The sequence below is a fragment of the Pseudomonas sp. MWU15-20650 genome (assembly GCF_023242475.1).
Lineage (GTDB): Bacteria > Pseudomonadota > Gammaproteobacteria > Pseudomonadales > Pseudomonadaceae > Aquipseudomonas.
The window spans coordinates 1-115343 of the sequence record NZ_JALJFG010000004.1 but is presented as its reverse complement, the minus strand read 5'-3'; the positions used below and the strand labels follow the sequence as shown (position 1 = coordinate 115343).

Sequence of the window (115343 nt, the reverse complement as noted above, 5' to 3'; positions counted from 1 at the left end):
GCCGATCTTGCGGCCAAGCTCGCCGCCGAGTCCATTGACGTAACCTTGCCTGGCCGTGGCCAGGCCTCGGGTGGTCTGCATCCGATCACTCGGACTCTGGAACGTATCGAACAGTTCTTCACCCATATCGGCTACGGCATTGCCGAAGGCCCTGAGGTCGAAGACGACTATCACAACTTCGAGGCGCTCAACATCCCAGGCCATCACCCGGCCCGGTCGATGCACGACACCTTCTATTTCAACGCCAACATGCTGTTGCGCACCCATACCTCGCCGGTACAGGTCCGCACCATGGAAGCGAACAAGCCGCCGATCCGCATCGTCTGCCCAGGCCGTGTGTACCGCAGCGACTCCGATATCACCCACTCGCCGATGTTCCACCAGGTCGAAGGCCTGCTGGTCGATCGCGATATCAACTTTGCCGACCTCAAGGGCACCATCGAAGAGTTCCTGCGGGTGTTCTTCGAGAAAGAGCTGGCGGTGCGTTTCCGTCCGTCGTTCTTCCCGTTCACCGAGCCATCGGCTGAAGTCGACATGGAATGCGTGATGTGCAGCGGTAAAGGCTGCCGCGTCTGCAAGCAGACCGGCTGGCTGGAAGTGATGGGCTGCGGCATGGTCCACCCTAATGTGCTGCGCATGTCCGGGATCGACCCGGAAGAGTTCTCGGGCTTTGCCTTTGGCATGGGCGTTGAGCGTCTGGCCATGCTGCGTTACGGCGTGAACGACTTGCGTCTGTTCTTCGACAACGACTTGCGGTTCCTCGCGCAATTTCGCTAGTCGTAACGAATCTTTAGGAGAGCAGGATGAAATTCAGTGAACAATGGCTGCGCGGCTGGGTAAGCCCGCAGGTAAGTCGCGACGAGCTGGTTGCTCGTCTGTCGATGGCCGGCCTTGAGGTCGATAGCGTTACCCCGGCGGCCGGTGAATTCAGCGGTGTCGTCGTTGGCGAGGTGCTGAGCACCGAGCAACACCCGGATGCCGATAAACTGCGTGTATGCCAGGTCAGCAACGGCGCGCAAACCTTTCAGGTTGTGTGTGGCGCGCCTAACGTGCGCCCTGGCCTGAAGATCCCGTTCGCCATGATCGGTGCGCAGTTGCCAGGCGACTTCAAGATCAAGAAGGCCAAGCTGCGTGGCGTCGAGTCCAACGGCATGCTGTGCTCCCAGGCTGAACTGCAGGTGGGTGAAGGCAACGACGGCCTGATGGAGCTGCCGGCCGACGCACCAGTGGGTCAGGACATTCGTGTCTACCTGGAACTGGACGACGCCAGCATTGAGGTCGACCTGACCCCGAACCGTGGCGACTGCCTGTCTTTGGCCGGCCTGGCCCGTGAAGTGGGCGCGTTGTACAACGCACCCGTCACGCGTCCGGTTGTTGCCGCAGTCGCCGCAGTGCATGACGAAGTGCGCTCGATTGAAGTCTTGGCGCCAAACGCCTGCCCACGCTACCTGGGTCGCGTGATCCGTAATGTAGACCTTTCCAAGCCAACCCCGCTGTGGATGGTTGAGCGTCTGCGTCGTGCCGACGTGCGTAGCATTGATGCTGCCGTCGACATCACTAACTACGTGATGCTGGAGCTGGGCCAGCCGTTGCACGCTTTCGATCTTGCCGAAATCAACGGTGGCATCCGCGTGCGCATGGCAGAGGAAGGCGAGAAGCTGGTGTTGCTCGATGGCCAGGAAGTTGCCCTGCGTGCAGACACCCTGGTTATCGCTGACCATTCCCGCGCCCTGGCGATTGCCGGCGTGATGGGCGGCGAGCACAGTGGTGTGTCCGAGACCACTCGCGACGTATTCCTTGAAAGCGCGTTCTTCGATCAGATTGCCATCGCTGGCAAGGCCCGTTCTTACGGCCTGCACACCGATGCCTCGCACCGCTACGAGCGGGGTGTGGACTGGAAGCTCGCCCGGGAAGCCATGGAGCGCGCCACTGGCCTGCTGCTGGAAATCACCGGTGGCGAAGCCGGTCCGATCACCGAGACCGTCAGCGAACAATACCTGCCGTCGATTGCACCGATCACCTTGCGTGCCAAAAGCGTTGAACAAATGCTCGGCCTGGTGATTGAACCTGCTGAAATCGAGCAACTGCTGTCGGCGCTCGGCCTGGGTATTTCTGCAAGTGGGGAAGGGCAGTGGCGCGTAGAAGTGCCAAGCCATCGCTTCGATATCAGCCTGGAAGTCGATCTGATCGAAGAGCTGGCCCGCCTGTACGGCTACAACCGCCTGCCGGTTCGCTACCCGCAAGCGCGCCTGGCTCCGCAGCCGAAAGCTGAAGCCCGTGCGCACCTGCCTGAGCTGCGCCGCCTGCTGGTTGCCCGTGGTTACCAGGAAGCCGTGACCTACAGCTTCATTGATCCAAAGCAGTTCGAGCTGTTCAACCCAGGTGTTGAGCCGCTGCTGCTGGCTAACCCGATCTCCAACGACATGGCTGCCATGCGTTCGTCGCTGTGGCCAGGTCTGGTGAAAGCGCTTTCCCACAACCTGAACCGCCAGCAAGACCGCGTACGCATGTTCGAAAGTGGCTTGCGCTTTGTGGGTCAGCTCGATGGCTTGAAGCAAGAACCAATGCTGGCTGGCGTTGTTTGCGGTAGCCGCCTGCCGGAAGGCTGGGCACAAGGCCGCGACGCCGTCGACTTCTTCGACGTCAAGGCTGACGTGGAAGCGGTATTGGGCTTTGCTGGTGCACTGGATGCGTTCACGTTTGTACCGGGCAAGCACCCGGCGTTGCATCCGGGCCAGACCGCGCGTATTGAGCGCGAAGGCCGTTTAGTGGGCTTCGTGGGGGCTATTCACCCTGAGCTGTCGAAAACCTTGGGGCTGGATCGTCCAGTCTTCGTTTTTGAGCTAGTCTTGGCTGAAGTCGCTTCGGGCAAGATGCCTAAATTCAGTGAGTTGTCGCGCTTCCCTGAAGTGCGTCGCGACCTGGCCCTGATCGCCGACCGTGAAGTCGCCGCCACTGCCGTTCTGGATGTAATCCGTGAAAATGCAGGGGAATGGCTGACAGACCTCAGGCTATTTGACGTCTATCAGGGTAAAGGCATTGATCCGCATAGAAAAAGCCTTGCAGTTGGCTTGACCTGGCAGCATCCATCGCGCACTCTTAATGACGATGAGGTGAATGCCACGACACAAAATATCCTCACCTCGCTCGAACAAAGGTTGAACGCCACGTTAAGGAAGTGACGTATGGGGGCTTTGACGAAAGCTGAGATGGCGGAACGTCTGTACGAAGAGTTGGGTCTGAACAAGCGCGAGGCCAAGGAATTGGTCGAGCTGTTTTTTGAAGAAATCAGGCACGCTCTGGAAGACAATGAGCAGGTCAAATTGTCCGGTTTCGGCAATTTTGACCTGCGGGACAAACGCCAGCGGCCTGGCCGCAATCCAAAAACGGGAGAAGAAATCCCGATCACGGCTCGCCGTGTGGTCACCTTTCGTCCAGGGCAGAAGTTGAAGGCCCGAGTTGAGGCTTATGCTGGAACCAAGTCATAACGACGAGCTACCCGTCATCCCAGGCAAACGCTACTTCACCATTGGTGAAGTCAGCGAGCTCTGTGCGGTAAAACCGCACGTGCTGCGCTATTGGGAGCAGGAGTTTCCTCAACTCAACCCCGTCAAACGCACCGGGAACCGTCGGTATTATCAGCGCCAGGACGTGCTGATGATCCGACAGATCCGCGCGTTGTTGTACGACCAGGGGTTCACCATCAGTGGCGCGCGTCAGCGTATGTCCGGTGATGAGGCCAAAGACGACACCACCCAATACAAGCAACTGATCCGCCAGATGATCTCCGAGCTCGAAGATGTGCTGGTGGTGTTGAAGAAGTGATACAAGCTTTTAAAATACTTCCACATTTCAAAAGCTTGCGGTATATTCCTGATCGCTTCGTTACGAAGCGAACCCAGTAACACGCCTAGTCGGGGCGTAGCGCAGTCCGGTAGCGCACTAGCATGGGGTGCTAGGGGTCGAGTGTTCGAATCACTCCGTCCCGACCATATAATTCAAGGGGTTGCGAGATTTTATCTCGCGACCCCTTTTTGTTTTTACCCCCACAAAACGCCCGCTCTTGATGGACTTTTTGATGTGATCCCACTATCGAAGTTTGCCCAGTGGACTTCCGTCCTTTTCGATATTGAGCTGTGACGTTCGATGATGGCCTGAGAAGTCAGCGACAATCAAAGGCACATTACGGCTGTCACTATAGAGATATCATCCCGCCATCAGCTCAAGAGGGACTCCCTGGCCGGTCAATTTCGGCACTCCCTTGAGCATAACGACAAGGATTGTTGCGCATGGACGATATCGTTCAGCCCCTCACATCCCAAGAAGAAGCCCCGCCTACCAACGTGACGTACTTTGCGGGAGGTATGAAGGGGCAGCGAATTACGGTACGTCTTGGTCCAAATATCACTTTGGTCCACAACGCGGCGGCGCTATCACTGAAAGGGGGGACTAACATTTCAGGCCTTACCACAAACACATTTATGGATTTCTTGCAGACCGGCGGCGTCTGGTTTGAGCAAAGCAGGAACTTCTAAACAAGAAAGCCCGGCTTACGCCGGGCTTCTCTTTTATGGGAGGTGTTTCTTTATCGCGGTGTTCATTGGGTTTTCGACGTACTTGAACAGTATGATCGAAGCTCCCAGGCAAACAGCTAGATAGATGGCGAAGAAGAAAATCACACCGTATTTGTACAGTCCGTAGGTGTCAAAGAAGTGGGCAACCCACGGCATCAGAATCCAGTGGATCAGATACAGGCTGAATGAGGCATTACCCAGCAGCACTAAATATCTATGCGGCTCGTAGATACCCTCAAGGCTTAGGGCGGCCCATACCATCATGAACCCCAATGCACCCCATACGATGGGGCGGTAAAAAGCTTGTCCATTCAGCCCCGGCAACAGGTTGTTCAACTGAATCACCAGCAACAGAGGGATCGCCAAGACCAGAATCAGGATGGAAGGAATCTTTGCCAGATGCACACCAGCTGAGTGAATGCGATACAAAACAAGCCCAAACAGGAACTCGAACATCATTGGCGAGCCAATCAGCTTTACCGGGGCGATCCAGTCAAGGTAAGGCTTTGCTGCTGAGTTAAGTATGAACAGGGATATCAGCATGATCGCCGTGGCGGAGATAATGAAGGTTTCCAGCCTTCGAACCCCGGCAACCATCAACACCGCGATGATTGTGTAAAACATGAATTCAAATTGCAGTGTCCAGCCCACATTCAGCGTTGGCGCAATGAATGAGTGGGTGAAGGTCAGGGACTCGAAAAGAAGGTTCATGTCCAGCTTTGCAGGGCTGTAGGCGAACGCCAGATCGGGGTTAGGCTTAAACCATCCGCTTCCTACAATCCAGACACATAAGAATACGAGCATGGTTACTAGGAAGTACATCGGCCATATCCTGGCCACGCGGCGCACAAAGAAAGCCCAGCTGGACATTTTTACCGTCGACATTTCTGTGTGAGACCCGTGGAACAGTATGTACGGGATAATGAATCCACTGATCACGAAAAAGATATCCACGCCGAATCGGCCAGTGTTGAAGAACTCGGCGGGCAAGCCGAATGGCGCAACTGATCCGTGAGCAATGACGACCAGGACGGCCGCGATAAACCGCAGGAACTGAATATTGTTGAGCTTTTGCAATTTGTTGACCGTCCTTTGAGCGACTTCTATGAGCGCTGGATTATTTTCGCCGGCTTGCCTTGCCCGCGATAGCGGGGCGATTCTACAAGCGAACGCCGGGTGTGTCAGGTTTTGGGATTGCTGTTCAGTCGGGACGTTGGAGGGAGCCAAAAGAGGCGCAGTGACTTTACGAGTGACTTCGTAAATTACGGTTCCGCACTGTTAGGCATCGTTGCAGCGAGCGCCAGGCGCGAAGCCTTGTGTTTAGCGGCCTGTAGAGGTGTCCGCTTGCATGGGGTGCTAGGGGGTGAGTGTTCGAATCACTCCGTCCCGACCATATATTTCAATGACTTAGGCCAATGTTCACAGCATTGGCCTTTTTCATGTGCGTGACATTTGCGTGACGTCGAGTGGGCGCGCGAGTTTCATCGTTTCACTGACTCAGATTGGTTATGCGCTCGGATTGTTTTTCCTGGTGCCCTTGGCGGACCAGGTAGAAAACCGTCGGCTGATGCGGGTGCTGGAGCAATATGAAGTCAGCCCAGGCAGTGCAAGCACCTGCATCAATGCGCTGTATCTGGCCAACCACCGTGGTTCCAGCCGCATCAATGTATTCATAACGTTTCTTCAGCAAATACTCGCGCCCTAAGCACGTCCTGTGCATCAGGCTAGACCGCGTTGCGCGTCGTTTTTGATCGAATTGACTGCCGGCCAATACCAACGGCGCGCGCGGTCGGCCGCTCTGATTGCCCGTTCGGGCAAAAGCAGCGTTGCCGAATGCGCAATGAAGCGATGCCATCGACGTTCTTGAAGCGGGGGAGGTTGTCGCGGTGGGTGTTCGAGGTGGTCAGGTTGGCGCAACCCTCCGCCCCGCTGATCGGGCTGGAGAGGGTGGCGATCACTGTCCAGGGGGGCCGTTACTGGCTACGTCCTTGTAGCCAGTTCCGAAGGGTCGTTACTACGCGTTGTTCAAGCGGGTTTGCGAACAAAGTCGCAGTGCGTCAGGCGGGATATCTCGATCATATCCACAACGAGTTTTTCATCGAACTCAAACCCGCTGCCTGAGCACCCTGGGTAGCGATTACTTGAGCGTGACGTCGAGCATCGGCGGGATGTAACCGTAGTCATACTCGGCGACCACGAATGTCTGCTGCCCTTTGATCTTGATGCCCACCGTCGGTGCCTCAGTGCCGCCGATACGAATCTGTATTCCAGCTTCGTTGGTCGGTACGCTGTCGATGAATGAGGTCACCAGGCCGTTGGGCATCACACAGTGCGAGTAGGTCTGGAACGGTTGGGAAGACGGGTTGCCCAGTACCAGGCCGGAACCGTTCAAGGGCACGTAAGGGCCGAACAGCGAATCTGCGACAAAACCGTACACTCCGTCCGGACCGGTCACCCCGTCGGCATAGGTGAAGGTGTGGCTGATGGTGAACAGGTAGTACTTGCCGTCCTGGAACACGAAGTGCGGGCGTTCGGTCTGGTCGTTGACGCCGACTGCGGTCAGCAGCGGCGGCAGCATTTCCCAGTCGTCCCCGTCTTCGTCACGGGCCACGGCGATACCGACACAGGCCGTCTGGAAGCGTGAGTTACCGACGTCCTCATAACCTGGCGGCACATCGCCGATTTCTGCATCACCGACCTTGTGCGAGCCGCGCTCGCCGGCCACGTTGCCCTCAAACAGCATATACAGCTTGCCGTCATTCGGGTCGCGGAACGGCCATGGATCACGGAAGCCCCAAAAGGCGTTCTGCGCTTCGGTCTGGTACATCTTGCCGTCGGCCTCGAACAGCGGCTTGACCTTCTCGAAGCCCACCAGGCTGACGCCATGCTCGGTGGTCACCACGCGGCCACGCACCTTGACGATGGTCGCGCCGGGGGTTACTGCGGTGTAGTACAGGTCCACTTCACCCTGTTCGTTCAACAGGATCGGCGTGCCGGCCCATTCGCGAACGGTCGGCGAAACCCCTTCAGCCATTACCCGGCCACCGAGTTTCCAGTCCTTGCCGGTGCGGGAGAACCAGTAGTACATCTTTGCCCGGCCATGACGGTCGTTCCAGTCGCGGATGACGTCGTAGTTGCCGTTCTGGTCGAGGTATTGCGGGTCGTTCGGGTGACGATCCGCGGTCAGGGTGAAGATCACCGACCAGCCATCGACAGAGGTGATGTTGCCGTCGATATCACGCAGCGGCATGGTGTCCCAGATAAACACCTTATCGTTCAGTACCGGGAAGTCCGCACTGACCAGTGGCTGGGTGGTCGTGGGATCGTCCGCGCGGACTTTCAGCGCATCGGCTCGGGTCCACAGGCTGGGTTGATGGGGTGTTTTACCAAATTTTTCAGTGTTGCTTTTCATAGGGAAAGACCTCGTCCATGAATTGAGTCAAGAAAATACTGTATCCATATACAGTCATTTGACTTTAAAAGACTCATCCCTCCGGGTCAAGGGTAAAAATGCATTTGTGCATAATTTGGTTTTTTGTTGAAGCTGATTCGTTTCAGCTGGTGATTTTTCTAGAGGTTCGTTTTCGGGCCGATCAGCGACGCTACCTGCATGATGCTGGGTAGGCACCGTTGCTCGGATCGATTAACGCCGTCGAACTGTGCAAACAACCCAATAGCCTTATTGGCGATGACCCTTTCGTTCAATCCCCAACGCAGCATGCCTGCCGCTGTTTGGCACGGCCGTAACGATATCCGCGTGGAAGACGTTCCGCTGCCAATTTCGCCACCTGCTGGTTGGCTGCAGATTCGCGTGCAGTGGTGCGGAATGTGTGGGTCCGATTTGCATGAGTATGTGGCAGGGCCGGTGTTCATACCGGTTGACGCCCCCATCCGCTGACCGGGATAAAGGGCCAATGCATTCTCGGTCATGAGTTTTGTGGCGAGATCGTCGAACTCGGTGCCGGCGTGCTGGGTTTCAGCGTTGGCGAGCCGGTGCATGCCAACATTGCGGCACGTGCTACCACTGCCCCCATGGGCTGTACACCCTTGGCGAGAACCTGGCATTCATTCCGCTGACACACTCCGTCTTCTGGGGGACGCTGGCCTACACGCTGGTCGAAGGCACGTTCGTCGGCACCATCATGACGCTGGTGTTCCTGCCCGCGATGTACTCCATCTGGTTCAAGATCCGTCCTGACAATAAAGGGGCAACTGAAACAGCGAAACTCGTGTAGCACGCGAAGCTAGAGGAGGCCGCATCCCGCTAGGCCAAAGCGTCGCGCTTGGCGAAGATGCTTGCCATTTGCGCCGCGTTCTCGGTTCCCCAGGTGCACAGCGGGATGATCGCATCAGCCAGGCTACGGCCGAGCGGGGTCAGCGTGTAGTCCACGCGCGGGGGCACTTCCTTGTAGTCGTTTCGCGCCAGCACCTGGTCGGCTTCCAGATCCTTCAACTGCTGGATCAGGACCTTGTCGCTGACGCCAGGGATCAAACGCTTGAGCTCGCCATAGCGTTTCGGGCCGCTGCGCAGGAAAAACAGGACCAGCGGTTTCCATTTGCCTGAGATGATGCGCAGCGTGGCGTTGAGCCCGCAACCGGTGTCGCAGATTTCCGTTGTTGTCGTCATTTTTTGATACTTACCAAAAGGTGCATACTTGTCCTTAGGTTATCAGCGCTGCATCCTCGTCTCAAGCAAGCAATTTCCTGCTTGGGTACAACGCCAACGAAGGATGCATGTCATGACCAGACTGAATGGAAAGACCGCCGTGATCACCGGCGGCGCTACCGGCATCGGCCTTGCCGCAGCCAAACGCTTCATCGAGGAGGGGGCCTTTGTCTTCATCTTCGGTCGCCGACAGGAAGCGCTCGACGCGGCCATCGCCGAGCTCGGGGCCAATGCCCGCGCGGTGAAGGGCTCGGTCTCTGATCAGGCCGACCTTGACCGACTCTACGCGGCAGTGAAGGCCGAGCGCGGAACCCTCGACATCGTCTTCGCCAATGCCGGTGCGGGAAGCCCGCTTGCGCTCGGCAAGATCACTGCCGAGCACATTGACGAAACCTTCGAGACCAACGTGAAGGGCTTGATCTTCACGGTCCAGAAGGCGCTGCCGCTGATGGGGCAGGGCGGTTCGATCATCCTGACCGGATCCAGCGCCGGTACCACGGGCGCTCCGGCATTCAGCGTCTACAGCGCAAGCAAGGCGGCAGTGCGCAACCTCGCGCGCACGTGGGCGCAGGACCTGAAGGGCACCGGTATCCGGGTCAACGTATTGTCGCCCGGGCCGACGGCGACCGAACTCGCGAAGGCCGCGCTAGGCGAGGACGGCATGAAGGTCTTCGCCTCGATGAATCCGCTCCAGCGCATGGCCGATCCGGCGGAGATCGGAGCGGCAGCCGCATTTCTCGCGTCGCACGACAGCAGCTTCATGACCGCCAGTGAGGTCGCCGTCGACGGCGGTCTGGCGCAAATCTGATGCGCTACGCCCGAGCGGTCGCTCCATGCCCGCTTCGGAGCCCGCAGGGCGTTGCACACCCAAGGAGATTTTTATGCGTTACGCAATTATCGGCTTCGGCAAGCTCGGCCAGGCGCTTGCCAGGGCGTTTGCCCGCAAAGGTATCGAAGTATCCGTTGCAACCACGCGCAATCCGGAAAGCTTTGCCGCCGATGCGGCCGCGATTGGCCCCTTGATCATCCCGAAAACACTGGTGGAAGCACTCACGGCGGAGATCATCTTTTTGGCTGTTCGTTTTGAGTCGCACCGGGAAGTCGCGAAGGTGCTGCCAACCTGGAAGGGCAAAACCCTCATCGATGTGACCAATGCCTACGGCGTACCCCCTGAGGAACTGGGAGGGCAGCCGTCTTCCAAGGTCGTCGCGCAGGCCTTCACGGGTGCAAGGCTGGTCAAGGGCTTCAACCATTTGGTGGCTGCCGTTCTAGACCAGGACCCGGACGTACAGGGTGGCAGGAGAGTCGTGTTCCTGGCGAGCGATGACGCCGCCGCAGCAGCGGAGATTGGTACGCTGGCGGAAAATCTCGGGTTCTCGCCGATCAAACTCGGCGGGCTTTCGGAAGGTGGGCTGCTTGTGCAAGCGCGCGGAAACAGCTGGGGTCAGTTGATCTTTAAGGACTTGGTCCGGTTCGATTGAGGGATCAGTGATCGCACATGTTGATGCGCGGCTGCCTCGTGGAAAAGGGCGACCTCAGGACCTCGCCGATAGACAGGGCGGCGTTCGCCGCCTTGTTCATCCCCCGCCCTCAGGAAAGATGCACCCGCCATTGCGGACCAGCATCTTCACTTCCTCGCTCACCTGCATCGGGTTTTGACTTAATCGAGCCACAAACTCCTCGCGGCGCCGCACGTACGACTTCAAGTCGTGCTTCGCGCTCCAGAGCACAATGTTGATCACAATGGGAATGAGGTCCAGGCCCTTCTCGGTCAGCGTGTAGAAGTCCTTGCGTCTGTCGTCGGGGTTGGGCGCCTTCGAGAGAACGCCTTGCTCCTCCAGAAAGGCAAGTCGGGAAGCCAGAACATTGGTCGCGATTCCCTCTTCCGATTTCAGGAAATCGCCATACGTTTTCTTCCCCACAAAAACGATGTCGCGAATGATCAAGAGCGACCAGCGGTCGCCGAAAATCTCCACGCCGTAGTTCACCGCGCAATGGGATCGAAAGTCTGCTTTAGGTGTTGTCTTCATGGCTGGATCTTAGCATCACTTGCTTGTCGCAAGTAAAAATCTCTAGATCACTTGCTTTTTGCAAGTTAAAAGACCAGCATGGATTCTACGTTGAGTCTCCCAGTCCCTTTTCCCGCACCGCATCACCCACGAGGAACACGCATATGCAGGTTTTTGTTACCGGCGGCACCGGCCATTCCGGTCCGTACGTCATCTCTGATCTTATCGCCGCCGGCCATGAGGTCACTGCGCTGGCTCGGTCCGACACGGCAGCAGCGCAGGCGGCTACGCTTGGCGCCAAGGTGCGTCGCGGCAATCTCGAAGATCTCGACGGGCTAAAGGAAGCGGCCGCAGCCTCGGACGGCGTCATTCATCTCGGGCATCGGCAGGACCTGCTTCCAACCGGTGGGATCAACGCCGTTGCGGCCGCGGAGCTTGAGATCATGCTTGCCTATGGCGAAGCATTGGCTGGAAGCGGAAAACCGTTGGTCGTATCTGGAAGCGTCGGCTCACCCGGTTGGGAGGGCTTGGGCCGGCCGGCCACCGAGGAGGATCCGCCCCTTCCTGGCGGCGATCCGTACAAGCACACCCTGCGGGTTCGCAACATCGTGGAAACCACGGTGATCGGTCTCGCCGAAAAGGGCATACGGTCTTCGATCGTACGGATCCCTGAAATCATGCACAGCGCCACCGATAACGCAGGCTTCCTGGTGCTGTTGATCCGGCTGGCCAAGGAAAAGGGTGTCGTCGGCTACCCCGGAGACGGCGCCAACCGTTGGGGGGCCGTGCATGCCCGTGACCTCGCCACCGTGTTTCGCCTGGCGCTGGAAAAAGGCGAGGGGGGCAGGAGCTGGCATGCAATCGCCGAAGTGGCGATCCCGTACCGTCAGATCGCCGACGCCATTGCCAGCCGCTTGAATTTGCCGGCCGTGCCTATCCCGGAGGACGTGCTGATGCTGCCCGGCTATTTCGGCTTCCTTGCGAATCTGGTCACGCTGGACACCCCGACCTCGAACACGATCACGCGCCGGGTGCTTGGCTGGGAACCGACCCAGCCTGGCCTCTTCGCCGATCTTGATAGTGGTCACTACTTCCCGGCCGACTGACGAGGCGACGGCACACCGTCGGGTCGCACTGCGCCCGGCGGGTGGCCAAGCCGTGACGGCGTAACCGATCTCAAACGGAGACTGCACATGAGCACTATCAGCATCATCGGTTCGGGAGGCATGGCCACGGCTATCGGCGGCCGTATCGCCAAGGCCGGACACACCGTCGAGGTGGTCAGCCGCGACCTGGCCAAGGCACAGGCGCTTGCCGACAAGCTCGCATCCGGAACAATCACGGGGACCTACGGCGCCACTCCGGTGGGCGACATCGTCATTCTCGCCGTGCCCTACACCCATGCGCTGGCGGTACTGGCCGACTTTGGAAAAGCGCTCGACGGCAAGGTGATCATCGATATCACCAACCCGGTCGCTCCCGATCTCTCGGGCCTCATCACCCCCCACGGCAGCTCCGGTGCGCAGGAGATCGCCAAGGGCGCCCCCGCCAGTGCGCATGTCGTCAAGGCGTTCAATACCGTCTTTGGCCACGTACTTGCCCAGGATCAACGCCTCGACGCGTTCATGGCGGCGGACGATGCGCACGCCAAGGCGCGCGTCTCGATCTTCCTCGAGAGCCTCGGGCTGCGTCCCTTGGATGTCGGCGGCCTGCAGATGGCCCAGACGCTCGAGTCGCTCGGGCTGATGATGATCGGCCTGGCTAAAAATGGTGCCGGCACCTGGGACATCGCCCTCCACGTCGATATCGGCTGATAAGAGAATGTCCCGGCTGTGAAGCATTTTTTGCAGCCATGGGCCGTGTCGATAAACCACCGACGTATCAATTGACGCCTATCGAGGCATAGGTATCTACACAATCACCGTCGAACGCAAAATCTGTGACAAGTCGGCTGTTGTGGCGAGCGGGCTTGTCCCGCGTTGGGGACGAATGCGGTGTACCCGATACTCCGCAGAGACAGTTTTGGGGCTGCTGCGCAGCCCAACGCGGGCGGTGCGACGATTCGACAAGCCCGCTCGCCACAGGGGAATATGACGGTCTTCAAAAGTTGTGTGGATACCGATGCCCCCGGATGTCCATAGGTCTCTACACAATCACCGTCGAACGCAAAACCTGTGACAAATCGGCTGTTGTGGCGAGCGGGCTTGCCCCGCGTTGGGGCGCGTAGCGCCCCCAAAGAAGGACGAATGCGGTGTACCCGATACTCCGCGCAGATAGCTTTTGGGGCTGCTGCGCAGCCCAACGCGGGGCAAGCCCGCTCGCCACCGGGGAATATGACGGCCTTCAAAAGTTGTGTAGAGACCTATGCCTATCGAGAGCAAGCCCCTCATCACCACTCCCGCGCCGGGTGCGAGGTGTGCCTGAACGCTACCGTGTGGCACATAGTGGGGCGTTCACTGGGCTATTGGGTAGCACACGCCTCAGCCCGCGCGCGCAAGTGCCGGTCAGGTCACTCCGCTTAATTTCAAGAAATCAATGACTTAACCTTTTCATACGCTATTTGGCACACATCCTGCTTTTTTGTATTCGTGGATAATTGGATACAAAAATTCAAAAGGTGCTGCCGATGCAATTTGCTCCCGCTTACGTTGACCGCCAGCCCCTCACTGCCGAGGAGGAGGCCTACAATTTTCTGCTCGACGCCATTTGCGGCGGCCGCTACCGCAAGGGCGACCGGCTGATCGCCGAAGACATCGCCACCGAGATCGGCATGAGCCGCATGCCGGTGCGTGAAGCTTTTCGCCGCCTGGATGCCCAGGGCCTGGTGACGCTGCGCCCCAACCGTGGCGCGGTTGTCAGCGGTTTGGATATTGATGAGCTGCACGAAGTGTTCGAGATGCGCAGCGCCCTTGAAGGCCTGGCGGTGCGTGTGGCCGTCGGCCGCATTGGCGAGCGTCAACTGGCGGCCCTGGAGCGCATGCTCGATGAGATGGACGACTACCGCGACGAGAGCGCCGCGTGGGTCAGCCGGCACCGCGCGTTCCATGAATACCTGTGCAGCCTCAGCGGCCGCCCGCGCCTGATGAAGCAGGTTTCGGCGTTGTACTCGCTGGTCGAGGCGCCCATGCGCTTGTGGCTGCAGCACGGTGAAAAACCCCTCAGCGCCCGCCAGGAACACGCAGTGATCCTCGAGGCGATTCGTGCCGGCGACGCCGCCCGCGCCGAAGCGGTGGTACGTGAGCACATTGAAGGCACCGTGCCGGCGCTGATTCAGTTCCTGCAAACCGAAAAATAAGAAAGCCCTGCTGTGTTTTGACTTTGAGTCCTGCCCCGTTATTCAACGAACTGGAGTGTCTGGTCATGCATAAATGCCGCGCCTTGCTGGTGGCTGTCTCCCTCGGCCTCTGTAGCCCATGGGCCTTTGCTGCGCCCCAGGTACCGGAGCGTCTGCAGAAGGTCGATAAACTCACTTATTGTTCGGGGATGGACTCACCGCCCCTGGTGTCTTTCGACCCAGCCCAGAAACCTCGCGGGCTCACCGTCGACCTGGGCCTGGAGATTGCCAGGCGCCTGGGTGACAAGCCGGTGCAGTGGCGCGTGATTCCGTTCTCTGGGCTGGTGCCGGCGTTGCTCGCCCAGCAGTGCGACATGATCGTCGACCAGTTGTTCGACAAGCCCGAGCGGCGCCAGGTGATCGACATCGTCAACTACATGTATTCCAGCCAGTCGGTGGTGGTGCCCAAGGGCAACCCCAAAGGCATCAAGGCGCTGGATGACCTGTCCGGGCACAAGGTCGCGGTGCTCAACGGCTCCACCATCAAGACCCTGCTCGATACCCAGAATGAAAGCCTGGCCAAGGCCGGCAAGCCGCCAATGAAACTGGTGGTCTACAACACCGACACCGATGCCTTCCAGGCCCTGCGTATCAGCCAGGTCGACGCCTATGGCACCACGGTGGAAACCGCCGGTTACTACGCTGCAATGGCCCCGGACCTGTTCCAGGAAGGCGTGCCGGCGTTCAGCCGCATCCTCACCGGCCTGGGCATACGCAAGGACGACCCGCAATTGAGCGCCGCCGTACAGCAGGTGATCAGCGACATGCGCAGCGATGGCAGCTATGTGCAGTTGCTGAACAAATGGCATGTCAGCAGCGACACACTCGACTGAGGCAAACCGGCGATGAATTTCAATTGGGATGTGTTCTGGCAGTACCTGCTGCAGCCCAGCGGGGTTTACCTCACGGGGCTGTGGCTGACGTGCCTGATCAGCGTACTGGCGATGCTGTTGGGCTGCGCGCTGGGGCTGGCGGCGGCGCTGTTGCGCTTGTCGAAGAACCCGCTGTTGCATCTGCCGGTGCGGTTTTATGTGTGGCTGATGCGCGGCACGCCGCTGCTGGTGCAGATCGTGTTTCTGTACACGGCGCTGGCGGCAGGCGGGGTTTTTCGCTTCGAAGATATCGAGCTGTTCGGCCTGATCGTTCCGGGCAATATCCAGGCGGCGATCATCGCCCTGGGCCTCAATGAAGGTGCGTATATGGCCGAGATCATCCGCGCCGGTATCGGCGCGGTGGACAAGGGCCAATACGAAGCCGGGCGCTCCCTGGGCATGGGTTTTGCCAAGCTGATGCGGCGCATCGTGCTGCCCCAGGCGTTCCGGGTGATCGTGCCGCCGCTGGGCAATGAGTTCAACGTGATGCTCAAGAACACCACGCTGGTCAGCGTGATCGGTGTGCAGGAGCTGCTGCTCAGTACCCAGATGATCACCTCGGCAACCTTCCGGGTGTTTGAGTTGTACCTGGTGGTCGCCCTGTATTTCCTGACATTGACCACCCTCTGGGGCTTTTTCCAGCGTTGGCTCGAAGCCCGCTTCAGCCAGTCCGACCGACCTTCTGCGCCCCCACCGGCCGCCAGCCGCATGTTCGGGCGCAGCACCCTGAAACTGCTGAGGGGACGATAACCATGGCGCACCACAGTGACGAACTGATCATCGAAGCACTGGATATCCACAAGTCGTTCGGCGCGCTGCAGATTCTCAAGGGCATCTCGTTGCAAGTACGACGCGGTGAAGTGGTGGTGCTGATCGGCGCCTCGGGCTCGGGCAAGACCACCTTTATCCGCTGCATCAATTTGCTGGAAGACATCCAGGGCGGGCGCATCCGCGTCAATGGCCGCGCCATGGGCTATCGCGAACGCAGCGACGGCAGCCTGGTGCGCGATTCGGAGCGCAACATCGCCCGCCAGCGGCGCGACATCGGCATGGTGTTCCAGCGCTTCAACCTGTTCCCCCATATGACGGCGCTGGAAAACATCATCGAAGCGCCGATCCAGGTGCTGGGTACGCCGCGTGCCGAAGCGCTGGAACAGGGGCGTGGTTTGCTGGCGCGAGTTGGCCTGGCGGACAAGGCCAGCCACTACCCATCGATGCTCTCCGGCGGCCAGCAGCAACGGGTCGCGATTGCCCGCGCCCTGGCGATGAAACCCCAGGCCCTGTTGTTCGACGAACCTACCAGCGCCCTCGACCCGGAAACCGTCGGCGAGGTGTTGCAGGTGATGAAAGAACTGGCCGAGGAGGGCATGACCATGGTGGTGGTCACCCATGAAATGGGCTTTGCCCGTGAAGTGGCAGACCGCGTGGTGGTACTCGATCAGGGCGAACTCATCGAGCAAGGACCGCCCGAGCAGATCTTCAGCCACCCCAGCCACCCCCGTACCCGGGCCTTTCTCAGCCGTGTGTTATGAACGTGTCACGGACATCCGCCACACCTGTGTTTGCGCCGACCTGGTGGAAAATATCCAGCGTTTGATGACCCGGGAAGGGAACCGTACCAAATCCGGCCAATGAATCGAGGAGCCTTTGCCATGTTGAAATTTTCTGCCCACGAGTACCCCTATCCCTCGCAACGCCAGAGCGTATTTGCCCGTCGAGGCATGGTTGCCGCGTCCCAGCCCCTGGCCGCCCAGGCCGGTATCGAGATCATGCAAAAAGGCGGCAATGCCATCGATGCGGCCATCGCCACGGCGGCGGCGCTCACGGTGGTCGAGCCCACCGGCTGCGGCCTGGGCGGCGATGCGTTTGCCTTGGTGTGGTGCAAGGGCCAGTTGCATGGCTTGAACGGCAACGGCCACGCGCCGGACGCCTTGAGTATCGAGGCGGTCAAGGCTGCCGGGCACGCTCAGATGCCGCTGTACGGCTGGACCCCAGTGACTGTGCCCGGCTGCCCGTCGGCCTGGGCAGAGCTGTCGCAACGTTTCGGCAAGCTGCCGTTTGCCGAGCTGCTGCAACCGGCCATCAGCCTGGCGCGGGACGGTTTCCCGCTGTCACCGGTGGTTGCCCATCAATGGCAGAACGCACTGGATGAATTCACGCCCCATCGTAATTCGGTACTGGACGCGTGGTTCGATACCTACCTGATCGACGGCCGCGCGCCTCGGGCTGGGGAGATATTCCGCAACCCAGCCCAGGCCCGTACCCTGGAAGAACTGGCCGCCAGCCGCTGCGAAAGCTTGTATCGGGGCGCCCTGGCCGCACGCCTGGATGCCCATTCGCGGGCCAGCGGTGGCTACTTGCGCGCCAGTGATCTCCACGGTTACCGCGCGCAGTGGGTGGACCCGATCCACATCAACTACCGTGGCGTGGAGGTGTGGGAGATCCCACCGAGCGGCCAGGGCCTGGTGGCGCTGATGGCGCTGAAAATCCTCGAAGGCTTTACCTTTGATCACCGCGACAGCCAACAGACCTGGCACCGCCAGCTCGAGGCCATGAAGCTTGCCTACAGCGACGGCCTGCACTACATCACCGATCCGCTGCATATGCGCGTGGCGGTAGCGGACTTACTCAGCGACGACTACAGCACCCGCCGTCGCACCCAGATGAGCGAACAGGCACAGCCACCCAAACCGGGTGACCCACACGCCAGCGGCACGGTGTACCTGGCCACGGCGGATGCTGAAGGCAATATGGTCTCGTTCATCCAGAGCAACTACCACGGCTTCGGCTCCGGCGTGGTGCTGCCCGACAGCGGCATTGCGTTGCAGAACCGTGGGCAGGAATTCAGCCTCGACCCGGCCCACGCCAACTGCCTGGCAGCGGGCAAAAAAACCTTCCACACCATCATCCCCGGCTTCCTGACCAAGGGCGGCCAGGCCCTTGGCCCGTTCGGCGTGATGGGCGGCTATATGCAGCCCCAGGGCCATGTGCAGATGGTGATGAACCTGGTGGACTTCGGCCTCAACCCCCAGGCCGCGCTGGATGCGCCACGCTGGCAATGGCTGGGCGATATGAAGGTCGGCATCGAGCAGGGCGCCTCCCGCGACCTGGCCAATGCCTTGGCCCGGCGTGGCCACCAGGTGCAGATCGCCAGCGACCTCACTGACTACGGGCGCGGACAGATCATCCTGCGTGACCCGGTCAGCGGAGTGCTGTGCGGCGGCACGGAACCACGGGCGGATTCGCATATCGCCGTGTGGTAAGGCGCGTCAGTGCGCGCCGAGCAACACCCAGCCTGTCAGCGCCACCGGCTGGCCGGAGATCTGTCTGAAGACATTATTTATATGAATAAACACATTCAAAAATAATGAAATTAGAGAATATTAGCTTATGCTCAAATAGCATTATATTTTTAAAATCCATTCCGTTATGTTTGATCGCAACAGCCTACCCCTGACCTCGGATGGTACCCAGCGTGATTCAGATTCTGCGCGCCATAACCGGGCGATAGCCCCGCGGCAGAATCGTTGGAAGGGAGCTCAACGTATGTTGCCGACTCAACCCCCTCGACTGCCTCACCCCTAGTCCCCAATCGCCGCAACACCCCCTGGAAATTTCGAGCACCGCGCACGACCGCGTGGCTGCCCGACTTCGCGATTTGGAATGTCTGGAGTGGCTATGAAGCAAGTCTTACAACCCACCGCCATCCTGGCCCTGACGGTCCTGGCCAACACCGCCCAGGCCCAGGACGACAGTACCCTGTCCACCGTGGTCGTCACCGGTAACCGTGGCGCCGAGCAGCGCACGGTCACCAGCAGCCCCGTGCCGATTGATGTGGTCAGCGCCAAGCAACTGCAAAGCACCGGCAAACCCGGCTTGATGGAGGCCTTGAGTGCGGTGATCCCGTCGCTGACCCTGCCGGAAAAAACCGGCTGGGACGCCAGCGGCATTGCCCGGGCGCCGAATTTGAGGGGCTTGAGCGCCGCCGAAGTGCTGGTGCTGGTCAACGGCAAGCGCCGCCATACCAGTGCCACCTTGAACATCAACGGCATCAACACCGGTGCGGCCCCGGCCGACCTGGACCTGATCCCCCTCAGCGCCATCGACCACGTCGAAGTGCTACGCGATGGGGCCGCCGCCCAGTACGGTTCCGACGCCATCGCCGGGGTGATCAACGTGATCCTCAAGGCCGACACCCGTGGCACCGCCGTGACCAACGTCGGCCAAGGCTACGACGGCAAGAAACAGACCGTGCAGCAAAGCCTCAACAAGGGCTTTGAAATCGGCAATGGCGGCATCGTGCAACTGGCCCTGGATGCGCGCAGCCAGAACGATGACAACAAGGCCAGCGCCAACGGCTACACCTACGAGCAGGCGTATGGCCTGGCGGGCAAGTCCACCTACGGCGGCTACGGTACGCCCGAGACCCGCCTGCTCACCTTGGGCTACAACGCCGAGTTGCCGATCGATGACCGCTTCAGCCTGTATTCCTTTACCACTTACTCGCGGCGCAAGGCCGAGCAGGGGCAGAACTTCCGCCTGCCGACCATCACCAACACCATCACCACCGGGCCCAATGGCTACCCGGCGGGGTATACCCCAACCTGGTACATCGACGAAGACGACTTTCAGGCGGCGTTCGGCGGCAAGGGCACCGTGGGTGAGTGGGACTGGGACCTGTCCACCACTTACGGGCGTAACGCGGCGGAGCAGGGCACCACCCATAACCAGAACCCGTCCCTGGGCGAAGCCACGCCGAACAGCTTCACGTCCGGCACGTGGATTTCCACGGAGCTGACCACCAACCTGGACTTCAAGCGTGGCTTCGATATTGGCCTGCAAAAACCCTTGGATGTGTCCTATGGCTTCGAACATCGGCGCGATACCTACGAGGTACAGGCCGGGGACTACGCCTCTTATGCTAATGGCGGTTACTGCGTGGCGCCGGGTAACTGCGCCTCATCCGGGGCCCAGGTCACCAACGGCATTTCACCGGACGAAGCCACCAGCGCCTCGCGCAACAGCCTCGCCAGTTATGTCGATGTGGGCTTCAACCCACTGCCGGATTGGTACATCGGCACTGCCTTTCGCTATGAGCATTACAACGAAGGCGTGGGCGCCACCCGCAGCGGCAAGCTGACCACGCGCTACGACTTCACCCCACAATTTGCCGTGCGTGCCACGGTCAGCAATGGCTTTCGCGCGCCGTCCCTGGCCAACAGTCTGTTCAGCGCGCGCTCCACCACTTATGGCGTGGTGGACGGGGTGTATCAGTCGATCAACTACGGCGTGCTGCCGGTCGGTTCGGCGGCGGCCAAGGCGCTGGGTGCAGAGGACTTGAAGCCCGAGCGTTCCACCAACTTCAGCCTCGGTTTCACCCTCACGCCCACCGACCGCCTGACGTTCACTGCCGACGCCTACGTGATCAACCTGCGTGACCGCATCACCCTCACCGGCACCTTGCTGGGGCCTGAGGTCACCCAGGTCTTGCAGAACAACGGCATCAATTCCACCTCCGGCGGCCAGTACTTCATCAACGGCGCCGATACCCGCACCAAGGGGTTGGACCTGGTCAGCAACTACAACCAGGACCTTGGCCAATACGGCTCCTTGAAATGGACGGCCGCGTTCAACTGGAACCAGACCCAGATCCTCAACTACAAGGAGTCCACCACCATCCTGGGCACGGCCTATGACCTGATGGACCGCCAGGCGCGCAACCTGATCACCGGTGTGCAGCCCAATACCAAGCTGATCCTGGGCGCAGACTGGAGCATTGAGCGCTTCAACCTCAACCTGGCCCTGACGCGCTACGGTTCCTACAAAGAAGTGAACTCATCGGCCAACCGTGACCTGGACCGGGTCTACAACGCTCGATGGATCACTGACCTCGACCTTGGCTACAACCTCACCAAAGACCTGAACGTCGCCCTCGGCGCCAAGAACCTGTTCGACCTCTACCCCAAGAAACAAGGCGTGCCGAGCAGCACCATGCTCGCCAGCTACGGCACCTATTCGCCCTACGGTTTTACCGGCGGGTATTACTACACCCGGTTGACCTACGCCTTTTAAGGCCGCTACCTGCGAGGACTGGAACATGCCCATTGTTGCCAAACCCTATGACCTGATCGATGAGGTCACCGCCCACCCCGTGCGCCAGCGTCGTGTCTGCACGCCGATCAAGGCGTTGCAGGTGGTGCCGGCCCGGCACCCCTGGCGCTGGGCCGGGTCGATCTTCGCCGCACTGGTGCTGCTCGCCATCGTGCATTCCCTGGCCACCAACCCGCGTTGGGAGTGGGGCGTGTTCGGCCAGTGGTTCTTCTCGCCGTCCGTGCTGCGCGGCCTGGGCCAGACGCTGTTGCTGACGCTGCTGAGTACGGTGTTCAGCATCATCCTCGGCACTGCGTTGGCCCTGGCGCGGCTGTCGGGTTCACCGTTGCTGGCGGCGCTGGCCTGGGGCTATATCTGGTTTTTCCGCTCGATGCCGGCGCTGCTGGTGCTGATCATCCTCTACAACTTTGCCTATCTGTACGACCACATCGTGCTGGGCGTGCCGTTCACCACGGTGGTGTTCGCCGAATGGTCGACCGTGGATGTGCTCAGCCAATTCACCGTGGCGGTATTGGGCCTGAGCCTGATGCAGGCGGCCTACGCGGCGGAGATCATCCGCGGCGGCCTGATCGGGGTCGATGCCGGCCAGCATGAAGCGGCCGCCGCCCTGGGCTTGCCGGCTTCACGGCGCGTCTTTCGCATCATCCTGCCCCAGGCGCTGCGTTCGATCCTGCCCTCGGGCTTCAACGAAATCATCGGCCTGGTCAAGGGCACGTCCATCGTCTATGTGCTGGCCTTGCCGGAGCTGTTCTACACCGTGCAGGTCATCTACAACCGCACCCAGGCGGTGATCCCACTACTGATCGTCGCCACCGTCTGGTACTTGATCATCACCACCGTGCTGACCAGCGCCCAGTACTACGTCGAACGGCATTTCGCACGCGGTACGGCAAGAGTGCTGCCACCCACGCCACTGCAACGCGTGCGCCGCTGGCTCAAGGAGAACACCCATGAGTGACGCACGCGCCGGGCGCATCCAGATCCAGGGCGTGGGCAAGCGTTTTGGCAACCAGCAGGTGCTCAAGGACATCGACCTGACCATCGACCCAGGCAAGGTCACGGTCATCCTCGGGCCATCCGGCTCGGGCAAGTCCACCTTGCTGCGCACCATCAACCACCTGGAGAAGATCGACAGCGGGCATATCACCATCGACGGTGAATACGTCGGCTATCGGCGCAAGGGCGACCTGCTCTACGAGCTCAAGGAGCGCGAGATTCTCAAGCGGCGCATCGATGTGGGCTTCGTGTTCCAGAACTTCAACCTGTTCGCGCACCTCACCGCCTGGGAAAACATCGCCGAAGCGCCGTTGGCCCACAAGCGTTGGCGCAAGGCCGAGGCGCGGGCCAAGGCCCTCGAGCTGCTGGCCAAGGTCGGCCTGGCGGACAAGGCGCAGGCTTACCCCCGGCAGCTTTCCGGTGGCCAGCAGCAACGTGTCGCGATTGCGCGCGCCCTGGCACTGGGCCCCAAGGTGCTGCTGTTCGATGAGCCCACCTCAGCCCTCGACCCGGAACTGGTGGGCGAGGTGCTGGACGTGATCAAGGGCCTGACCCAATTGGGCGTGACCCTGGTGATCGTCACCCATGAGATCGGCTTTGCCCGTGAAGTTGCTGACCACGTGGTGTTCCTCTGCGACGGGCAACTGATCGAAGAAGGCCCGCCCGAACAGATTTTCCGCCAACCCCGACATCCCCGCACCAAAGCCTTTCTTGGCAAGGTGCTTTAGTTCAAGGAGTGACTGCCCATGCTCATCCATACCGCCCGCGTCGCCGTGCTGGCGCTTGCCGTCAGCACGGCCCACAGCGCATTCGCCGTGCAACAGGTCGACCTCAGCCCCGACCGCCCGCGCATCCACGCACCACGTAACGAAGCGGCCATCGCGCAGATCCCAGCGGGCTTCAAGTTCGCCCAGCCGGGCAAGTTCACCGTGGCCGTGTCCGGCGTGGCCGGGCCGCCCCTGGCGCTTTTGGCCAATGACGACAAGACCACCATTGGCAGCGAAGCCGACACCGCACAACTGGTGGCCGACAGCCTCGGCCTGCAACTCAACGTGGTGCAGACCAGTTGGGAAGACTGGCCCCTGGGCGTCAGCTCGGGCAAATACGACGCGGTGATCAGTAACGTCACCGTGACCGAGGCGCGCAAGAAGCGCTTCGACTTCGCCACCTACCGCCAGGATGTGCTGGGTTTCTACGTCAAGAGCACCAGCAAGATCAACGAGATCAAACAGGCGGCTGACATCGCCGGGCTGAAGATCATCGTCGGCTCAGGCACCAACCAGGAGAAGGTCCTGCTGGCCTGGAACGAGGCCAATGAGAAAGCCGGCATCAAACCTGCGTTATTGCAGTACTTCGACGACCAGGCCGCCGCGCAACTGGCCGTGCAATCCGGGCGCAGCGATGCCTTGTTCGGCCCCAACTCGGTGTACGCCTATTCCGCCGCGATCACCGGCGGCATCAAGCGCGTCGGCACCGTCAACGGTGGTTGGCCGTTGCAGGCGGATATCGCCGTGACCACGCGCAAGGACAACGGCCTGGTCAAGCCGATCCACACTGCCCTGCAAGGCGCGATTGCCGGTGGCCAATACGCGCAGGTGTTGCAGCGCTGGGGCCTGGATGTGGAGCGCGTCGACAAGTCGTTGATCAACCCACCGGGCTTGCCGGACTAGGAGACGAACATGGGACTGACACGACGTGAAGCCCTGTCGAGCATCGCCACCGTGGGCGGCGAACAGGCCGCCAGGGATGCACTGGCGGCATTGGGGTTGGGGCCGTCATCGCATCGGCGGCCGCAACCGCTGAAACTCAAGGACGGCCTGGGGCAAGGCACCCGTGTGCTGGTGCTGGGCGCCGGAATTGCCGGGTTGGTCGCGGCGCTGGAGCTGACCCGAGCCGGGTTCGCCGTGCACGTGCTGGAAGCCCGCGACCGCGTGGGCGGGCGCACCTGGACCCTGCGCAACGGCGACCGTGTGGACTACAAGGACGGCCGCTCGCAGACGGTGACGTTTGATCCGGGCCTGTATTTCAACGCCGGCCCGGCAAGGATTCCCAGCCAGCACCGCACCCTTCTCGACTACTGCAGCGAACTGGGCGTGCCGTTGGAAGTGTTAGTCAACAGCAGCCACGGCGCCCAGGTGCGACCGGACGTGCAACGACCGGCGTTCAGCGTTGGCCAGGCGGTCAATGATGCGCGCGGGCACGTATCCGGGTTACTGGCCAAAGCGGTGCAACGCGACGCCCTCGACGACGTATTGAGCCGCGAGGAGCGCACGCGTTTGCTGGCGTTTTTGCAGGTGTACGGTGACCTGTCCCAGGCGCTGGCGTTTGAGGGCAGCCTGCGCTCGGGGCACCTGGAGTCCGCCGCCCATCCCGGGGCCTTGCCCGCCAGCCGCCGTCCGTTGGCGTTGGATCAGTTGCTGCACCCGGAGCTCTGGGGCGCGTTGCTGCACACCGAATTCCCGGAGTTCTCGGCCACCATGTTCCAGCCGGTGGGCGGCATGGACCGAATCACCGACGCCTTCTACCAGCGCGTCCGTGAGCACGTGCAGTTGCACGCCCAGGTCCGCCAGATCCGCCAGTGGGAAGACGGCGTGACGGTGACTTACCACGACCCACACAGCGGCCGCGAACAGGTGGTGCGTGGCGACTATTTGATCTCGACCTTGCCGCTGCCCTTGCTGGCCAAACTCGACACCGACTTCAGCGACCCGATCAAAGCCGCCTTGCTCAGCACGCGCAGCGACCAGGCGACCAAGGTGGCGTGGCAATCCCCGCGCTTCTGGGAAACCGATTACCGCACCTACGGTGGCCTGTCGTGGATCGAGCACCCGGCGCGCCTGCTCTGGTACCCGAGCAACGACCTCAACACCCGTGAAGGTTTGCTGGTGGCGGGCTACGTGACCGGGGAGGGCGCCGATGTGTTTGGTGCACAGCCGCTCGAGCAGCAATACGCCACGTCCAGGGACGCCGTGGAATTGCTGCATCCAGGCTATTCCAAGCACCTGCGCAACCCGCTGGCGGTGTCCTGGGAGCAGATCCCCTACAGCGAAGGCCCGTGGCTGCAACGCGAGCACTTCCCGGCCGACGCCAGCGCGTTACTGGAGCAGGCCCATGGTCGCGTGTACTTTGCCGGGGACGGCCTGGTGCAAAGCGGCGTGGGGATTTGGCAGGAGTCTGCCGCCAACTCGGCGCGCCACGTGGTCGCGCAATTGGCCGAACGGGTCACCCAACGACAATCTATCGCGGCAGTGGCCGCCTCATAAGGAGAGACACCATGAGTGACAGCATTCAACGCACCAGCGTCGGCGATTTTCCCATCTCGCAAACCGTCACCGTACCGGCTTCGGCCAGCCTGATTTTCATCAGCGGCACCTTGCCCGATCTGGCGGATGCACAGGCGCCAGCGGGCACGCCGGCGGCGTATGGCGATACCGAGGTGCAGACGGTGTCGGTGTTCAACAAACTGCGCAAGATCCTGCGGCAACACGACCTGGACCTGGGTGACATCGTGCAGTTGCGGGTGTTTTTGGTCGGGGCTGAAGAGACCGATGGCAAACTCGATTTTGCCGGGTTGCAGCGCGGCTATACGCAGTTCTTCGGCACGCCCGAGCAACCGAGCAAACCTGCGCGCACGGCGTTGCAAGTGGTGGCGTTGCCATTGCCGGGGGCCTTGGTGGAGGTCGAGGCCATTGCCGCCCGAACGGCGTGACCCCACGCCTGATAATGAAAACGCACGCCAGTTGCCCCTGCAGCGCTCGGGGGCAATCCGGCTTAGTTGCAAGCAATGGGTGTCACCTTCTTGTCGTTTTAAGCCCTTACCGTGTTCTGAGTTTTTGTCTCAAACACCCAAGGGATTGAATAGTGTCATGCCGACTCTCACCCGCAGGACCCTGCTCCAGGCCGCCGCCATCGGCTCCGCCTACGCACTCTTACCTGACTCCATCCGCCAGGCCCTGGCGATACCCGCCAACAACCGCACCGGCACGATCATGGATGTCGAGCACGTGGTCATCCTCATGCAGGAGAACCGTGCGTTCGACCACTACTTTGGCACCTTGCCCGGTGTGCGCGGTTTCAGCGATCGCTTCACGATACCGCTGTCGGGCGGGCGCACGGTCTGGGAGCAACAAGGCAAGGGGCGGCGCGTGCTGCCGTATCACCTCGACAGCTCGCGCGGCAACGCCCAGCGTGTCGACGGTACGCCGCATTCCTGGGTGGACGAACACGCCGCTTGGGCCAGTGGCCGCATGGGCGCCTGGCCCACCTACAAAACCCCTACGTCCATGGGGTACTACCGCGAGCAGGAGTTGCCGTTCCAGTTCGCCCTCGCCAACACGTTTACCCTGTGCGATGCCTACCACTGCTCGGTCCACGCCGGCACCAACCCCAACCGGCTGTTCCATTGGACCGGCACCAACGGCCCGACCGGCGCCAAGGTGGCGGCGGTGGTCAACGAGTGGGATGGCCCTGGCGCTGCGACCGTGGGCTACACCTGGAAAACCTACCCCGAGCGACTGGAAGAGGCGGGTGTGAGCTGGAAGGTCTATCAGTTTTTGCCGGATAACTTTGGTGATAACCCGCTGGCCGGTTTCCGCCAGTTTCGTGCGGCCAGCGTCGCCGCCGGCAACCCGGCGCAGCCGCCGAAAGACTTCAAGGATTTTGTCCCCTACAGCGATCAACTTAACGCCCGCGTGCCGCTGTACAAAGGCAACGGCAACACGCTGCCATCGGCCAGTGGCAGCGACCTCGAGACGATCATCCAGGGCTTTCGCGACGACATAAAGCAGGGACGCCTGCCCCAGGTGAGTTGGCTGGTTGCCCCGGCCAATTACTCTGAACACCCCGGTCCTTCCAGCCCGGTGCAGGGCGGTTGGTTCACCCAGGAGATTCTCAAGTCGCTGACGGCCAACCCTGAGGTCTGGAGCAAGACCGTGTTGCTGGTCAACTACGATGAAAACGACGGTTTCTTCGACCACGTACCGTCACCGTCAGCCCCGTCGAAGCGCGCCGATGGCAGCTTTGCCGGCAAGTCCACGGTGACGTTCGACAGTGAGATCTTCACTCACCCGGCACCGCCCGGTTCTACTCAGCAGCCCAAACCTGACGGTGGCGTCTACGGGCCTGGGCCACGGGTGCCGATGTTGGTGTTGTCGCCCTGGAGCCGAGGCGGCTGGGTCAATTCCCAGGCGTTTGATCACACCTCAGTGCTGCAATTCCTGGAAAAGCGTTTCCAGGTACGCGAACCCAATATCAGCGCGTGGCGTCGCACGGTGTGCGGCGACCTCACCTCGGCGTTCAACTTCGTCAACCCCAACACCGAGAGGCTGCCACCGCTGCATGACACCACGCGCCAGGCGGCGGATTTGCTGCGCCAGCGCCAGGAACAGCTCGCGCAAGTCGCGGTGCCCGCAGTGGGTCGACAACAGGCACCGGTTCAAGAACGCATGGCCCGCCCATCCCGCGCATTGCCCTACCAGTTGAACGTCGAAGGCGCGGCTGATCGGCGCGCAGGGATATTGACCTTGAACTTCTTCAACCATGGCGACCAAGGCGCGGTCTTTCATGTCTACGACTCATTGCACCTGGAAGATATCCCGCGGCGTTACACCGTAGGGGCCGACAAGCACCTGAGTGACACATGGCCAGTCTCCGGCAGCTATGACCTGTGGCTATTGGGACCGAACGGCTTCCATCGTTCATTCAAGGGCCAGGTGCACCAGCACGAACCCGAGTTGTCAGTGGCCTATCAAGGCGACAGTTTGCAACTGACGATCATCAACGCCGGCCTGCAACCTGCCTCGATCACCATTGAGCGTTGCCCTTATACCCAGCAAGGGCCATGGCTGGTTGAGATTGCCAGCGGCAGTTCGCAGCAACGCACGTTTTCCGGCCAGCCGAGCGGTGGCTGGTATGACTTCACCGTGCGTAATGAACAAGGTTGGGCTCGCCGAGTGGCGGGGCGGATCGAGACCGGCGCGCACAGCATCAGTGACCCGTTGATGGGCAAACCGGTGTAAGGCGCCCACAGGGCGGCGGATCCATTTGAAGGCATCCGTCGCCCGTTGCTCGGTGTCATTTTCAGAATCATCTTAGAGTCATGCTTAGCCTTTGGCCGGTACTGTGCAATGCGTTGACTGATCGACGTTGCTGCCCCACTGCCAGGCCTACCTATGCCCAATAAAGCGTTACGTCTCCTGATCGCCGATGGAGCGTTTCACCAGCGTGTCAAGATCGAGAAAATGCTCAACCACATGGGTTATTTTCGCGTCGCGCCCTTGAGCTCGTTTGACGAACTGGTGGCGTTGACGCGCTCGAGCGGCGTGGCATTCGACCTGTTGATCATCAACGCTGCGCTGGTGGGCGCTCGCCAAGTCAACCTGTTGCAGTACTGCCAGGACAACCCATTGATTCGCCACGCGCTGATTTATGACGGGCAGTGTGCGCAGCATTCGGTGATGTCGGTGTCGGCCAGGCAGACCTCGCGCCTGCCCCTGTCGCAGTCGCCGGATTTCGACGCGCTGTCCCGGTGCATGGAAAGGGTGGACCCGACGGTGACGGCGCGCCGCTGGGCGGTGGTTCAGGAACGGGATTAGACGATGAAAGGCGTCGCGCCATACGACGCCTTGCCCAAACCGTGTCCGCAATTAGGTTGGGAGCGGTAGAAATGTGATATTCAGTCATGGATTCAGGGCACGGCCCTTTTGAGTAATGAGTTCATGACAGACACCCCGTTGATTGAAACCCGGGCCCTCACGCGCAGGGACGAACGCCTCCAGGTCGTGTTGCTGCAACCGACTGACTTCACCCTGAACCACGCCGACCGCGTTTCCATCACCGGCTCTTCCGGCTCCGGCAAAAGCGTGTTCCTGCGGGCGCTGGCCTTGCTGGATACGCCCTCGTCCGGGCAGGTGCTGTGGAACGGCCAGCCGATCGTCAACGCGCAGATTCCCCATTACCGCAGCCATATCGGCTACCTTGCCCAACGCCCGGCACTGATCGAGGGGACGGTGGAGGACAACCTGCGCTTCCCCTACAGCCTCAAGACCCTGCGCCAACGCCGCTTTGACCTGGAGACGGTTACCACACTGCTTGGGCATGCCGGCAAGGCGCCGGACTTTCTGGCCAAAAACGCCGCAGACTTGTCGGGTGGCGAATCCCAGGTGGTTTCGTTGATTCGTACGTTGCAACTCAACCCGGAGGTGCTGTTGCTGGACGAGCCCACCGCGGCTCTTGATCCCGCCTCATCCCGTGATGTGGAAGCGTTGGTCGACGCCTGGTTTGCCGGCGATCAGGCCCGCGCTTATATCTGGGTGTCCCACGACCTGGAGCAGGCGCAACGCATGAGTTCTATCCACCTGCACATGAGTGCGGGCGTCTTGAGCGGAGCGACGCAGGCATGAATTATCACGACCTCACCGCCCTGGACATGGCCATCGCCGCCTCGCTGATCCTGATTAACGGCGCGCTGTCGTTGCTGTTGCGCCTGGGCCTGGAACGCCAGTTGCTGTGGGCCGCCGTGCGCACGGTGGTGCAACTGCTGGCGATTGGTTACCTGCTCGGCTGGGTGTTCGAATTCGCCTATTGGTACGTGGTGCTGCCGCTGATGTGCGCCATGACCCTGATCGCCGGCCTGTCGGCGGCGGGGCGCGGACGGCGCACTTACCGCGGGCAGCGGGTCGACAGCATTCTGTCGGTGTGGGGCAGTTCATGGCTGGTCACGGCCGTGGGCTTGTTTGCGGTGATCCGCATCCACCCGTGGTACGAGCCGCAGTATGCGATCCCGATTCTGGGCATGATCCTCGGCAACACCCTGACGGGTGTGTCCTTGGGGATAGAGCGCATGACCCAGGAACTGACCTCGGGCCGTAACACCATCGAGATGATCCTGGCCCTGGGTGGTTCACGCTGGGAGGCGGCGCAGGAAGCGATCCGCCAGGCCGTGCGCGCCGGGATGATCCCGACGCTCAACCAGATGACCGTGGTGGGTATCGTCAGCCTGCCCGGCATGATGACCGGCCAGGTGCTGGCGGGGGAGAGCCCGGTGGACGCGGTGCGCTACCAGATCGTGATCATGTTCCTGATCGCCGCGTCATCGGCGTTGGGCACCGTAGGCGCGGTGCTGCTCACCTACCGGCGGTTGTTTTCCGCGAGCCATCGGTTCTTGCGTGATCGGTTGCAAGAGCGTTGACGCTGGCGGGCAGGTCCACGGCCGCACCCTGCCGGCGCTGGTCTGCGCCGGGTTGGGTATTGGCGTTTACCCCGGGAGACAGCGCGGTGAAGAGCACGCTGTTCAACCTGATCGTGGAATTGTTTGGCGAGTGATTGTTTCATCAGCTGAAATGCTGGATTGTAAAACCTGGTCATTCCGTCGATTGAGGCAGCGGTGGAACATGCCTGGCGTCGATACCCCACTTTTGGAGCCTTTCATGTCCCAGCCTGCGATCAAACTGTATGGTTTTCCATTGTCCGGCCACTCCCATCGGGTTGAGCTGATGCTTTCGCTGCTGGGGCTGCCCAGTGAATTTATCCTGGTCGACCTCAAGCAAGGTGCGCACAAGGCGCCTGAGTTCCTGAGTGCGATTAACTGCTTCGGCCAGGTCCCGGCGATTGACGACAACGGCACCGTGCTGGCCGATTCCAATGCGATTCTGGTCTACCTGGCGAGCCAGTATGGCAAAGGCCAATGGTTGCCGAGCGATCCGGTCGGCCAGGCGCGCGTACAGCGCTGGCTTTCGGCTGCTGCCGGCCAACTTCACGCCGGGCCCGCCACCGCACGCCTGGCGGTGGTGTTTGGCGCCGACGTCGACACCGTCACCGCGATCAACCGCTCCCATGCCTTGCTGCAACAGGTGGAGCTGCAACTGAGCCAGAGCCGCTTCCTCGCCGCCGAGCAGCCGACCATCGCAGACATCGCGTTCTACACCTACGTCGCTCATGCGCCTGAGGGCAACGTGTCGCTGGCCGACTACCCTAACGTGCGCGCCTGGCTGGCCAGCATCGAAGCCTTGCCAGGCTTCGTCGGTATGCCGCGCACCGCGGCAGGGCTGCAATCACAGTAACCTTCAGAGGCGCGCCGATGGATCGATTTCATGAAATGCTGGTGTTCGTGGCGGTGGCCGAGGAGGAGGGCTTTGCCGCTGCCGCGCGCCGCCTGAACACTTCGCCACCCAGCGTCACCCGGGCCATCGCCGCCATGGAACAGCGCATCGGCACCCAACTGCTGGCGCGCACTACGCGCAGCCTGCACCTGACCGAAGCCGGCCAGCGTTACCTAGAAGATTGCCGGCGCATCCTCGCTGAACTGGACGAGGCCGAGGAAGCGGCGGCGGGCAGTTATTCGATCCCCTGCGGTCACCTTACGGTGACCGCGCCGGTGCTGTTTGGCGAGCTGTATGTGGCGCCGGTACTGGGTGACTATCTCGACCGTTTTCCGCTGGTCAATATCAATGCCTTGCTGGTCGACCGTGTGGTGAACATGAGCGACGAAGGTGTCGACGTGGCCGTGCGCATCGGTCATCTGCAGGAGTCCGGTCAGCAGGTGCACAAGGTGGGGCAAGTGCGGCGTGTGGTCTGTGCATCGCCCGGCTATCTTGACCAGCATGGTCGGCCCCGGCATCCGCAGCAACTGCGTGAAGCCAGGATCGCCACCTCGTCTGCCAGCCAACTGATCAGCGAGTGGCAGTTTGTTGAGGCGGGCCAGGCGTTGACGGTGCCCATCGAGCCGCGACTCGTGGTCTCGGCGAACAACGCCGCGATCAACCTGGCGAAGCTGGGGTGGGGCATGACGCGGGTGTTGTCGTATCAAGTCGCGGCGGCCGTGGCGGCCGGTGAACTGGAGATTGTGCTGGAGGATTTCGAGCCCGCGCCACTGCCCATCCAGGTGGTGTTCCAGAAGACTGGCCGGGTGCCGGCCAAGGTCCACACATTTGTTGACTTCCTCAGCCATCGCCTCGGGCAGGACCGTGCCCTGAACCCGGCGATGCAGCCGCTCGGCTGATGGAACGTTATCGCGACATGCAGCTGTTTGTGGCGTTGGCCGGGCACTCGAGCTTGGCCTCGGCGGCCCGCAGCGCCCAGGTATCGGGCCCGACGCTGGTGCGCGCGATTGCCCGGTTGGAAGCGCGCCTGCGCGTGCCATTGTTGCAGCGCAGTACACGCGGTGTGAGCCTCAGCGACGCCGGCGCTGCGTACATGGCCGACTGCCTGCGCCTGCTGGCGGCCGTAGACGCCGCCGAAGCCTCGGCCGCCGGTTTGCACTGGCAGGTCCAAGGCAAACTGCGGGTATTTTTGCCGTTTCTGTTCAGCCGTTACGTGATGGCGCCGGTGTTGGCCGGTTATCTGGAGGATCACCCGGCCGTGCGCCTGGAGGCCCACTACCACGACTACTACCCGAACCTGCATGAAGAGGGGCTGGACGTGGCGGTGCTGGTGGGGGAACTGCCCAGTTCATCGTTGATCGCGCGGCCGGTGGGTTTCGTACGGCCTATCCTTTGCGCCAGCCCCGATTACCTCATGGCCAAGGGCGAACCGCTGCGCCCGGACGACCTCAAGCAGCATCGCCTGATTGCCAGCGCCGATCAGGTTCATTGGGACGTTCAGGGCGGCCCGCTCAAGGCCCGCGCACGCCTGCGCTGCTCCACGGTGCAAGGCGCGATCAATGCCGCCGTGCACGGCGCCGGGATTATCCGTTGCCTGAGCTACCCGGTTCACGAGTATTTGGTGAGCGGCCAATTGCGCCGCGTGTTGCACGCAGATGAACCGCTGCCATTGCCGGTGCACGTTGTCTACCGCGCGGGCCGCAATGCGCCCATGCGCGTGCGCAGCTTTGTCGATCACTGCGTGGCAGCACTGCGTGAGCACCCGGCATTTCAGTTGGCGTAATGATGGATTGCCCGGGGTGAGCATTCTGTTCAAGGCTGGCAAGGCGCAGCATTTGGGCATCTGACACGAGGTGAGCGCCATGAACCCGATTGAACAGTCCCCCTGGCACGCCGGCGAACGGCAACTGCAGGAAAGCGCCGGTGCCGCTGAGCGCATGGCAATGATTGGCCCGAAGGTGATTCGCGATCACCTGCCCGAGCAGCATCGGGATTTCTATCCCTTGCTGCCCTACCTGGTGCTTGGCGTCGTGGATGCGCACGGCATTCCCTGGGCGACGATGATTGAAGGCGCGCCAGGGTTTGCCCATTCGCCGGACCCACAGACGTTACAGATCGACAGCCTGCCGAGTGCGAGCGATCCCGCCCGAGCCGCGTTGCATACCGGCGCGGCGGTGGGCGTACTGGGCATTGACCTCAACACCCGGCGCCGCAACCGCATGAACGGACGTATTGGCGCCCTCGATCACGATGGCGTCTCGGTCGACGTGGTGCACACCTTCGGCAACTGCCCCAAGTACATCCAACTGCGGCCTGTCGAGTCGATCGCCCGCAAACCCGGCACCGTGGCCGAGCCCATCAGCCACCTGGATAACGCTGCACAAGCGCTGATCCGCAACGCCGACACCTTCTTCGTCGCCAGCTACGTGGATGTGCACGGCGAACGCTCGGTGGACGTGTCTCATCGCGGTGGCAATACGGGGTTTGTGCGTGTGGAAGGCGACGTGCTGACCATTCCCGACTTCGCCGGCAACCTGTTCTTCAACACCCTGGGCAACCTGCACGCCAACCCGGTGGCGGGGTTGCTGTTTGTTGATTTTGAAACAGGGGACGTGCTGCAAGTGGCCGGGCGTACTTCGTTGATTCTCAGCGGGCCGCAAGTGGCCGAGTTTGAAGGCGCGCAGCGATTGTGGACGGTGACGGTGGAGCATGGGGTCCGCCGTCCGGCAGCGTTGGCCTTGCGTTGGCAGTTTGCGCAGTTTTCGCCGTACAGTCTGGCGATGGGAACGTGGTAGCCGGGCACGCTCTTCCAGGTGCGGGCAGATCAACTGTGGGAGCTGTCGAGCCCCAGCGAGGCTGCGATGACGGCGGTAGGGTCGACCTATTCATTGGCTGACCCACCGCTATCGCGGCCTCGCTAAAGCTCGACGGCTCCCACAGGGGAACGTCATTGTTTGTGGCGTTTGGGTTGTTTCATCAGGCCACCGGGTATTCCCGGTTCAGCGCTTCATCTACCAGTAACTGCGCAATCTCGATCATCTGCACCACGGCCAGCACCTGCTAGCGGCCTTGGCCATCAAGGTGCTCGGCGCAGTCGTACGCGCAGACAGTCGCTGACTCAAGCATCTCGCTGGCATTGCTCAAGGCGGCTTCGGTGCTGAGGCCGGGACGGACGGTGACGATGACATCGGGAGGGGGTTGTGGGGTGGGGGACCCGTCATAGAAACCCGGCAGGCCGAAGTTTGTGTGAGAACGATCTGATGAACTCGGTCTATGGAAGGCGGTTAGCCTGACCCTGAGTAAGGGTGTAGTCAGTGTTGGGGAACAGTTGATTAGTCATCTCGATGATCTTGCTGTGTGCATCGATAAACTTGCCCATTCGGGCGCCGCCGGAGGTTGAGTCATACAGCGCCTGGCCGATCTGTCGCCCATTCTCGAACACCTGGATATCAGCAAAGCTCATGTACAACGCCAGGTCCCAGCTCCATGTGCCGATGTAAGTGGTCGACAACGCGCAATTGGCGGGCGGGCTGCCTGGCGGTAACTCGCGGGTCTGGAAACCTTTGCTGCGCAATTGGGCTGTGTAGGTGGTGTTGAAGCCTTCACGCAAGCCGGCAGCGGGGATCATGCAAATTTCGGGGGAGTGGACAGTCGAGGAGGGGACGGGGGTGACGGTTTGCGTGATGCTGCAGCCGGTGAGGGCGCTGCATGCCAGTACGAAAGCGATGACTGTTACCCGGTGCATAGCGACCTCCATGTCATAAGTAGTGGCTGGATGATAGCAGTGATAGTTCAACGTCGAGCACGATCCTTCGGGCGCAGCCGATCAAATGTGGGAGTTGTCGAGCCCCAGCGAGGCTGCGATGACGGCGGTAGGGTGGACCTATTCATTGGCTGACCCACCGCTATCGCGGCCTCGCAAGGGCTCGACGGCTCCCACAGGGGAGCGTCATGGTTGGTTGAGTTTGCGTAAGAGCGGTCTGATGACCGGGTGTGCGGACCGCAGCGTCAATACCGAATCATCACCGACTTAAGCTCGGTGTAATCCTCAATAAACGCGCTGCCAAACTCCCGCCCAACCCCCGAAGAACGGTTACCGCCAAACGGCACCGCCGGGTCAAGCAGGGTGTGCATGTTCACCCACAACGTGCCGGCATTGATCGCCGGGATCATGCGCAGGGCCTTGCCCAGGTCGTGGGTCCACAGGCTGGCGCTCAAGCCGTAGGGGCCGTTGTTCATCAGGGCGAGCAGTTCGTCTTCACTGTCGTAGGGCAGGAAGGTGGCGATGGGGCCGAAGGTTTCTTCGTTGAGCAGGGTGTCGTGGCTGCTGTTGGCGAGGATCACGGTGGGTTCGACGTAACAGCCTGGGCGGTCGATCAGCTTGCCGCCGTGGATGATCGTGTTGTTTTCGGCGCGGGCCTGGGCGAAGTAGCCGAGCAGTTTCTGCTGGTGTTGCTGGTGGGTCACGGGGCCGAATTCGGTGCGTTCATCCAGGGGCGAACCAATGGTCAGGCGGCTGAGACGGGTTTTGAGTTTCTCCAGCACGGCGTCGATCTGCGAGCGATGCACGTAGAAGCGTTCGGCCGCTGCACAGATCTGCCCCGAGTGCAAAAAGCCCGCCTCGATGATGCCATCCACCGCTTTGTCCACTTCGATGTCGCGCAGGAAGCCGGCGGCATTCTTGCCGCCCAGTTCCAGGGTGGCGCGGGTAAGGCCGGCGCCCATGGCGCTGCGGCCGACGGCGATGCCGGTGGGCACCGAGCCGGTGAATGACACTTTGTGGGTGCCGGGGTGTTCCACCAAGCCTTTGCCGACGTGGCCACCACCGGTCAGCACGTTGAGCACACCGGCCGGCAAGCCGGCGTCGATGGCCAGTTCGGCGATGCGCAGGATGGTCAGCGGTGTGAACTCGCTGGGCTTGATGATGATGCTGCACCCGGTCACCAGCGCCGAGGCGAGTTTCCAGATGGCAATCATGGTGGAAAAGTTCCACGGCACGATGCCCACCACCACGCCCACCGGTTCGCGCAGGGTGAAGGCGGTGTAGCGCTCGCCGTTGAACGAGGGGAGCGACGGGGTCAGGGTCTGGCCGCTGATCTTGGTGGCCCAACCGGCGTAATAGCGCAGGAAATGCGCGGCCTGGTCAACTTCGAACGCGCGGGAAATCTGAATGATCTTGCCCGACTGGCAGGTTTCGATCTGTGCCAGTTCTTCGCGGTGCTGTTCCAGCAGGTCGGCCAGTTTCAGCAAGACATTGCCGCGTGTCGCGGGGGCGGCCTGTGACCACCGCGCAAACCCCTGGTTGGCGCAGATGACCGCCGCGTCGATATCCGCCAGGTCCGCATCAGCAACCTGGGCGATCACTTGGCCGGTGGCGGGGTTGGTCACGTCAAGGGTCTGGCTGGAGTGGCTATGCACGGTGACGCCGTCGATAAACAACCCGTGGCGGCGACGCAAAAAGGCTTCGACTTGGGGCAGCAGCGGGATATCGCTCATGGCAGGTTCCTGGCAGTTCACAAAGGAAAACCTGAGCGTAACCAACGTGCCTGGGCGTGGCTTGACTGTGCCTGCCAGGTTTTATGCCTGTGTCTGCCGGGGCTATGAAAAGTACAACCTTGGCTGTGGAACGTGCATGTTCGGCCGGGCAGCGGCGACCGATACTGGCCCTGTATCCAGCGCCGTTCCACTCTTGGAGCGCCTGCCGGACTTCCAATAATAAGCAGGGCCGTCCATGAAAAAGCCAAACCCGCTCCTCGAAGACCTCAAGCCCATCCTGCCCGCCATCGCCGCGAATGCCGCGCGTGCCGAACACGAGCGCCAGGTGCCGGATGAAAATATCGCGTTGCTCAAAAGCATCGGCCTGCACCGCGCCTTCCAGCCCAAGGCATTTGGTGGCCTGGAACTGTCGCTGCCGGAGTTTGCCGACTGCATCGCCTTGCTGGCCGGCAGTTGCGCGAGTACCGCCTGGGCCATGAGTTTGTTGTGTACCCACAGTCATCAATTGGCGCTGTTTTCGGCCAGGCTGCAGGCGCAAATCTGGGGCGACAACCCGGATGCCACCGCCAGCAGCAGTATTGCGCCGTTCGGGCGGGTCACCGAAGGCGATGGCGGCGTGTACTTCAGTGGTGAAATGGGCTGGAGCAGCGGCTGCGATCATGCTGAGTGGGCGATTGTCGGTTGCCGTCGCCAGAACGCCGAAGGCACCCAGGATTATTGCTTTGCGGTGTTGCCGCGCAGCGACTACCAGATTCGTGACGACTGGTTCGCCGCCGGCATGAAGGGCAGCGGCACCAAGACCCTGATCATCGACAACGCCTGGGTGCCCGAACACCGTATCCAAAAGGCCAAGGACATGATGGAAGGCAAGTCCGCAGGTTTCGGCCTTTACCCCGACAGCCAGATTTTCTACGCGCCGTATCGGCCGTATTTCGCCAGTGGTTTTTCCACCGTCAGCCTCGGTGTTGCCGAGCGCATGCTGGAGGTGTTCCGAGAAAAAACCAAGACGCGGGTACGCGCCTATACCGGTGCTGCGGTGGGGGCGGCAACGCCCGCCTTGATGCGCCTGGCCGAGTCTACCCATCAGGTCGGTGCCGCCCGGGCCTTTCTGGAAAAGACCTGGCAGGAGCATGCCGAACACAGCGCCGCGCAGCGTTACCCGACGCGTGAAACCCTGGCGTTCTGGCGCACCAACCAGGCTTACGCGACCAAAATGTGCATCGAGGCGGTAGACCGCCTGTTCGCCGCAGCGGGCGGCAATGCGTGGTTTGAACACAATGAAATGCAGCGCCTGTTCCGCGATTCCCATATGACCGGTGCCCATGCCTACACCGACTATGACGTCTGTGCGCAGATCCTCGGTCGTGAGCTGATGGGCCTGGAGCCGGATCCCAGCATGGTGTGACGAGTTCTTCCACAACAACAATCAGGGCGCCCGTACGAGGGCTCCCGGGAGTCTTGCATGTCTGACAGCAACGTTTTCGACCCACGGGCCTTTCGCCGAGCCTTGGGCAATTTCGCCACCGGTGTGACCGTCGTGACGGCCGCCACTGCCTCCGGGCGCAAGGTGGGCGTGACGGCCAACAGTTTCAATTCGGTGTCCCTCGACCCTCCGTTGGTGCTGTGGAGCATCGACAAACGTTCCAACAGCCATGAGGTGTTCGAGGAGGCCAGCCACTTTGCCGTGAATGTGCTGGCGGCGGACCAGGTGCACCTGTCCAACACCTTTGCACGCCCGCGTGAAGACCGCTTCGCCTTGATCGAATACGAACCGGGGGAGGGCGGCTCGCCAGTGTTCGCCGATTGCTCGGCGCGGTTTCACTGTGAGAAATACCAGCAAGTGGACGGTGGTGACCATTGGATCATGATCGGCAAGGTGGTGGCTTTTGATGACTTCGGCCGTGCGCCGCTGCTTTATCATCAAGGGGCCTACGCCGAGGTCCGGGCGCTGCGTCCGTGCGCGCCCGAAGCGGTTCAGAACGGTACGGCGACCACCAGCTGACTGTACACGTTGGTGCCATTGCCGCCGACCTGGTTGCCGCCGGTCTCGGCATCCTTGTTGGGTGTGTACAGGCCCAGCAGCGGCGTGATGATCAGGTGCTCGTTGACCGCCCATTCGGCATACAGGTCCAGCTCGCGGCCATCGAGGTTCAACTGGCCGCGGGTGCTGACGGTGCGGTAGTCGAAGAACAGCGCGCCGAGGGTGACGTTGTCCAACGGCTTGACCTTGAGCGCGACGTGCTGCACCGCTGTGTTGCTGTTGTAGGGGCCGGAATAGTTGCCTGCCACTTCACCTTGCACCCAGGTGCCGTAGCCGCGATTGAAGCCTGAGAACATCCCGTCCCAGTCTTTGGAATAGCGTGCGTAGCGGTAGGTCAGGTCCGGGGCCCCCGGAACGTTGGCGAAGGTGTAGCCGGCTTCGGCGTAGCCTGCGTTTTCCTGGCTGTCGCGGCGGTCCTGGCGCGCCAGCTCAAAGGCGAAGTGCGCGTTGTCGATGCCCGCGTTACCCGCGCCGCGCACGCTGTAGAGGTTCATGCCCTTGCGCTGGCGTTGCAGGTCGGTGGCGAAGCGCTCATCCACATCGATCCCGTGAATATACGTGAGCCCCAGGGTGCCGGGCGCGGCGCTGTATTCCAGGGTACCGGCGGCCATTTCGGTCATGGCCTGGGCGGGGTTGTCGGATTTGATCCACATCAGGCTGCCGTGCACCCCGTCTTTGCCGCCCAGGCGAATCACCGCCGTCTTGTCGAAGGCATGGCGTGCGGCGATGTAGTAGGCGCCGCCGCGGTTGAACTCACCGTCGCCCACGCCTTTGCCCAGGTTGGGGCCGTCGTCGTTGATGATGAAACCGTCGCCGAGCATGATGATCTGGCGGCCGAACGACAGGTCCAAGCCGTCCTTGCCCAGTGCCGGGAACAGGTCGCCGGAACGCCAGCCGGCGAAGGCTTCATCAAACTTGGTGGTGCGTTCGGTGCCGTTGGTCACCCCCGATGCGTCGCCATCACCCCAGGTGCCGGAACTCACCAGGTTGGCGGTGCCGTACACGCCGCCAAAGCTGCCCAGGCTTTGCTCGACGCTCAGGCCGTATTTGATGAACGCTTCGCGCCAAGTAGAACCGCCGCTGCGGCCATCGTAGTTTTTCGGGCTGTTGAACATCCCGTAGACGGCCAGGAAGTTACCGCTGACCTTGGTGTCGGTATCCGCGTACAGCTCGATCGCCTGAGCCTTGCCGATCAGTAACGCAATGCCCAGGCCGACCGCCCGGCGCAGGCGGCGGTTTTTCAGTGTGTGCTCCATTGTTATTGTCCCCATCTTGGTTAAGAGTGAGGGCGCATTAGGGCGAGCGGTGGGCGCCCAAGTCTTTCATTTGCGTGCCAGGGAATTGACCCTGACCGCCAGGCGGCACACCGTGGCAGGGAGCAACAAAACCGGCGGCAGACAGGGGCAAGACGATCAACTCGAGTGGGGCGCACAGTGCCGACACATTAAAAAAAACCGCTTCCGAGGGCCCCACTATGTCGATCAATGACCGACTCACCGCGCACCTGAACCAGGGCACGGTCGGTTTCCCCACCGCGTTGGCCAGCACCATTGGCCTGATCATGGCCAGCCCGGTGATTCTTACCGCCACCATGGGCTTTGGCATCGGCGGCAGCGCCTTTGCCCTGGCGATGTTGATTGCCGTGGTGATGATGCTGGCCCAGGCCACCACCTTCGCCGAAGCCGCGTCGATCCTGCCCACCACGGGCTCGGTGTATGACTACATCAATTGCGGCATGGGGCGTTTTTTTGCGATCACCGGCACCTTGTCGGCCTACCTGATCGTGCATGTCTTTGCCGGTACCGCCGAAACCATCCTTTCCGGCGTCATGGCCTTGGTGAACTTCGAACACCTCAATACCCTGGCGCAATCCGCGGGTGGCTCGTGGCTGCTGGGCGTGGGGTTCGTGTTGGTGTTCGGCGTGCTGAACGCCTTTGGGGTCAGTGCGTTTGGGCGGGCGGAAATCATCCTCACGTTCGGCATGTGGACCACGCTCATGGTGTTTGGTGTGCTGGGCCTGCTTGCCGCGCCGGCGGTGCAACTGGATGGCTGGTTCGGTGAGTCGCTGGTGGGCACCGACCTGGTCACCGTGCTGTCGCTGGTGGGCATGGCAATGTTCATGTTTGTGGGCTGTGAGTTCGTCACACCGTTGGCGCCGGACCTGCGCCAATCGGCCAAGGTCATGCCCCGCGCGATGATGCTCGGGCTGATCGGCGTGGCCAGCTGCATGTTCATCTACGGTGCGGCGATGAAACGCCAGGTGGAAAACGTGCTGCTCGACGCCGCTTCCGGCACGCACCTGCTGGACACGCCCATGGCGATCCCCAAGTTCGCCGAACAGGTGATGGGGCAGGTCGGCCCGCTGTGGCTGGGCATCGGCTTTCTGTTTGCGGGCGCGGCAACCATCAACACCTTGATGGCCGGTGTGCCGCGCATCCTCTACGGCATGGCGGTGGACGGGGCATTGCCCAAGGTGTTCACCTACCTGCACCCACGCTTCAAGACGCCGCTGCTGTGCATCCTGGTGGCGATGCTGATTCCGTGCCTGCACGCGCTGTACCTGGGCGGCAACACCGATAACATCATGCACCTGGTGCTGGCGGCGGTGTGTGCGTGGAGTTTCGCCTACCTGTTGGTGACGGTGTCGGTGGTGATTTTGCGCATTCGTCGGCCGGATTTGCCTCGGGCCTATCGTTCGCCGTGGTTCCCGCTGCCGCAGATCGTGTCGAGCATCGGCATCCTGCTGGGCATGTGGTTTATCACACCGCCCGGCATGAACCCTGCGGATATCTACGTGCCCTTTGGCGTGATGCTCGGTGTGACGGCGCTGTATGCGCTGTTCTGGACCCTCGTGGTGCAGAAGGTCAACCCCTTCAAGCCGGCCTCCGTGGAGGAGGTGCTGGCCAAGGAATTTTGCAACGAACCGGGGCACTCACATGAAGGTTATGGCGACCTTGCGGCAAAAACTGTTTGAGCTGTTTCGGGCCGATCGCGCCCCGACGGGGTATCGCCCCGGGGTGACCCTGGAACACCTGCGGCGCAACCTTGGGCTGGCGACTTTCGAACGGCTGTCTGCTACCCGCGCGCAGGTCTGCGTGGACGACTGGGTAGGGGAGATTGTCGAGCGCACCGAGTCCCAGCTGTTGATGCACCTGGTGATGACTGAATTCGTACTGCGGGTGCCCGCTTCAACAGGCCGCGCGGGGCGCTTCGACGTGCACCATGGCGGCGCGATTCGACGCAGCGGGATTCGTGTGCGGCGCCGCTCGGGCAACCAGGCGCTCGGGCGTGAATTGCAGGCGCGGATACTGGCCGATCACGCGTTGTTCCAGGCGTTGATGCCGCTGGATTTCAAGCGCCTGCGCATAGCGCTGCAAGACCAGCAATGGTGCGTTCGCCTGGAACACATGGGCGGCAGCGAGGTGGTCAATCGCCTGCCGGCGTTCAGGCGTTATATCGCTTTGAGCGCTGCGCAGCGCGCTCACTTGCTGGCAACCTTGGCCGGCTTGCAACGGGTATTGTCGAACCTCTGATTGGCATCATTAGTGCTTCTGCAATGGCATACAGGTAGTTGTTGCGTGCATATAGATAACATGTTAACTATTGCGCCAGAACAACAATAAAGACGCCATTGCGGAGACACCCCATGAGCATCCAACAGCATGCACACGACGGGCTGGACAGCTGGAACCACGAGCTGCGCGCCGTGTGCGGTCATTTTGATACGGAACTGGCTTTCAACCGGTCGTTGTTTATCGGTGAAATCAGCAATTTGCCGCGCGGCCTGGCTATCCTGCGCACCAATGCCGGGCTGATCAAGCGCCCGGCGCACCACGCCGACCACGATAACGACCAGGACTGTTTCCTGGTCAGCCAGCGCAGTGGTTATTCGCAGATCGTGCAGAACGGCCAGACCCTGCAACTGGCCCCCGGCGAAATGCTGTTGATGGACTCGGTGGGCTCCATCGAAATCACTCCTTTCGGCTTGATCGAGCATGCCTCTTTATCCCTGTCGCGCCCTGAAGTGTGCAAGCACTTGGGTGGCCAGGCGCGTGCCTTCGGCAAGATCTCCTCGACCAAAGCCTGTGGGCGCATGTTGCATGTGTTGATGGACCAACTGTGCAAGGACGACACCGAAGATGGCGGCGGTGAGGTGGAGGCGTTGCAAACAGCATTCGTCTCGCTGTTGGGCTCGGCTTTGGAGCAGGGCGATGAGTGCCGCGAGGGCGTTGCTTCGCTGCAAGGCAATAACCTGCGCAGCTATGTGCAAAAGGTGATTGATGAGTCGCTGAGCCAGCCCGGGCTGAGCCCGATTGGTCTGGCCAACCGGCTGAACATTTCGGTACGGCATTTGTACCGCTTGTTCGAGGAGCAGGACGACAGCGTCTGCCGCTACATCCAGCGGGCGCGGCTCAAGCGCAGCGCAGATGACCTGACCAACCCGTTCCTCAGGAGCGAGTCGATCACCTCGATTGCCTACAAATGGGGTTTTACCGATTCGGCGCATTTCAGCCGCTCGTTCAAGAAGCAATTCGAGGTGTCGCCCAAGGACTTTCGTTCCAGCCGGTTGCAGGCGGTGGGGGCATACACCACTCGGCACCTCGCCTAGGCTCGGATTACGGCCAGCGTGGTTACCGTTGGCTGCTACACAATTACCGTCGAACGCAAATCGGCTGTTGTGGCGAGCGGGCTTGTCCCGCGTCGGGCTGCGCAGCAGCCCCAGTAAAGGCACTGAAATTCTTCCTGAAAAAACTCAGCGCCTGGTTTTGGGGCTGCTTCGCAGCCCAACGCGGGACAAGCCCGCTCGCCACAGGGGAATATGACTGCCTTCAAAAGTTGTGTAGAGACCTATGGCTATCGGGGGCAAGCCCTCCCACATTCGAACCGAGACAAGTTTCAGACTTCTGGCAGGGTAGAGCCACCATCCACCACTAATGTCTGGCCGGTGATGTAACCGGCCAAGTCCGAGGCCAGAAACAACATGGCTCCTGCAATATCCGCCGCTACGCCCAGGCGCCCGAGGGGGACGCGGCTGGCAATCTGGTCATTCAGGGCCGAGTCACCCAGGTTGTCCATCGCTGGGGTGGCGATCATGCCGGGCTCCACGCCATTGACCCGCACATTCAAGGGCGCCAGTTCCAACGCCGCATTGCGGATAAAACCATTGACGCCGGCCTTGGACGCCGCGTAGTGGCTCAGCCCCGGATAGCCGACCCGGTTGCCGGTCACCGAAGACGTCACCAGCACGCAGCCGCGACCCTGCTCTCGAAACTTCGGCAGCGCCGCCTGGGTCAGCCAGAACAGCGCCGAGAGGTTCACAGCCAAGGTGCGTTGCAAGAGGGCCGGGGTGATATCGGCAAAGGCGGTCAGCGGGAAATACCCGGCGTTGTGCACCAGCACATCCAGCTGCGCCAACCCTTGAACGCACGTGAACACCGCGTCGGCGTCCGCCAGATCCACACCGACGGCTTGTACATGATAACCCTGTGCGCACAGCGCTGCCGCCACGGCCTCGGCCTGTGTGAGCAGGCGGTCGGCAATCACCACCCGCGCGCCACGCTGGGCAAATGCTTCGACGATACCCCGGCCAATGCCTTGGGCACCGCCGGTGACCAGCACCCCTTGCCCGTTGAAATCCAGGTCATTCGGCATGGCTGGGCTCCAGGCGCGTGAAGGCTAATGTCGGCACATCGACGATGCTCGAACCGCCGTCGGCCACTAACGTCGCACCGGTGATAATCGACGCATCAGGCGAAGCCAGGAACCGGCACACCGTGGCAATTTCTTCGGCGCGGGCAGCCCGACGCAGCGGCACGTCGGCACACACACGGTCATAGGCTTGCTGCAAGGTATCGCCATAGGCGTCCATCAGCGGTTGCATCTCCGCATCCGCCATGGGCGTGTGCACCCAACCCGGGCACACCGCGTTCACCCGCACGCCGTGGGGCCCATAGTCTCGCGCCAGCGAGCGGTTGAGCCCGAGCAGCGCATGCTTGGCCGTGGTGTAGCCGCACACCTCGGGCCCTGCGGCCAATGAGGCGATGGAGCCGATCAGCACGATGTTGCCGGCGCTTGCCTGCAGCATCGGCAGGCAGGCGCGGGCGCTGTAGAACGCGCTGTCGAGGTTGCTGCGCAGGGCGCTTTCCCAGGTCTCGGGGCGGGTCTGGGTCGCGCTGCCCAGGCCATGGCCGCCGGCGCAGGCCAGCAGCACATCGAGGCGTCCGTAATGGGTCCGGATCTGCCGGATGAACCCGTCCCACGTCGTTGGGCAAGCTGCGTCGCCCACCAGAATCAGGCCACCGGTTTCAAGCGCGACCTGTTCCAGCGGCTCACGGCGCCGGCCGATCAGCACCAGTCGCGCGCCCTCCTGTGCGTACAACCGCGCGCAGGCTGCACCGATGCCGGTACCAGCACCGGTAATGACCACCGTGCGCGGCTCAGTCACGGGGGTACTCCGTGCGGTTGAGCACCTGGCAATAGGAACTGATCGGGAAGTTCGACAACGCGTCGAAGGACGCCCCGGCATAGCCGAAGATCTTGCCGTCGCTGCGGTGCTGTTGCAGGTCGATCAATACCAGGCCGAGGGTGGGCACGATCTTCTCTTGCCAGACGAACAGGTACAGTTGGTCGGCGATCTTGTAGTAATGGCAGCGGTCGGTGTCGCACAAACCTTGCTCCACCCCTTTGAGGCATTGCCAGGCGTAGAAACCCGAGTTGAGGTAGATATGCTCATAGACCTCGCTGGGGCTGTAACGGTACTGGTTGCGCAGGCCCACCAGTTCCTCGGTCGGCGCATGCCGGCAATGGCCGTCCTGCCACGGGCGGTCGAGGCTGCCGTGGAGGAAGTCGGCCCGCACCGAGGTCAACGGTTTGCCGGCCAGTGCACGGTGGTAGAGACCTTCGTGAGTCTCTGCTTGATCCGGCAGACGGCCGATCACCGCGGTAAATGAGGCGTTGGGTGTATCCAGCACCAGGCTGATCGACCAGCTTTGCCCGGCTTCGTGCTTGATGAAATCCACCAGGTACAGGCCCGGGCGAATCGAAGTGGCGCGGTAGGCGGCGCTGCCACTGGAGTGACCATCGGCGGCATGCCAAGCCAGGCGGTCGTGTTCGAAACGGTGTTCGATCTGCCAGCCGTTGGCGAAGTGCAGGGTGAACGTCTGGCCGGCCAGGTCGGCGAGGTTGGGCAGGATAAAAGCCTGCGGGGCGAAACCGTCGGCCAGGGCGCCGACGGTGATCCAGTCAGAAGAACTCGTCATGGCAACGCCCCCTTACGCGACAGCGAAGTAGTGTTTGACGAAGCTCTCGCTGACCACTTCCCACAGCACGGGCGTGCCCTTGGTCACGAACCAGCTGTCGCCGGCCTTGTAGCGCGTGGACTGACCGGTGGCCTCGTCGGTCAGCACCACCTCGCCAGTCACCACCGTGGCTTGTTCGGCGAACGGGTAGACCATGCGGAACTTGCCCTGGGTGGTGCCGAAGTAAGCGCTGCTGACGGCATCGGTCGGCGCGCCGAAGGTCATCTTGCCGAAGGCGCGGACCTCGCCTGCGAGGATCTCGGAGCCGAGGTCGGCCACAGTGCCCCAGGCGTCGAGTTCTGACAGCTGAATGTTGTGTTTGATCGTGGTAAGGGTCATGGCAGTGGTTCCTGATGCGTGAAAAAAGAGGGTTAGCGGCGCCCGTTCCAGTAGCCGGACAGTTGGTGCCAGGATTTACCCGCCGTCAGCAGCAAAGGGCGGATGGCGTCTTTACCGATGATGGTCGGGCGGTGGATCGAACTGACCAGGTCATAGCGTGCCGAGCCTTCGCTCATGCCTTCGGCCAGGACCTTGCAGATGATGTGGCTGGGGGTGACGCCAAAGCCTGAATAGCCCTGTACGAAAAACGCGTTGCTGCGCCCCGGCAAGGTGCCGATCTGCGGGAACAGGTTGGGGCTGCACGCCATCGGGCCGCCCCAGGCCAGGTCGATTTTCACGTCCTTGAGGTAGGGGAAAATCTTCAGCATGAGGTTGCGGTTCCAGGCTTTGAGGTCGCCGGGAATATGTTCGACCAATGGTGTCGCGGCCCCGAACAACAGGCGGTTTTCGTTGGTGACGCGGTAGTAGTCGATCACTGGGCGGATGTCGCTGTAGGCTCCACGGATTGGGCTGATACGCTGGATCAATTCCTCGGACAAGGGCTCAGTCATCATCTGGAATGCGTAGGTGTTGATGGTCGAACGATGCAGCTCCGGTTCCAGCTTGTTGAGGAAGCTGTCACAGGCCCACAGCAACTTGCTGGCGCGCACTGAGCCTCGCCCGGTACGCACGGTGATGCGCTCGCCGTAGCTGACTTCCAGGGCCGGGCTGTTTTCGAAAATCCGCACGCCGTGGCTGGCCAGGGCCGTGGCTTCACCCAGCAGCAGGTTCAGCGAATGCACGTGCCCGCCGCCCATGTGCAGCAGGGCGCTGGTGTAGGCGTTGGAGCCAATGATCTGCTGCACATCGGAGCTGCCGAGAAAGCGGATCTCGTGCTGGCTGTTGATCGACTTGAAGTCTTTTTCCCAGGCCCGCAGGGTCTTTTCCTGGCGAGCGTTGAACCCCATGTAGCCGTAGCCGTGGCAGAAGTCCGCGTCGATGTTGTACTTGGCAATGCGGTTCTTGATGATGTCGGCGCCCAGGTCACTGATCTCGAACACCTGGCGCAGGCCGTCTTCGCCGACGTCCTTCTTGATCTTTTCCAGGTCGTGGCCGATACCTGCCATGATCTGCCCGCCGTTGCGACCGGTGCCGCCAAAGCCCAGGTAGCGTGCTTCAAGTACGACAATGTTGGTGATGCCTTTCTCGGCCAGTTCCAGGGCCGTGTTGATTCCGGAAAAACCGCCACCGATGACCACGACGTCAGCGTCGATGTCGTGTTCCAGGGTGGGGAAGCTGAGGTTGTACTTCTTGGTGGCGGTGTAATACGTGGGGGTTTCAATGTTGATCATGGCGCAGCCTGAAAAAGTGAAGGAAGGCTCTAAAGCGGATGCCTCCATTAGGGGCCCTGGCGGGATGGAAGTCTTGATCCTGCGTGCCCAGGCTTTTGATTCAGCGCGCCACGGGCGCAGCGATAAGCAAGTTATAGCGCGCTCGTCGGCCGGGAATGTTAGAGTTTCGTTAAACTATTAACTAAATACGCCGTGACCCCTGATCTTATGCCGAAACCTCGACAGTCCTTGACCTTGGCGCTGCTGCAAGCCCGTGAAGCCGCCATGAGTTTTTTCCGTCCGTCCTTGAATGAACATGGCCTGACCGAACAGCAATGGCGGATCATCCGCATCCTTGAACAGCATGGTGAACTGGAGATTTACCAACTCGCGGAGTTGGCGTGCATCCTCAAGCCCAGCATGACCGGCGTGCTGGTGCGCATGGAGGCCGCCGGCATGGTGCACCGCCGCAAGGCCGAGCAGGACCAGCGCCGGGTGCTTATCACCTTGGCCGACAAGGGCAAGGCGAGTTTCGAGTCCATGAGCCAGTGCATGGAAGCCAACTACCAGCGCTTGCAGGATCAGTTGGGCGAGGAGAAATTCCAGACCTTGTTGGGGCTTTTGGATGACTTGAAGAACATCAAGCGCTGAGGTGATCTCCTAATCACAGCAGGTCAAAATGTGGGAGAGGGCAAGCCCCCTCCCACATTGGATCTCAGTACACGCCACCTGTGTGGTTGGCCTCTGGAGTGCCCTTGAATTTCCCGGCCAGGCTCTGCAACCCGCGCATCAACACCGTGGTGTCCACCCCCACCGCCACAAACGTCGCCCCCAACTCGATAGAGCGCCGTGCCAGGTTTTCGTCGGCACTGAGTATCCCGGCTGCCTTGCCCGCCTTGACGATGCGGGTAATCGCGTCTTCAATCGCTGCCTGCACCTGCGGGTGCCCTGGATTACCGCGATAGCCCATGGATGCGCTCAAGTCCGCCGGGCCGATAAACACACCGTCCACGCCATCGACGGCCGCGATGGCGTCCAGGTTGGCCAGGCCCTCGCGGTTTTCAATTTGCACCAGCAGGCACATCTGCGTGTCGGCCTGTTCGAGGTAGCCAGGGATGCTGTTCCAACGCGAAGCTCGGGCCAGGGCGCTGCCGACACCGCGAATGCCATGGGGCGGGTAGCGCATGGCGCGCACCAGTTCCTGGGCCTGGGCCGCGCTTTCCACCATGGGAACCAGCAGCGTCTGGGCGCCGATGTCCAGCAGTTGCTTGATCAGCGCAGTGTCACCGATCACCGGGCGAATCACTGCCTGGCTAGGGTAGGGCGCAATGGCCTGCAATTGGCCGAGCATGCCTTGCAGGTGATTGGGCGCGTGTTCGCCGTCGATCAGCAGCCAGTCGAAACCGGCGTTGGCGGCGAGTTCTGCGCAGTAGGCATCCGCGAGGCCGAGCCACAGGCCGATTTGCACTTGGCCCTGGCCCAGGCGTTGTTTGAAGCGGTTGATGGGCATGTCCATGATCAATCCTCCAGGGTTCAGACGAAACGGCACGCGATCGACCCTAGCAGGTCGTAATCCACATGGAAGGTATCGCCCGGGCGGGCCGCCACCGGGCGGGTAAACGAGCCGCCGAGGATGACTTGCCCGGGCAGCAGCGTGACGTCATACGGTGCCAGTTTGTTAGCCAGCCACGCCACGCCCTTGGCCGGATGGTTGAGCACCGCCGCCGACACGCCGGACTCTTCGATCACACCGTTGCGGTACAGCACCGCGGGCACTTTGCGCAGGTCGATCTCGGTAGGGCGCACGGCGCGGCCACCCAGCACCACACCGGCATTCGCGGCGTTGTCCGAGATGGTGTCGAACACCTTGCGGGTCGCGTTGGTCTGCGGGTCGACCTGCTGGATACGGGCGTCGATGATCTCCAGTGCCGGGATCACCCATTCGGTGGCGTCGAGCACATCGAACACCGTGCAGTGGGGCCCCTTGAGCGGTTTGCCGAGGATGAAGGCCAGTTCCACTTCCACACGGGGCACGATAAAGCGTTCGAAAGGAATATCACTGCCTTCGTCGAAAAACATGTCGTCGAGCAACGCGCCGTAATCGGGCTCGGTGATGTTCGACGAGACCTGCATGGCCCGGGAGGTGAGGCCGATCTTGTGGCCCTTCAAGGTGCGCCCGTCCTTGATCTTCTGTGCCACCCAGGCGCGCTGGATGGCATAGGCGTCCTCAAGGGTGATGCCCGGGTAGTCGAGGGAAAACTGGCGGACCTGTTCGCGGTGGCGTTCGGCGTGGTCGAGCTGGGCGGCGGCCGCAAGGATTTGCTGGGAGTCGAGCATGGCAACGGTCTCTAGTGTGGGTTGACGATGGCGGCACGGGTGCGCAGCACCAGCAGGCCGCCGAGGGCGATAAACAGGGCGAGTACATACAGGGCCAGGCTGGCGCTCTGGGTGGCGTCGCGCATCCAGCCGATCAGGTAGGGCGCGAGGAACGCGGCGATGCTGCCGAACGAGCTGATCATGGCGATGCCCGCGGCTTGTGTGGTGTTGGCGAGAAACGCCGGCGGCAGCTGCCAGAACATCGGCAGGGCAGCGCTGGCCCCCATGCCGGCGACCACCAGCCCGCCCATCACCAGCAGCGGATTACCCGGCGCCAGGCCCGCCACGGCAATACCGACGGCGGCCATCAGCAGCGGTATACACAGGTGCCAGCGGCGTTCGCGATGGCGGTCGGACGAGCGCCCGCAGCCGATCATGAAGAAACAGCCGGCCAGGTACGGCACGGCGCTGAGCAAGCCGACCTGGCTGTCGCGGCCAATGCCGGCGCCGTGGATCAGCGTCGGCATCCAGAACGCCAAGGTGTTGACCGCCAGCATCACCGCAAAGTACACCGCCACCAGCAGCCACACCTGCGGGTCACGCAGGATGCCGCCGAATGACGTGATGGTCTTGCGTTGTTCTTCGCTGCGCAGTTGCGCGCGCAGTTGCTGTTTTTGCTCAGGCGTCAGCCAGCTCACGGAGTCGAAACCATCCGGCAGCCACTTGAGCACCACCAGCCCCAGCAGCACCACCGGGGCGCCTTCGATCAGGAACATCCATTGCCAGCCGCGCAGGCTGCCCACGTCGTGGAAGCTCTCCAGGATCGCCCCGGACAGCGGCCCGCCCAGTACCCCGGCCATCGGCACGGCAATGGCGAACAAGGCGGTGACCTGGGCGCGGCGCCGTGCCGGGTACCAGCGGTTGAGAAACACCAGGATGCCGGGGAAAAAACCGGCTTCGGCCACCCCGAGCAGAAAGCGCAGCACATAGAAACCGCGGGCGCTGTCCACCCACAACATGCCGGTGGACAACAGGCCCCACACCACCATCAGGCTGGCGATCCAGCGCCGTGGCCCGACACGGTCCAGGGCCATGTTGCTGGGCACGCCGAACAGCGCATAGGCGATAAAGAACAGCCCGGCGCCGAAGCCGTAGACCGTGTCGCTAAAGTGCAGGTCGCTGCTCATCTGCATCTTGGCGAAGCCAATGTTGATGCGGTCCAGATGGGCGAACAGGTAGCACGCCAGCAACAGCGGCATCAGGCGCCAGGTGACTAAACGATGGGTGCGGTCGTGCTCAGCCAGCGCGAGGCTGGCTGTCGAATGGGCTGTGCTCATGGTGTTGTACTTTTTGTCTGAGTGGCCGTGGGGAGAGCGGCGGATTTATCCCGCCGGGTTATTCAGGAACGCATGCACGTTGTTCTGCTTGAAATTGAGCTGCGGGTGCAGCTCGATCATCTCGAACGACAGCGCCAGCAAGCGTTGCGCCTGCAGCTCGGCGAAGTGCGCCGTGATCACGGCGAACAACGCTTCGGCCACCGCCTGGCGCGTAGCCAGGTCGCGGCCGTGGCCGACCTTGAGGGTCATGTGCACAAAGGCGTAGTCGTGTTTGCCATCGGCCATGCGCCAGGTGTCCAGGCGCACGCCACGGCTGCGAATACCGCCGAGGGGAAACACGCCGGTGTCTCCCAGTACGCGGTGGACCTTTTCAAACAGGCCGGGCAGGTCGGCCTGTTGTTCGATGTTGTCGGTGTACTCGGCGATAAAGTGCGGCATGGGTTTCTCCCAGGTTTACAGCGGGAAAATCGCGTTGATTTGGCCGGTGCCCGAACTGCCGAACGGCGCCGTGATGATCTCTGCGGGCTGGGCATAGGCCGGCCCGCCGAGCAGGCCCAGGAGCATGGCGGTGTCGTGCATCTTGCCTTCGCCAAAGCAGTGTTCGGCGTAGTCCGGCAGCATCGCGCAGAACTCCTTGAAGCGGCCTTGCTTCCACATCTCCACCACATGCAGGTCCATTTGCTTGTCGAATTCTCGGGTCCAGTTGTGGATGTTCGCTTCGGCCTGGCGATCATCCGAGAACCGATGCGACAACGAGCCGGACGCCAGCACCAGCACCTTGCGGTCACTTTTCTCGATCGCTCGACGCACGGCGGCGCCGAAGGCAAAGCTGTCTTCCAGGCGATGCCAGGCGCACCACGCCGCGATGGAGATGACCTTGAGCTTTTGCTCCGGTGCCACGTCCATGTGCATATAGCGCATGGGCACCAGGGTGCCGTATTCCAGCTCCAGGCTCGGGATGTTATGGGCCATGCTGCGCACGCCGGCGAGGTTGGCTTCGGCGGCGATCAACTCGCCCAGCTCGGGGCAGCCGGGATAGTCGTAGTCCATGTTCTTGATGAAGTGCGGCAGTTCGTTACTGGTGTAGGTGCCCTGGAAATGCTCGCCGCAATTGACGTGGTAACCGCTGTTGACCAGCCAGTGCACGTCGAACACCACCGCTGTGTCGGCCCCCAGCTCGCGGGCGCGTCGGCCGATTTCCTTGTGGCCGGCAATCGCCGCTTCGCGACAGCCATGATGTTTGCCGGGCAGTTCCGACAGGTACATCGACGGTACGTGGCAGATCTTCGCTGCCAGGACCACTTCGCCCATGATGATTCTCCTGAGTCATTATTCTTGTTGGCGTGCAAACGCGGGTGGCTACACACCCCAGCGCGGGATGTGGTGGCTGCCCATGGAAATGCACACGTTCTTGATCTCGGCAAACACTTCGAAGCTGTACTGGCCACCTTCACGCCCGGTACCGGAGCCTTTGACCCCACCGAACGGCTGGCGCAGGTCGCGCACATTCTGGCTGTTGATAAATACCATGCCGGCTTCGATACCGCGCGCCAGGCGATGGGCCTTGCCGATGTCCTGGGTCCAGATATAGGACGCCAGGCCGTATTCGGTGTCGTTGGCCAATTGCAGCGCTTGGGCTTCGTCCTTGAATGGAATCAGGCACACCACCGGGCCGAAAATTTCTTCCTGGGCGATGCGCATCTGGTTGTTCACATCAGCGAACACGGTTGGCTGGATGAACTGGCCTTTGCTCAGGTGCGCCGGCAAGTTGGCCGGGCGCTCCAGCCCACCGGCCAGCAGCGTGGCGCCTTCCTCAAGACCGATCTTGATGTAGCCGGTGACCTTGTCGTAATGCGCTTGGGTGATCATCGAACCGACCTGGGTCTTGGGGTCTTGAGGGTCACCCACAATCAGGCGCTTGGCGCGGGCTGCAAATTCGGCGACAAATTGCGGGTAGACACTTTCCTGGATAAAGACCCGGCTACCGGCCGTGCAACGCTCACCGTTCAAGGAGAAGATGGTGAACAACGCGGCGTCGAGGGCGCGTTCCAGGTCAGCGTCTTCAAAAATCAGTACCGGCGACTTGCCGCCCAGTTCCATGGAGTACTTTTTCAGGCCGGCGGTCTGCATGATTTTCTTGCCGGTGGCGGTGCCGCCGGTGAAGGAAATTGCGCGTACGTCCGGGTGACGCACCAAGGCATCGCCAGCGGTGGCGCCGTAGCCCTGGATCACGTTGAGCACGCCGTTGGGTATCCCGGCTTCTACGGCCAGGCGCCCCAGCTCATTGGCGGTCAGGGGCGACAGTTCCGACATCTTCAACACCGCCGTATTGCCCAGGGCCAGGCACGGCGCGGTCTTCCAGGTGGCGGTCATGAACGGCACGTTCCACGGCGACACCAACCCGCACACGCCCACCGGCTGGTACAAGGTGTAGTTGAGCATCTGGTCGTCCACGGGGTAGCTGTGGCCATCCATGCGTGTGCAGACTTCGGCGAAGAAGTCGAAGTTGTGCGAGGCGCGTGGGATCAAGACGTTTTTGGTCTGGTGGATCGGCAGGCCGGTGTCGAGGGTCTCCAGTTCGGCCAGGTGTGGCACGTTTTGCTCGATCAACTCACCGAGCTTGCGCATCAGCCGTGCGCGTTCCTTGGCCGGCGTGTTGGCCCACTTGGGAAACGCCTCTTTGGCCGCCGCCACGGCTTGCGCGACTTCTTCGGCGCCGCCGCTGGCGACTTCACCGATGGCCTCGCCGGTGGCCGGGTTGTAGTTGATGAAGACGTCTTTGCTTTCGACCTCACGGCCGTTGATCCAGTGTTTGATCATGTTGCTCAAGCCTCTTTCCGGGCGGAGAAAAATTCCGCCTCGCTGACAATTCGGTTGACCAGACGGCCCACGCCTTCGACTTCCACCACCACTTCATCCCCCGGCACCACATCGGCCAGGCCCTCGGGCGTGCCGGTGGCGATCATGTCGCCCGGTTGCAGGGTCATAAAGCTGGACAGGTATTCAATGAGGTAGGGGATGTCGAAAATCATGTCTTGAGTGCTGCCTTCCTGGCGTAGCTCGCCGTTGACCCAGGTGCGCAGCTTCAAGTTGCTCGGGTCGGGCACATCGGCCACGTCGACGATCCACGGGCCCACCGGGGTGGTGGCGTCGCGGTTTTTAACGCGCAGGTTGGGGCGGTAGTAGTTTTCCAGGTAGTCGCGGATCGCGTAGTCGTTGCACACCGTGTAACCGGCCAGGTAAGCCAGGGCGTCGGCACGCTTGACGTTGCGTGCGGTTTTGCCGATCACCGCCACCAGCTCGCACTCGTAGTGCATGTAGGCGACGTTGTCCGGGCGCCAGGTGACTTGGCGGTGGCCGGTGTAGGTACCGATGGACTTGATGAAGACCAGCGGCTCGGTGGGCGGCTTGAAGGCCAGCTCGGCAGCGTGGTCGGCGTAGTTCAAGCCGAGGGCGAACATAGTGCCGGTAGCGGGCGGCAGCCATTGCACCTGTTCTTCGGCAAGCAGGCGGCCGTCATCCAGGCGTACGCGGGAGTCGGCTTGCACCAACACCGTGTGGGTTGCACCTTCAAAGCGTATACGGGCGTGTTTCATGCTCAAACCTCCGCCTGGACGGTGTTGCTCAGGCGGCCAACGCCTGTGATCTCGACGTCGACCTCGTCACCTGGCTGCACATCCACGCGGCCCTCCGGGGTGCCGGTGATCAGCACATCGCCGGGGTGCAGGGTCATGAATTCGCTGATCTCGGCAATCAATTGCGGGATATCCCGGACCCAGTGGGCGGTGGAGTTTTCTTGTCGCAGTTGGCCGTTGACGAAGAGCTTGAGGTTCAGCTGATTAGGGTTGGCGACTTGATCCCTTGGAATCAGGTCCGGCCCCAAGGCACAAAAACCATCGCGGCATTTGGCTTTGACGGCGGGACGGTAGTAGCTGTCTTCCGGCAGGCTGAATTCATTCACCACCACGTACCCGGCCACATGAGCCATGGCGTTTTCCAGGCTGACGCGACTGGCACGCAGGCCGATCACCACACCCAGGGCCGGCCCCGGTTGCAGGCGTTCACCCGCAGGCTGCAGCACCACACCGCCGTGCTCATTGCGCGTATTCGGGGTCTTGATAAATAGCACCGGCTTGGTCGGCGGCTTCTGGTAGGGCGCCTGCTGGAAGGCGGCGAGATGCTGGTCCAGCAGGCCCTGATAGTTCAGCGCGACGCCGAACAAGGTGCCGCTGGCAACATCATGCAGGGTACGGCTCATGCGTTTCTCCTGGCGGTGGCGACTGCTGCATAGGCAGTTCGTTAATGTATTAACGTTATAATTAATATGTTAACTACCGTCAAGCGTGGCAAAATCCAGCGGCATCAGAACAACAAAAAGAGAGCAGCGTGAAGCCGATTCCCAACATCAACATTGGGCAGGTCTACGACCAGCGTTACAGCGACGCCGAGGTGCATTACGACAAGCTCGGCAACCTGGCGGGGTTCTTCGGGCGCTCGATGCCCGTGCACCGGCACGACCGCTTTTTCCAGGTGCATTACGTGAAAAGTGGAGCGGTGCGGGTCTATCTGGATGACCGCCAATACGTGGAGTCGGGGCCGATGTTTTTCCTCACACCGCCCACGGTGCCACACGCCTTTGTCACCGAAACCGATGCCGATGGGCATGTGCTCACAGTGCGCCAGCAACTGGTGTGGGGACTGATCGACGCTGATCCCAGCCTCGCCTCCGGCGCGGCCTGTGTGGCGCTGAGGCCCGAGGACCAAGGGCTGGATCAGCTCTTCGAAGAGCTGTGCAGCGAGATCAACGCGCAACGGGCAGGGCGCGCCGCCGCGCTCGACAGCCTGACGCGCCTGATCATGATCCGCCTGCTGCGCCTATGTGCCCATTCCTTGCCGGCACGTCCGACCCAGCATGAAGACCTGCGCATTTTTCATCGCTTCAACGAACTGATCGAGGCCCACTACCTGGAGCACTGGCCGCTGGCGCGTTATGCCGAAGGCATCGGCGTGACCCAAGCGCGGCTCAATGAGGTATGCCGACGCCTGGCCGACTTGCCGTCCAAGCGCCTGGTCCTTGAGCGGTTGATGCAAGAAGCCAAGCGCCTGTTGTTGTTTACCGGAAGCTCCGCGAATGAAATCTGCTACCAGCTGGGCTTCAAGGACCCGGCGTATTTCAGCCGGTTTTTCCTGCGTTACGCACAGATGACACCGGGGGCGTACCGGCTGCGGCAGTCGGGTTGCGTGGATGAATGTTCGGATGAAACAAGCCGTGTTGAGGAATTTTCCGATAGCAAATAACGGAGTTTGAAGCCTGTTGTTACCCGATAACGGGAACCTTTCCCTTTGGTTCGCCACGCAAGAGTACTTGTTGCGTCAGCCGGCTGACGTTGATGGGTAATAAGTAACACTCTATAGGTCTTAAGTCGCCGCGCTGGCGACACAGGGACAATTACTATTATTTCTGTCAAGTGAGAGTTAAAACCGATGGTTATGCGTTCTGGGTCAAACACACATCCTGCCACTGTTCTGCCAAACAATGACACTTTATATCCGTCTGATAAAGTGCGATCAGAACACAATAATCAACAGGCCCCGCTTATCAACGCCACCCCACTTGGATATTTTTCAGCGCAGCGTGCGGTCGTCCAGAATTTCAAGGCGCCGGCCGCCAATGAAAATCTTGGCTCTGTGCTGCTGTTGCTCGGCACGCTGGTGGAGACACTTAAAACATGGATGGCGAATAAAGAGAATACGCTACCTGATCTTAAGCCCGCGGTGAATGTAACACCCAAGCCATTCGTTGATGTCACGCCGACCCCGGACGTTGTTGTTAAACCGGTCCCTGATCGTGTGCCGGTGGAGGAAAATACATGGCGTCGTGCATTGGCACCTTTTATGAATCGGCCAAACCTGGCCAGTTCTCGTAATAGTTTCGATACTGAATTGATTAACCTGTTTTCAGACGCTCACGATGAACCTTCAAACGGTTTCTTGTCTGCCAAGGCCGCAGGGCAAAAGCCCAATGACATTGCGAACGGTCTTCGTGCGACCTATGAACACTTTCCCTATCTGGGCCAACTTGGCAGAGAAGAGCATGTCGCTGCAATCAAGGTGGCCATGATGAAGTTCGGGCAGAGCCCGGCCGGTATTTTTGATGAGGTCGCCCAGGTGCAGGGCGGCTACAACATTACGATGAAAGATGGTTTCAAGCTTCACATCACCGACGAAGAACTGACCCTGGCCACCCGGGCCGCGAAATTCAGCGGTAGCGACGAAGGGATGGTGAAGGATGCGTGTTTCTTGTTTGCTGTGATGAGCAAGCGGAAAAGCATGCAGCAAGATCTTGAGAAACAGTCGGATCCCTTCATGAGCCTGTATGGCAAGGACAGTTCATACCATGCGCACCGTACTTACCCAGGTGTGTTGGCCAACGCCGGCGGTGGCATTGATGGCGTCTCGGCTTTGAATTATCTGGGCTTGGAAAAACATGTGAAAGTTGTAGAGGCTCACACATTGGGTTCGCAAGCCGGTGTGCCCTTGGAAAAGGGCGGGAGGCAGAAGAATGGCGTCATCATTGAGGGGATTATGGAAGGGCAGTTATACAATAAGCCCGTATCCCCCTCATTAAAAGTTGTCGTGCTCGTCGATTGATCTGCGTCAGTTCAGTGCGTTGATGCGAGTGGTCCGTGACGTTATCCGATAATGTCTGTTTGAGGCGCGGCCCGTCTGGGTGCGCCTTTTTATGTTGAAAACTGAGTGGTCATGATGTTTCTGTCTAACGTTAATTATGCAGTGACGAGATATTCTGGAATTAATGACGGCGTCAGCGTTAAGCCTGAAGGCTCCCGCTCGGCGCAGCCTATAGCGCCTCAGTCCGTCGATACGACGTCCATGAACCCGTTAGATGGCATTGCCCGTCTGCTGGGGGAACTGGAACAGTTGTTGCTGCGGCTTTCGACGCTTGTCAAGGCTGACAAACCGTTGGATAAACCCCCCCTCAACTCTGCCAGGTTTATAAGAGGCACGGCGGCTGACACCGGGGTAAAACCGGGTGATGTATTCAGGGACTTTTATCAGCAGACTGAAGGGAACTGCGTCACGATCTCCGCCATCAAGGCGGCCATGATGAAGTTTGGACACAACCCTCACGGTATCTACAAGACAATACAAGCAACCGATACGGGTTATCACATCGTCATGCGCGACGGCTTCAAGTTGGATATCACACATGAGGAGTTGGAGCAGGCGCAAAAAGGCGCGGATTTCCGCGCGGACAGACCCAACGATGTACTGGTCAACGCGCAGTTTCTATATGCCGTCAGTGCCAAGCGCGCGTATCTGGAAAACAATGATGGAATCGCGAACCAGAGTTTCGACGCGGCCATGCGCAGTTTGAATGATGGCGAGTATCCGGGGCAGGCGCTGCGTCGCCTGGGCCTCAAGAACTATGTGGTACCCGCGACGGTTCAGGATTTCAAGCAAGGCGCCATCGGTACGATTGCAGATTCATTTCATTCGATGGCGGTCATCAATGGCCTGCTGGATGTCTATGGACACAAAAGTGAGTTGTCCACCCTCGGCGTGAACAACCATTCATTCATTGGGTTAAAGCTGATCTAGCGCGCAGTCGCCAGGCTTGGCTGTTCATTCCACGCCCCACCCAGCGCCGTATACAGATTCACCTGCGCCACCCGCAGGTCGCGGTTGTTGATCACTGCATTGCCAATCAACGGGTGCAACGCCGGGTCATGGAACAACGGCTGCCAGTGCGGCTTTAGCGCAACGGTGCCGGCCTGCGCCAAGCGATATCGGGCATCAGCTAACAGCCGCCGAGTACCCAGGCCATACCGACGGTGGTGAGCGTCAGTTTGTTCCTCAGGCGCCCACCATCCATTTGGCCAAACCATGTCGCCCACTGACACCCAGCTTGGCGGCGGCCCGTTTGAGGTAGGTTTCGATCGAACTGTTTTTGACGCTGAGTTTTTCCGCGATTTGCGGCACCGTACCGCCGGTCAACAGACCGAGGCAGACTTCCTGCTCCCGCGCCGAGAGGGTGATATCACTGAGGGACAAGCGCTTGTAGAACTCGCGTTGCAGCTCCGATTGTTCCAACAGGGTGTGGGCTGGCTCGGTTTCGTCGTGAGGGGCCTGACGCAGGATCTGCGCGTGCCGCTCCATCAGCGGCAGCAGGGTGTCTGACAAGCATTTGAGAAACGACAACTGCGCCAGGGAAAAACCACGTTGGGTCGGTGGCCGGTAGAACGAAATCACGCAGCGCCGATTGCCTTGGCGCGACACCAGGTTGCACTGATGTGAACTACCCCGCGGGTGCACGCTGTTGGCCTGGGCTTTCATCTGGATCAGCAGCGGGTCCTGCATGTGCAGCATCTCCCGCAGCAACGGGTGGTCATTGAGTGGGTGCAGGGTCTGTGGGGCAGACAGATCTTTTTTCAAGCCGGCGCTGCCCAGCAGTTTGATGTCCAGCACGCGGTTGCGCAGTTCATCGAGGGTCCATTCGCTGAGGTCCACCAGATGAATCGGCACCCACTTGTCTACCAGGGCCAGCATATTGGCGGCGAAGTACTCTTGGCCGCTGTTTGAAATCAACTCACCCATTTCGGCATAAAAATGCGGGTTGTGTGCGTCGTCATTATTTCGGGTCAGACTCATAGCCATCTCATCCTTGATGTCGAAAACCGCCACTGGAAGCCCTGGGTCTGTGTGGGGCGATCCGGCTGCTTGAACGTAACTCGGCGTTCGAGATGTTATTTAGCCATAGCGATTTGTCCTACGTATGTAGTGGAAACGAGGGACACAACCTGCCATAAAAATGGTGTCATTAATCAGACGTATCTGACGGGTAATCCCACATACGAATAGCCGCAGTCAATATTTAGAGTTGGTTATCTAGCTGATATTAAAGATAAATATATTTATGTGGTGGTTGCTTAAAAACATCGACCCCGGCGCTGTGTAGGCAATTTCCTACAGCGCTTTAATCGTTTCAGCAGTGAACCATCGGCCAAGCGTGTTTCCATCCATTCGGATGTCCGGGTTTCGGGTGACAGACACCTCCTGACCCCCATGCTCAAATCCGGCAACTTCGGTGTAATGGGCCCCCCTGCGCGGCCAGTGCCTGACCCCCATGAGAAGGATCTTATGAAGCATTCCTGCAGCCTGCCGCCCAGCTTCCCGCTCACCGCCGCTCAACAAGACATCTGGCTCGATCAACTGCGTGTGGGCGACTCGCCGCTGTACAACATTGGTGGCTATGTGGATTTCGCCGGCCCCATCCTGCCCGAGCGGGTCCAGCGCGCCGTCGAGCTGCTCGTGGCCAAGCACGATGCGTTGCGTACCCAACTGCACACCGATGCCAATGGCATGCCTCGGCAAACCTTCGCCAATGAGTTGACAACGGACGTGGTGCTGCACGATTTTTCCGCGCTGCCCGACCCGCAGGCGGCAACCCAGGCCCTGATGCAGGCGCAAATGGCTCAGCCCTACAGCATGACCGGCGGGCCCCTGTTTCGCTTTTTCCTGGTCAAGCTCGACGACGACCACTACCGCCTCGGTACCCAGGCCCATCACCTGGTCCTCGACGGCTGGGGTTTTGGCCAGATGCTGCAATCCCTCGCTCACCTGTACACGGCGCTGGAGCACGGTCGGTCAGTGGAGTCGTTGGCTCCGTCGTATGTCGACTTCATTGACGCCGACCAGGGTTACCTCCAATCGGCCCGCTACGCCCGTGACCGTGCCTATTGGCTGGGCAAATACCAGGTCCTGCCCGAGCCGCTGCTCACGCCAAGGCACAGCGCCAACGCGGCGAGCAACACCTTCGTGCAACCCTTCCCGGTGGCGCTGCTCAACCGCATGGAGCAAGTCGCCAACCGCTACCAGGCGTCGGCGTTCCATGTGTTGCTGGCGGCGATGTACGTGTATTTTACCCGCACCAGCCAACGCGATGAGTGGGTGGTAGGGCTGCCGATTCTCAACCGCTCCAACGCGCGTTTTCGTTCCACGGTCGGGTTGTTCGCCCAGGTCAGCGCGGTGCGTTTCCAGTTCAGCGAGCAGTTGCCCTTCAGCGCACTGGTGCGGGGCGTGCGTGATCAGCTCAAGCAGGATTTGCGTCACCAACGTTTCCCCTTGAGCGAGATGAACCGCGAGCTGGGCCTGCGCCGCGCGGGGCGTGGCCAGCTGTTCGACCTGTCGGTGTCGTTCGAGCAGGACGACCATGACCTGCGTTACGGCCAGGTCCAGGCGCGCGCGGTCAAGGTGTCCAACCACCATGAGCCGCTGCCGATCGCCTTTCACCTGCGCAGCAATCGTTACCAGGACAGCGCGTGCCTGCATTGCGTCTACAACGAGGCGTACTTCCAGCATGACGACGTCCAGGCGCTGGCGCAGCGTTTTATCTGGCTGTTGGAACAAGGGCTGGAACAGACGGGGTTGGAGGTGCGGGCATTTTCCGTGGTGCCCCCTGGCGAACAGGCCCAACTGCAGCAATGGAACGCCACCGCGCAACCCTATGGCACGCCGCAGACCCTGCACAGGCGAATTGAAGCGCAAGCCACACGCACGCCGGACGCCGTTGCGGCGGTCTACCAGGGCGCTCAGCTGACTTATGCCCAACTCAACCAACAGGCCAATGCAGTGGCCCATCAACTGCTCGCCCACGGTGTGCAGCCGGATGATCGCGTGGCGATCCTGGCCCGACGCGGCCTGGACACCTTGGCGGGTTTGTTGGCGGTGCTTAAAGCCGGCGCCTGCTATGTACCGATGGATCCGGCCCATCCGACCGAACGCCTCAACTACCTGCTGCACGACAGCGCGCCCGTGGTGGTGCTGACTCAGCAAGACTTACTGCATCGGCTGCCCACATTGGCGGTGCCGGTCATCCCTTTGGATCGCCCTGGCTTCAAGGGCGGCGGCAACCCATCAGTAAAGGTCACGCCGTCGAACCTCGCCTATGTGATTTACACGTCCGGTTCTACCGGGCTGCCTAAGGGCGTGATGGTCGAGCATCACACGGTGTCGAACCTGGTGGACTGGCATTGCCAGGCGTTCGACCTGCACGCGGGCAGCCACACCGCCAGCGTCGCCGGCTTCGGTTTTGATGCGATGGCTTGGGAGGTCTGGCCAGCGCTGTGCGTGGGCGCGACGCTGCATCTGCCACCCGCGAACGACGATGCGCAAGACATTGACGCGCTGCTGAACTGGTGGCGCGCGCAGCCATTGGACGTGTGCTTTCTGCCCACGCCGGTCGCCGAATACGCGTTCAGCCAGGGCCACGGGCACCCCACGTTGCGTACCTTGTTGATTGGTGGCGACCGTCTGCGAGCCTTCACCCGGGCGCAGACGTTCGCGGTGATCAATAACTACGGCCCCACCGAGGCCACGGTAGTTGCGACGTCCGGGTCGGTCGAGGTGGGCCGGCCGCTGCATATCGGTGGGCCTATCGCCAATGCCACCGTCTATCTGCTGGACGAGCAACAACGTCCGGTGCCGATTGGCGTGGCAGGGGAGTTACATGTCGGTGGCAACGGCGTGGCGCGAGGGTATCTGAACCGTCCTGAGTTGAGTGCCGAACGCTTTCTGGACGATCCCTTCAGCACCGGTCGCCTGTACCGCACCGGCGACCTGGCGCGCTGGCTGCCGGACGGCAACCTGGAATACCTGGGACGCAACGACGACCAGGTGAAGGTTCGCGGTGTGCGCATCGAACTGGGGGAAATCGAATCGGCCCTGGCTACCCATCCGGCGGTCCTGGAAGCGGTCGTGCAGTTTCGCGAGGGGCAATTGCTGGCGTGGTTTATCGCACGTCACCCCATCGCTATCGAAGGGTTGCGCACCCACCTGCAAACCTCGCTGCCGGACTACATGCTGCCCGCGGCGTACATACAGCTTGACGTGTTGCCGCTGACCGCCAACGGCAAGCTTGACCGCAAAGCCTTGCCGTCACCGACGCAGGGCGCCTTTATCACACGCCTGTTCGAAGCCCCGCACGACGGTGTAGAAACCACCTTGGCGCAGATCTGGGCCGAGCTGTTGCAGGTGCAGCCCGTTGGGCGACAGGACCACTTTTTCGAACTGGGCGGGCATTCGCTGCTGGCGGTGCAACTGGTGCAACGCATGCGCGAAGCGGGCCTGCACGCGGATGTGCAGGTGCTGTTCGGCCAGCCAACCCTGGCGGCGTTGGCGGCGGCCAGTGCCGGCAGTGACGGGGAGGCACCGGCCAACCGAGTCCCGGTGGGCTGTACCCATATCACGACGGATATGCTCGCGCTGGCCGAGCTGGACTCAGCCAGCCTGGACCGCATCATCGCCAGCATTCCCGGTGGGGCCGCCAACGTGCAGGAGATCTACCCCCTGGCGCCGTTGCAGGAAGGCTTGCTCTACCACCACATCACTGACGAGCAGGACCGATACCAGCAACAGGCGATGTTCAGTTTTGCCCGTCGCGAACAGTTGGATGCCTTCGCCCAGGCCCTGCAAAAAGTGATCGACCGCCACGACATCCTGCGCACCAGCCTGGTGTGGGACACCCTTGAGCAGCCGATGCAGGTGGTGTGGCGCGAAGCGCGGTTGCCGGTCGAACCATTGCGTGACACCCATGCGCCGCTGGACCTGCGCCAGGCGCCACTGATGGCCCTCAACTACGCCGAAGACCGGCACAACCAGCGCTGGATCGCCAAGCTGCGCTTCCATCACTTGGTGAACGATGCCACCTCCATCACGATTCTGGCCGATGAAATTCGTGCCCATCTGCTCGGTCAACAGGCGCAGCTCCCGGCGTCGGTTCCCTACCGCAATGTGGTAGCGCAGAGCCGTGCGCCTGCGCGTCAAGCCGCGCACGAAGCGTTCTTTCGTGAGCACTTGGCCGATGTCGATGAGCCGACCCTGGCGTTCGGCTTGCGGGAACACCCAGCGGAGCGCACGGAGATTGAAGCCGTTGAACGGCCCCTCAGCGAACACCTCAACCAGCGCTTGCGAGCGCAGGTGCGGGCCCTTGGCGTCACGGCGGCCAGCCTGTTCCACTTGGCCTGGGCCCAGGTACTGGGCCGCGTATCCGGCCGTAATGACGTGGTGTTCGGCACGGTACTGCTGGGGCGCTTGCAGGCTGGCGAAGGCGCCGATCGTGCACTGGGCATGTTCATCAATACGTTGCCGCTGCGTCTGCGTTTGGCCGGGCAGGCCGTAGCCGATGCGCTGGCCGACACCCACGCACTGTTGAGCGGCCTGCTCGCCCACGAACAAGCTTCCCTCGCACTGGCGCAGCGTTGCAGCAGCGTGTCACCGCTGTTCAACAGCCTGCTCAACTACCGTCACACCCGCGACGACCAGGCATTCAACCTGGTGCCGGGTATCACTTTGCTCAGCAGTGAAGACATCCTCAGTCATCCGCTGATGATCACCGTGGACGACGCCGCGAGCAGTTTCCGCCTCAAGGTTACGGCGCCGCGCACGGTCGGCGCCGAACGGCTTTGGGGCTACCTCGAGACGGTGCTCAACGGTTTGGTGGACGCGCTTGAGCATGCGCCGAACACCCCTTTGCACGCATTGCCGGTGTTGCCTGACAGCGAGTTACACACACTGCTGGTGGGTTTCAACGCCACCGACACCGACTGGCCCCAAGCCCCGACCCTGCAGGCGCTGTTTGAAGCCCGCGCGCGGCACATCCCGTCTGCCATTGCGGTGCAGGCCGGTGCGCAGCAATTGACCTACCATGCCCTCAACGAACGTGCCAACCAGTTGGCCTTCCACCTGTGCGAACACGGCGTGCAACCCGACTCGCGGGTGGCATTGTGCGTCGAGCGCGGGCTGGACCTGGTGGTGGGCTTGTTGGCCATTCTCAAGGCGGGCGGTGCCTATGTGCCGTTGGACCCGGGCTACCCGCGCGAGCGCCTCGCCTACATGCTCAACGACAGCCAACCCGTGGCGCTGCTGGTGCACGGCAGCACCCGCGACTTACTCGCAGAGGTGTCGATCCCTGTGATCGACTTCGACCGCTGCGACTGGCACCAGGCCCCGAGCGATAACCCGCAAGTGCCCGGCTTGGGTGGCGCCAACCTGGCGTATGTGATGTACACCTCAGGCTCCACGGGGACCCCCAAGGGCGTGATGGTCGAGCATCGCGGGCTGTGCAACCTGATGCACTGGGCTTCCCGGCTGTGCCCGAACGCTGAGGCAGGGGCCTTGCTGCAAAGGGCGCCGTTCAGCTTCGACGGTTCGGTGTGGGAGCTGTTCTGGCCGTTGACCCATGGCCTGCGCCTGGTCCTGGCGCGGCCAGACGGTCATCGCGACCCGGCCTACCTGGCACAGGTCATTCGCGATCAGCACATCACGGTGATTCAGTTCGTGCCGGCGATGTTGCAGCAGTTCCTCGAGTTGGAAGCGTCAGCCCTGTGCACCAGCCTGACCGATGTGTTCTGCGGCGGCGGTGAACTGACCGCTGCCCTGGCCCGTGGCGTGCAGGCGCGCTTGCCCAAGGTGCGCTTGCACAACGTCTATGGCCCCACCGAGGCAACGGTGGACTGCTGCGCCTGGACGCTGGAGCCCGGCGCGCCAGTCCCCTGCGTGCAATTACCCATCGGCCGGGCGATCAACAACACCCGCCTGTATGTGCTGGACGAACACGATACGCCGGTGCCCATGGGCATCAGCGGCCAACTGCATATCGGCGGCGTCGGTGTTGCCCGGGGCTACCTGGGGTTGGAGCAGATGACCGCCGAGCGCTTCATCGACAGCCCCTTCGTGGCCGGTGACCGGCTGTATCGCACCGGCGACCTGGTGCGTTACCTGCCGGAGGGCAACCTCGAGTTCCTGGGGCGCAATGACTTCCAGGTCAAACTGCGTGGTGTACGCCTGGAACCGGGGGAAATCGAATCATGCCTGGCCGCGCATCCAGCGTTGCGTGACGTCGTGGTGCTGATTCGCGATGAGCGCTTGGTGGCGTACTTCACCCTGCGTGACCAGGCGCCAAGCCTGGAAGCATTGCGTGTGCATGCCTTGGAGCAACTGCCGGAGTACATGGTGCCGGCCGCCTTCGTGCAACTCGACGCCTTGCCCCTCAACCCTGCCGGCAAACTCGACCGCAGCGCCCTGCCGGACCCCGGGGTGGACGCGGTGCTCAGCCGTGCCTATGAAGCGCCCCAGGGCGAAGTGGAAATCCTCATGTCCGGGATCTGGGCCGACGTCTTGAAGCTGGAGCGGGTAGGGCGCCATGACCACTTCTTCGAACTGGGCGGGCACTCATTGCTGGCGGTGAACCTGGTGACGCGCATGCGCAAGGCGGGGCTGGAGGTGGATACGCGAACCTTGTTCAGCCAACCGACCCTGGCCCAACTGGCCGCGCGGACGGTGATGAAGGAGCAGCGCATGGACGTGCCGCACACCGCCATTCCCCAACTCAACCGCCGCCGCAGAATCTAAGTGCCTGGACGCGATCAATGTGGGAGGGGGCAGCGCTCGCCACAGGGGAATAGGACGGCCTTCAAAAGTTGTGTAGATACGATAGAGCGATCCACCGTGGTCTTGGCAATCTCCAGCAAATGCCACACCGCCAGAATCTTCGCCCGCTCGGGGCTTTCCAACTGCTCGCCGCAATCCAGCGCAGTCGCCGAAGCACTGTCGAGCAGACGGGCGGATATTGCACAGTACCCGCTGATTCATCGGGTGGACGATCAAATGTGTCCGGGATGGGAGAGCTGGTTTGCATTCCAGGGGCTGGCTGCACCGCCGTATCACCACGGCCCACGCTTTCCGGACTCCAGTCTGGCGATCAGCCTGGCGGTGAAAGGCGGGGGAATCGCCTTGGGCAGAACCGCACTGGTATATGACGCTTTGAAGGAGGGGGCGTTGGTTGCGCTGAACGCTGTGGTGATGATGTCGCCGGCTGCTTACTACATCATTTGCCGAAATGGGCGTCAGTCGGAGCCGGATATCGCTAGGTTGTTTGATTGGCTCAAGACGCAGGCTGATGAGTGTGTGCGTGCGGTACAAATGAACCCCGTAGGGCTAGCGCGCTAGCCTACGGGGATTGAGGTGTTTCTCTTTCGAGCGTATCAGCGCGGCATCGGTACAAACGCCACGCTGCCCCCCGAGCGCTTCTGAAACAACCGCTCGCCATTGTCCGGCTGGGTGGTGATGACCTGATGGTCAGCGCCCAGGAACGCCAGCGGTGTCGGGTCTTCCTTGGAGTACTGCGCGACGATAATCGTGTGCTGCGGGTCGAAGCCCTGGCCGCTGGTTTTTTCCAGCCAGGCCATGAACGCGGCGCTGTCGCCCTGGCGTGGGAAGTCCTGGGTTTCGCTGACGTAGTAGAACGGTTTGCCGCCGTTTTGCAGGTACATGGGCAGCTTGTTGTCCACTTCCACCAGCACCATTTGCCATTGATTCCACGGTGCGCTTTTCACGGCCTGGGCTTGCACGTCCTCGGCGAAGCGGGTCACGCCGCCGTTGCCGGTGGTCCAGGGGTAGATCACACCCAGCACCAGCAACAGCAAACCTGCGGTGATGCCAAAGCCTTTTTGCCAGCGCGGCCAACTGGCGGTTTTGTTCTCCAGGCGTTCACTCAACCACCAGGCCGCCAGCAATTGCGCAAACGGCACCAGCGGCAGCACGTAGTAGCTGCGACGGCTGCCGCTGGCGGTAAAGAACACAAACAGCAGGCCCAGGCCCCACACCAGCCATCGCACGTTGGGCGGGGTCTGGCGCCAGTGCCGCACGGCCAGCCACGCGCCCAGCACCCAGCACGGTGCCCAGGGCAGGGTGTAGACCGGCAGGTAGATCAGGTAGGTGTAGATCGGTCCCATGTGGTCGAACGGGTCGAAGAAGCGCACCACGTTTTCCCGGAACACCAGTTCCAGGCCGCTCTCGCCGTAGGTGGGGGCGCCGTAAAGGTGCGACAACACAAAGGGAATGGCATAGAACGCGCCGGCGATAACCATCGCCAGCACCAGGCGCAGATTGAGGTGGCGTTTGTAGCGGTGTTCACTGAGCAGGTGCGGCAGCAACACCAGCCCGGGCAGCACGAAGCCGATCAAGCCTTTGAACAGTGACGTCGCCGCCAGCAACAGGAAAAACACGGTGTAGCGCCCCAGCCGGGTGTCGTCCGGCCCGCGCCAATACCACCAGACCGCCGCCAGCACGCCGCACACGGTCAGCACATCGGCCGTGGCCACTCGGGCCCAGAACAGGAAGTAGAAGGTGGTGGCGAGCATCCAGCCGGCAATCAGCCCCGTGCCTTTGCGAAACAGGCGCTCGCCAATCAGGTACACCAGCCAGATACTCAGCCAGGCGGCAATCACCGACGACAAGCGCAAGGACCAAGGGCCAAGGCCACCCATCAGGTTGGCAAAGCCGGTGATCAGCCAGTAGGAGGGCAGGGGTTTGTCGTAATACGGCGTGCCCTTGAGGTAAGGGTCGAAGTAGTCACCGCTTTGCAGCATTTGCAGGGCGATGTTCGCCCAACGGGTTTCCGGCCCCCACAGGTCTCGACTGCCCAGGCCCAGCAGCAAGAGCAAGGCCGAGACGCCTAGCAGCAACACCAGGGCGCCGCGTTCGGTTTTCCAGAAACTCATGGGTTTTTCCCTGTGGCAGGCACGGTATTAAGGTTGTTGTGGGTAAACGATCAGCAGCAGGTCGCCCTTGCGATAGCGTTTGCCACCTGGTGGCAATTGCCCTTCTTCACGGTGCTCACTGGTGCTCTTGACCCGCATCAGCACACCGACCGAACCTTGCTGGCGTGCGTCGGCCAGCCAGGGTTGGACCTCGTCCAGGCCGACCTTGCGCTGCACCGAGTCGGCATATTCCAGGCCGTAGCGCAGCTCGCCCACGGTGTCATAAAACGCCACTTGCGGCCGACGCAGGCGCCAGGACAAGGCGGAAGCCGAGCCCAACTCGTTGCTCAGCAAAGCATGGGTTTGTTGCAATTCATCCATATGCTCGAGCACGAACTGATCGGGCATTTCGTTATCCGTGATCGCAGCCGGCATACCCGCCGGCAGCAGCGCTACCAGCAAGCCAATGCCGAGGGTCGGCGTCGCCCACAGTGTCAGCGGGCGAACCACTTGCAGCAGGTTGGCCAGGATCCAGCCCAGCAGCACGATAAAGGTCAGGGACAGGCTGAACATCTCGGCGTGGCTGTTGCCATACACCGGGTTAGTCACTTGCAGGTAGATCAGCACCACCATCGCTGCCAGGCCAATCGTGAAGTTGACTGCACCATTGACGAGGATCGCCCGTGTTTTGCCTTGTTTGACCAGGTCGATCAGGGTGTGGCCCATCAACAACGCCAGGGGCAACAGGCACGGCATGATGTAAGTCGGCAGCTTGCCTTTGCTCAGGCTGAAAAAGCCCAGGGGCAGCAACATCCATAGGGCGAGAAAGGCAATCGCCGGCTGGCCCTTTTCCTTCCAGGTCTTGGACAGGGTGCTTGGCAATAGCGCAGACCAAGGCAGGCACGCCACCACCATGATCGGCAGGAAGAACCAAAACGGCCGTGCATGTTGTGCGTTGTCGGCGGCAAAGCGACGGATGTGCTCATGCCAGAAAAAGAAGCGCCAGTAGTCCGGTTCCTGCAGGTGCACGGCCAGGACCCATGGCAAGCACACCAGCGCGGCGATCAGCACCGCCAAGGGGCCGTAGCGCAACAGTTCGCCCACGCGGCGCTGCCAGACCAGGTAAGGCACGGCGATCAATACCGGCAACAGCCACGCCAGGAACCCCTTGGTCAGGAACCCCATGCCGCAGGCCACGCCCAGCAATGCCCACGCCCCCAGGCGTCCGCGAGCGGTGGGGTTGTCCAAGGCAAACCACAGCGCGACGAGGCTCAGGTTCACCCAGAAGGTGAATTGCGGGTCGAGGTTGGAATACCCCGCTTGCCCGGCTACCAGGCCAAAGCTCATGTAGAGCAGGGCGCAGGCGAAGCTTTTACGTGGGTCGTTCCACAAGCGACGGGCGATCAGGTACGCCAGCAGCACACTCAGGCCCGAGGTCAGGACTGACGCGATGCGCACACCGAAGAGGTTTTCACCGAACACGGCTTGGCCCACGGCGATCAGCCAATAACCGGCGGCCGGTTTCTCGAAATAACGCACACCCATGAAGTGCGGCGATACCCAATTGCCGCTCATCAGCATTTCCTGGCTGACTTGGGCATAGCGGGTTTCATCCGGGGTCCACAAGCCGTGAAGGCCCAGTGGCAATAGAAAGAAAACGGCAAAGCCCAGCAGTAGCAAGGGCAGGGGTTTCAAGCGGGTCATCGAGACGTCGCTCCTTGACGTTTATTGGAGGGCAGTGAGTGTAAAGAATTAATAGAGCTAAGCATTAAAATGTTCACTAAGCCGTTGAAGAAATTCATGACGTCCTTAACTAACGGGCGCAATTAAACATGCCAGAGGTGGGCTGTCGCCTGGCTGAACACAACGGCCTCTGGATATGTAAAAAAGTGTGTTTAAAGTTGTTTCAGAGCTGCCGTCCATTCTTCAATGTTCATCGTGCCCAGGGCCTGGAGTTTGCCGTTGGGTAGCACCTTGACGAACAGTGCGCTGCCGTACTGGGCCGCAGCCGCACGAGGGTAGCCTAACGCTTGCTGGAAATCGCTCATGCAGGCGCTGTGGGTGACCAGCATCAGGTTGCGACCCGCCAGTTTGTGGCTGAGGATTTCTTCGCCCATGGCGTCCCCGCAGATGGCGAGTGGGCCAGGGGAGAGCTCGGTCTTGCCAAACATGAACTGTGAGGTCTGGGCGGTGCGCGTGGTAGGGCTGCTGAGCACGTCGGTGCGCTCCATGCCCAGGGTATTGAAGGCTTTGCCCAGTTTGGTCGCCTGCTCAGTGCCGTTGACCGTCAGGCCGTCGGCGGGGCCGAAGCAAGGGTTGCTTGAACGGTCGCAGCGCTCTTCATGACGCACCAGTACGATCAGGTCGCCACTGCGCCAACTGGCCAGGACCCCTGAGGTCACCAGGCGGTTGCCCACGCCCAGGTCCGTGGGTGATTTTGGCCAGAGCAGAAAGCCTGCCAACAGCAAGCCGATCACTGCGACGCATGCCAAATGCAGCCGGAACTTTTTCAGGCGCTTTAACATCGCCCCTTTGGGTTGGGGTTTGCTTAAGGTCATGTCAGCCACGCTGTTCACCATCGGCACTATTGTTGTGTTGTACAAAACAGGCGCAACTAATTGGCGGATGCCCGTAGTGGTGCAAAAGCCTGTCACAGGGCTGCTGTCTTTTAGCTGAACATGTGGAGGTTAAGAAGGGTCGTGTGCGGCAACTAAGTTGCGGGTTATCGACGCTTGGAGGGCACGTTAAAGAGTAGGGAGTGGGCAAGCGGTGAAATCCATGTGAAAAATTTGCGTGGGGCCGACATTCAGCCGTTATTCTCGTTCGCAGTCCTTCGAACGAGCGTTCTTATGTTGCAGGTGCAAGGTGTTGTCAAAAACTATGCCACGCCGCAAGGCGCGCTGACCGTTCTGGCGGGTGTTGACCTGTCGCTGGATGAGCGTAGCAGCTTAGCGCTGATGGGCGAGTCGGGCAGTGGAAAAAGTACATTGTTGCACCTGGTCGCCGGGCTTGATCGAGTGGACGGCGGCAGCATCCGCATAGGCGGCCAGCGCCTCGATCAGTTGAATGAAGCGCAACTGGCCCATTGGCGCCGTACGGAGATCGGCCTGGTCTTCCAGCAGTTCAACCTGATCGGCAGTTTGCGCGTCGACGACAACCTGGCATTCCAGGCGCGGTTGGCCGGGCGTTTTGATCCGCAGTGGCAGGCGCAGTTGGTCGAGCGCCTGGGCTTGGGCGACGTGCTCACGCGTTATCCAGAGCAGCTGTCCGGCGGCCAACAGCAGCGGGTGGCGGTGGGCCGCGCGTTGGCCTCTCGGCCGCGGTTGCTCTTGGCCGATGAGCCGACCGGGAACCTGGATGAAGCCACCAGCGATGAGGTGTTGCAGCTGCTGTTGGACCTGCTGCGCGACAGCCCCACCAGCCTGTTGATGGTCACCCATAGCCCACGCCTCGCCGCACGCCTTGATCGCCAGGTGGTGCTGCACCGTGGTCGCGTCGTGCCGGCGGGTGCTCGCTGAGATGAGGGTGTTTTTTTGCACGCTGCGCGCGCTGCTCAGCCACTGGCGCCGCCATCCTGTGCAGTTCTTCAGCGTGCTGACCGGCCTGTGGCTGGCGACTGCGCTGCTGACCGGTGTGCAGGCCCTCAACAGCCAGGCGCGCGATAGCTACGCGCGTGCCAGCCAACTGATTGGCGGGGAACCGCAGGCCAGCTTGAGTGCGCCGGACGGTGCCAGCTTCCCGCAAGCGCTGTTCGCCCAACTACGCCGTGCCGGCTGGCCGGTATCTCCAGTGGTGCAGGGGCGGGTGGTGCTCAAGGGGCATGAGGCGCAGCGGCTGCAATTGCTGGGCATCGATCCGCTGTCCTTGCCTGGCAGCGGGAGCGTGGCGGGGCAACGGTTGAGCCAGGCGCAAATGCTCGATTTTTTCACCACGCCGGGGCGTACCTGGATTGCCGCGCAAACCTTACAGGCACTCCGATTGCACGAAGGGGAGCAGCCGCTGACGGCAAACGAGCAGCGCCTGCCGCCGCTGCAGGTGCAGCCGGACATGGCCCCGGGCATGCTGTTGACGGACATCGGCTTTGCCCAACCCCTGTTGGACATGCCTGGGCGCCTGTCGCGCTTGCTGCTCGACAACACCTTCGCCGCCGGCCATCCCATGCCACCGGCAGCACTGCAGCTCAAACAGGGCGAGGACAACAACCTCTCCCGCCTCACCGAGAGCTTTCACCTGAACCTCGACGCCTTGGGCTTTTTGTCCTTTGTGGTGGGGCTGTTTATCGTGCATGCGGCCATCGGCCTGGCCCTGGAGCAACGCCGTGGCCTGTTGCGCACGTTGCGAGCGTGCGGGGTCAGTGCACGGATGCTGATCGTGAGCCTGGGGGTTGAACTGGGTTTTTTAGCCGTGTTGGGAGGGCTGTTGGGGGTCGCCAGCGGTTACCTGTTGGCCAGCCTCTTACTGCCGGATGTAGCGGCCAGCTTGCGCGGCTTGTACGGCGCCGAAGTCGCGGGCCAATTGAGCCTGAGCCCAGGGTGGTGGATCACCGGGTTGGGCTTGAGCCTGTTCGGCGCGTTGCTTGCCGGGGCCGGCAGCCTGTGGCGAGCGGCGCGTTTGCCGTTGCTGGCGCTGGCCAATGCCCAAGCGTGGCAGGAGTCTCACGGGCGCTGGTTGCGGCGCCAGGGCTGGGTGGCCGGTGCCGCGCTGGTGATCGCCTTGTTGGCGCTGTGCTGGGGCGACAGCCTGGCCGCAGGTTTTGTCCTGATGGCGGCCCTATTGTTAGGCGCCGCGTTGGGGTTGCCGGTGATCCTCAATGCTGTGCTAAAAGTGCTGCTGGGGCGCAGCCGTTCGGTACTGGGCCAATGGTTTCTCGCTGACTGTCGCCAGCAACTGCCAGCCTTGAGCCTGGCGCTGATGGCGCTGTTGTTGGCCCTGGCGGCGAATATCGGTGCCGGTTCCATGACGTCGGGGTTTCGCCAGACCTTCAATCACTGGCTGGAGCAACGCCTCACCGCCGAGTTGTACCTGAACCCGCAAACCCCGGCCCAGGCGCAGCAACTGAGCCCTTGGCTGGCCCGACAGCCCCTGGTGCAGACGGTGTTGCCCACCTGGCAAGTCGCGGTACAACTGCAGGGTTGGCCTGCGGATGTGTTCGGCGTGGTCGACGACCCCACTTATCGCCAGCACTGGCCGCTGCTGGAGGCGGCGAGCACGCCATGGGATCGTTTGCTGCGGGACGACAGCGTGATGCTCAGCGAGCAACTGGCGCGGCGCTTGAAGGTGCGGTTGGGGGACACCGTTCAGATCCCCACGCCTGAGGGCGCGTGGTCGCCGCACGTGGTGGGGATCTACGCCGACTACGGCAACCCCAAAGGCCATTTGCTGGTCAATTCGCAGCACCTGCTGGCGCACTGGCCGATGCTCTCGCCGGCACGCTTCAACCTGCGTGTGGCAGCGCAAAACGTGGCGCCACTGGTGCAGGCCGTCCAGCGTGAATTTGGCCTGGAAGACAGCCGTATCGTCGATCAACAGCAACTCAAGGGCTGGTCCAGCCAGGTCTTTGAACGCACCTTTGCCGCCACTGCGGCCCTGAACAGCCTCACCCTTGGCGTCGCCGGCGTGGCGCTGTTTATCAGCTTGCTGACCCAGAGCCAAAGCCGCCTCGGTCAACTTGCGCCGTTATGGGCGCTGGGGGTGACGCGTCGACAATTGATGTTGCTCAACCTGGGCCAGACCTGGTTGCTGGCGGTACTCACCCTGGTTCTGGCGTTGCCGTTGGGGCTGCTGTTGGCGTGGTGCCTGGATGCGGTGATCAACGTCCAGGCGTTCGGCTGGCGCCTGCCGTTGCAGGTGTTCCCGTGGCAGCTTGCCCAGTTGTTGGCATTGGCGATGCTTGCCACGTTGTTGGCCTGCGCCTGGCCGCTGTGGCAGTTGTACCGCAGCCGCCCAGCGGATTTGTTGAGGACCTTTGCCCATGAAGATTAACGCCTGGCTGGGGGCCGTCTTGTTGCTGCTGAGCGCGTGCGACAAAGCCCCTGCGCCGCCGGAAAGCTTTGCTGGCCTTGGCAGCGAGGCGGCGGAATTTGCCCAGGTCGTGCCTGGCAAGGTCTTCAGTTTTCCCGAGGACCACGGCCCCCACGACGGCTTCCGTATCGAATGGTGGTACGTCACCGCTAACCTCCAGGACGACCAAGGCCGGGTATTCGGCGTGCAATGGACGTTGTTTCGCAGCGCCTTGAAAGCGCAGCCTCCACAGCCGGGCTGGCAGGACTCGACCCTGTGGCTTGGCCACGCCGCCGTGACGTCGGCCACTCACCACTATGCGGCCGAACGTTTCGCCCGCGGCGGCGTCGGCCAGGCCGGTGCCCAGGCGCTGCCGTTCAACGCCTGGATCGACGACTGGAACTTCGCCACCCGGCCCGGCGCCCAGAGCTCCCTGGCCGACATGCAACTCAAGGCCGCTGGCCCGCAATTCGCCTATGACTTGCACCTGGCCTCCAGCCGCCCCTTGGTGCTGCAAGGCGAGCACGGCTACAGCCGCAAATCCGACCAGGGGCAGGCGTCGTATTACTACAGCCAGCCGTTTTTCACGGCCAGCGGCAGCGTCACCCTCGATGGCAAGACTTACCCCGTCAGTGGCACCGCCTGGCTCGACCGCGAATGGAGCAGCCAACCCTTGGCCGCCAGCCAGACGGGCTGGGACTGGTTCTCCCTGCACCTGGACCGTGGCGAGCAGTTGATGCTGTTTCGCGTGCGGCAAAAAGACGGTGCCGGTTACCTCACGGGCACCTGGATCGACCCGCAAGGCCGTACCCAGACCTTGCACAACGCCGACATACAGCTCACACCGCTGGCCACTACCGACATCGACGGGCGCAGTCTTCCCACGCGCTGGTCACTGAAAATCCCCGGCAAACAGCTGGACATCACCCCCCAGGCCGTCAACCCGAAGGCGTGGATGAACTTGAGTATCCCGTACTGGGAAGGGCCGGTGCAGTTTGAGGGTGGGGTGGGGTATTTGGAGATGACGGGGTATTAGGCAACTGCTCAAACTTCATCGCGATCTCGGATAAGTCCTACCGTCTCTCAAATAAAAAGCTGTACATGCATACAGTATTATCCTACATTCCATCCCAGGTGATCGGATGTCGCCTGCGCTTTAATTTTTTAACTATGGATGGATAAAAAATGAAATCGAAAAAAGCCCTTATGCTGGGCGCGGCCATGATGGCCTCTTGCTTCGTCTCGGCCTTTGCCCTGGCCGAGCCAACCCTTCCCACGCTTACCCCCGGAACGGTCGACCAGGCCGTGATTGACGCGATGAAGCCTGGCGGCACGCTGACGCCGGTGCCGATTCCTGATGACGTACTGCAAAAGCTCCTGGATGCCAAGAATGGCAAGGTAAAACCCGCCACCCAGGCGGCCAAGTCCGCACCGTTCAACACGGCCGTCAACGTCTTGAAAAAACCTAGCCAGGCCAACCTGAAAAGCGCTGCGGTTGCCGCCTTTGAGCCACTGTTCCCGACCCTGGACATCAACACCCTTTACACCATCAGCGACGTGCAAACCGGTCAGGAATTCCCTTACCACTTCAACCTGCCGAACAACGCCCGCGTGCTGATGCAATTGATCAACCAGAGCGCTGGCTCGGATATGTCACTGACGCTGTTTCGGGACGACGGCCAAGGCAACCCGCAATTCATCGCCACCTCCGACAACCCTGGCAACACTGATGAGTACCTCGACGGTGTGCTGCCGGCGGGTGATTACTATTGGTTCATGGTGGCCAAGGCCGCCAGCAATGGGCAGTTCAGTTTTGGCGTGGCGGTAGACAGCAACATCGATGCCTTTGAACCCAACGACACCGCGCAAACCGCATTTGTGTTGCCGGACTCGATGAACAAGGTCAGCGGCAATCTGGATAACGCCAACGATGTCGATTACTTCGACTTCAAGGCCGTGCGTGGCCAGAGTGTGAGCATGTACTTGGCGGGCGATGAGAGTGGCAGCCGTAACCAGTGGATCTTCGACCGTTTCGATGGCGTCAACTGGATCACCGTGCCGGCCGGTTCCACGTCGACCTACCCGAGCGTCGCGCCGGGAACCACGGTCAAGGTGCGCGTGCGCGCCAACCCAGCCGTGGTGCAGGACCCGAGCAAGTATTACCAACTGAGCTTGGGCTCGACGCCGCGTTTGAACACCCACGATGTCAAAGGTGACAACATCGTACGTGTGCCGGTGGGTGAAATGCCGTTGGCCACGCAAACCGCGCGCCTGCTGAACTGGTCGACCCAGTGGTCGGACTCCACTGGTGCGCCGCTGTTGGGTGTCACTCCGGTACTGCGTGTCGATAACCACTTCATCGACTTCAACTACCGTTGGGTCGACTACCAGGCGACGACCAACAGTGCCGGTGTATCCAACGCCACGGCCAATATCGGCACGTGCTTTGGTGACTACCACACGGTGATCAACGACAGCAGCACCGGTGTGCCGTACAAGTGGGACACCACCTACAACCAGGGTGGCTGGCGCATTGAGCTGGCCGAATTCCCCGGTGTGGGCGTCGGTGGTGCGAACGTGCAGTACGTGAGCCTGGGGCATATCTGCACCCAGACCATCGTCCACTGATACATCGGTATCAGTGAAAAGGAGCAGCCTATGGGCTTAATGCCCGTCAGTTAAGCGCTAGAACGAGCAACCGGTAACCTGTGGCGAGCGGGCTTGCCCCGCGTTGGGGCGCGTAGCGCCCCCAAAGAAGGACGAATGCGGTGTACCCGATACTCCGCGCAGATAGCTTTTGGGGCTGCTGCGCACCCCAACGCGGACGGTGCGACGATTCGACAAGCCCGCTCGCCACAGTGATAGTGTTCCTTCTTAACTGACTGGCATTAGCCTATGGGCTGCCCCTTTTTATTCGTTGGCCAGTGCCGAGGCCAGCGGCAGTCGCGCCAGGCTCGTGCTGGTCAGCGACCCGAGGTACAGCCAGTCGCCATACTCCCGGGCCGTGGTGATGGGCGAATAATTACCCGCGCTGCCATCCTGCAAATTGGCAATGACTTTGCCGTGGGTGTCCAGCCCCAGCACAAAGGCTTTGCGCTCGATGGGCTTGGGGATCACCATCATTTTGCGCACCAGGGGGTAGCCGGCAAAACCATCCAGCAACGGGCTGCGCGGCGCATACAGGGCCACCCAGTAGCGGCTGATGCGGTAGGCGCCGGTTTCGTTGACCAGGACGTAGTGTTCATCCGGGCCCAACGCCACGCCGTTGGCAAATTGCAGGTGCTCGAGCAGTACCTCGGTGGTGCCTTCGCTGAAGTCATAACGCAACAGCCGGCCATCGCCGCCGTGCTCGATGACGGCCTCGCCATCCTGGCCGTAACCCCAACGGCTCGATGCGTCGCTGAAATACGCATAGCGCCCGGCGGCGTCCACGGTGACGTCATCGGTAAAACCGAAGGGCACCCCTTTGGCCTCGGTGCTCAGGGACGTCAATTGACGGTTTCCATCCAGGGCGAGCAACCCCTTGATCCCATCGGCAATGATCAAGCGCCCATCCGGGTGCAGCGCCAGGCCGAATGACGCCATTTTTTGGAACGGGTACTCATGACGACTCCTGATTGTCGTGGTGGGCTGGCTCCCAATGGAGGGTGCCGAACAGATAGTCCATCAGCGGCAGGACGATATTGAAATTGCGCCCCTGCATCAGCTCGCGACGGTGGTGCAAGGCGTGCAGCCGGTGCATCTGGCGAATCCACGGCAGGCGCGCGACCGGATGTTCGCCAGGCAAGTGTTCACAGGCGTGAAACACCTCGTAGAGCAGGTAGCCGAGGATCATGCAGCCGGCAAATAGCCCGGCAACGTTGGGGCTCAGTTGCTTGAGCAGCCACCAGGCGGGGAGGGTGATGGCCAGGCTGTGCAGCACGATCAGCCAGGCCGGAAAGAGGATGACGCGCCAGTCCCTGGGGCTGTCGTAGGTCATATGCCCAGGGGTGAAGAAACTGTGGTGGTCGCCGGTATGGCGGGCATAGAACAGTCGGGCGAAGGTGTGTTTGTGATGGCCGAGGTGGCGGTGCACAAGGTAGATACACAGGTTGAAGAACACCAGGGTCAGGGGCACGGTCAGCCATTGCAACGCGGTGATACTGGCGGTGGAGGACCACGCCAGGGTGATGCAGGCGATGCCGTAGCCGAGGACGAACGCGGCATGCAGCCAGGAGTTGTAGTGGCGGTGCACGCCGGCGCGGTAGTGGGCGCGGAAGGTCTCGGTGGGGTGGGGCATGGTGGGCTGCTCGGTCTTTTTGTCAGGGACTGAGCTTAGTGGGTGGGGCGCAATGTGCGAGTTTTTTGCTGGGGGTTTGCTCCCGTGACGGCTCGACAGCCGACGACTATCCAACTGATGCGCCGCGATCCAAACGTGGGAGGGGGGCTTGCCCCCGATGGCGGCGGGTCAATCACCCAAGCGTATGCTGACACCCCCTAATCGGGGCACGCCCCCATAACTGAACAAATTCATTGCCGCGCTTCAAACGACCAACGGGGGCTTGCGCCACCCCCGTTTAGTTGTTAGCTTCTGACAAAATGTTATCGATAACATTTGCTCTAAAAATAAAAACAAAACAGAGACTCATGCCATGAAAATGCTTCCGAAAACCCTGTGTTTACTGGCTGTCGGTATCACCCTCGGCACCGCATCCCCAGCGTTTGCCGACGTTGCCAAACCCATCCGCATCGGTGCGTCGTTCCAGGAAATCAATAACCCCTATTTCGTCACCATGAAAAACGCCCTGGAAGACGCTGGCGCGACCATTGGCGCGAAATTGATCATCACGGACGCTCGCCACGACGTGTCCAAGCAGGTCAGCGACGTTGAAGACATGCTGCAAAAAGGCATCGACATCCTGCTGATCAACCCCACCGACTCGGTCGGCGTTCAATCGGCGGTCAAATCCGCCCATGCCGCTGGTGTAGTGGTGGTGGCGGTAGACGCTCAGGCTGACGGCCCGCTGGACGCGTTCGTAGGTTCGAAGAACTTCGACGCCGGCTTCCAGGCGTGCGAATACCTGGCTAAACACATCGGTGACAAAGGCAATGTCGCCATTCTCGACGGCATTGCCGTGGTACCGATCCTTGAGCGTGTGCGCGGCTGCAAAGAGGCGCTGGCCAAGCACCCGGACATCAAGATTGTCAGCATCCAGAACGGCAAGCAGGAACGTGACCAGGCGCTGACCGTCACCGAAAACATGTTGCAGGCCCAGCCCGCCCTCAAGGGCATTTTCAGCGTGAATGACAACGGCTCCCTGGGCGCGCTGTCGGCCATCGAAGCCAGCGGGATGGATGTGAAACTGGTCAGCGTCGACGGCGCGCCGGAAGCGATCAAGGCGATCCAGAAGCCCGGCAGTCATTTCATCGCCACCTCGGCCCAATACCCCCGCGACCAGATCCGCCTGGCCCTGGGCATTGCCCTGGCCAAGCGCTGGGGCTCGCAAGTACCGGCGACCGTACCGGTGGACATCACCTTGATCGACCAGGCCAAGGCCAAGGACTTCAGCTGGTAAATCGTCCGGGCTCCACGCCAGCCGTGGGGCCCGGGTCATCCTTCTGAACGTGAGGTCGGTGGTATGAACAGTCTTCTGAAACTGGAAAACATCTGTAAGCGCTACCCGGGTGTGCAGGCCCTCAAGTCCATCAACCTGCAAGTGGAACGCGGCGAAATCCACGCGTTGCTCGGGGAAAATGGCGCGGGTAAATCAACCTTGATGAAGATCCTCGGCGGCGTCGAGCATCAGGATGAAGGGCAAATTCTGATCGACGGCCAGGCCCGCACATTTGCGACCTACCGTGATGCGATTGCCGCCGGTATCGGCATCGTATTCCAGGAGTTCAGCCTGATTCCCTACCTCACGGCGGTGGAAAATATTTTCCTGGGCCATGAACTGAGCAACCGCTTCGGCCTGTTGCGCAAGCGTGAGATGGTCGCGGCGTCCGAGGCGTTGTTCAAGCGCCTGGGTGTGAGCATCGACCTGCACTGCGCGGTCAAGCACCTGAGTGTGGCAGAGCAGCAGTTCGTTGAAATCGCCAAGGCCCTGGCCCTGGACGCACGGTTGCTGGTCCTTGATGAACCGACTGCAACCCTGACCCCCAGCGAAGCCGAGCTGCTGTTCGAGATCATGCGCGAACTCAAGCGCCAGGGCGTGGCGGTGATTTTTATCTCCCACCACCTGGAGGAAATTTTCCAGGTGTGCGACCGCATCAGCGTGCTGCGCGACGGCGGCAATGTGGGCGTCACCGATGTGGCCGACAGCGACATCGACCGCCTGGTGGAGATGATGGTCGGTCGCCGCCTGGAATGCAGTTTCCCACCCAAGCCAACGACCGAGCGCGGCCCGTTGTTGCTGGAGGTCAAGGACATCCAGCTGGTGCGCAACGGCCCGCACAATAGTTTCCAGCTGCACAAGGGCGAGATCCTCGGCTTCGCCGGGCTGGTGGGCTCGGGCCGCACCGAGCTGGCCTTGGGCATGATGGGCGCGCGGCCATCGGTGAGCAAAGACGTGTGGCTGCGTGGCAAAAAAATCAGCCTCGATGACCCGGCTCAAGCCTTGGCGCAAGGCATCGGCCTGCTGCCGGAAAGCCGCAAGAGCGAAGGGCTGATCACCGAGTTCAGCATTCGCGAAAACATCGCCCTGAACAACCTGCCCAAGTACCAGAACGCCTGGGGCCTGATCGACGAGGCCAAGGAATGCGCCAGCGTCGAAGCGCTGATGCGCCAGCTGTCGATCAAGGCGCCCAGCGGCGAGAGCCGGGTGTTCAACCTCAGCGGCGGCAACCAGCAAAAAGTGGTGATCGCGCGCTGGATCAACCACCACTGCGAGGTGCTGGTGTTCGATGAGCCCACGCGTGGCATCGACGTCGGCGCCAAGGCGCAGATCTACGCCTTGATGCGCAGCCTCACTGAACAGGGCTACGCCATCATCATGATTTCCTCCGAACTGCCCGAAGTCATCGGCATGTGCGACCGCGTCGCCGTGTTCCACAAGGGTGCGATCGTCAAGGTCCTGGAAGCATCCGCCGTCAATCCTCAAGAGGTCATGCGCCATGCAACAGGGGGCTCAAGTGAATACGTCCATTAACACCGCGGGCGCCAGCCGATTGCGCCCGAACCTGGCACGGCTGGTGCGCTCGCCAGCGTTTTATCCCTTCGTCGGGCTGGTGGTGGTGACCCTGGTGATGATCCTCGCCAGTGACACGTTCCTCACCGCCGGCAACCTCTCCAATATCGCCCGCCAGGTATCGATCAACGCGATTATCGCGGTGGGCATGACCTGCGTGATTCTCACCGGTGGCATTGATTTGTCGGTGGGGCCGGTGATGGCGTTATCCGGCACCCTGACGGCCGGGCTGATGGTCGTGGGGCTGCCGCCAGGTCTGGCGATCGGCGCCGGCATGCTGGTGGGCGTGGCCTTCGGCATCGGCAACGGTGTGTTCGTGGCCTACCTGCACATGCCACCGATTATCGTCACCCTGGCGACCATGGGCATCGCCCGTGGGTTCGGCCTGATGTACACCGACGGCTACCCGATCTCCGGGCTGCCGGAGTGGTTCGCCTTCTTTGGCCGCGACAGCCTGTTCGGTGTCCAGGTGCCGATCCTGATCATGTTGCTCACCTATCTGGCGGCCTATGTGCTGCTGCAGCACACGCGCATCGGCCGCTACATCTACGCCATCGGCGGCAATGAAGAAGCGGTGCGGTTGTCCGGGGTGCGCGCGGCGCGTTTCAAATTGCTGGTGTATGGCATCAGTGGCCTCACCGCAGCGATTGCCGGTTTGGTGCTGACCTCGCGCTTGATGAGCGGCCAGCCGAATGCCGGTGTGTCGTTCGAGCTGGATGCGATTGCTGCCGTGGTACTGGGCGGCGCCTCGATTGCCGGAGGGCGCGGGGTGATCGTCGGCACGTTGCTCGGCGCCATGCTGCTGGGCGTGTTGAACAACGGTTTGAACATGCTCGGCGTCTCGCCCTACGTCCAGAGCGTGATCAAGGGCGCAATTATTTTGCTGGCGATCTTTATCAGTCGTCAGCGCCATCGCTAACCACCTCTCCACACAGGACCTCACACCATGGACAAGCACAGTGAAATGCAAGCCGTCGTCTGCCACGGCCCGAAAGACTACCGCCTGGAACGCATCGGCAGGCCCCGGGCGCGCGCCAACGAACTGGTGATCCGCATCGCCGCCTGCGGCATTTGCGCCAGCGACTGCAAATGCCACTCCGGCGCTGCGATGTTCTGGGGCGGTGACAACCCGTGGGTCAAGGCGCCCGTAGTGCCGGGCCACGAATTTTTCGGCTATGTGGTGGAGGCGGGCGAGGGCGCCGAGGAACACTTCGAGGTCAGTGTCGGTGACAAGGTCATTGCCGAGCAGATCGTGCCGTGCGGCAAGTGCCGTTTCTGTAAGTCGGGCAAATACTGGATGTGCGAAGTGCACAACATCTTTGGTTTCCAGCGTGAAGTGGCCGAAGGCGGCATGGCCCAATACATGCGCATCCCCAAGACCGCCATCGTGCACAAGATTCCCGAGTCGGTGTCGTTGGAAGACTCGGCGCTGGTGGAACCGATGGCTTGCTCGATCCATACCGTCAACCGCGGTGATATCCAGCTCGACGACGTAGTGGTGATCGCCGGTGCCGGCACCCTGGGCCTGTGCATGGTGCAGGTGGCGGCGTTGAAGACGCCGAAAAAACTGGTGGTGATCGACATGGTCGACGAGCGCCTGGAACTGGCGAAGCAATATGGCGCCGATGTGGTGATCAACCCCGCTCGCGACAACGCCCGCGAGATCATCAATGGCCTCACTGAAAACTATGGCTGTGACGTCTACATCGAAACCACCGGCGTGCCGGCCGGCGTCACCCAGGGCCTGGACCTGATCCGCAAGCTGGGGCGTTTTGTCGAGTTCAGCGTGTTCGGCGCCGAGACCAGTGTGGACTGGTCGATCATCGGTGACCGCAAGGAGCTCGACGTGCGTGGCGCTCACCTGGGGCCGTATTGCTACCCGATCGCCATCGACTTGTTCGAGCGCGGCCTGGTCACCTCCAAAGGCATTGTCACCCATGACTTCCCGCTGGACGATTTCGCCGAAGCCTTCGCGTTGGCTAACTCGACTCGCTCGATCAAGGTACTGCTGAAGCCGGGGCTTTGAAATGAACTACGTGATGGGGGTCGATATCGGAACCCAAAGTACCAAGGCGCTGTTGGTGGATGCCCAAGGCACGATCATCGCCCAGCATAGCCAGGGGTATCGCGTGGATACGCCGAAAGTGCGCTGGGCCGAGCAATGGCCGCAGGTCTGGCTGGACGCCGTCGAGGTGTGTGCTGCCCAGTGCATGGCCAAGGCCGGTGTGGCCGCCGGGCAGGTCAAGGCACTGTGCATCAGCAGCCTGTACGGCGGATCGGGGATCGCGGTGGATGCACAGATCACACCGCTGCATCCGTGCCTGATCTGGATGGACCGCCGCGCAGGTGAGCAAGTCGCCTGGGTGCGTGAGCAGGTGGATCTGCACCGGCTGTTCGAGGTCACCGGTAACTCGGTGGACAGCTACTACGGCTTCACCAAGATGCTCTGGCTCAAGCAGCATCAGCCACAGGTGTGGGCCAATACACGCTACCTGCTGCCGCCCAACAGCTATATCAACTGGTGCCTGACCGGTGAGTTGGCAGTCGATCACAGCAGCGCCGGCAATATCGGCGGCGTGTATGACGTGGCCAGGCGCAGTTGGTCGCAGGAGATGCTGGCGGCGCTGGATATTCCCTTGGCGATGATGCCCGAGCGGCTGGTGTATTCGGGTGAGGTCGTGGGCACCCTGCTGGAAGGCTGGGCCACGCGCCTGGGCTTGCAGGCGGGCACGCCGATTCTCGCCGGTGGCGTCGATGCGGCTATGGCGACACTGGCTGCCGGCGTGACCCAACCGGGCAACCATGTGGCAATGATCGGCACCAGCATGTGCTGGGGCTACCTGAACCAACAGGTGGATGCGCGTCATGGGTTGGTGAGCATGCCCCACGTCTACAACGGCCACCGTGACCTGTACATCTTCGGCGGCGCAATCACGGCCGGTGCGTCGGTCAGCTGGTTTCGCGAGCAGTTCTGCCAGGCCGAGGAACAACAGGCCAGGGCCACCGGGCAAGACAGCCTGGTGCTGTTGGAGCAGAGCGCGATGACGATCCCGGCGGGCAGCGAAGGCTTGTTGTTCCTGCCCTACTTGATGGGTGAACGCAGCCCGGTGTGGGACGACCGCGCCAGCGGCAGTTTTGTCGGGCTCAACCTGTATCACAGCCGTATCCACCTGTACCGCGCGGTGCTTGAAGGGGTCAGCTTTGCCTTGCGGCACAACATCGAGGCGGGTACGCAGGGCGCGCATTCGCTGGACCCCCGTTTGATTGTGGTGGGTGGTGCGAGCCATTCGGACCTGTGGATGCAGATTATTGCCGATGTCACGCGCTACCCGGTCTACACCATCGTGCAGGAGGTTGAAGCGGCTTTGGGCGCGGCGTTGCTGGCGGCGCACACGGTAGGGTTGGTGAGTGATGGGGAGATGGACCAAGGGTGGGTGCAGTTGGAACTGCGGGCGCAGCCTAAGCGGGAGAATGTCATGACTTACGACCGTGCATTTGGCGAGTATTTGAAGCTCTACCCGGCCCTGAAACCGATCATGCACAACCTGCAAACGCCCTGACTCAACGCGGTTGAAAATGGGGGAGTAATACCAGTCAGTCAAGAAGGAGAAAGGCTAAAAAGTAACCTGTGGCGAGGGAGCTTGCCCTCGCCACAGATACAGCGTTCACCCTCATCCCACAGGGGATCTTCATTGTTTTCGAGAGCTTGATCCATGCATGTCACCTTTGACTTCACCCACCACCGTATCCTCGTCACCGGTGCCAGCAGCGGCATCGGCCGTGAAATTGCCCAGCAGTTGATCAGCAGCGGCGCCGAAGTCTTCGCCCTCGGCCGCGACGCCCGGGCCTTGGCCGAACTGGGTTGCCAGGTCGTGTGCCTGGACATCGCCAACAGCGCCGCCCTCGATGCGGCCCTGCAAGACCTGCCTGCCATGCACGGCCTGGTCAACTGTGCCGGCATCTCGCGCCTGGAGCCGGCCGTTGCGATCAGCGCCGATGCCTTCGACCAAGTGATGAACGTCAACGCCCGTGCCGCCGCCCAGGTGGCCAGTCGTGTCGCGGCAAAAATGATCGAAGCCAGGATCGCCGGTAGTATCGTCAACGTCTCCAGCCAGGCTTCCCTGGTGGCCCTGGATGATCACCTCGGCTACTGCGCGTCCAAGGCGGCACTCGATGCAATCACCCGCGTGCAATGTGCCGAGTGGGGCCGGTTTGGCATACGCGTCAACAGCGTCAACCCCACCGTGACGCTGACCCCGATGGCGGCCATGGCCTGGTCCGACCCGGCCAAGCGTGACCCGGCACTGGCCGCGATCCCGCTGGGGCGTTTTGCGCAACCGGCAGAGGTGGCGCTGCCGGTGTTGTTCCTGCTCAGCGACACCGCCAGCATGATCAGCGGCGTGAGCCTGCCCATCGACGGTGGCTACACCAGCCGCTAGTCGTTTTCCAACTGGCCGGCAATCACCACCTTGTCCCGTGGCTTGTACGGGTCTTCCAGGCGGTCGAGCAGCAGGCGTACCGCGCTGCTGCCGGCCAGCGACGCGTCGTGGGCCACGCAGGCGATCGGCACACCGAAGATATCGGCGAAAGGCAGGCGGTCGATGCCGCAGATGGTCAGGCTGTCGTGAGCAATGTTGTGCATGCGCAGTGCGCGCAGGGCTCCAAGGGTGATCAACTGGTTGAAGCCCATGATGGCGTCCGGCGCCGAATGGGTGGCCAGGTAGTCGAGGGTGTGCAAGTAAGACGGCATCAGCGTGTAGTCGCCGGCCTGCACCTCGAGCTGAATGTGCGGGTGTTCGGCCAGCACTTCGCGCAGCCCCTTGAGGCGCTCCACGGTGATACGTGAATGCTCGGGCCCGGTCAGCACCAACAGGCGCTTGAGGTTCGGGGTCTGGCGTAACAGGTAATGCGCGGCCTGGAGACCGCTGTGGTAATTGTCGAGCACGACACGGCTGAACGGGCTGTCGTGGATCGTGCGATCGAGCAGCACCACCGGGGTCTTACCGTTGCGCAAGCGTTCCAGGTAATCCGGCTGGTAGCTCGGCTCATCGGAGACCGGCGACAGGATGATACCCGCCACGCGATAGCCCAGCAGGGTATCGACCGCCTTGCTTTCCAGCTCTTCGAGCTCATCGGTGTCCACCAGCATGATGGTGTAGCCGTGCTGCTTGGCCTCGCGGGAAATGGCCTTGATCATCTCGCTGTAGAACGGGTTGTCCACCGATGCGGTAATCACGCCGATGATCAGGCTTTCACTGCGCTTGAGCCCGCGGGCGAAGGCGTTGGGCACGTAGTCCAGCTCCCGTGCGACCTCGAGGATACGCGCCAGGGTGGCGGGCTTGACCAGGTCAGGTTTGCTCAGCGCACGGGACACCGTGATGGTGGTCATGCCGACCCGTTTGGCGATGTCGCTGATGGTGACGGACTTTTTCTTGTTCATCGATAAGGCTGCAAAGGGACACACCCGCAGGCTAGCATGCGCGGCAGCATCCGGTGCTTCAAATCAGCGGGTCCCAGCGTTGCGACCAGTCACTTTCGGCCTTGACCACCTCGCGCAGCAACGCCAGCGCCTGTTGCAGCACCGCCGAATCCCGCGCCCGTGAATACACCAGGTAGGTCGGGAAACTGAACTCCGGTGCCTTGGCCACCCGCTGCATCACACCGCTGTCCAGGTAACTCTGCACCACCCGTGTACGGAAGTAGCCGGCGCCGCCGTGCTCCAGGATGTACTGCAAGGCCAGCGGCCCGAGGTTGAAACTCAACGCGGCGCGGGCCTTGTCGGGCAGGGCGGCATCATGTTGCTGGCGAAAACCCTGGCCCCAATCGATATACACGTACGGCTCCGGCTGGCCGGCCCGTTGCACCAGGATCAGTTTTTCCTCCAGCACCTGTTCCACCTGCAAGCCCGGCCAGTAGTGCGGCTGGAACACCAGCGCGGCATCGAGCACACCCAGTTCCAGCTGGCGCAACAGGTACTCGCCTTCACGCACCTCGGTGCGCAGGGCATACCCGGGGATATGCGTGCGCAGCGCCTGAGCCCAGCCCAGCATCAGTGGGTTGCACAGGCTGACCTCACCGCCGATATGCAGCACATTGCGATACCCATCGGGCAGCGGCAGGTCACGCTTGGCGGCTTCCCAGGTTTGCAGCAACTGGTTGGCGTACACCACAAAGGCTTCGCCATCGGCGGTCAGGCGCGCCCCGGCACGGTTGCGCACAAACAGCGTGCTGCCCAACTGGCTCTCCAGGTTCTTCACGCGGGCGGTAATCGCGGTCTGGGTGACGTGCAGTTTCTCGGCCGCCGCGGCCAGGCTGCCGCAGCGGGTGATTTCGAGGAAGGTACGTGCCAGTTCGATGTCCATGGGTGCCAGCCGACGAGGAAAATGGCTGTCATTGTAGAGTCATCGGAGCCTGGACTTGCACTCATTCGTGCTGCACAAACGCGGCATCCTGTGATTGCGCCGTTTCGACAATGTTCACCGCTTTTGGCGCTGGCGGGTATTGAGTCCAGTACAGACTATTGTTCGATTGATGGGTAAGGCCCTTACCCACTTCATCGCCATTGGCGCGCAGGAGTCGGTAGGTATAGCTGATCACGTAGACGGCAACGGCTTTATAGGCACCCAGGGTGCACCAGACGGTGAAGGTCTTGGAGGTCGTCCAACCCTGGGTGATCGAATTGCTTTGGCTGACACTGAAGTTGCTTTTCGCCGTGGACTTGAAGAAGGTGGCAAAGGTGGCTTCTACCGATAGTTCGCCGCCTGTGGTGTCTGTCTTCGTTTGTGTGCTGCTGGCGGACTTACTGGACTGGATCGTCCAGTTGTAGCGCTGAATGTCACCCGTATTATTGTAGGCATGGCGTACCAGCTTATAGTCTTCCGTTCTCTGCAGCTGATACTGGGGCGATCGAATAAACTGCTGATCCGGTGTCAGCGTCGGGTCGCTGATGACAAACCAAGGCAGAAAGGTCGTATAGGTCGCCGTCGTTCGTTCATGGTCTGAGGGCTGCGCATAGCTTTGCAACACGGGCGCGTGCGATGGCTCGGGTGGGGCCTGAATGGATAAGTGTGTCCGAAGGGCGTAGGTGTTGTTTACCGATGAAGGCGCTGCGTACTGGTCGTGACCGATGAAGGTGCCGGTGCTGAAAAACACTTCCGCCGGCAAGGGCGAGGGCGGTGAGATGCTCCAGGCGGAGAAGTTTGTGCTGGCATGTGTGCCCCTGTCGTTCCAGACCTCCTTATTGACCTGGGCCTGGATAACCAGGTCTTGGCGCACGCATTTGACCGTTGCGATATCCGGTGCACGCGGTGAATTGCTGCACACCAACCCCATGCTCACGTAACCGGGCGGTGGCTGCGGGCGCCAGATGGACAGCGTGAGTTCGGGTCTTTGTATCTCCCATACCCAGGTAAAGTCGGTCGGTGGTTTGAGCGCGGTACCCGTCGGGCCCTGTGCATCGGCCACAATGGGCACCACCTTACAGGCCGTGAATATCGATGAAGTTGGGTTCCAGTACATCACCGAGTATCGAATACTCGGCGAGTGACGGCGTCACGCGAGGGCGATAGAGCGTAAAGGCGGCGTCACCGAAGTGCCCGGATTCGCCGGTACTGTTGTTGCCGTAATAGGCAAAGTCAGACGTGAAGTTAATAAGCAGGTCTTTGTATCTGATCGATTCCACGCTGGGAACTCCTTCAAGGTTGAGGTGCTAATACCCTGAGGATTTGACCGCTGATATGGCCTGGTAGAGCGGTACATAGCTGTCCCAGGCCATTTATCAATCGCCCAACCCGGGTTTTCGGCGCTTTCAGAGATTGCGTCGGGAACGCTTTGGCATACACCTGGCACACCCTCAACACCTGCTCATCGTATGGGGTGACTCCCTGGTTTAGTTATTGGCTGGAGCGGCAAGGGCGATACGGTGGAGCAAGGGCCTGTGGGCAGGCGTTTTTATTGGGTAACGCAGTGTGCGGGTTGGAATGCCGTCAAATGTGGGAGGGGGCTTGCCCCCGATTACTGAGTGTCAGTCACTGCATCGGGTGACTGATCCACTGCTATCGGGGCATAGGTATCTACACAACTCGGGGGGGCAGCGTTGAACCTGTGGCGAGCGGGCTTGTCCCGCGTTGGGCTGCGCAGCAGCCCCAAAATATCGGGTACACCGCATTCGTCCCTCTTAGGGGGCGCTACGCGCCCCAACGCGGGACAAGCCCGCTCGCCACAGGGGAATATGACGGCCTTCAGAAGTTGTGTAGATACCGATGGCTATCGGGAGCAAGCCCCCTTCCACATTGGACTGTGGTGTTTTCAGTGGTTGTTGGTCGAACTCCAGAAGGCAGTGCGGGCTGACCTGGCCTTCCAGGGCCGTCATAGGGTGTTCGGCATCGCACATCTGTTCACGCATCCAACTGCGCACGGCACTTTCATCCCCACCACGGGGGCCGGAGCGCGTGCTCACCAGCCCCTCGAGCTCAAGCGCCTTGAGTGCTTCACGGGCCGAGCCCTTGGAACACTGGAAGCTTTCCATCAACTCACGCTCGGTATCAGGAGCTCGTAATGCGGCCATCATTCCCATGCTCCGCGATCGAGGCAGCGCACTGACGTCCGTGGCTGCTTGCCGTATACCATAAAATCCCCCAGCCAACGGTTGACGCAATCATCGGCCAACGTGCTGGTCGACGCCTTGAGCAGTAACTGCTCGACGCCGGTAGCGATGGGCTCGTCGCGCTCGGCGTTAATCAGCACCATGCGCGCGACGCGCTCGGGAAACAGTGTGCCGTAGCGGCTGCCAAGCCGGGTGGCCTCGGCGTTGCCCAGATAGTTCAGGTGTGCGTCGCCCAGTTGGCCGCGCACGAACTCCATATCTCGCGCAGCTTGTTCGATCCCGTTTTCCTGCTTCAGGTTGCGCGGGCTCAATTCGATCACGTCATATCGGTCGACGAGTGTGCGATATGCCGGGGTGGCAAAGGACTCCCAGCGGCTGACCAAGTGGAGGACAAAGGTGGAGCCTTGAGCTTTTGGCGGCTCGCCGGCCTGGATAAACACCACGCCTTCGCGACTGAGCGGTTGGCGGGCGCCGACGCGTGTCAGGGTCAGGCGTACACGACCGCGCTCGGGGGCGGCATAGTCACGGGGCACCATTACCCAGCCACATTGGGTACGTTCAAGCACCTCGGGGTCGAGTCGTGCAACCGGCGGGAGCGGGCAGTCCAGCAGCCAGTCAATTGCAGTGGGCGCGATCAAGGGTTCGGCCAGCACCAGGTGTGCTATCAGCCAGCAGCCAATGCCCGCCAGGCTTTTTACAAGAACGCTGGGTTTCATCATGAGGTCCCGGGCAGCCGTGTGATGGCGGCTTTTTTACCAAGGACCTTGGGTCAGAAAATGTAGGGCTAGGAAACAGTTTGTGTAAGAAACAGGAGTTTTGTTTATTGGATGCCGGTGTTCCAGCCGCCACCCAGTGCCTTGTACAGGGCAATGCTGGCTTGCAGGCGCGCTAGCCGCAGTTGCACATTCAAGTCCTGGGCGGCGTACAAGGTGCGCTGGGTTTCCAGCACGGTGAGCCAGTCTTCGGCGCCGGCCTGATAGCGGCTTTGCGCAATCTCGAAGGCGGCCTGGGCCTGTTGCAGTTCCTCGGTTTGCCAGTGGCGCTGCTCGTCCAGGCGCGTGATGCTGCTGAGGGCTTTTTCCACATCGGCAAAACCGTTGATGATCGCCCCGCGGTAGGTTTGCAGCAGTTCATCCTGACGGGCGCGGGCCTTGTCACGCTCGGCGCTTAAACGGCCATGGTTGAAGATCGGCGTCACCAGGCCGGAGGTCAGGGTGTAGAACGGGCTGCGCAGCAGGTCTTTGGCCTTGGCGGACGCCGAGCCGAGGGTCGCGCCCAGCGTCACGGTGGGCAGCATGGCCGCACGGGCCACCGTGACGTCGGCGCTGGCTGCGGCGAGCTGTGCTTCGGCCTGGGCGAGGTCGGGGCGGCGGCTCAATAACTGGCTCGGCACGCCAGGGCCAATGCTTGGCCAGGTCAGGGTCTGGAAGGGCTCGGCCCCCAGGTCCAGCGCTTGCACAGGCTGGCCGAGCAAGGCGGCGAGGGTGATTCGGGAGGCCTCGGCCAATTGTTGAATCAGCGGCAATTGCCGTTGCTGGCTGGCCACCAGGCTTTTCTGTTGGGCCAGTTCCAAGGCCGTGGCGGAACCGGCGTCGTAGCGGGTTTGCACCAGGTTCAGCACATTCTGCGCATTCGTCAGGTTCAGCTCGGCGATCTGCACGCGTTGGCGCGCGGCGAGGGTCTGCGCGTAGTGGTCGGCGACGTTGCCGAGCAGGGTCAATTCCACGGTGGCGCGATCGAACTCACTGGCGCGCAGGGCCTGCAACGCGCTGTCTCGCGCGGCGGCGCGGCCGCCCCAGAAGTCCACTTCATAACTGGCGGTGAAGTGGGTGCCGAAGCTGTCGATGGTATTGTTGCTTTGCGTGGCATCCAGTGATGAGTGACCGGCGCCATGCAGCAGCTTTTCGCGGCTGGCGGTGAGGTTGAGCGTCACCTGGGGCCATAACGGCGCCCCGGCAATCACGGCGCTGGCCTGAGCCTGACGCACCCGTGCCATGGCGGCGGCCACGTCATAACTGTCCCGGCGCGCCTGGTCGATCAGGCGGTTGAGGGCCGGGCTGGCGAATTGCGTCCACCATTGTTGGTGGGTCGCCTGGGCGCCATTCTGCTCGGCGTATTGCCAAGCGGTGGGCGGGGCGATGCCGCTGTCGAAGGCAGGCGGGTTGCCGACGCACGCATTGAGCAACCCGCACAGGCTGAGCACGCACACGTGTGCCGGGAGGGATCGTCTATTCACGGGTCAACGCCTTAACCGGATCAAGCCGGGCAGCTTTACGGGCCGGCATAAAGCCGAATACGACACCGGTGACCAGCGCACAGCCAAACGCGCCGAGCCCCGCCACCAGGGAAAACTGCACGGCCACCTCGGCCAGCACCAGTACGCCGCCCACCAGCAGCGCCAGGGCCATACCGAACAGGCCGCCGACCACCGAGAGCATCACCGACTCAGTGAGGAACTGGCGCAGGATGTCGCGCTGACGCGCCCCGGTTGCCATGCGAATGCCGATTTCGCGGGTGCGTTCGCGCACGCTCATCAACATGATGTTCATCACGCCAATGCCACCTACCAGCAGGGAAATCGCGGCAATCGAGCCGAGCATCAGCGACAGCGTGTTCTGGGTTCGCGCTTCGGCCTGGATCATCGCGGCGTTGTTGGTCAGGTGATAGTCCGCCTTGCCGTGGTGCAGGCGCTTGAGCAACTGGTCGATGGCCTGTTCGGCGGCCCGTACGCGGGTGGCATCGGCGGCGGCAATCACCACGTACTCCGGGTTGTAGCTGCCGAACAGGCGAATGCTGGCGGCGGAGTAGGGGATGGCAATGCGGTCATCACTGTCCTTGTTGCCCGAGCTGGAGCCTTTTTCCTGGAGCACGCCTACCACCTGGAATGGCACGTTCTCGATCAAGATGTACTGGCCGATGGGGTTGACCTGGCCTTTGAACAGCTTGTCGCGCACCCGTGCACCGATCACCGCGACGGTGGCGGCGTTGCGTTCGTCGGCTTCGGTGAAGTAGCTGCCTTGCACCACCGGCCAGTTGAAGATCGTCGGGAAGTGGGTGTCATTGCCACCCACGTAGGCCATGTAGTCGATGTTGCCAAAGCGCACGCCGGCGTCGGCGCCGTTGACCGGCATGATCTGCTTCACCTGCGGCAGGGTGGCCAGGGCGGCCACGTCTTCGGGGGTGATGATGCCCAGCGGCGTGCGTGGGTTCGGCGACGAGCCGCTGACATACAGGATGTTGGAGCCGAACGCGCCCATTTGTGTCATCACCTGGCGCTTGCTGCCTTCGCCGACGGCCAGCATCACCACCACGGAGGCCACGCCGATGATGATCCCCAGCAGCGTCAGCGCGGTGCGCAAGCGGTTGATCCACATCACCCGCCAGGCGGCGCGTATCGCATCGAGCAGCTCGGCCTTCCAGGCGCCGTTGTGTTCGGCGCCATCGATCAGGCGCTGGCGCAGGTCCACGGCATGCAGGGCCCCGGCCGTCACCGCGGGCTCGACGGCGCAGGTTGCGGCCGCGTCGCTGATGACCAGGCCGTCGCGAATCTCGATGATGCGCTTGGCCCGTGCGGCCACTTCGCGGTCGTGGGTAATCAGGATGACCACGTGGCCCTGGCTCGCCAGTTCGTCGAGCAAGCTCATCACCTCGGCGCCGCTGTGGCTGTCGAGGGCGCCGGTGGGTTCGTCGGCGAGGATGATGTGGCCACCGTTCATCAGTGCCCGGGCAATGGACACCCGTTGCTGCTGGCCGCCGGAGAGTTGGTGCGGGCGGTTGCCGGTGCGTTCGGCGAGGCCCAGGCGGGTCAACAGGGCGTTGGCGCGGGCATGCCGTTCGGTGGCGCTGATGCCCGCATAAATCGCCGGCATCTCGACATTTTCCTGGGCCGAACCCGACGGGATCAAGTGGTAGCCCTGGAACACAAATCCGAAGGCTTCACGGCGCAGCCAGGCCAGTTCGTCGCTGTTCAGGTGGGCGACGTTTTCCCCGGCGAACAGGTAGTCGCCCTCGCTCGGGCGGTCGAGGCAACCGAGGATATTCATCAGCGTGGACTTGCCGGAACCAGAGGCGCCAACGATGGCCACGAATTCCCCGGCATGGATCGACAGGTCGATGCCGCGCAATACGTCGACCTGCGGACTGTCGCCACCACCGTAGGATTTGCGCAGATGCTTGAGTTCGATCAGGGGCGTGGTCAACTCAACCCCCATTGCTATCGGCCGGGCCGATCAGCAGGTGCTCGCCTTCGCTCAGGCCACCCAGCACCTCGCTACGCAGGCGGTCACTGATACCCAGGCGTACTTCACGGTCTTCGATGGCACCGTTTTTCGCCACCACTCGGGCGATGTGTCTATCCGCACCGGGCGCGCCTTGCAGGGCGGCGACGGGCACGGTCAGGGCGTCCTTGACTTGACCGGCGACGAAAAACACCTGGGTGGTCATTTCGGCCATCAGCGCGTTATCGGCGTTGTCCACGTCCAGCAGCACGGTGTACAGCACCACGCGGCCGCTGCCGCTTTTGCTCGAACTGCTGGGGCTGCCGCTGCCTTGGCTGGTTTCATTGAGCGGCTTGGGCGGGACCGGCAGGATCTGGCGCACGGTGCTGGTCCAGCGCCGGTTGCCGCCGCTCAAGGTGGTGAAGTAGGCGCTCATGCCGGGTTTGACATGGCCAATGTCGGCTTCGGAGACCTCGGCCCACACCGTCATCGGCGACAGCTTGGCGATGCGCAGGATCAGTGGGGTTTGTTGCTGTGCGTTGAGGGTCTGGCCGACTCGCGCATCCACCGCCACCACGGTACCGGCCATTGGCGCGTAGATCCGCGTGTAGCCCAGTTCCGCCTCGTCGCTGCGCAAACTGGCCTGGGCCTGGAGGATTTGCGCCTGGAACATAGCGACCCGCGCCTGGGTCGCGCTCAGCTCGGCCTTCGCGGTTTGCACGTCTTCTTCACGGGTGGCGTTACCCGCGCTCAGGCGCTGTTGACGCTGGTACTTTTGACGGGCCAAGGCATGTTGGGCTTTCTGCTCTTGCAGCTGCGCCTTGAGGTTTTCGATGGCGTAACGGCTGGCGTCGAGCTTGGCTTTTTGCGTCGAGGGGTCGATTTCCACCAGCAACTGGCCTGCCTTGACCTGGTCACCGGCCTCGACGTGGATCTTCTGGACCTGCCCGGATGCCTGCGCGCCGACATCCACATAACGACGCGGTTGCAGGGTGCCCAGCGCGGTCACGCTGTTTTCAATATCGCCGCGGGTCACGGTGACGGTCGCCAGGGTGTCGCGGCCCGGCGCAAGGTTCCACCAGGCGGCCAGTGCAAGGAGCAGGATCAGGCACGCCACAACAAGCAGGGCGCGTCGGGCAGGTCGAGGGCGTTTCATGCTTAGGTTCCAGCCGGGAAAGATCGGGGGCGCAGTTGCGCAGAGCTGACAGGTAAACGAGAAAAATGCCCGGGGATTTAGGTTGTTACACACGCGGTAACAGGTCGGCGGAAGAAAAAATGCTGACGTTGATGCAAGACTTCTTTAACAGTAGATGAGAATTACTATAAATTGCACATGCTCAAACTGCCATCATCGATGGGCTCGCTCCTGCATGATGGGCGGGCATCGTTACGTCACGGCCATGGGGTCAGGAGTCATGTTGGAAAACTACTATCGCGAGCTGGTGTGTTTCCTTAACGCCAAGCTGGGCAACCGTCAGGTGGCCGAGGATGTGGTGCATGACGCTTATGTGCGGGTGCTGGAGCGCTCCAGTGAGACACCGATCGAACAGCCTCGCGCGTTTCTGTACCGCACCGCGTTGAACCTGGTCATCGATGGCCATCGGCGTAACGCCGTGCGTCACGTCGAGCCCCTGGACGTGCTGGACAGCGAAGAGCGCTTCGCCACCTGCTCGCCGCACGCCCGCCATGATCAGGGTCTGCGCCTGGAGATGCTCGAGCGTGCCCTGGCTGAGTTGCCGGCCGCGTGTCGCGACAGCTTCCTGCTGCGCAAACTTGACGGCCTGTCCCACCTGCAAATCGCCGAGCGCCTGAACCTTTCCCGCAGCCTGGTGGAGAAACACATCGTCAATGCCATGAAGCATTGCCGCCTGCGTATGCGTGAGTGGTAAGCCCCCTGATCCGTTAGCCGTTAAATTTTATTTCATTGTCCTCGTTTCCTATCAACACACGGCCTGTTGTTCAGGCCATGAAGGTATTCCCGCCCCACCGCCAAGGGGCTTATCCAGAGGACACTGGAATGACACAGGCAATTGCTTCGCCCGCGGTTCATGACCTGATCGGGATCGGTTTCGGCCCTTCGAACCTGGCGCTGGCCATCGCCCTGCAGGAACGTGAAAAGGCCCAGGGCAAACTGGATGTGCTGTTTCTCGACAAGCAGGCCGACTACCGCTGGCATGGCAATACCCTGGTGGCCATGAGCGAACTGCAGATTTCCTTTCTCAAGGACCTGGTGACCCTGCGCAACCCCACCAGCCCTTACTCCTTCGTCAATTACCTCAAGGCCCACGACCGTCTGGTGGACTTCATCAACCTGGGCACCTTCTACCCGTGCCGCATGGAATACAACGACTACCTGCGCTGGGTCGCAGGGCAGTTCCAGGGCCTGGGTCGCTATGGCGAGGAAGTGCTGGCCATCGAGCCGATCCTGCAGCAACAGCAGGTCGAAGCCCTGCGCGTGATCTCCCGGGATGCCCAGGGCGAGCAACACGTGCGTACAACGCGCTCGGTGGTGGTCAGCGCCGGTGGCACCCCGCGGATACCGGAGGCGTTCAAGGCGCTCAAGGACGATAGCCGGGTGTTCCACCATTCCCAGTACCTGGCCCGCATGGCTCAGCAGCCGTGTGTCGACGGCAAGGCGATGCGCGTTGCGGTGATCGGCGGTGGCCAGAGTGCGGCCGAAGCGTTTATCGACCTCAATGACAGCTTCCCCTCGGTGCAGGTCGACATGATCTTGCGGGGCTCGGCGCTCAAGCCTGCCGATGACAGCCCGTTCGTCAACGAAGTGTTCTCGCCGGCCTTTACCGACCAGGTGTTCCAGCAAGTCGGCGCCGAGCGCGAGCGCCTGGTCGCCGAGTACCAGAACACCAACTATTCGGTGGTGGACCTGGACTTGATCGAACGTATCTACGGCATTTTCTATCGCCAGAAAGTCTCCGGCGTTGCCCGCCAGGCTTTGCGCACCCTGACGGTGGTCGAAAAAGCCAGTGCCAGCTCGCTGGGTATCGAGCTGGTGCTGCGCAACAACGCCAACGGTGAAACCAGTGTCAGCCATTACGATGCGGTGATCCTGGCCACCGGCTACGAGCGCCAGATGCACCGTGAATTACTGGCACCGCTGGAAGCCTATATGGGCGACTTCGAAGTGGCCCGCGACTACCGCATCGTCACCGACGAGCGTTGCAACGCCGGCATCTATATCCAGGGGTTCAGCCAGGCCAGCCACGGTTTGAGCGATACCTTGCTGTCGGTATTGCCGATCCGGGCGGATGAGATTGCGGCGTCGTTGTATGAACACGACCGTAGCCGGGGCAAGGGGCGGTCGGTGCAGGATTTGCTCCTGGCTACTGCCAGTTGATCTGTCCCTTGTAGGACGGTACTTGTGACAAAGTGTGGCTATTGTTACTGTATAAAAAACCAGTATCGGTAGCCCTCCATGCAGTTGATCGAAAAACTCAGCATCCTTGCCGACGCCGCCAAGTACGACGCCTCCTGCGCCAGCAGTGGTGCGCCCAAGCGCAGCTCCGAGGGCAAGGCCGGGCTGGGCTCTACCGACGGCATGGGCATCTGCCACAGCTATACGCCCGACGGCCGCTGTGTGTCGTTGCTCAAGGTGTTGCTTACCAACTTCTGCCTGTATGACTGCCAATACTGCGTCAACCGCCGTTCCAGCGATGTGCCGCGTGCGCGTTTCAGCCCGCAAGAGGTGGTCACCCTGACCCTGGATTTCTACAAGCGCAATTGCGTCAGCGGGTTGTTCCTCAGTTCCGGCATCATCCGTTCGGCCGACTACACCATGGAACAGTTGGTCCAGGTCGCGAAATTGCTGCGCGAAGAGCATGACTTTCGCGGCTACATCCACCTCAAGACCATCCCCGAAGCCGACCCGGCACTGATCGCCGAGGCCGGGCGGTATGCCGATCGCCTGAGCGTGAATATCGAACTGCCCACCGATGCCAGCTTGCAAACCCTGGCGCCGGAGAAGCAGATCGGCTCGATCAAGCAGGCCATGCAGACCATCTATACCGGCGAACAGACGGTGTTCAACGAACCCCGCGCTCCACGTTTCGCCCCGGCCGGGCAGAGTACGCAGATGATTGTCGGCGCCGATGACACCGACGACAGCACCATCCTTCACGGCGCCGAAGCCTTGTATGGCAACTTCAAGCTGCGCCGCGTGTATTACTCGGCGTTCAGCCCCATCCCCAACAGCCCGAAAAGCGTGCCCCTGGCGGCGCCGCCGCTGATGCGCGAACACCGTTTGTACCAGGCGGATTTCCTGTTGCGCAGCTACGGTTTCAGCGCCAACGAACTGTTTGCAGGCCCCGGCCACCTGGCCCTGGATATTGACCCCAAGCTGGCCTGGGCCCTGGAGCATCGCGAGGTGTTCCCCCTGGACCTCAATCGCGCCGAACCGACCCTGATCGCGCGCATCCCCGGCATTGGCCTGCGCACCACCCAACGCCTGGTGGACCTGCGCCGCGAACGCAAAATCCGCTTCGAAGACCTGGCCCGTATGCGCTGCGTACTGGCCAAGGCCAAGCCGTTTTTCATCACCTGCGACTACCACCCGCAACAGGCGGACAGCACCAGCGTGCTGCTGCGCGAGCAACTGCGCGACCGTCCGCAGCCGCAACAGATGGGGTTGTGGGGATGATCAGTCTGGAATGCCACAACCTGTTCGGCACCTGGCGCGAACAGGCGCGTTGGCTGCTCAGCCACCAGGTCGATCCCAGCCAGGTGAGCTGGGGCGAGGCCGAAGTGGCGGACCTGTTTGCCACCGATGAGCCGATCCCGGAGTCACTCGGGCCGTTTCAGGCGCGCATTCCCAAGGCTTTGTTGGAACTGTTGGAATCGGCGGCTTGCTATCACGGCGATCAACGCTGGAGTTTGCTTTACGAGGTGCTGTGGCGGGTCAGCCATGGCGACCGCACGGCAATGCTGGCGGGCGACAAGCTGGGCAGCGAGTTGCAACGCCGCATCAAGCAGGTCTGCCGCGAAGCCCATCACCTGCACGCCTTTGTACGGTTTATTGCGCTGCCCGCAGAAGCGGGGCCTGGACTGCCGGAGTACGTGGCTTGGCACGAGCCGGCCCATGACATATTGAAGTCAGCCAGCCGACACTTTATCGGGCGCATGGGCCGCCATCGCTGGATGATCGCCACGCCGCTGGACGGGGTGTATTACGACGGTGAACAGTTGATTCATCAACGTGAGTGCCCCGAGGCCTGGCAGCAACTGGCGCAGAATGTCGAAGACCCCCACAGCGCCATGTGGCTGACCTACTACAGCCACATCTTCAACCCGGCCAGGCTCAACCCCAAGGTGATGGAAGGGCACCTGCCCAGCCGGTTCTGGAAGAACCTGCCGGAGGGCAAGTTGAACCCGGGGTTGATCAGCGAGGCGCGCACGGGCAAGCAGAAGGATGGGCAGGCGAAGTTGGTTGGGGCGCGCCCGGGTAAGAAGATCTTAAGCGGGCACGCTTGAAACTGTGGGAGGGTGTTCAGGCCAGTTCGGTCGCGGTGTTCTTCACCACCGCCAACTCCGGATGCGCCACCAACTTATCAATATGCAACTCATCATTGTTCAACCAGGTCTCCGTCAGCACCCGGTAATGCTCCATATCGCGGCAGCGCATACGCAGGCTATAGTCGAACGGCCCGCTGATCAGTTGGCATTCGAACACCTGCGGGCAGGCTTTGACGCAGGCTTCGAAGGCTTTCTGCGCCGAGCGTCCGCTCTGGTTGGACAAGGCCACCAGCACCAGCAGCGACAGCCCTGGCGAGACCATCTGCACATCGATGATCGCCCCATACCCGCGGATCACCCCACGTCGCTCCAGTTTGCGCACCCGTTCCAGGCAGGGCCTGGGCGTGAGATGCACCAGCGATGAAAGCTTTTCGTAGGTGATACGCCCCTGGTGCCGCAACACGTCGATGATGGCCTCATCGATGCGGTCCAGCGTAGGGGAAGAATGGGGTCCGTTGGCCTTGGTATCCATGAGTTCACTTCAAACGGTTGGAAAGAAATTGCTGCAAGCGTTCGCTGTTGGGGTGGTCGAGAATCTCGGCGCCGCCGTGTTCCTCGACCCGGCCCTGATGCAAGAACAGCACTTGGCTGGACACCTGGCGGGCGAAGCCCATTTCGTGGGTGACCATCAGCATGGTACGGCCTTCCTCAGCCAACGTCTGTATGACTTTGAGGACTTCTCCTACAAGCTCTGGGTCCAGCGCTGACGTCGGTTCATCGAACAAAATAATTTCCGGCTCCATGGCCAGCGCCCGTGCGATCGCCACGCGCTGCTGTTGGCCACCGGACAGAAAGGCCGGGTATTGATCGGCTACCCGGCTGGGCAGGCCGACCTTGTCCAAGTACAGGCGCGCGCGTTTTTCCGCTTCGGCGGCGCTTACGTCCAGCACGCGACGCGGGGCCATGGTGATGTTTTCCAGCACCGTCATGTGGCTCCACAGGTTGAAGTGCTGGAACACCATGGCCAGGCGCGTACGCAGGTTTTGCAATTGCGCCTGGTGCGGCGCGCGGGTACCGGCACGCCCGGGCTGCATTTCGATGCTGATACCGTCCAGGGTAATCACCCCGGCGTCGGGCTGTTCGAGAAAGTTGATGCAGCGCAGCAGGGTGCTTTTGCCCGAGCCGCTGGCGCCGATCAGGCTGATCACATCGCCCTGGCGTGCATTGAGGGACACACCCTTGAGCACTTCGTGCTCGCCGTAGCGTTTATGGATGCCTTCGACTTGAAGCTTAATGGCAGCCGTTGCAGTTTTGACAACGGGTACATCCATCGGATAGGCGGCCAGGGCCTGCGCGGACTGATTCATGGGTTAGCCTCGGGTAGGAACAAGAAAACGCATCCAACGACGTTCGGCCAGTCGAAACAGGCCCACCAGTGCAAAGGACAGCAGCATATAGAGCAGGGCGGCGATCCCGAAAGCCTGGAAGGTCAGGAACGTCTCGGCATTGGCGTCGCGGGCTACCTTGAGGATGTCGGCGACGGTGGCGGTGAACGCCAGTGACGTGGCGTGCAGCATCAGGATCATTTCATTGCTGTAGGCCGGCAACGCACGGCGCAGCGCAGCGGGTACCACGACAAACAGGTTCAGCCGCCAACCGTGCAGGCCATAGGCGCGTGCCGCTTCGATTTCGCCATGGGGGATATTGCGGATCGCCCCGGCGAAGATTTCCACGGTGTAGGCGCAAGTGTTGAGCACAAAAGCCAGGAGGGTACAGTTGAGTGCATTGCGGAAAAACTGGTTGAGCAGGGCGTTGTCCTGCACCACCTCCAGGCTGTACAGCCCGGTGTAGCAAATCAGCAGTTGGATATACAGCGGCGTGCCACGAAACAGGTAGGTGTAGAGCTCCACCGGCCAGCGCAGCCAGAAGTGCTCCGAAACCCGGGCCAACGCCAGGGGAATCGACAGGACGAAGCCGAGCACCACCGAAATAATGAACAACCACAGCGTCATGGCGACGCCGGATAACCCCGCGCCATCGCTGAACAGGTAAGCCAGGCCGTATTGCTGGAACAGTTCGATCATCGCGCCATCCCCTTGATGCCTAGGTTATAGCGCCGTTCGAGGCGCTTGAAGATGCGGTTGGACAGGGTGGTGATCACCAGGTACAGCAACCCCGCGAGGATCAGGAAATAGAGCGGCTCATGGGTGGTCTTGCCGGCGTTTTGCGCGGCCTTGACCAAGTCCGACAGGCCGATGATCGACACCAGGGCCGTGGATTTGAGCAGCACCAGCCAGTTATTGCCCAGGCCCGGCAGGGCAAAACGCATCAGTTGCGGGAACAGCACCAGGTGAAAACGCTGCCAGCGGCTCAAGCCGTAGGCAGTTGCGGCTTCCAGTTGGCCAGCCGGCACGCTGAGGATCGCGCCACGGAAGTTTTCGGTGAAATACGCACCGTAGATAAAACCCAAGGTGATCACCCCGGCGGTGAAGGGGTCGATTTCAAAGTAGTCCCAGCCGAACACTTCGCTCAGGTCGTTGAGCCACAGTTGCAGGCTGTAGAAAATCAGCAGGATCAGCACCAGGTCCGGCACGCTGCGGATCAGCGTGGTGTACAGCGTGGCCGGCACCCGCAGCCATGTGGCGCTGGAGAGTTTGGCACCGGCGGCGATCAAGCCCAGGCCAAGGCTCAGCGCCAGGGCCAGGAATGCCAGCTTGAGCGTCATCCAGGCACCCTGGGCCAGCATCGGGCCGTAGCCTTGCAAGTTTAGGAGGTCGTTCATGGGGAGATCTCTAAAAGACACACAACATCCCTGTGGAAACCGGCTTCCACAGGGCAGGCATTGGCTTGGTTACTCGTTGTAGATGTCCTGATCGCCGAAGTACTTCTTCTGGATCTGGGCATAGGTGCCATCGGCCTGGACGGCGGCGATGCCCTTGTTGATCAGCTCACACAGGGCCTGGTCGTTCTTGCGCAAGCCCATGGCGATATCCAGCGGCAAGGTCGGGTCCTTGAACGCCGGGCCGGTCTTGAAGTCGGCGCCTTCAGGCTTGGAGAGGAAGTTGAGCTGGGCTTCGAGTTTGTCGGTCAGGGTGGCGTCAAGGCGGCCGTTTTGCAGGTCGGCGTAGTTCTGCTCCTGGGACTGGTACGCCTTGATCTGCGCGCCAAGCTTGGCCAGGTGCGCACGGGCATAGGCTTCCTGCAGCGAGCCTTGCAGCACACCGACTTGCTTGCCTTTCAACGATTGCGGGGTGTCGCCGAAGTCGGCGTTTTTACGCGTGATGACCGAGGTGGGGCTGAGGAACAGGCGGTCGCTGAAGTCGATGACCTTCTCGCGAGCCGGCGTCACGGCCATGGAGGACATGATCGCGTCGAACTTGCGCGCACGCAGGGCCGGGATCATGCCGTCGAACTCGTTGTGCACCCAGGTGCATTTGACATCGAGCTTGGCGCAGATCGCGTTGCCCAGCTCGATGTCGAAACCCTGCAGGCTGCCGTCGGCGGCCACAGACTCAAAGGGGGGATATTCGGGGAACACGCCAAAACGGATTTCTTTCCAGTCCTGGGCGTGAGCGGCGCTGGCGCACAGTGGCAACAGCAACGCAGCGAAGAGTGATCGCAGTGGAGTCATGTGGAGTCCCTATATTTTGTAATTGATGTCAGGGCCGTAAAAGGGTGCAGCTGGCATTCAGGGTGTGACTCTTTGGTCGGGCTCAGAATGCTTCATGATGGTGCGTTTTTTGTGTCGTTTACGCGGTGCATAAAGCGCGAATTGCGCTGTTAAAACGTTGAATGCAGCGGAATCGGCTGTTGCGCCCGCTGAATCGGCTTTTTACCGATGAGAAACTGGCCTGCTATGCTCGCAAAGCGGCAGGCCAGAGCGGTCTCAAGCGCGCTTTTTCTGCTGTGCCGCCGGCTGGCAGGCCAGGCGTGCAAACAGGTCTTTCGGGTCGGCCAGGTCCGGCACCAGTTCCAGTTCGCTGCCGACGTCGAGCGCCTTGGCAACGTCCAGTACGTAGCGCAGGGCCGAGTAGTCTTCGATGGCAAAACCCACGGAGTCGAACAGGGTGACCTGCCGTGGGTTTTCACGGCCCGGTGCCTGGCCGTTGATCACTTGCCACAGTTCGGTCACCGGCGAATCTTCCGGCATGTGCTGGATTTCACCTTCGATACGGCTTTGCGGTTCGTACTCGACGATCACGCGGGCGCGTTCGACGATACGGCGGTCCAGTTCGGTCTTGCCCGGGCAGTCGCCGCCGACGGCGTTGAGGTGCATGCCGGGTTCGATCATGTCGTCAGTCAGAATGGTGGCGTAGGCTTTGTCGGCGGTCACGGTGGTGACGATGTCTGCGCCTCTTACCGCGTCGGCCACGCTGGCGGCCAGGATGACCTTGATCGCCGGGAATGCCTTGAGGTTGGCCGCCAGCTTGGCGGTGGCCTTAGCATCGATATCGAACAGGCGGATTTCATTGATACCCAGCATCGCGTGGAAGGCCAGGGCCTGGAATTCACTCTGGGAGCCATTGCCGATCAGCGCCATGCTGCGGCTGTTGGCGCGGGCCAGGTAACGGGCGACCAGGGCCGAGGTGGCGGCGGTGCGGATCGCAGTGGTCAGGGTCATTTCCGCCAGCAGTACCGGCTTGCCGGTGTCGACGTCGCCCAAGGCACCGAAAGCCATCACCGTGAGCATGCCGGCCTGGGTGTTTTTCGGGTGGCCGTTGACGTATTTGAACGCGTACAGCGAGGCGTCGGACACCGGCATCAGCTCGATCACGCCATCCGGGGAATGGTTGGCCAGGCGCGCGCATTTCTCGAAATCCTGCCAGCGCAGGTAGTCGGCGCGGATGTACTCGGCCATCTCGGTGATGCAGGTGGACAGGCTCTTTTGCGAGACCAGGTAGCAGAGGTCGTTGACGTCGATATAGCGGGTCATGGCAAGACTCCTTATTGAAATGAGGGGCGGGCGGGCAGGTGCACTTCCGCCAGCATGCAGCGGGCGCTGCCGCCGCCGATGCGTTCGATGTTGTCGATATTCACCACCACCGGCCGCGTATGGCGCTCCACATGCTGGCGCTGCGCCGGATGCAGGGCGCCCCAGGCACTGGCGGACATCACCAGCAACGGCTGGCCGTCACGGTCGTGGACCTCCAGCATGTTGCCGGCGAAGGCTTCCAGCTGGTCGAAGTCCAGGCTGAGGATGTCCTTGCCGGTGTCGCGCAGGGAGCGTTCCAGGGCCAGGCGCTCGCTGTCGTCGGGCAGGGCTTGCAGGCACACCACCGCGAGGTCGCGGCCAACGCTCATCATCACGTTGCTGTGATAGATGGGTGCCTGGTGGCGGTCCAGGGCGTGGAACACGCAGAGTTGGTAGTCCAGGCGTTCGGCAAACTGGCGCAGGGCCGCGTGGTGGGTGCGCCCCGAATGGCAGGCGTAGCTGATGCGGTGCTGGCGGTCTAGCACCATGCTGCCGGTGCCTTCCAGGAAGATGTTCTGTTGTTCCAGATGGCTGAGGTCGATGGTGGCGTTGATCGCAAAGCGTTGCTCCAAGACTTGCAGCACGCCCTTGTTGCGCTCCAGTCGGCGGTTCTGGCCTTCCATGGGGTAGAGCACCAGGCTGCCATCGGCGTGGCTGCTCCACCAGTTGTTAGGGAAGATCGAGTCGGGGGTGTGGGGCGCCGGCGTGTCCTGCACCACCAGCACCTCCACGCCGTGCTGGCGCAGGGTCTCGACATAACCGTCGAACTCCTCCAGCGCTTTGTGCTGTGCGCTGAGCGGGTCCAGCGGCGGGCGTTGGAAACGGTTGTTGATCGCGGTGTCCGGGTTGAAGGCAAAGCGCGCCGGGCGGATCATCAGGACGGTGTTGGTGGTTTGCATGGGAGCACGGGTCCGTTGGGGATCTTGTGCCGCTATTGTGTGCGTTGTGGGGAAAGGATCCCGGCTGAAACAGCGGGGAGGCTCAGCCGGGAAAGCTGAAAAGGGGAGTGGCGCAGCCGAATCGGCTGCTGGATTGAAATGTGGACAAATGTGGGAGCGGGCTTGCTCGCGAATGCGGTCTGTCTGCACTGAATCTGGTGACTGACACTCCGCATTCGCGAGCAAGCCCGCTCCCACATTGGTATTGTGGTGTTTGTCATAGTCGTGTCAGCCAGGAGGAGTCATGTCTACCGTTGTCCGTCTTGCTCAGGCAGCCGATGCCGACGGCATCAGCCAAGTCATCCTGACTGCGCTGCACAGCAGCAACGCGCGGGATTACCCAGCGGATGTGATTGCGCGGGTTGCCAGCAACTTCACCCCCGACGCGGTATTGGCTTTACTCCAGCGGCGGGTGGTGTTGGTGGCGACTCAGGATCAACTGATCGTCGCTACGGCCGCACTGGATGGCAACGTGGTGCGTTCAGTGTTCGTCAACCCAGCGCTGCAAGGGCAGGGCATTGGCCGATTATTGATGATCGAGATCGAACTGCGGGCCCGTGAAGCCGGCGTGACAGTATTGAGCGTACCGTCCTCGCTGACGGCGCAACCCTTCTACGCCAAGCTAGGCTTTCATAGCGTGCGTGACGTGTACCACGGCAACGAGCGCACGTTGGTGATGGAAAAGGCGCTGTTGTCCCGCCACCCCATCGGGCCGTATCGCGACCGTCAACACCGTGCCCAGGTGATCGAGCTATGGCAGCAGGCGTTTGGCTATGACACGGCACACAACCTGCCAAGCCTGGCGATTGATAAGAAACTGGCGGTCAATGATGGGTTGTTCTTCGTCGCCACCGACAAGAAAACCGTGATCGGCACCATCCTCGCAGGTTATGACGGGCACCGTGGCTGGTTGTATTCGGTGGCGGTGCATGCCGACTATCGTCGCCATGGTTTGGGCTCGTCGCTGGTGCGCTATGCCGAACAGGCGTTGACGGCGCTGGGCTGCATGAAGATCAACCTGCAGATCACCGGCGGCAATGACGCGGTGGTGGGGTTTTATGAGGCGTTGGGGTATGGGGTGGAGCCGAGGATCAGTATGGGGAAGAGGATCACGGAGAATATTGATGGTTGAGGCGCATGACCGACGGCAACCTGGTCATGGCGGGTGACCTTTACGTCTTCGCTTTTTTTCGTCTCTTTATGGCATAGGCTGTCATTTTGGCGAAAGCGTTGGCGACATTGAGGTAATGCGCCTTGTCATCGTCATCGTAGTCTCCATCGCCGTCGACGTCATCAGGTGCCGAGGCGGTATCGTAAACGCCGTTGTGCTTGCTGGACGACGCGTAAACTGCCCAATTGAGCTTGTTGTTAATGTAAGTTTCCATCACGATTTCTTTACTGCCGTCGTTTTCGAAATCCTCTGCTGAAACACGTAATTCATAGATCGCCATGGTGGGCTCCTGCCGGGTTTAAAAGAGAGGCCTAAGTTAGGCGCGCCGATTTTTACTGTCTACTGTCAACCTTCACAGGTGATTGCACATCCAGTGTTCCACAGCACAAAAAAGGCCCATTCACCGACAGCGGTGAATGGGCCTTTTCTGAAATGGCAGGTTCAGATCATTTTCAAACCTTGACGATCCAACCCGCTGGCGCTTCGACGTCGCCGGTCTGTACACCGGTCAGCTCTTTGTAAAGCTTCTGGGTGATCGGGCCGACTTCGGTCTCGCTATGGAACACATGCAGTTTGCCGTTGTACTGGATGCCGCCGATCGGCGAAATCACCGCTGCGGTACCGCAGGCACCGGCTTCCTTGAACTGATCCAGCTTGTCGATGAACACTTCGCCCTCGACCACTTCCAGGCCCAGGCGGGTCTGGGCCAGTTCGATCAGCGACAGGCGGGTGATGCCTGGCAGCACCGAAGGCGACTTCGGCGTGATGAACTTGTTGTCGTGGGTGATCCCGAAGAAGTTGGCCGAGCCGACTTCTTCGATTTTCGAATGGGTTATCGGGTCCAGGTAGATCGCATCGGCGAAACCGGCTTTTTTCGCTTCGGCACCCGGCATCAGGCTGGCGGCGTAGTTGCCACCCACTTTAGCGGCACCGGTGCCTTGCGGCGCGGCGCGGTCGAAGGTGGAGATCTGGAAGTTGTGCGGCACCAGGCCGCCTTTGAAGTAGGCACCGACCGGGATCGCGAACACCGAGAAGATGAACTCCGGCGCGGTACGCACGCCGAGGTTGTCACCGGTGCCGATCACGAACGGGCGCAGGTACAGCGCACCGCCGCTGCCGTACGGCGGGATGAACCGCTCGTTGGCCTTGACCACTTGTTTGCAGGCGTCGATGAACACGTCGGTCGGCACATGCGGCATCAGCAGGCGCGCGCAGCTGCGCTGCATGCGCGCGGCATTCTGGTCCGGGCGGAACAGGTTGATCGAGCCGTCCTTGCAGCGATAGGCCTTCATCCCTTCAAAGCACTGCTGGCCATAGTGCAGGGCCGTGGAGCCCTCACTGATGTGCAGTACGTTGTCGTCGGTCAGGGTGCCTGCTTGCCATTCGCCGTTTTTCCAGACTTGGAGAAACCGCTTGTCGGTCTTGATGTAGTCAAAACCCAGCTTGTCCCAATTGATGCTTTCGTTACCCATGACACCCTCTATCTCTGGTCAAGTCGGTTTTTTTTCTGGATGGGCGCAACAATACTTCATTCGCTGGCCCGTTCGCATCCCCTGTGGAGCGAGCTTGCTCGCGAAGAACGCAAGGGCGCCGCGTTTAATCTGGCTGACCGCGTTATCGTTGGCGATTTTCGCGAGCAAGCTCGCGCCTGCAAATGTTGTGTTATTTACAGGTGCAGCGCGTGGCCCAATGCCCGCAACGCCGCTTCCTGCACCGCTTCACCCAGGGTCGGGTGGGCGTGGATGGTGCCGGCCACATCTTCCAGGCGTGCCCCCATTTCCAGGCTCAGGCCAAAGGCGGTGGAGAGCTCGGACACTCCAGCCCCCACCGCTTGCCAGCCCACAATCAGGTGATTGTCACGCCGCGCCACTACCCGCACGAAGCCGGCTTTGGACTCCAGGGTCATGGCCCGGCCATTGGCGGCGAACGGAAAGCTCGACACGATGCAGTCCAGGCCGGCGGCCTTGGCTTCGTCCGGCGTCTTGCCGACCACGACCAGTTCCGGGTCGGTAAAGCACACGGCCGGGATCGCCGCCGGGTTGAATTCACGGTGTTTGCCGCTGATCAGTTCGGCCACCATCTCGCCCTGGGCCATGGCGCGGTGCGCCAGCATCGGCTCGCCGCTGAGGTCGCCAATGGCATACACATTGCGCATGCTGGTCTGGCAGCGGTTGTCGATCTTGATCGCCGCGCCGTTCATCTCCAGGTTCAAGGCTTCGAGGTTCCAGCCCTGGGTATTGGGTTTGCGACCCACCGCCACCAGTACCTGATCCGTTTCAAGCGACAAGGTGTCGCCATTCGGGTCACGTACTTGCAGGCTGTTGTGTTCAAAGCCGGTGACACTGTGCTTGAGGTAAAGCTTGACCCCCAGCTTCTTCAGGGATTCAGCCACCGGTAGCGTCAGCTCGGCGTCGTAGGCGGGCAGGATATGCGCCTGTGCCTCGACCACGCTGACCTCGGCGCCCAGCTTGCGGTAGGCAATGCCCAGTTCCAGGCCGATATAACCACCGCCCACCACGATCAGGCGCTTGGGCACCCGCGTCGGGGCCAAGGCTTCGGTGGAGGAGATGATCGGCCCGCCAATCGGCAGCATCGGCAAGTTGACGCTTTTCGAACCGGTGGCCAGCAGCAGGTGTTCGCACTGGATGCGCTGGCCGCCGACGTCGACGGTCTTGCCGTCCACGACCTTGGCCCAGCCGTGGATCACCTGCACTTTGTGTTTCTTCAGCAGCGCGGCGACGCCCGTGGTCAGGCGATCGACGATGCCGTCTTTCCATTCCACGCTTTTGCGGATGTCCAGGGTGGGCACGTCGACCTCGATCCCCAGTTGGGAACCCTGGCTGTGGTGCACGGTTTGCTGGAACTGTTCGGCCACATGGATCAACGCCTTGGACGGAATACAGCCGATGTTCAGGCAGGTGCCGCCCAACGCCTGGCCTTCCACCAAAAGGGTCGGGATGCCCAGCTGGCCGGCGCGAATCGCCGCGACATAACCGCCAGGGCCGCCGCCGATAATCAGCAGCGTGGTATGCAATGTCTGAGTCATGCCCTTACTCCAGGAACAGGCTGGCGGGTTGTTCGAGCAGGCCGCGAATGGCCTGGATGAATTGCGCCGCGTCCATGCCATCGACCACGCGGTGGTCGAACGAGCTGGAGAGGTTCATCATCTTGCGCACCACGATCTGGCCCTTGATCACCATCGGCCGTTCAACGATGCGGTTGACGCCCACGATGGCCACCTCCGGCAAGTTCAGCACCGGTGTACTGACGATGCCGCCCAAGGCGCCCAGGCTGGTCAACGTAATGGTCGAGCCCGACAGCTCGTCACGGCTGGCCTTGCCATTGCGTGCAGCAGTGGCCAGACGGGCGATTTCCTCGGCATTGCCCCACAGGCTGCGTGCTTCGGCGTGACGTACCACCGGCACCATCAGGCCGATGTCGCTCTGGGTGGCGACGCCCACATGCACCGCGCCGAGGCGGGTGATGACCTGGGCTTCGTCGTCGTAGCGCGCGTTGATCTGCGGGAACTCGCGCAACGCCACGACCATGGCACGCACGATGAACGGCAACAGGGTCAGCTTGCCGCGTGTGGCGCCGTGCTTCTCATTGAGGTGCACACGCAGTTCGTCGAGGGCAGTGACGTCGATTTCTTCCACATAGCTGAAATGCGCGGCGCGCCGGGTGGCGTCCTGCATGCGCTGGGCGATCTTGCGGCGCATGCCGATCACCGGAATCTGGTGTTCGTCGTTGCGTTCGGCGTAAGGGTTGGCTGTGCTGGCAGGTTTTGCCGAACCCTGGCGCAAGTAAGCCTCCAGGTCTTCGTGCAGAATCCGGCCCGCCGGGCCAGAACCCTGGACCAGGCGCAGTTGAATCCCGGCATCCAGGGCGTGTTTGCGCACGGCGGGGGAGGCCAATGGGCGCTCGCCGGCTTCGCGGGCGAGCGGCGCTTGCGGCGCCTTCACGGCGGGTGCGGGTTTGCTTTCTACCGGCACCGGCACCGGTTTGGCGTCGGCCACAGGCGCGGCCTTCACCGGTTCGGTAACCACCGGCACATCCTTGATATTGCCTGCACCTTCCACTTCAATACTGATCAAAATACTGCCCACCGCCATGACTTCACCCGGCTCGCCGCCGAGGGAAATCACCTTGCCGTGGACCGGCGAGGGAATATCCACCATCGCCTTGTCGGTCATCACATCCGCCAGCACCTGGTCTTCAACCACCAGGTCGCCCACCTTCACATGCCAGACTGACAATTCAACTTCCGCGATGCCTTCGCCAATGTCCGGCATCTTGATAACGTGCGTGCCCATTCAGACCTCCATGACCCGTTTCAACGCCGCGCCCACGCGGGACGGCCCTGGGAAATACGCCCACTCTTGCGCGTGCGGGTAGGGGGTGTCCCAACCGGTGACGCGTTCGATCGGCGCTTCCAGGTGGTGGAAGCAATGCTCTTGCACCAGCGCCACCAGCTCGGCACCAAAACCGCAGGTGCGGGTGGCTTCATGCACGACCACGCAACGGCCGGTCTTTTTCACTGACTTGACGATGGTTTCCAGGTCCAGCGGCCAGAGGCTGCGCAGGTCGATGACCTCGGCGTCGATGCCGGTTTCTTCGGCGGCGACTTGCGACACATACACGGTGGTGCCGTAGGTCAACACGGTGACGGCCGAGCCTGGGCGCACAATGGCGGCCACATCCAGCGGTACGGTGTAGTAGCCGTCCGGTACTTGTGCTTGCGGGTGTTTCGACCACGGCGTGACAGGGCGGTCGTGGTGCCCATCGAACGGGCCGTTGTACAGGCGCTTGGGCTCGAGGAAGATCACCGGGTCATCGTTCTCGATGGAGGCGATCAACAGGCCCTTGGCGTCATAGGGGTTGGACGGCATCACCGTGCGCAGGCCGCAGACCTGGGTGAAGACCGCTTCGATACTCTGGCTGTGGGTCTGACCGCCGTAGATGCCACCACCACATGGCATGCGCATGGTCAGCGGTGCGGTGAACTGCCCGGCCGAGCGATAACGCAGGCGTGCCGCTTCGGAGATGATCTGGTCGGTGGCCGGGTAGACGTAGTCGGCAAACTGGATTTCGGCGACCGGGCGCAAGCCATAGGCACCCATGCCCACCGCCACGCCCACAATGCCGCTTTCGGAAATCGGCGCGTCGAACACCCGCGAGCTGCCGTACTTGCTTTGCAAGCCTTCGGTGCAACGGAACACGCCGCCGAAGTAACCGACGTCCTGGCCGAACACCACCACGTTGTCGTCACGTTCAAGCATCACATCCATGGCCGAGCGCAGGGCCTGGATCATGGTCATGGTGGTGGTGGTCATGGCGGTTTCCAGTTCGATGCTGTTGTTATGATCGTTCATGTCAAACCCCCAACTCTTGGCGCTGGCGCTTCAAGTGCTCCGGCATCTCTTTATAGACGTCCTCGAACATGGTCGCGGCGCTTGGGATCTGGCCACCGGCGAGGGTGCCGTACTGTTCGGCTTCTTTCTGCGCCTTGACCACTTCGGCTTCCAGTTCGGCGCTGACCGCTGCGTGTTCCTCTTCGGACCACTGGCCAATCTTGATCAGGTGCTGCTTGAGGCGCGCGATCGGGTCGCCCAGGGGGAAGTGGCTCCAGTCGTCGGCGGGGCGGTACTTGGACGGATCATCCGAAGTGGAGTGCGGGCCGGCGCGGTAGGTGACCCATTCGATCAGGGTGGGACCGAGGTTGCGCCGCGCACGCTCGGCCGCCCAGGCGGAGGCGGCGTACACCGCGATAAAGTCGTTGCCGTCCACGCGCAGAGAAGCGATGCCGCAACCGACGCCGCGTCCGGCGAAGGTGGTGGCTTCACCCCCGGCGATGGCCTGGAAGGTGGAGATCGCCCACTGGTTGTTGACCACGTTGAGGATCACCGGCGCACGGTACACGTGGGCAAAGGTGAGGGCGGTGTGGAAGTCCGATTCGGCCGTGGCGCCGTCGCCGATCCAGGCAGAGGCGATCTTGGTATCACCCTTGATTGCCGAGGCCATGCCCCAGCCCACACCTTGTACGAATTGGGTGGCGAGGTTGCCGGAAATAGTGAAGAAACCCGCGTCCTTGACCGAGTACATGATCGGCAACTGGCGACCTTTGAGCGGGTCGCGCTCGTTGGACAGCAGTTGGCAGATCAGGTCCACCAGCGGCACATCGCGGGCCATCAGGATGCTTTGCTGGCGGTAGGTGGGGAAGCACATGTCGTCGATGTTCAAGGCCAGGGCCTGGGCGCTGCCGATGGCTTCTTCGCCGAGGCTTTGCATATAGAACGACATTTTTTTCTGACGCTGGGCGACCACCATGCGGTTGTCGAAGATGCGCGTCTTGAGCATGGCGCGCATGCCGCGGCGCATGATCTCGGAAGAGACGCCTTCAGCCCACGGACCGAGCGCCTGGCCCTGGTCGTCGAGCACGCGAATCAGGCCCTTGGCCAGGTCGGCGGTGTCGGCGGGTTCTACGTCGATGGCGGGTTTGCGCACCAGGCCGGCGTCGGTCAGGCGCAGGTAGGTGAAGTCGGTCTTGCAGCCTGGGCGGCCCGAGGGTTCGGGAACGTGCAGGCGCAGCGGTTCGTACTGCTGGGTCATGGCTTTCTACGCTCTATCTTGTGAATTTCTTGTAGTGGGCGCGCTAGCTGACAGTCAGTCTTCGGGTAGAAGAAATCTTGTCCTACAACAATTATAGGCGGGGCGTAGAAGAATATTTATCTCTGTTTCATTGCGCTCACGACCATTTGCGGATAAAAAAACTGCATAAACATAATAAACAGGTGATTTTGTCTCATGCGCAAACTGGACCGTACCGACATCGGCATTCTCAACGCCCTGCAGGAGAACGCCCGCATCACCAACGCCGACCTGGCCCGCTCGGTCAACCTGTCGCCCACGCCGTGTTTCAACCGGGTAAAAGCGATGGAAGAACTGGGCCTGATTCGCGACCAGGTCACGCTGTTGGACGCCGATTTGCTGGGGCTGCACGTGAACGTGTTTATTCATGTCAGCCTGGAGAAGCAGAATGAACTGGCGTTGCAACAGTTCGAGGGGGCGATTTCCAACCGGCCCGAGGTGATGGAGTGCTACCTGATGGCGGGCGACCCGGATTATTTGATCCGCGTGCTGGTGCCGACGATCCAGTCGCTGGAACGCTTCATGATGGACTTTTTGACCAAGGTGCCGGGGGTGGCGAACATTCGTTCCAGCTTTGCCCTGAAGCAAGTGCGCTACAAAACCGCATTGCCATTGCCGGCCAACGGCATCAGCCTCGGTTCCTGATTCAACACAGGACCCAGTGTGGAGCTGGCTTGTCGGGTCGCCGCATCGCTGCGATGACGGCCTGCCAGCCGACGCCAATCTACCTGACACCCCACGATCCAACTGTGGGAGCTGGCTTGCCTGCGAAGACGGCCTGCCAGCCGACCCATATCTACCTGAC

General features: G+C 61.5%; 102 protein-coding genes, 1 tRNA gene and 7 pseudogenes (1 of these 110 running past the window's edge). 59 read left to right on the top strand and 51 right to left on the bottom strand.

What is annotated here, in order from left to right; translation table 11 throughout:
• The 6 genes from pheS to M5B43_RS05670 form a co-directional block, all read left to right on the top strand.
• On the top strand, window positions 1-777 hold the 3' portion of the coding sequence (gene pheS, locus M5B43_RS05695; RefSeq protein ID WP_034099107.1) for a phenylalanine--tRNA ligase subunit alpha. It extends 240 nt beyond the left edge of the window; only the last 777 of its 1017 coding nucleotides appear in the window; its start codon lies off the left edge, out of view; it ends in the stop codon at window positions 775-777.
• A gap of 26 nt (window positions 778-803) precedes the next feature.
• Window positions 804-3182, top strand: coding sequence for a phenylalanine--tRNA ligase subunit beta (gene pheT, locus M5B43_RS05690; protein WP_248749174.1), 2379 nt, complete (start codon window positions 804-806; stop codon window positions 3180-3182).
• A gap of 3 nt (window positions 3183-3185) precedes the next feature.
• Window positions 3186-3488, top strand: a complete 303-nt coding sequence (gene ihfA / locus M5B43_RS05685; RefSeq protein ID WP_002553164.1) for an integration host factor subunit alpha — start codon at window positions 3186-3188, stop codon at window positions 3486-3488.
• On the top strand, window positions 3469-3825 hold the full coding sequence (locus tag M5B43_RS05680) for a MerR family transcriptional regulator (RefSeq protein ID WP_003174972.1): 357 nt from the start codon (window positions 3469-3471) through the stop codon (window positions 3823-3825). The genes ihfA and M5B43_RS05680 overlap by 20 nt, the downstream gene beginning before the upstream one ends.
• A 90-nt stretch (window positions 3826-3915) precedes the next feature.
• Window positions 3916-3992 (top strand) — tRNA-Pro (locus tag M5B43_RS05675).
• 297 nt (window positions 3993-4289) lie between these two features.
• On the top strand, window positions 4290-4535 hold the full coding sequence (locus tag M5B43_RS05670) for a hypothetical protein (RefSeq protein ID WP_248749173.1): 246 nt from the start codon (window positions 4290-4292) through the stop codon (window positions 4533-4535).
• Between the two features lie 33 nt (window positions 4536-4568).
• Here the strand turns inward: M5B43_RS05670 and M5B43_RS05665 are convergent, their stop codons facing one another.
• Window positions 4569-5651 carry an acyltransferase gene (locus M5B43_RS05665; protein WP_248749172.1) on the bottom strand — a complete coding sequence of 361 codons (1083 nt, stop codon included), beginning with the start codon at window positions 5649-5651 and terminating at the stop codon, window positions 4569-4571.
• Window positions 5652-6036: 385 nt separating this feature from the next.
• On the opposite strand from M5B43_RS05665, the pseudogene M5B43_RS05660 reads away from it, so the two are divergent.
• Window positions 6037-6150: pseudogene (locus M5B43_RS05660) on the top strand (MFS transporter); the annotation flags it as partial.
• Window positions 6136-6279, top strand: a pseudogene (locus tag M5B43_RS05655) (LysR family transcriptional regulator); the annotation flags it as partial. The pseudogenes M5B43_RS05660 and M5B43_RS05655, both read left to right, overlap by 15 nt.
• 142 nt (window positions 6280-6421) lie before the next feature.
• On the opposite strand, the pseudogene M5B43_RS05650 reads toward M5B43_RS05655, so the two are convergent.
• A pseudogene (locus tag M5B43_RS05650) lies at window positions 6422-6541 on the bottom strand (TIGR03756 family integrating conjugative element protein); the annotation flags it as partial.
• Window positions 6542-6711: 170 nt separating this feature from the next.
• A complete protein-coding gene (locus M5B43_RS05645; protein ID WP_248749171.1) occupies window positions 6712-7986 on the bottom strand; it encodes a glycoside hydrolase family 68 protein in 1275 nt (424 codons plus the stop codon).
• A gap of 306 nt (window positions 7987-8292) precedes the next feature.
• Here M5B43_RS05645 and M5B43_RS05640 point away from each other — a divergent pair.
• Window positions 8293-8659, top strand: a pseudogene (locus M5B43_RS05640) (alcohol dehydrogenase catalytic domain-containing protein); the annotation flags it as partial.
• Between the two features lie 179 nt (window positions 8660-8838).
• Here M5B43_RS05640 and M5B43_RS05635 read toward each other — a convergent pair.
• Window positions 8839-9201: a helix-turn-helix domain-containing protein gene (locus M5B43_RS05635; protein WP_248749170.1), complete on the bottom strand. Its 363-nt coding sequence runs from the start codon at window positions 9199-9201 to the stop codon at window positions 8839-8841.
• A gap of 112 nt (window positions 9202-9313) precedes the next feature.
• Here M5B43_RS05635 and M5B43_RS05630 point away from each other — a divergent pair, with 112 nt between their 5' ends.
• Window positions 9314-10048, top strand: coding sequence for an SDR family oxidoreductase (locus M5B43_RS05630; RefSeq protein ID WP_248749169.1), 735 nt, complete (start codon window positions 9314-9316; stop codon window positions 10046-10048).
• Window positions 10049-10121: 73 nt separating this feature from the next.
• Complete coding sequence (locus M5B43_RS05625) at window positions 10122-10721, top strand: NAD(P)-binding domain-containing protein (protein ID WP_248749168.1); 600 nt, start codon at window positions 10122-10124, stop codon at window positions 10719-10721.
• A gap of 96 nt (window positions 10722-10817) precedes the next feature.
• On the opposite strand, the gene M5B43_RS05620 is transcribed toward M5B43_RS05625, so the two are convergent.
• Entirely contained in the window at window positions 10818-11270 is a 453-nt protein-coding gene (locus M5B43_RS05620) for a helix-turn-helix domain-containing protein (RefSeq protein ID WP_248749167.1), read from the bottom strand.
• A 143-nt stretch (window positions 11271-11413) separates the two neighbouring features.
• On the opposite strand from M5B43_RS05620, the gene M5B43_RS05615 reads away from it, so the two are divergent.
• The 21 genes from M5B43_RS05615 (at window position 11414) to M5B43_RS05515 (ending at window position 34455) form a co-directional block, all read left to right on the top strand.
• Window positions 11414-12355, top strand: coding sequence for an SDR family oxidoreductase (locus M5B43_RS05615; RefSeq protein WP_248749166.1), 942 nt, complete (start codon window positions 11414-11416; stop codon window positions 12353-12355).
• A gap of 87 nt (window positions 12356-12442) precedes the next feature.
• A complete protein-coding gene (locus M5B43_RS05610; protein WP_248749165.1) occupies window positions 12443-13063 on the top strand; it encodes an NAD(P)-binding domain-containing protein in 621 nt (206 codons plus the stop codon).
• 812 nt (window positions 13064-13875) lie between these two features.
• The gene (locus M5B43_RS05605) at window positions 13876-14544 is read left to right on the top strand and encodes a GntR family transcriptional regulator (RefSeq protein ID WP_248749164.1); all 669 of its coding nucleotides are present in this window, start codon (window positions 13876-13878) and stop codon (window positions 14542-14544) included.
• 65 nt (window positions 14545-14609) lie between these two features.
• A complete protein-coding gene (locus M5B43_RS05600) occupies window positions 14610-15416 on the top strand; it encodes an ABC transporter substrate-binding protein (protein ID WP_248749163.1) in 807 nt (268 codons plus the stop codon).
• Window positions 15417-15428: 12 nt separating this feature from the next.
• Entirely contained in the window at window positions 15429-16205 is a 777-nt protein-coding gene (locus tag M5B43_RS05595) for an amino acid ABC transporter permease (RefSeq protein ID WP_248749162.1), read from the top strand.
• Window positions 16206-16207: 2 nt separating this feature from the next.
• Window positions 16208-16987 carry an amino acid ABC transporter ATP-binding protein gene (locus M5B43_RS05590; protein ID WP_248749161.1) on the top strand — a complete coding sequence of 260 codons (780 nt, stop codon included), beginning with the start codon at window positions 16208-16210 and terminating at the stop codon, window positions 16985-16987.
• 120 nt (window positions 16988-17107) lie between these two features.
• Window positions 17108-18718: a gamma-glutamyltransferase family protein gene (locus tag M5B43_RS05585; RefSeq protein ID WP_248749160.1), complete on the top strand. Its 1611-nt coding sequence runs from the start codon at window positions 17108-17110 to the stop codon at window positions 18716-18718.
• Between the two features lie 415 nt (window positions 18719-19133).
• A complete protein-coding gene (locus tag M5B43_RS05580) occupies window positions 19134-21527 on the top strand; it encodes a TonB-dependent receptor (RefSeq protein ID WP_248749159.1) in 2394 nt (797 codons plus the stop codon).
• Window positions 21528-21552: 25 nt separating this feature from the next.
• Window positions 21553-22524: an amino acid ABC transporter permease gene (locus tag M5B43_RS05575; protein WP_248749158.1), complete on the top strand. Its 972-nt coding sequence runs from the start codon at window positions 21553-21555 to the stop codon at window positions 22522-22524.
• Entirely contained in the window at window positions 22517-23290 is a 774-nt protein-coding gene (locus M5B43_RS05570; protein WP_248749157.1) for an amino acid ABC transporter ATP-binding protein, read from the top strand. Before M5B43_RS05575 ends, M5B43_RS05570 begins: the two co-directional genes overlap by 8 nt.
• 18 nt (window positions 23291-23308) lie before the next feature.
• Window positions 23309-24232, top strand: coding sequence for an ABC transporter substrate-binding protein (locus M5B43_RS05565; RefSeq protein WP_248749156.1), 924 nt, complete (start codon window positions 23309-23311; stop codon window positions 24230-24232).
• Window positions 24233-24241: 9 nt separating this feature from the next.
• Window positions 24242-25825, top strand: coding sequence for an FAD-dependent oxidoreductase (locus tag M5B43_RS05560; protein WP_248749155.1), 1584 nt, complete (start codon window positions 24242-24244; stop codon window positions 25823-25825).
• Window positions 25826-25836: 11 nt separating this feature from the next.
• Window positions 25837-26271 (top strand): RidA family protein, encoded by a 435-nt coding sequence (locus M5B43_RS05555; RefSeq protein WP_248749154.1) that lies wholly within the window; start codon window positions 25837-25839, stop codon window positions 26269-26271.
• Between the two features lie 157 nt (window positions 26272-26428).
• Complete coding sequence (locus M5B43_RS05550) at window positions 26429-28579, top strand: phosphocholine-specific phospholipase C (protein WP_248749153.1); 2151 nt, start codon at window positions 26429-26431, stop codon at window positions 28577-28579.
• A 153-nt stretch (window positions 28580-28732) separates the two neighbouring features.
• Window positions 28733-29155 carry a chemotaxis protein CheY gene (locus M5B43_RS05545; protein WP_248749152.1) on the top strand — a complete coding sequence of 141 codons (423 nt, stop codon included), beginning with the start codon at window positions 28733-28735 and terminating at the stop codon, window positions 29153-29155.
• A gap of 123 nt (window positions 29156-29278) precedes the next feature.
• Window positions 29279-29962, top strand: coding sequence for an ATP-binding cassette domain-containing protein (locus M5B43_RS05540; protein ID WP_248749151.1), 684 nt, complete (start codon window positions 29279-29281; stop codon window positions 29960-29962).
• Entirely contained in the window at window positions 29959-30750 is a 792-nt protein-coding gene (gene fetB / locus M5B43_RS05535) for an iron export ABC transporter permease subunit FetB (RefSeq protein ID WP_248749150.1), read from the top strand. The genes M5B43_RS05540 and fetB overlap by 4 nt, the downstream gene beginning before the upstream one ends.
• Window positions 30751-30988: 238 nt before the next feature.
• Complete coding sequence (locus tag M5B43_RS05530) at window positions 30989-31621, top strand: glutathione S-transferase (RefSeq protein ID WP_248749149.1); 633 nt, start codon at window positions 30989-30991, stop codon at window positions 31619-31621.
• 17 nt (window positions 31622-31638) lie between these two features.
• On the top strand, window positions 31639-32559 hold the full coding sequence (locus M5B43_RS05525; protein WP_248749148.1) for a LysR family transcriptional regulator: 921 nt from the start codon (window positions 31639-31641) through the stop codon (window positions 32557-32559).
• A complete protein-coding gene (locus tag M5B43_RS05520; protein ID WP_248749147.1) occupies window positions 32559-33443 on the top strand; it encodes a LysR substrate-binding domain-containing protein in 885 nt (294 codons plus the stop codon). Before M5B43_RS05525 ends, M5B43_RS05520 begins: the two co-directional genes overlap by 1 nt.
• Before the next feature lie 79 nt (window positions 33444-33522).
• Entirely contained in the window at window positions 33523-34455 is a 933-nt protein-coding gene (locus M5B43_RS05515) for a pyridoxamine 5'-phosphate oxidase family protein (RefSeq protein ID WP_248749146.1), read from the top strand.
• A 476-nt stretch (window positions 34456-34931) separates the two neighbouring features.
• Here M5B43_RS05515 and M5B43_RS05510 read toward each other — a convergent pair whose 3' ends face one another.
• Window positions 34932-35405, bottom strand: coding sequence for an Sbal_3080 family lipoprotein (locus M5B43_RS05510; protein ID WP_248749145.1), 474 nt, complete (start codon window positions 35403-35405; stop codon window positions 34932-34934).
• A 263-nt stretch (window positions 35406-35668) separates the two neighbouring features.
• A complete protein-coding gene (locus M5B43_RS05505; RefSeq protein ID WP_248749144.1) occupies window positions 35669-37156 on the bottom strand; it encodes an aldehyde dehydrogenase family protein in 1488 nt (495 codons plus the stop codon).
• 235 nt (window positions 37157-37391) lie between these two features.
• Between M5B43_RS05505 and M5B43_RS05500 the strand changes: the two genes are divergently transcribed.
• On the top strand, window positions 37392-38561 hold the full coding sequence (locus M5B43_RS05500) for a p-hydroxyphenylacetate 3-hydroxylase oxygenase component (RefSeq protein WP_248749143.1): 1170 nt from the start codon (window positions 37392-37394) through the stop codon (window positions 38559-38561).
• Window positions 38562-38618: 57 nt separating this feature from the next.
• Window positions 38619-39092: pseudogene (locus M5B43_RS05495) on the top strand (flavin reductase family protein); the annotation flags it as partial.
• A 38-nt stretch (window positions 39093-39130) separates the two neighbouring features.
• On the opposite strand, the gene M5B43_RS05490 reads toward M5B43_RS05495, so the two are convergent.
• On the bottom strand, window positions 39131-40453 hold the full coding sequence (locus M5B43_RS05490; RefSeq protein WP_248749142.1) for an alginate export family protein: 1323 nt from the start codon (window positions 40451-40453) through the stop codon (window positions 39131-39133).
• A gap of 218 nt (window positions 40454-40671) precedes the next feature.
• On the opposite strand from M5B43_RS05490, the gene M5B43_RS05485 reads away from it, so the two are divergent.
• From M5B43_RS05485 to feaR, 3 genes are all read left to right on the top strand, one after another.
• Entirely contained in the window at window positions 40672-42171 is a 1500-nt protein-coding gene (locus tag M5B43_RS05485) for an APC family permease (RefSeq protein WP_248749141.1), read from the top strand.
• Entirely contained in the window at window positions 42134-42730 is a 597-nt protein-coding gene (locus tag M5B43_RS05480; protein WP_248749140.1) for a DUF3156 family protein, read from the top strand. The genes M5B43_RS05485 and M5B43_RS05480 overlap by 38 nt, the downstream gene beginning before the upstream one ends.
• A 113-nt stretch (window positions 42731-42843) precedes the next feature.
• Window positions 42844-43806, top strand: coding sequence for a transcriptional regulator FeaR (gene feaR / locus M5B43_RS05475; RefSeq protein ID WP_248749139.1), 963 nt, complete (start codon window positions 42844-42846; stop codon window positions 43804-43806).
• Window positions 43807-44093: 287 nt separating this feature from the next.
• Here feaR and M5B43_RS05470 read toward each other — a convergent pair whose 3' ends face one another.
• From M5B43_RS05470 to M5B43_RS05450, 5 genes are read right to left on the bottom strand one after another with little or no spacing between them, the layout of a single operon-like run.
• A complete protein-coding gene (locus tag M5B43_RS05470) occupies window positions 44094-44849 on the bottom strand; it encodes an SDR family oxidoreductase (RefSeq protein ID WP_248749138.1) in 756 nt (251 codons plus the stop codon).
• The gene (locus M5B43_RS05465) at window positions 44839-45642 is read right to left on the bottom strand and encodes an SDR family oxidoreductase (RefSeq protein WP_248749137.1); all 804 of its coding nucleotides are present in this window, start codon (window positions 45640-45642) and stop codon (window positions 44839-44841) included. Before M5B43_RS05465 ends, M5B43_RS05470 begins: the two co-directional genes overlap by 11 nt.
• The gene (locus M5B43_RS05460; protein WP_248749136.1) at window positions 45635-46456 is read right to left on the bottom strand and encodes a molybdenum cofactor biosynthesis F family protein; all 822 of its coding nucleotides are present in this window, start codon (window positions 46454-46456) and stop codon (window positions 45635-45637) included. The genes M5B43_RS05465 and M5B43_RS05460 overlap by 8 nt, the downstream gene beginning before the upstream one ends.
• Window positions 46457-46468: 12 nt before the next feature.
• Window positions 46469-46834, bottom strand: coding sequence for a cupin domain-containing protein (locus M5B43_RS05455; protein WP_248749135.1), 366 nt, complete (start codon window positions 46832-46834; stop codon window positions 46469-46471).
• 32 nt (window positions 46835-46866) lie between these two features.
• Window positions 46867-48165 (bottom strand): FAD-binding oxidoreductase, encoded by a 1299-nt coding sequence (locus tag M5B43_RS05450; RefSeq protein WP_248749134.1) that lies wholly within the window; start codon window positions 48163-48165, stop codon window positions 46867-46869.
• A gap of 207 nt (window positions 48166-48372) precedes the next feature.
• On the opposite strand from M5B43_RS05450, the gene hpaR reads away from it, so the two are divergent.
• Window positions 48373-48795, top strand: a complete 423-nt coding sequence (hpaR, locus tag M5B43_RS05445) for a homoprotocatechuate degradation operon regulator HpaR (RefSeq protein WP_248749133.1) — start codon at window positions 48373-48375, stop codon at window positions 48793-48795.
• Between the two features lie 64 nt (window positions 48796-48859).
• On the opposite strand, the gene hpaI is transcribed toward hpaR, so the two are convergent.
• Genes hpaI through M5B43_RS05405 form a run of 8 tightly spaced genes read right to left on the bottom strand, consistent with a single transcriptional unit; the run spans window position 48860 to window position 56055 of the window.
• A complete protein-coding gene (gene hpaI, locus M5B43_RS05440) occupies window positions 48860-49660 on the bottom strand; it encodes a 4-hydroxy-2-oxoheptanedioate aldolase (protein ID WP_248749132.1) in 801 nt (266 codons plus the stop codon).
• Between the two features lie 17 nt (window positions 49661-49677).
• Window positions 49678-50481, bottom strand: coding sequence for a 2-oxo-hept-4-ene-1,7-dioate hydratase (gene hpaH / locus M5B43_RS05435; protein ID WP_248749131.1), 804 nt, complete (start codon window positions 50479-50481; stop codon window positions 49678-49680).
• An 11-nt stretch (window positions 50482-50492) separates the two neighbouring features.
• A complete protein-coding gene (locus M5B43_RS05430) occupies window positions 50493-51797 on the bottom strand; it encodes an MFS transporter (RefSeq protein ID WP_248749130.1) in 1305 nt (434 codons plus the stop codon).
• Window positions 51798-51842: 45 nt separating this feature from the next.
• Entirely contained in the window at window positions 51843-52235 is a 393-nt protein-coding gene (locus M5B43_RS05425) for a 5-carboxymethyl-2-hydroxymuconate Delta-isomerase (RefSeq protein WP_248749129.1), read from the bottom strand.
• Window positions 52236-52250: 15 nt separating this feature from the next.
• The gene (gene hpaD, locus M5B43_RS05420) at window positions 52251-53108 is read right to left on the bottom strand and encodes a 3,4-dihydroxyphenylacetate 2,3-dioxygenase (RefSeq protein ID WP_248749128.1); all 858 of its coding nucleotides are present in this window, start codon (window positions 53106-53108) and stop codon (window positions 52251-52253) included.
• A 48-nt stretch (window positions 53109-53156) separates the two neighbouring features.
• A complete protein-coding gene (gene hpaE / locus M5B43_RS05415; RefSeq protein ID WP_248749127.1) occupies window positions 53157-54617 on the bottom strand; it encodes a 5-carboxymethyl-2-hydroxymuconate semialdehyde dehydrogenase in 1461 nt (486 codons plus the stop codon).
• Window positions 54618-54622: 5 nt separating this feature from the next.
• Complete coding sequence (locus M5B43_RS05410; protein WP_248749126.1) at window positions 54623-55393, bottom strand: fumarylacetoacetate hydrolase family protein; 771 nt, start codon at window positions 55391-55393, stop codon at window positions 54623-54625.
• Window positions 55394-55395: 2 nt separating this feature from the next.
• Complete coding sequence (locus M5B43_RS05405; RefSeq protein WP_248749125.1) at window positions 55396-56055, bottom strand: fumarylacetoacetate hydrolase family protein; 660 nt, start codon at window positions 56053-56055, stop codon at window positions 55396-55398.
• 128 nt (window positions 56056-56183) lie between these two features.
• Between M5B43_RS05405 and hpaA the strand changes: the two genes are divergently transcribed.
• The 3 genes from hpaA to M5B43_RS05390 all read left to right on the top strand — a co-directional run bounded on the left by hpaA (window position 56184) and on the right by M5B43_RS05390 (window position 59417).
• Window positions 56184-57095, top strand: coding sequence for a 4-hydroxyphenylacetate catabolism regulatory protein HpaA (hpaA, locus tag M5B43_RS05400; protein ID WP_248749124.1), 912 nt, complete (start codon window positions 56184-56186; stop codon window positions 57093-57095).
• Between the two features lie 186 nt (window positions 57096-57281).
• Entirely contained in the window at window positions 57282-58448 is a 1167-nt protein-coding gene (locus M5B43_RS05395; RefSeq protein WP_248749123.1) for a type III secretion protein, read from the top strand.
• Between the two features lie 111 nt (window positions 58449-58559).
• Window positions 58560-59417 carry a hypothetical protein gene (locus M5B43_RS05390; RefSeq protein WP_248749122.1) on the top strand — a complete coding sequence of 286 codons (858 nt, stop codon included), beginning with the start codon at window positions 58560-58562 and terminating at the stop codon, window positions 59415-59417.
• On the opposite strand, the gene M5B43_RS05385 is transcribed toward M5B43_RS05390, so the two are convergent.
• Both M5B43_RS05385 and M5B43_RS05380 read right to left on the bottom strand, forming a co-directional pair.
• Window positions 59414-59599 carry a hypothetical protein gene (locus tag M5B43_RS05385; protein ID WP_248749347.1) on the bottom strand — a complete coding sequence of 62 codons (186 nt, stop codon included), beginning with the start codon at window positions 59597-59599 and terminating at the stop codon, window positions 59414-59416. The two genes, M5B43_RS05390 and M5B43_RS05385, sit on opposite strands and share 4 nt — an antisense overlap.
• Before the next feature lie 73 nt (window positions 59600-59672).
• Window positions 59673-60467 carry a helix-turn-helix transcriptional regulator gene (locus M5B43_RS05380; protein ID WP_248749121.1) on the bottom strand — a complete coding sequence of 265 codons (795 nt, stop codon included), beginning with the start codon at window positions 60465-60467 and terminating at the stop codon, window positions 59673-59675.
• A 489-nt stretch (window positions 60468-60956) separates the two neighbouring features.
• Between M5B43_RS05380 and M5B43_RS05375 the strand changes: the two genes are divergently transcribed.
• Window positions 60957-67226 (top strand): non-ribosomal peptide synthetase, encoded by a 6270-nt coding sequence (locus tag M5B43_RS05375; protein WP_248749120.1) that lies wholly within the window; start codon window positions 60957-60959, stop codon window positions 67224-67226.
• A gap of 14 nt (window positions 67227-67240) precedes the next feature.
• On the opposite strand, the pseudogene M5B43_RS05370 reads toward M5B43_RS05375, so the two are convergent.
• Window positions 67241-67441, bottom strand: a pseudogene (locus tag M5B43_RS05370) (hypothetical protein); the annotation flags it as partial.
• On the opposite strand from M5B43_RS05370, the gene M5B43_RS05365 reads away from it, so the two are divergent.
• Window positions 67362-67823 (top strand): LysR substrate-binding domain-containing protein, encoded by a 462-nt coding sequence (locus M5B43_RS05365; RefSeq protein WP_248749341.1) that lies wholly within the window; start codon window positions 67362-67364, stop codon window positions 67821-67823. The pseudogene M5B43_RS05370 and the gene M5B43_RS05365 overlap by 80 nt on opposite strands.
• 35 nt (window positions 67824-67858) lie before the next feature.
• Here M5B43_RS05365 and M5B43_RS05360 read toward each other — a convergent pair whose 3' ends face one another.
• The 3 genes from M5B43_RS05360 to M5B43_RS05350 all read right to left on the bottom strand — a co-directional run bounded on the left by M5B43_RS05360 (window position 67859) and on the right by M5B43_RS05350 (window position 71934).
• A complete protein-coding gene (locus M5B43_RS05360; RefSeq protein WP_248749119.1) occupies window positions 67859-69376 on the bottom strand; it encodes a glycosyltransferase family 39 protein in 1518 nt (505 codons plus the stop codon).
• Between the two features lie 27 nt (window positions 69377-69403).
• Complete coding sequence (arnT, locus tag M5B43_RS05355) at window positions 69404-71059, bottom strand: lipid IV(A) 4-amino-4-deoxy-L-arabinosyltransferase (protein ID WP_248749118.1); 1656 nt, start codon at window positions 71057-71059, stop codon at window positions 69404-69406.
• 191 nt (window positions 71060-71250) lie between these two features.
• Window positions 71251-71934, bottom strand: coding sequence for a histidine phosphatase family protein (locus M5B43_RS05350; protein ID WP_248749117.1), 684 nt, complete (start codon window positions 71932-71934; stop codon window positions 71251-71253).
• Window positions 71935-72204: 270 nt separating this feature from the next.
• On the opposite strand from M5B43_RS05350, the gene M5B43_RS05345 reads away from it, so the two are divergent.
• The 4 genes from M5B43_RS05345 to M5B43_RS05330 all read left to right on the top strand — a co-directional run bounded on the left by M5B43_RS05345 (window position 72205) and on the right by M5B43_RS05330 (window position 77983).
• Complete coding sequence (locus M5B43_RS05345) at window positions 72205-72873, top strand: ABC transporter ATP-binding protein (protein WP_248749116.1); 669 nt, start codon at window positions 72205-72207, stop codon at window positions 72871-72873.
• 1 nt (window position 72874) lies between these two features.
• Window positions 72875-75337 (top strand): FtsX-like permease family protein, encoded by a 2463-nt coding sequence (locus M5B43_RS05340; protein WP_248749115.1) that lies wholly within the window; start codon window positions 72875-72877, stop codon window positions 75335-75337.
• Window positions 75327-76391, top strand: a complete 1065-nt coding sequence (locus M5B43_RS05335) for a lipocalin-like domain-containing protein (protein WP_248749114.1) — start codon at window positions 75327-75329, stop codon at window positions 76389-76391. Before M5B43_RS05340 ends, M5B43_RS05335 begins: the two co-directional genes overlap by 11 nt.
• 149 nt (window positions 76392-76540) lie before the next feature.
• Window positions 76541-77983, top strand: coding sequence for a hypothetical protein (locus M5B43_RS05330; protein ID WP_248749113.1), 1443 nt, complete (start codon window positions 76541-76543; stop codon window positions 77981-77983).
• Between the two features lie 282 nt (window positions 77984-78265).
• Here the strand turns inward: M5B43_RS05330 and M5B43_RS05325 are convergent, their stop codons facing one another.
• Window positions 78266-78973 (bottom strand): SMP-30/gluconolactonase/LRE family protein, encoded by a 708-nt coding sequence (locus M5B43_RS05325; RefSeq protein ID WP_349292357.1) that lies wholly within the window; start codon window positions 78971-78973, stop codon window positions 78266-78268.
• Entirely contained in the window at window positions 78957-79634 is a 678-nt protein-coding gene (locus M5B43_RS05320) for a sterol desaturase family protein (RefSeq protein ID WP_248749112.1), read from the bottom strand. The genes M5B43_RS05325 and M5B43_RS05320 overlap by 17 nt, the downstream gene beginning before the upstream one ends.
• A gap of 352 nt (window positions 79635-79986) precedes the next feature.
• On the opposite strand from M5B43_RS05320, the gene M5B43_RS05315 reads away from it, so the two are divergent.
• The 6 genes from M5B43_RS05315 (at window position 79987) to M5B43_RS05290 (ending at window position 86960) form a co-directional block, all read left to right on the top strand.
• Entirely contained in the window at window positions 79987-80910 is a 924-nt protein-coding gene (locus M5B43_RS05315) for a substrate-binding domain-containing protein (protein ID WP_248749111.1), read from the top strand.
• 63 nt (window positions 80911-80973) lie between these two features.
• Window positions 80974-82482: a sugar ABC transporter ATP-binding protein gene (locus M5B43_RS05310; RefSeq protein ID WP_248749110.1), complete on the top strand. Its 1509-nt coding sequence runs from the start codon at window positions 80974-80976 to the stop codon at window positions 82480-82482.
• Entirely contained in the window at window positions 82448-83440 is a 993-nt protein-coding gene (locus M5B43_RS05305) for a ribose ABC transporter permease (protein WP_248749109.1), read from the top strand. Before M5B43_RS05310 ends, M5B43_RS05305 begins: the two co-directional genes overlap by 35 nt.
• Window positions 83441-83467: 27 nt before the next feature.
• The gene (locus M5B43_RS05300) at window positions 83468-84547 is read left to right on the top strand and encodes an alcohol dehydrogenase catalytic domain-containing protein (RefSeq protein WP_248749108.1); all 1080 of its coding nucleotides are present in this window, start codon (window positions 83468-83470) and stop codon (window positions 84545-84547) included.
• A gap of 1 nt (window position 84548) precedes the next feature.
• The gene (locus M5B43_RS05295; RefSeq protein WP_248749107.1) at window positions 84549-86081 is read left to right on the top strand and encodes an FGGY-family carbohydrate kinase; all 1533 of its coding nucleotides are present in this window, start codon (window positions 84549-84551) and stop codon (window positions 86079-86081) included.
• A gap of 153 nt (window positions 86082-86234) precedes the next feature.
• Window positions 86235-86960, top strand: coding sequence for an SDR family oxidoreductase (locus M5B43_RS05290; RefSeq protein ID WP_248749106.1), 726 nt, complete (start codon window positions 86235-86237; stop codon window positions 86958-86960).
• On the opposite strand, the gene M5B43_RS05285 is transcribed toward M5B43_RS05290, so the two are convergent.
• The 9 genes and pseudogenes from M5B43_RS05285 to M5B43_RS05245 form a co-directional block, all read right to left on the bottom strand.
• Window positions 86957-87961 (bottom strand): LacI family DNA-binding transcriptional regulator, encoded by a 1005-nt coding sequence (locus tag M5B43_RS05285; RefSeq protein ID WP_248749105.1) that lies wholly within the window; start codon window positions 87959-87961, stop codon window positions 86957-86959. The genes M5B43_RS05290 and M5B43_RS05285 overlap by 4 nt on opposite strands.
• Window positions 87962-88019: 58 nt before the next feature.
• Window positions 88020-88883, bottom strand: coding sequence for a LysR family transcriptional regulator (locus M5B43_RS05280; RefSeq protein WP_248749104.1), 864 nt, complete (start codon window positions 88881-88883; stop codon window positions 88020-88022).
• Between the two features lie 61 nt (window positions 88884-88944).
• Window positions 88945-89985, bottom strand: coding sequence for a Vps62-related protein (locus M5B43_RS05275; protein WP_248749103.1), 1041 nt, complete (start codon window positions 89983-89985; stop codon window positions 88945-88947).
• 13 nt (window positions 89986-89998) lie between these two features.
• Window positions 89999-90202: a hypothetical protein gene (locus M5B43_RS05270; protein ID WP_248749102.1), complete on the bottom strand. Its 204-nt coding sequence runs from the start codon at window positions 90200-90202 to the stop codon at window positions 89999-90001.
• A gap of 747 nt (window positions 90203-90949) precedes the next feature.
• Window positions 90950-91063: pseudogene (locus M5B43_RS05265) on the bottom strand (GntR family transcriptional regulator); the annotation flags it as partial.
• A gap of 23 nt (window positions 91064-91086) precedes the next feature.
• On the bottom strand, window positions 91087-91842 hold the full coding sequence (locus M5B43_RS05260; protein ID WP_248749101.1) for an alpha/beta fold hydrolase: 756 nt from the start codon (window positions 91840-91842) through the stop codon (window positions 91087-91089).
• Window positions 91843-91946: 104 nt separating this feature from the next.
• Entirely contained in the window at window positions 91947-93362 is a 1416-nt protein-coding gene (locus tag M5B43_RS05255) for an efflux transporter outer membrane subunit (protein WP_248749100.1), read from the bottom strand.
• Window positions 93355-95337, bottom strand: coding sequence for a MacB family efflux pump subunit (locus M5B43_RS05250; protein WP_248749099.1), 1983 nt, complete (start codon window positions 95335-95337; stop codon window positions 93355-93357). The genes M5B43_RS05255 and M5B43_RS05250 overlap by 8 nt, the downstream gene beginning before the upstream one ends.
• Window positions 95327-96499, bottom strand: coding sequence for an efflux RND transporter periplasmic adaptor subunit (locus tag M5B43_RS05245; protein WP_248749098.1), 1173 nt, complete (start codon window positions 96497-96499; stop codon window positions 95327-95329). The genes M5B43_RS05250 and M5B43_RS05245 overlap by 11 nt, the downstream gene beginning before the upstream one ends.
• 259 nt (window positions 96500-96758) lie before the next feature.
• Here M5B43_RS05245 and M5B43_RS05240 point away from each other — a divergent pair, with 259 nt between their 5' ends.
• From M5B43_RS05240 to M5B43_RS05225, 4 genes are all read left to right on the top strand, one after another.
• Entirely contained in the window at window positions 96759-97232 is a 474-nt protein-coding gene (locus M5B43_RS05240; RefSeq protein WP_283099378.1) for a sigma-70 family RNA polymerase sigma factor, read from the top strand.
• A gap of 128 nt (window positions 97233-97360) precedes the next feature.
• A complete protein-coding gene (locus M5B43_RS05235; RefSeq protein WP_248749096.1) occupies window positions 97361-98698 on the top strand; it encodes a SidA/IucD/PvdA family monooxygenase in 1338 nt (445 codons plus the stop codon).
• A gap of 78 nt (window positions 98699-98776) precedes the next feature.
• Window positions 98777-99997 carry a putative DNA modification/repair radical SAM protein gene (locus M5B43_RS05230; protein WP_248749095.1) on the top strand — a complete coding sequence of 407 codons (1221 nt, stop codon included), beginning with the start codon at window positions 98777-98779 and terminating at the stop codon, window positions 99995-99997.
• On the top strand, window positions 99994-100827 hold the full coding sequence (locus tag M5B43_RS05225; protein ID WP_248749094.1) for a TIGR03915 family putative DNA repair protein: 834 nt from the start codon (window positions 99994-99996) through the stop codon (window positions 100825-100827). Before M5B43_RS05230 ends, M5B43_RS05225 begins: the two co-directional genes overlap by 4 nt.
• A 16-nt stretch (window positions 100828-100843) precedes the next feature.
• Here M5B43_RS05225 and M5B43_RS05220 read toward each other — a convergent pair whose 3' ends face one another.
• The 7 genes from M5B43_RS05220 to M5B43_RS05190 all read right to left on the bottom strand — a co-directional run bounded on the left by M5B43_RS05220 (window position 100844) and on the right by M5B43_RS05190 (window position 106680).
• Complete coding sequence (locus M5B43_RS05220; RefSeq protein ID WP_003192319.1) at window positions 100844-101341, bottom strand: Lrp/AsnC family transcriptional regulator; 498 nt, start codon at window positions 101339-101341, stop codon at window positions 100844-100846.
• A 4-nt stretch (window positions 101342-101345) separates the two neighbouring features.
• Window positions 101346-102176, bottom strand: coding sequence for an ATP-binding cassette domain-containing protein (locus M5B43_RS05215; protein ID WP_283099377.1), 831 nt, complete (start codon window positions 102174-102176; stop codon window positions 101346-101348).
• A 3-nt stretch (window positions 102177-102179) separates the two neighbouring features.
• Window positions 102180-102893, bottom strand: coding sequence for an ABC transporter permease (locus M5B43_RS05210; protein WP_248749093.1), 714 nt, complete (start codon window positions 102891-102893; stop codon window positions 102180-102182).
• Window positions 102890-103591, bottom strand: a complete 702-nt coding sequence (locus tag M5B43_RS05205; protein ID WP_248749092.1) for an ABC transporter permease — start codon at window positions 103589-103591, stop codon at window positions 102890-102892. The genes M5B43_RS05210 and M5B43_RS05205 overlap by 4 nt, the downstream gene beginning before the upstream one ends.
• A gap of 69 nt (window positions 103592-103660) precedes the next feature.
• Window positions 103661-104440, bottom strand: coding sequence for an ABC transporter substrate-binding protein (locus M5B43_RS05200; protein WP_248749091.1), 780 nt, complete (start codon window positions 104438-104440; stop codon window positions 103661-103663).
• Window positions 104441-104695: 255 nt separating this feature from the next.
• Window positions 104696-105742, bottom strand: coding sequence for an ornithine cyclodeaminase (locus M5B43_RS05195; RefSeq protein ID WP_248749090.1), 1047 nt, complete (start codon window positions 105740-105742; stop codon window positions 104696-104698).
• 11 nt (window positions 105743-105753) lie between these two features.
• Complete coding sequence (locus M5B43_RS05190; protein WP_248749089.1) at window positions 105754-106680, bottom strand: citrulline utilization hydrolase CtlX; 927 nt, start codon at window positions 106678-106680, stop codon at window positions 105754-105756.
• 283 nt (window positions 106681-106963) lie between these two features.
• Here M5B43_RS05190 and M5B43_RS05185 point away from each other — a divergent pair, with 283 nt between their 5' ends.
• A complete protein-coding gene (locus M5B43_RS05185) occupies window positions 106964-107851 on the top strand; it encodes a GNAT family acetyltransferase (protein ID WP_248749088.1) in 888 nt (295 codons plus the stop codon).
• Between the two features lie 40 nt (window positions 107852-107891).
• Here the strand turns inward: M5B43_RS05185 and M5B43_RS05180 are convergent, their stop codons facing one another.
• The 6 genes from M5B43_RS05180 to M5B43_RS05155 form a co-directional block, all read right to left on the bottom strand.
• Window positions 107892-108170, bottom strand: coding sequence for a hypothetical protein (locus M5B43_RS05180; RefSeq protein WP_248749087.1), 279 nt, complete (start codon window positions 108168-108170; stop codon window positions 107892-107894).
• Window positions 108171-108342: 172 nt separating this feature from the next.
• Window positions 108343-109362, bottom strand: coding sequence for a branched-chain amino acid aminotransferase (locus M5B43_RS05175; protein ID WP_248749086.1), 1020 nt, complete (start codon window positions 109360-109362; stop codon window positions 108343-108345).
• A gap of 194 nt (window positions 109363-109556) precedes the next feature.
• The gene (lpdA, locus tag M5B43_RS05170) at window positions 109557-110936 is read right to left on the bottom strand and encodes a dihydrolipoyl dehydrogenase (RefSeq protein WP_248749085.1); all 1380 of its coding nucleotides are present in this window, start codon (window positions 110934-110936) and stop codon (window positions 109557-109559) included.
• Between the two features lie 4 nt (window positions 110937-110940).
• Window positions 110941-112203 carry a dihydrolipoamide acetyltransferase family protein gene (locus M5B43_RS05165; RefSeq protein ID WP_248749084.1) on the bottom strand — a complete coding sequence of 421 codons (1263 nt, stop codon included), beginning with the start codon at window positions 112201-112203 and terminating at the stop codon, window positions 110941-110943.
• Window positions 112204-113262: an alpha-ketoacid dehydrogenase subunit beta gene (locus M5B43_RS05160; protein ID WP_248749083.1), complete on the bottom strand. Its 1059-nt coding sequence runs from the start codon at window positions 113260-113262 to the stop codon at window positions 112204-112206.
• A gap of 1 nt (window position 113263) precedes the next feature.
• Window positions 113264-114499: a 3-methyl-2-oxobutanoate dehydrogenase (2-methylpropanoyl-transferring) subunit alpha gene (locus M5B43_RS05155; protein WP_248749082.1), complete on the bottom strand. Its 1236-nt coding sequence runs from the start codon at window positions 114497-114499 to the stop codon at window positions 113264-113266.
• A gap of 195 nt (window positions 114500-114694) precedes the next feature.
• Here M5B43_RS05155 and bkdR point away from each other — a divergent pair, with 195 nt between their 5' ends.
• Window positions 114695-115183, top strand: coding sequence for a Bkd operon transcriptional regulator BkdR (bkdR, locus tag M5B43_RS05150; RefSeq protein ID WP_248749081.1), 489 nt, complete (start codon window positions 114695-114697; stop codon window positions 115181-115183).
• Window positions 115184-115343: the final 160 nt, after the last annotated feature.

Coding starts and splice junctions, on each gene's coding strand:
- pheT (WP_248749174.1), top strand. CDS start 804: ATGAAATTCAGTGAACAATGGCTGCGCGGCTGGGTAAGCCCGCAGGTA.
- ihfA (WP_002553164.1), top strand. CDS start 3,186: ATGGGGGCTTTGACGAAAGCTGAGATGGCGGAACGTCTGTACGAAGAG.
- M5B43_RS05680 (WP_003174972.1), top strand. CDS start 3,469: ATGCTGGAACCAAGTCATAACGACGAGCTACCCGTCATCCCAGGCAAA.
- M5B43_RS05670 (WP_248749173.1), top strand. CDS start 4,290: ATGGACGATATCGTTCAGCCCCTCACATCCCAAGAAGAAGCCCCGCCT.
- M5B43_RS05645 (WP_248749171.1), bottom strand. CDS start 7,986: ATGAAAAGCAACACTGAAAAATTTGGTAAAACACCCCATCAACCCAGC.
- M5B43_RS05635 (WP_248749170.1), bottom strand. CDS start 9,201: ATGACGACAACAACGGAAATCTGCGACACCGGTTGCGGGCTCAACGCC.
- M5B43_RS05630 (WP_248749169.1), top strand. CDS start 9,314: ATGACCAGACTGAATGGAAAGACCGCCGTGATCACCGGCGGCGCTACC.
- M5B43_RS05625 (WP_248749168.1), top strand. CDS start 10,122: ATGCGTTACGCAATTATCGGCTTCGGCAAGCTCGGCCAGGCGCTTGCC.
- M5B43_RS05620 (WP_248749167.1), bottom strand. CDS start 11,270: ATGAAGACAACACCTAAAGCAGACTTTCGATCCCATTGCGCGGTGAAC.
- M5B43_RS05615 (WP_248749166.1), top strand. CDS start 11,414: ATGCAGGTTTTTGTTACCGGCGGCACCGGCCATTCCGGTCCGTACGTC.
- M5B43_RS05610 (WP_248749165.1), top strand. CDS start 12,443: ATGAGCACTATCAGCATCATCGGTTCGGGAGGCATGGCCACGGCTATC.
- M5B43_RS05605 (WP_248749164.1), top strand. CDS start 13,876: ATGCAATTTGCTCCCGCTTACGTTGACCGCCAGCCCCTCACTGCCGAG.
- M5B43_RS05600 (WP_248749163.1), top strand. CDS start 14,610: ATGCATAAATGCCGCGCCTTGCTGGTGGCTGTCTCCCTCGGCCTCTGT.
- M5B43_RS05595 (WP_248749162.1), top strand. CDS start 15,429: ATGAATTTCAATTGGGATGTGTTCTGGCAGTACCTGCTGCAGCCCAGC.
- M5B43_RS05590 (WP_248749161.1), top strand. CDS start 16,208: ATGGCGCACCACAGTGACGAACTGATCATCGAAGCACTGGATATCCAC.
- M5B43_RS05585 (WP_248749160.1), top strand. CDS start 17,108: ATGTTGAAATTTTCTGCCCACGAGTACCCCTATCCCTCGCAACGCCAG.
- M5B43_RS05580 (WP_248749159.1), top strand. CDS start 19,134: ATGAAGCAAGTCTTACAACCCACCGCCATCCTGGCCCTGACGGTCCTG.
- M5B43_RS05575 (WP_248749158.1), top strand. CDS start 21,553: ATGCCCATTGTTGCCAAACCCTATGACCTGATCGATGAGGTCACCGCC.
- M5B43_RS05570 (WP_248749157.1), top strand. CDS start 22,517: ATGAGTGACGCACGCGCCGGGCGCATCCAGATCCAGGGCGTGGGCAAG.
- M5B43_RS05565 (WP_248749156.1), top strand. CDS start 23,309: ATGCTCATCCATACCGCCCGCGTCGCCGTGCTGGCGCTTGCCGTCAGC.
- M5B43_RS05560 (WP_248749155.1), top strand. CDS start 24,242: ATGGGACTGACACGACGTGAAGCCCTGTCGAGCATCGCCACCGTGGGC.
- M5B43_RS05555 (WP_248749154.1), top strand. CDS start 25,837: ATGAGTGACAGCATTCAACGCACCAGCGTCGGCGATTTTCCCATCTCG.
- M5B43_RS05550 (WP_248749153.1), top strand. CDS start 26,429: ATGCCGACTCTCACCCGCAGGACCCTGCTCCAGGCCGCCGCCATCGGC.
- M5B43_RS05545 (WP_248749152.1), top strand. CDS start 28,733: ATGCCCAATAAAGCGTTACGTCTCCTGATCGCCGATGGAGCGTTTCAC.
- M5B43_RS05540 (WP_248749151.1), top strand. CDS start 29,279: ATGACAGACACCCCGTTGATTGAAACCCGGGCCCTCACGCGCAGGGAC.
- fetB (WP_248749150.1), top strand. CDS start 29,959: ATGAATTATCACGACCTCACCGCCCTGGACATGGCCATCGCCGCCTCG.
- M5B43_RS05530 (WP_248749149.1), top strand. CDS start 30,989: ATGTCCCAGCCTGCGATCAAACTGTATGGTTTTCCATTGTCCGGCCAC.
- M5B43_RS05525 (WP_248749148.1), top strand. CDS start 31,639: ATGGATCGATTTCATGAAATGCTGGTGTTCGTGGCGGTGGCCGAGGAG.
- M5B43_RS05520 (WP_248749147.1), top strand. CDS start 32,559: ATGGAACGTTATCGCGACATGCAGCTGTTTGTGGCGTTGGCCGGGCAC.
- M5B43_RS05515 (WP_248749146.1), top strand. CDS start 33,523: ATGAACCCGATTGAACAGTCCCCCTGGCACGCCGGCGAACGGCAACTG.
- M5B43_RS05510 (WP_248749145.1), bottom strand. CDS start 35,405: ATGCACCGGGTAACAGTCATCGCTTTCGTACTGGCATGCAGCGCCCTC.
- M5B43_RS05505 (WP_248749144.1), bottom strand. CDS start 37,156: ATGAGCGATATCCCGCTGCTGCCCCAAGTCGAAGCCTTTTTGCGTCGC.
- M5B43_RS05500 (WP_248749143.1), top strand. CDS start 37,392: ATGAAAAAGCCAAACCCGCTCCTCGAAGACCTCAAGCCCATCCTGCCC.
- M5B43_RS05490 (WP_248749142.1), bottom strand. CDS start 40,453: ATGGAGCACACACTGAAAAACCGCCGCCTGCGCCGGGCGGTCGGCCTG.
- M5B43_RS05485 (WP_248749141.1), top strand. CDS start 40,672: ATGTCGATCAATGACCGACTCACCGCGCACCTGAACCAGGGCACGGTC.
- M5B43_RS05480 (WP_248749140.1), top strand. CDS start 42,134: ATGAAGGTTATGGCGACCTTGCGGCAAAAACTGTTTGAGCTGTTTCGG.
- feaR (WP_248749139.1), top strand. CDS start 42,844: ATGAGCATCCAACAGCATGCACACGACGGGCTGGACAGCTGGAACCAC.
- M5B43_RS05470 (WP_248749138.1), bottom strand. CDS start 44,849: ATGCCGAATGACCTGGATTTCAACGGGCAAGGGGTGCTGGTCACCGGC.
- M5B43_RS05460 (WP_248749136.1), bottom strand. CDS start 46,456: ATGACGAGTTCTTCTGACTGGATCACCGTCGGCGCCCTGGCCGACGGT.
- M5B43_RS05455 (WP_248749135.1), bottom strand. CDS start 46,834: ATGACCCTTACCACGATCAAACACAACATTCAGCTGTCAGAACTCGAC.
- M5B43_RS05450 (WP_248749134.1), bottom strand. CDS start 48,165: ATGATCAACATTGAAACCCCCACGTATTACACCGCCACCAAGAAGTAC.
- hpaR (WP_248749133.1), top strand. CDS start 48,373: ATGCCGAAACCTCGACAGTCCTTGACCTTGGCGCTGCTGCAAGCCCGT.
- hpaI (WP_248749132.1), bottom strand. CDS start 49,660: ATGGACATGCCCATCAACCGCTTCAAACAACGCCTGGGCCAGGGCCAA.
- hpaH (WP_248749131.1), bottom strand. CDS start 50,481: ATGCTCGACTCCCAGCAAATCCTTGCGGCCGCCGCCCAGCTCGACCAC.
- M5B43_RS05430 (WP_248749130.1), bottom strand. CDS start 51,797: ATGAGCACAGCCCATTCGACAGCCAGCCTCGCGCTGGCTGAGCACGAC.
- M5B43_RS05425 (WP_248749129.1), bottom strand. CDS start 52,235: ATGCCGCACTTTATCGCCGAGTACACCGACAACATCGAACAACAGGCC.
- hpaD (WP_248749128.1), bottom strand. CDS start 53,108: ATGGGCGAAGTGGTCCTGGCAGCGAAGATCTGCCACGTACCGTCGATG.
- hpaE (WP_248749127.1), bottom strand. CDS start 54,617: ATGATCAAACACTGGATCAACGGCCGTGAGGTCGAAAGCAAAGACGTC.
- M5B43_RS05410 (WP_248749126.1), bottom strand. CDS start 55,393: ATGAAACACGCCCGTATACGCTTTGAAGGTGCAACCCACACGGTGTTG.
- M5B43_RS05405 (WP_248749125.1), bottom strand. CDS start 56,055: ATGAGCCGTACCCTGCATGATGTTGCCAGCGGCACCTTGTTCGGCGTC.
- M5B43_RS05395 (WP_248749123.1), top strand. CDS start 57,282: ATGGTTATGCGTTCTGGGTCAAACACACATCCTGCCACTGTTCTGCCA.
- M5B43_RS05390 (WP_248749122.1), top strand. CDS start 58,560: ATGATGTTTCTGTCTAACGTTAATTATGCAGTGACGAGATATTCTGGA.
- M5B43_RS05380 (WP_248749121.1), bottom strand. CDS start 60,467: ATGAGTCTGACCCGAAATAATGACGACGCACACAACCCGCATTTTTAT.
- M5B43_RS05375 (WP_248749120.1), top strand. CDS start 60,957: ATGAAGCATTCCTGCAGCCTGCCGCCCAGCTTCCCGCTCACCGCCGCT.
- M5B43_RS05360 (WP_248749119.1), bottom strand. CDS start 69,376: ATGAGTTTCTGGAAAACCGAACGCGGCGCCCTGGTGTTGCTGCTAGGC.
- arnT (WP_248749118.1), bottom strand. CDS start 71,059: ATGACCCGCTTGAAACCCCTGCCCTTGCTACTGCTGGGCTTTGCCGTT.
- M5B43_RS05350 (WP_248749117.1), bottom strand. CDS start 71,934: ATGGTGAACAGCGTGGCTGACATGACCTTAAGCAAACCCCAACCCAAA.
- M5B43_RS05345 (WP_248749116.1), top strand. CDS start 72,205: ATGTTGCAGGTGCAAGGTGTTGTCAAAAACTATGCCACGCCGCAAGGC.
- M5B43_RS05340 (WP_248749115.1), top strand. CDS start 72,875: ATGAGGGTGTTTTTTTGCACGCTGCGCGCGCTGCTCAGCCACTGGCGC.
- M5B43_RS05335 (WP_248749114.1), top strand. CDS start 75,327: ATGAAGATTAACGCCTGGCTGGGGGCCGTCTTGTTGCTGCTGAGCGCG.
- M5B43_RS05330 (WP_248749113.1), top strand. CDS start 76,541: ATGAAATCGAAAAAAGCCCTTATGCTGGGCGCGGCCATGATGGCCTCT.
- M5B43_RS05320 (WP_248749112.1), bottom strand. CDS start 79,634: ATGCCCCACCCCACCGAGACCTTCCGCGCCCACTACCGCGCCGGCGTG.
- M5B43_RS05315 (WP_248749111.1), top strand. CDS start 79,987: ATGAAAATGCTTCCGAAAACCCTGTGTTTACTGGCTGTCGGTATCACC.
- M5B43_RS05310 (WP_248749110.1), top strand. CDS start 80,974: ATGAACAGTCTTCTGAAACTGGAAAACATCTGTAAGCGCTACCCGGGT.
- M5B43_RS05305 (WP_248749109.1), top strand. CDS start 82,448: ATGCAACAGGGGGCTCAAGTGAATACGTCCATTAACACCGCGGGCGCC.
- M5B43_RS05300 (WP_248749108.1), top strand. CDS start 83,468: ATGGACAAGCACAGTGAAATGCAAGCCGTCGTCTGCCACGGCCCGAAA.
- M5B43_RS05295 (WP_248749107.1), top strand. CDS start 84,549: ATGAACTACGTGATGGGGGTCGATATCGGAACCCAAAGTACCAAGGCG.
- M5B43_RS05290 (WP_248749106.1), top strand. CDS start 86,235: ATGCATGTCACCTTTGACTTCACCCACCACCGTATCCTCGTCACCGGT.
- M5B43_RS05285 (WP_248749105.1), bottom strand. CDS start 87,961: ATGAACAAGAAAAAGTCCGTCACCATCAGCGACATCGCCAAACGGGTC.
- M5B43_RS05280 (WP_248749104.1), bottom strand. CDS start 88,883: ATGGACATCGAACTGGCACGTACCTTCCTCGAAATCACCCGCTGCGGC.
- M5B43_RS05260 (WP_248749101.1), bottom strand. CDS start 91,842: ATGAAACCCAGCGTTCTTGTAAAAAGCCTGGCGGGCATTGGCTGCTGG.
- M5B43_RS05250 (WP_248749099.1), bottom strand. CDS start 95,337: ATGGGGGTTGAGTTGACCACGCCCCTGATCGAACTCAAGCATCTGCGC.
- M5B43_RS05245 (WP_248749098.1), bottom strand. CDS start 96,499: ATGAAACGCCCTCGACCTGCCCGACGCGCCCTGCTTGTTGTGGCGTGC.
- M5B43_RS05240 (WP_283099378.1), top strand. CDS start 96,759: ATGTTGGAAAACTACTATCGCGAGCTGGTGTGTTTCCTTAACGCCAAG.
- M5B43_RS05235 (WP_248749096.1), top strand. CDS start 97,361: ATGACACAGGCAATTGCTTCGCCCGCGGTTCATGACCTGATCGGGATC.
- M5B43_RS05230 (WP_248749095.1), top strand. CDS start 98,777: ATGCAGTTGATCGAAAAACTCAGCATCCTTGCCGACGCCGCCAAGTAC.
- M5B43_RS05225 (WP_248749094.1), top strand. CDS start 99,994: ATGATCAGTCTGGAATGCCACAACCTGTTCGGCACCTGGCGCGAACAG.
- M5B43_RS05220 (WP_003192319.1), bottom strand. CDS start 101,341: ATGGATACCAAGGCCAACGGACCCCATTCTTCCCCTACGCTGGACCGC.
- M5B43_RS05215 (WP_283099377.1), bottom strand. CDS start 102,176: ATGAATCAGTCCGCGCAGGCCCTGGCCGCCTATCCGATGGATGTACCC.
- M5B43_RS05210 (WP_248749093.1), bottom strand. CDS start 102,893: ATGATCGAACTGTTCCAGCAATACGGCCTGGCTTACCTGTTCAGCGAT.
- M5B43_RS05205 (WP_248749092.1), bottom strand. CDS start 103,591: ATGAACGACCTCCTAAACTTGCAAGGCTACGGCCCGATGCTGGCCCAG.
- M5B43_RS05200 (WP_248749091.1), bottom strand. CDS start 104,440: ATGACTCCACTGCGATCACTCTTCGCTGCGTTGCTGTTGCCACTGTGC.
- M5B43_RS05195 (WP_248749090.1), bottom strand. CDS start 105,742: ATGACCCGCTATATCGACGTCAACGACCTCTGCTACCTGGTCTCGCAA.
- M5B43_RS05190 (WP_248749089.1), bottom strand. CDS start 106,680: ATGCAAACCACCAACACCGTCCTGATGATCCGCCCGGCGCGCTTTGCC.
- M5B43_RS05185 (WP_248749088.1), top strand. CDS start 106,964: ATGTCTACCGTTGTCCGTCTTGCTCAGGCAGCCGATGCCGACGGCATC.
- M5B43_RS05180 (WP_248749087.1), bottom strand. CDS start 108,170: ATGGCGATCTATGAATTACGTGTTTCAGCAGAGGATTTCGAAAACGAC.
- M5B43_RS05175 (WP_248749086.1), bottom strand. CDS start 109,362: ATGGGTAACGAAAGCATCAATTGGGACAAGCTGGGTTTTGACTACATC.
- lpdA (WP_248749085.1), bottom strand. CDS start 110,936: ATGACTCAGACATTGCATACCACGCTGCTGATTATCGGCGGCGGCCCT.
- M5B43_RS05165 (WP_248749084.1), bottom strand. CDS start 112,203: ATGGGCACGCACGTTATCAAGATGCCGGACATTGGCGAAGGCATCGCG.
- M5B43_RS05160 (WP_248749083.1), bottom strand. CDS start 113,262: ATGAACGATCATAACAACAGCATCGAACTGGAAACCGCCATGACCACC.
- M5B43_RS05155 (WP_248749082.1), bottom strand. CDS start 114,499: ATGACCCAGCAGTACGAACCGCTGCGCCTGCACGTTCCCGAACCCTCG.
- bkdR (WP_248749081.1), top strand. CDS start 114,695: ATGCGCAAACTGGACCGTACCGACATCGGCATTCTCAACGCCCTGCAG.